This is a genomic window from Nocardioides mangrovi, assembly GCF_020073815.1.
Classification (GTDB): domain Bacteria; phylum Actinomycetota; class Actinomycetes; order Propionibacteriales; family Nocardioidaceae; genus Nocardioides; species Nocardioides mangrovi.
Map to the genome: position 1 here is coordinate 1 of NZ_JAIQZJ010000007.1, position 112303 is coordinate 112303.

The 112303-nt window shown below is 72.8% G+C and carries 105 protein-coding genes, 3 tRNA genes and 1 other RNA gene (1 of these 109 cut by a window edge); 63 read left to right on the forward strand and 46 right to left on the reverse strand.

Annotated features, from left to right (window positions below; all coding sequences use genetic code 11):
* Positions 1-146 precede the first annotated feature (146 nt).
* Together K8U61_RS12520 and K8U61_RS12525 are read left to right on the forward strand one after the other, a co-directional pair.
* Positions 147-1334, forward strand: coding sequence for an HNH endonuclease signature motif containing protein (locus tag K8U61_RS12520; protein ID WP_224123366.1), 1188 nt, complete (start codon positions 147-149; stop codon positions 1332-1334).
* Positions 1335-1432: 98 nt separating this feature from the next.
* Positions 1433-2197, forward strand: coding sequence for a hypothetical protein (locus K8U61_RS12525; RefSeq protein ID WP_224123367.1), 765 nt, complete (start codon positions 1433-1435; stop codon positions 2195-2197).
* Positions 2198-2200: 3 nt separating this feature from the next.
* Here K8U61_RS12525 and K8U61_RS12530 read toward each other — a convergent pair whose 3' ends face one another.
* A complete protein-coding gene (locus K8U61_RS12530) occupies positions 2201-2599 on the reverse strand; it encodes a YybH family protein (RefSeq protein ID WP_224123368.1) in 399 nt (132 codons plus the stop codon).
* An 84-nt stretch (positions 2600-2683) separates the two neighbouring features.
* On the opposite strand from K8U61_RS12530, the gene K8U61_RS12535 reads away from it, so the two are divergent.
* Both K8U61_RS12535 and K8U61_RS12540 read left to right on the forward strand, forming a co-directional pair.
* Positions 2684-2833 (forward strand): hypothetical protein, encoded by a 150-nt coding sequence (locus K8U61_RS12535; protein ID WP_224123369.1) that lies wholly within the window; start codon positions 2684-2686, stop codon positions 2831-2833.
* A 124-nt stretch (positions 2834-2957) separates the two neighbouring features.
* Positions 2958-4097, forward strand: coding sequence for an alpha/beta hydrolase family protein (locus K8U61_RS12540; protein WP_224123370.1), 1140 nt, complete (start codon positions 2958-2960; stop codon positions 4095-4097).
* 10 nt (positions 4098-4107) lie between these two features.
* Here K8U61_RS12540 and K8U61_RS12545 read toward each other — a convergent pair whose 3' ends face one another.
* Entirely contained in the window at positions 4108-5139 is a 1032-nt protein-coding gene (locus K8U61_RS12545; RefSeq protein ID WP_224123371.1) for a LacI family DNA-binding transcriptional regulator, read from the reverse strand.
* Positions 5140-5331: 192 nt separating this feature from the next.
* On the opposite strand from K8U61_RS12545, the gene K8U61_RS12550 reads away from it, so the two are divergent.
* The 12 genes from K8U61_RS12550 (at position 5332) to K8U61_RS12605 (ending at position 20106) form a co-directional block, all read left to right on the forward strand.
* Positions 5332-6882 (forward strand): sugar ABC transporter ATP-binding protein, encoded by a 1551-nt coding sequence (locus tag K8U61_RS12550; protein ID WP_224123372.1) that lies wholly within the window; start codon positions 5332-5334, stop codon positions 6880-6882.
* Positions 6879-7943, forward strand: coding sequence for an ABC transporter permease (locus tag K8U61_RS12555; protein WP_224123373.1), 1065 nt, complete (start codon positions 6879-6881; stop codon positions 7941-7943). The genes K8U61_RS12550 and K8U61_RS12555 overlap by 4 nt, the downstream gene beginning before the upstream one ends.
* Positions 7940-8980, forward strand: a complete 1041-nt coding sequence (locus K8U61_RS12560; RefSeq protein ID WP_224123374.1) for an ABC transporter permease — start codon at positions 7940-7942, stop codon at positions 8978-8980. Before K8U61_RS12555 ends, K8U61_RS12560 begins: the two co-directional genes overlap by 4 nt.
* Positions 8981-9028: 48 nt before the next feature.
* A complete protein-coding gene (rhaS, locus tag K8U61_RS12565) occupies positions 9029-10069 on the forward strand; it encodes a rhamnose ABC transporter substrate-binding protein (protein WP_224123375.1) in 1041 nt (346 codons plus the stop codon).
* Positions 10070-10185: 116 nt separating this feature from the next.
* Complete coding sequence (locus tag K8U61_RS12570; protein WP_224123376.1) at positions 10186-10551, forward strand: L-rhamnose mutarotase; 366 nt, start codon at positions 10186-10188, stop codon at positions 10549-10551.
* 6 nt (positions 10552-10557) lie between these two features.
* Positions 10558-11721, forward strand: coding sequence for an L-rhamnose isomerase (gene rhaI / locus K8U61_RS12575; RefSeq protein ID WP_224123377.1), 1164 nt, complete (start codon positions 10558-10560; stop codon positions 11719-11721).
* 4 nt (positions 11722-11725) lie between these two features.
* A complete protein-coding gene (locus K8U61_RS12580) occupies positions 11726-13756 on the forward strand; it encodes a bifunctional aldolase/short-chain dehydrogenase (protein ID WP_224123378.1) in 2031 nt (676 codons plus the stop codon).
* Entirely contained in the window at positions 13753-15246 is a 1494-nt protein-coding gene (locus K8U61_RS12585; RefSeq protein ID WP_224123379.1) for a rhamnulokinase, read from the forward strand. Before K8U61_RS12580 ends, K8U61_RS12585 begins: the two co-directional genes overlap by 4 nt.
* Before the next feature lie 8 nt (positions 15247-15254).
* A complete protein-coding gene (locus K8U61_RS12590) occupies positions 15255-15983 on the forward strand; it encodes a (Fe-S)-binding protein (RefSeq protein ID WP_224123380.1) in 729 nt (242 codons plus the stop codon).
* Between the two features lie 20 nt (positions 15984-16003).
* Positions 16004-17419 carry a lactate utilization protein B gene (locus tag K8U61_RS12595; protein ID WP_224123381.1) on the forward strand — a complete coding sequence of 472 codons (1416 nt, stop codon included), beginning with the start codon at positions 16004-16006 and terminating at the stop codon, positions 17417-17419.
* A complete protein-coding gene (locus K8U61_RS12600; protein WP_224123382.1) occupies positions 17416-18003 on the forward strand; it encodes a LutC/YkgG family protein in 588 nt (195 codons plus the stop codon). Before K8U61_RS12595 ends, K8U61_RS12600 begins: the two co-directional genes overlap by 4 nt.
* Positions 18004-18195: 192 nt before the next feature.
* Positions 18196-20106 carry a CocE/NonD family hydrolase gene (locus K8U61_RS12605; RefSeq protein ID WP_224123383.1) on the forward strand — a complete coding sequence of 637 codons (1911 nt, stop codon included), beginning with the start codon at positions 18196-18198 and terminating at the stop codon, positions 20104-20106.
* Here K8U61_RS12605 and K8U61_RS12610 read toward each other — a convergent pair.
* Positions 20087-20518, reverse strand: coding sequence for a MarR family winged helix-turn-helix transcriptional regulator (locus K8U61_RS12610; protein WP_224123384.1), 432 nt, complete (start codon positions 20516-20518; stop codon positions 20087-20089). The two genes, K8U61_RS12605 and K8U61_RS12610, sit on opposite strands and share 20 nt — an antisense overlap.
* Before the next feature lie 86 nt (positions 20519-20604).
* Here K8U61_RS12610 and K8U61_RS12615 point away from each other — a divergent pair, with 86 nt between their 5' ends.
* The 3 genes from K8U61_RS12615 (at position 20605) to K8U61_RS12625 (ending at position 22006) form a co-directional block, all read left to right on the forward strand.
* On the forward strand, positions 20605-21189 hold the full coding sequence (locus K8U61_RS12615; RefSeq protein WP_224123385.1) for a TIGR03086 family metal-binding protein: 585 nt from the start codon (positions 20605-20607) through the stop codon (positions 21187-21189).
* A 38-nt stretch (positions 21190-21227) separates the two neighbouring features.
* A tRNA-Ser gene (locus tag K8U61_RS12620) sits at positions 21228-21317 on the forward strand.
* An 83-nt stretch (positions 21318-21400) separates the two neighbouring features.
* Complete coding sequence (locus K8U61_RS12625) at positions 21401-22006, forward strand: DNA-3-methyladenine glycosylase I (protein ID WP_224123667.1); 606 nt, start codon at positions 21401-21403, stop codon at positions 22004-22006.
* Here the strand turns inward: K8U61_RS12625 and K8U61_RS12630 are convergent.
* Positions 21990-22823, reverse strand: a complete 834-nt coding sequence (locus tag K8U61_RS12630; protein ID WP_224123386.1) for an endonuclease/exonuclease/phosphatase family protein — start codon at positions 22821-22823, stop codon at positions 21990-21992. The two genes, K8U61_RS12625 and K8U61_RS12630, sit on opposite strands and share 17 nt — an antisense overlap.
* 127 nt (positions 22824-22950) lie before the next feature.
* On the opposite strand from K8U61_RS12630, the gene K8U61_RS12635 reads away from it, so the two are divergent.
* Genes K8U61_RS12635 through K8U61_RS12650 form a run of 4 tightly spaced genes read left to right on the forward strand, consistent with a single transcriptional unit; the run spans position 22951 to position 26552 of the window.
* Positions 22951-23490 (forward strand): gamma carbonic anhydrase family protein, encoded by a 540-nt coding sequence (locus K8U61_RS12635; protein ID WP_224123387.1) that lies wholly within the window; start codon positions 22951-22953, stop codon positions 23488-23490.
* A gap of 1 nt (position 23491) precedes the next feature.
* Positions 23492-24256, forward strand: a complete 765-nt coding sequence (locus K8U61_RS12640) for a crotonase/enoyl-CoA hydratase family protein (RefSeq protein WP_224123388.1) — start codon at positions 23492-23494, stop codon at positions 24254-24256.
* 14 nt (positions 24257-24270) lie between these two features.
* On the forward strand, positions 24271-25176 hold the full coding sequence (locus K8U61_RS12645) for an AAA family ATPase (RefSeq protein ID WP_224123389.1): 906 nt from the start codon (positions 24271-24273) through the stop codon (positions 25174-25176).
* Positions 25173-26552: a vWA domain-containing protein gene (locus K8U61_RS12650; protein ID WP_224123390.1), complete on the forward strand. Its 1380-nt coding sequence runs from the start codon at positions 25173-25175 to the stop codon at positions 26550-26552. Before K8U61_RS12645 ends, K8U61_RS12650 begins: the two co-directional genes overlap by 4 nt.
* A 134-nt stretch (positions 26553-26686) precedes the next feature.
* On the opposite strand, the gene K8U61_RS12655 is transcribed toward K8U61_RS12650, so the two are convergent.
* The 7 genes from K8U61_RS12655 to K8U61_RS12685 form a co-directional block, all read right to left on the reverse strand.
* Entirely contained in the window at positions 26687-27991 is a 1305-nt protein-coding gene (locus tag K8U61_RS12655) for a hypothetical protein (RefSeq protein ID WP_224123391.1), read from the reverse strand.
* The gene (locus tag K8U61_RS12660; RefSeq protein ID WP_224123392.1) at positions 27988-28911 is read right to left on the reverse strand and encodes an ESX secretion-associated protein EspG; all 924 of its coding nucleotides are present in this window, start codon (positions 28909-28911) and stop codon (positions 27988-27990) included. Before K8U61_RS12660 ends, K8U61_RS12655 begins: the two co-directional genes overlap by 4 nt.
* Before the next feature lie 13 nt (positions 28912-28924).
* Entirely contained in the window at positions 28925-29371 is a 447-nt protein-coding gene (locus tag K8U61_RS12665) for a hypothetical protein (RefSeq protein WP_224123393.1), read from the reverse strand.
* Positions 29372-29411: 40 nt separating this feature from the next.
* The gene (locus tag K8U61_RS12670; RefSeq protein ID WP_224123394.1) at positions 29412-30788 is read right to left on the reverse strand and encodes a hypothetical protein; all 1377 of its coding nucleotides are present in this window, start codon (positions 30786-30788) and stop codon (positions 29412-29414) included.
* Entirely contained in the window at positions 30785-31087 is a 303-nt protein-coding gene (locus K8U61_RS12675) for a WXG100 family type VII secretion target (protein ID WP_224123395.1), read from the reverse strand. The genes K8U61_RS12670 and K8U61_RS12675 overlap by 4 nt, the downstream gene beginning before the upstream one ends.
* A 63-nt stretch (positions 31088-31150) precedes the next feature.
* On the reverse strand, positions 31151-32320 hold the full coding sequence (locus K8U61_RS12680) for a pyridoxal phosphate-dependent aminotransferase (RefSeq protein WP_224123396.1): 1170 nt from the start codon (positions 32318-32320) through the stop codon (positions 31151-31153).
* A 228-nt stretch (positions 32321-32548) separates the two neighbouring features.
* Positions 32549-34021: an FAD-binding protein gene (locus tag K8U61_RS12685; RefSeq protein ID WP_224123397.1), complete on the reverse strand. Its 1473-nt coding sequence runs from the start codon at positions 34019-34021 to the stop codon at positions 32549-32551.
* A gap of 80 nt (positions 34022-34101) precedes the next feature.
* Between K8U61_RS12685 and K8U61_RS12690 the strand changes: the two genes are divergently transcribed.
* Complete coding sequence (locus K8U61_RS12690) at positions 34102-35601, forward strand: potassium/proton antiporter (RefSeq protein ID WP_224123398.1); 1500 nt, start codon at positions 34102-34104, stop codon at positions 35599-35601.
* Between the two features lie 176 nt (positions 35602-35777).
* On the opposite strand, the gene K8U61_RS12695 is transcribed toward K8U61_RS12690, so the two are convergent.
* The 3 genes from K8U61_RS12695 to K8U61_RS12705 are packed head-to-tail and all read right to left on the reverse strand — an operon-like array spanning position 35778 to position 36802.
* Positions 35778-36281: a LytR C-terminal domain-containing protein gene (locus tag K8U61_RS12695; protein ID WP_224123399.1), complete on the reverse strand. Its 504-nt coding sequence runs from the start codon at positions 36279-36281 to the stop codon at positions 35778-35780.
* Complete coding sequence (locus tag K8U61_RS12700; protein WP_224123400.1) at positions 36281-36577, reverse strand: type II toxin-antitoxin system VapB family antitoxin; 297 nt, start codon at positions 36575-36577, stop codon at positions 36281-36283. The genes K8U61_RS12695 and K8U61_RS12700 overlap by 1 nt, the downstream gene beginning before the upstream one ends.
* A gap of 51 nt (positions 36578-36628) precedes the next feature.
* Positions 36629-36802 carry a hypothetical protein gene (locus K8U61_RS12705; RefSeq protein WP_224123401.1) on the reverse strand — a complete coding sequence of 58 codons (174 nt, stop codon included), beginning with the start codon at positions 36800-36802 and terminating at the stop codon, positions 36629-36631.
* A 198-nt stretch (positions 36803-37000) separates the two neighbouring features.
* Between K8U61_RS12705 and K8U61_RS12710 the strand changes: the two genes are divergently transcribed.
* Positions 37001-37450, forward strand: coding sequence for a nuclear transport factor 2 family protein (locus K8U61_RS12710; RefSeq protein ID WP_224123402.1), 450 nt, complete (start codon positions 37001-37003; stop codon positions 37448-37450).
* Here K8U61_RS12710 and eccCa read toward each other — a convergent pair.
* Positions 37447-41427: a type VII secretion protein EccCa gene (gene eccCa, locus K8U61_RS12715; protein WP_224123403.1), complete on the reverse strand. Its 3981-nt coding sequence runs from the start codon at positions 41425-41427 to the stop codon at positions 37447-37449. The genes K8U61_RS12710 and eccCa overlap by 4 nt on opposite strands.
* A 62-nt stretch (positions 41428-41489) precedes the next feature.
* On the opposite strand from eccCa, the gene K8U61_RS12720 reads away from it, so the two are divergent.
* The 6 genes from K8U61_RS12720 (at position 41490) to K8U61_RS12745 (ending at position 47785) form a co-directional block, all read left to right on the forward strand.
* Positions 41490-42890, forward strand: a complete 1401-nt coding sequence (locus K8U61_RS12720) for a hypothetical protein (RefSeq protein ID WP_224123404.1) — start codon at positions 41490-41492, stop codon at positions 42888-42890.
* Between the two features lie 134 nt (positions 42891-43024).
* Entirely contained in the window at positions 43025-43345 is a 321-nt protein-coding gene (locus tag K8U61_RS12725) for a WXG100 family type VII secretion target (RefSeq protein WP_224123405.1), read from the forward strand.
* A gap of 29 nt (positions 43346-43374) precedes the next feature.
* Entirely contained in the window at positions 43375-43671 is a 297-nt protein-coding gene (locus K8U61_RS12730) for a WXG100 family type VII secretion target (protein WP_224123406.1), read from the forward strand.
* Positions 43672-43757: 86 nt separating this feature from the next.
* Complete coding sequence (eccD, locus tag K8U61_RS12735) at positions 43758-45110, forward strand: type VII secretion integral membrane protein EccD (RefSeq protein WP_224123407.1); 1353 nt, start codon at positions 43758-43760, stop codon at positions 45108-45110.
* Positions 45111-45122: 12 nt separating this feature from the next.
* Positions 45123-46538: a type VII secretion protein EccB gene (gene eccB, locus K8U61_RS12740; RefSeq protein ID WP_224123408.1), complete on the forward strand. Its 1416-nt coding sequence runs from the start codon at positions 45123-45125 to the stop codon at positions 46536-46538.
* On the forward strand, positions 46526-47785 hold the full coding sequence (locus K8U61_RS12745) for a S8 family serine peptidase (RefSeq protein WP_224123409.1): 1260 nt from the start codon (positions 46526-46528) through the stop codon (positions 47783-47785). Before eccB ends, K8U61_RS12745 begins: the two co-directional genes overlap by 13 nt.
* Before the next feature lie 15 nt (positions 47786-47800).
* On the opposite strand, the gene K8U61_RS12750 is transcribed toward K8U61_RS12745, so the two are convergent.
* Both K8U61_RS12750 and K8U61_RS12755 read right to left on the reverse strand, forming a co-directional pair.
* Positions 47801-48985: a sulfotransferase family protein gene (locus K8U61_RS12750; protein WP_224123410.1), complete on the reverse strand. Its 1185-nt coding sequence runs from the start codon at positions 48983-48985 to the stop codon at positions 47801-47803.
* Between the two features lie 10 nt (positions 48986-48995).
* Positions 48996-50084, reverse strand: a complete 1089-nt coding sequence (locus tag K8U61_RS12755; RefSeq protein ID WP_224123411.1) for a DUF1214 domain-containing protein — start codon at positions 50082-50084, stop codon at positions 48996-48998.
* A gap of 119 nt (positions 50085-50203) precedes the next feature.
* Between K8U61_RS12755 and K8U61_RS12760 the strand changes: the two genes are divergently transcribed.
* Positions 50204-51187: a hypothetical protein gene (locus tag K8U61_RS12760; protein WP_224123412.1), complete on the forward strand. Its 984-nt coding sequence runs from the start codon at positions 50204-50206 to the stop codon at positions 51185-51187.
* Between the two features lie 61 nt (positions 51188-51248).
* Here the strand turns inward: K8U61_RS12760 and K8U61_RS12765 are convergent.
* Together K8U61_RS12765 and ffs are read right to left on the reverse strand one after the other, a co-directional pair.
* Positions 51249-51337, reverse strand: a tRNA-Ser gene (locus K8U61_RS12765).
* 76 nt (positions 51338-51413) lie between these two features.
* Positions 51414-51504: signal recognition particle sRNA small type (ffs, locus tag K8U61_RS12770), an RNA gene on the reverse strand.
* Positions 51505-51607: 103 nt separating this feature from the next.
* On the opposite strand from ffs, the gene K8U61_RS12775 reads away from it, so the two are divergent.
* From K8U61_RS12775 to K8U61_RS12800, 6 genes are read left to right on the forward strand one after another with little or no spacing between them, the layout of a single operon-like run.
* Entirely contained in the window at positions 51608-53635 is a 2028-nt protein-coding gene (locus K8U61_RS12775; protein ID WP_224123413.1) for a DNA polymerase III subunit gamma and tau, read from the forward strand.
* A 22-nt stretch (positions 53636-53657) separates the two neighbouring features.
* The gene (locus K8U61_RS12780; protein ID WP_224123414.1) at positions 53658-54050 is read left to right on the forward strand and encodes a YbaB/EbfC family nucleoid-associated protein; all 393 of its coding nucleotides are present in this window, start codon (positions 53658-53660) and stop codon (positions 54048-54050) included.
* A gap of 10 nt (positions 54051-54060) precedes the next feature.
* Positions 54061-54660, forward strand: coding sequence for a recombination mediator RecR (recR, locus tag K8U61_RS12785; RefSeq protein ID WP_224123415.1), 600 nt, complete (start codon positions 54061-54063; stop codon positions 54658-54660).
* On the forward strand, positions 54653-55273 hold the full coding sequence (locus K8U61_RS12790) for a DUF5063 domain-containing protein (RefSeq protein WP_224123416.1): 621 nt from the start codon (positions 54653-54655) through the stop codon (positions 55271-55273). Before recR ends, K8U61_RS12790 begins: the two co-directional genes overlap by 8 nt.
* A gap of 42 nt (positions 55274-55315) precedes the next feature.
* Positions 55316-56590: an aspartate kinase gene (locus K8U61_RS12795; RefSeq protein WP_224123417.1), complete on the forward strand. Its 1275-nt coding sequence runs from the start codon at positions 55316-55318 to the stop codon at positions 56588-56590.
* Between the two features lies 1 nt (position 56591).
* Positions 56592-57635 carry an aspartate-semialdehyde dehydrogenase gene (locus K8U61_RS12800; RefSeq protein WP_224123418.1) on the forward strand — a complete coding sequence of 348 codons (1044 nt, stop codon included), beginning with the start codon at positions 56592-56594 and terminating at the stop codon, positions 57633-57635.
* 30 nt (positions 57636-57665) lie between these two features.
* Here the strand turns inward: K8U61_RS12800 and K8U61_RS12805 are convergent, their stop codons facing one another.
* The 4 genes from K8U61_RS12805 to K8U61_RS12820 all read right to left on the reverse strand — a co-directional run bounded on the left by K8U61_RS12805 (position 57666) and on the right by K8U61_RS12820 (position 62774).
* Complete coding sequence (locus K8U61_RS12805; protein WP_224123419.1) at positions 57666-60809, reverse strand: M14 family metallopeptidase; 3144 nt, start codon at positions 60807-60809, stop codon at positions 57666-57668.
* 100 nt (positions 60810-60909) lie between these two features.
* The gene (locus K8U61_RS12810; RefSeq protein ID WP_224123420.1) at positions 60910-61587 is read right to left on the reverse strand and encodes a hypothetical protein; all 678 of its coding nucleotides are present in this window, start codon (positions 61585-61587) and stop codon (positions 60910-60912) included.
* A 95-nt stretch (positions 61588-61682) separates the two neighbouring features.
* Positions 61683-61756: transfer RNA gene (locus K8U61_RS12815), tRNA-Pro, on the reverse strand.
* Positions 61757-61835: 79 nt separating this feature from the next.
* Positions 61836-62774 carry a metallophosphoesterase gene (locus tag K8U61_RS12820; RefSeq protein WP_224123421.1) on the reverse strand — a complete coding sequence of 313 codons (939 nt, stop codon included), beginning with the start codon at positions 62772-62774 and terminating at the stop codon, positions 61836-61838.
* A 26-nt stretch (positions 62775-62800) separates the two neighbouring features.
* Here K8U61_RS12820 and K8U61_RS12825 point away from each other — a divergent pair, with 26 nt between their 5' ends.
* Positions 62801-63262 carry a GatB/YqeY domain-containing protein gene (locus tag K8U61_RS12825; RefSeq protein WP_224123422.1) on the forward strand — a complete coding sequence of 154 codons (462 nt, stop codon included), beginning with the start codon at positions 62801-62803 and terminating at the stop codon, positions 63260-63262.
* A 12-nt stretch (positions 63263-63274) separates the two neighbouring features.
* On the opposite strand, the gene K8U61_RS12830 is transcribed toward K8U61_RS12825, so the two are convergent.
* The gene (locus K8U61_RS12830) at positions 63275-65680 is read right to left on the reverse strand and encodes a transglycosylase domain-containing protein (protein ID WP_224123423.1); all 2406 of its coding nucleotides are present in this window, start codon (positions 65678-65680) and stop codon (positions 63275-63277) included.
* 243 nt (positions 65681-65923) lie between these two features.
* On the opposite strand from K8U61_RS12830, the gene K8U61_RS12835 reads away from it, so the two are divergent.
* On the forward strand, positions 65924-66217 hold the full coding sequence (locus K8U61_RS12835; RefSeq protein ID WP_224123424.1) for a WhiB family transcriptional regulator: 294 nt from the start codon (positions 65924-65926) through the stop codon (positions 66215-66217).
* On the opposite strand, the gene bagB is transcribed toward K8U61_RS12835, so the two are convergent.
* From bagB to K8U61_RS12850, 3 genes are all read right to left on the reverse strand, one after another.
* Positions 66201-67406 (reverse strand): ArsA family ATPase, encoded by a 1206-nt coding sequence (bagB, locus tag K8U61_RS12840; RefSeq protein ID WP_224123425.1) that lies wholly within the window; start codon positions 67404-67406, stop codon positions 66201-66203. The genes K8U61_RS12835 and bagB overlap by 17 nt on opposite strands.
* Before the next feature lie 67 nt (positions 67407-67473).
* Positions 67474-68490, reverse strand: a complete 1017-nt coding sequence (gene bagA, locus K8U61_RS12845) for an ATPase BagA (protein ID WP_224123426.1) — start codon at positions 68488-68490, stop codon at positions 67474-67476.
* Positions 68491-68518: 28 nt separating this feature from the next.
* Entirely contained in the window at positions 68519-69271 is a 753-nt protein-coding gene (locus tag K8U61_RS12850; RefSeq protein ID WP_224123427.1) for an IclR family transcriptional regulator, read from the reverse strand.
* Positions 69272-69374: 103 nt separating this feature from the next.
* Between K8U61_RS12850 and K8U61_RS12855 the strand changes: the two genes are divergently transcribed.
* Genes K8U61_RS12855 through sigJ form a run of 4 tightly spaced genes read left to right on the forward strand, consistent with a single transcriptional unit; the run spans position 69375 to position 72438 of the window.
* Positions 69375-70163: a CoA transferase subunit A gene (locus K8U61_RS12855; RefSeq protein WP_224123428.1), complete on the forward strand. Its 789-nt coding sequence runs from the start codon at positions 69375-69377 to the stop codon at positions 70161-70163.
* Complete coding sequence (locus tag K8U61_RS12860; RefSeq protein WP_224123429.1) at positions 70160-70804, forward strand: CoA transferase subunit B; 645 nt, start codon at positions 70160-70162, stop codon at positions 70802-70804. The genes K8U61_RS12855 and K8U61_RS12860 overlap by 4 nt, the downstream gene beginning before the upstream one ends.
* A 48-nt stretch (positions 70805-70852) precedes the next feature.
* A complete protein-coding gene (locus tag K8U61_RS12865) occupies positions 70853-71590 on the forward strand; it encodes an SDR family oxidoreductase (protein WP_224123430.1) in 738 nt (245 codons plus the stop codon).
* Complete coding sequence (gene sigJ / locus K8U61_RS12870) at positions 71587-72438, forward strand: RNA polymerase sigma factor SigJ (RefSeq protein WP_224123431.1); 852 nt, start codon at positions 71587-71589, stop codon at positions 72436-72438. Before K8U61_RS12865 ends, sigJ begins: the two co-directional genes overlap by 4 nt.
* On the opposite strand, the gene K8U61_RS12875 is transcribed toward sigJ, so the two are convergent.
* Positions 72398-73783 carry an MFS transporter gene (locus tag K8U61_RS12875; protein ID WP_224123432.1) on the reverse strand — a complete coding sequence of 462 codons (1386 nt, stop codon included), beginning with the start codon at positions 73781-73783 and terminating at the stop codon, positions 72398-72400. The genes sigJ and K8U61_RS12875 overlap by 41 nt on opposite strands.
* 252 nt (positions 73784-74035) lie before the next feature.
* On the opposite strand from K8U61_RS12875, the gene K8U61_RS12880 reads away from it, so the two are divergent.
* On the forward strand, positions 74036-74890 hold the full coding sequence (locus K8U61_RS12880) for a sigma-70 family RNA polymerase sigma factor (RefSeq protein ID WP_224123433.1): 855 nt from the start codon (positions 74036-74038) through the stop codon (positions 74888-74890).
* Positions 74891-74893: 3 nt separating this feature from the next.
* Here K8U61_RS12880 and K8U61_RS12885 read toward each other — a convergent pair whose 3' ends face one another.
* From K8U61_RS12885 to K8U61_RS12900, 4 genes are all read right to left on the reverse strand, one after another.
* On the reverse strand, positions 74894-77314 hold the full coding sequence (locus K8U61_RS12885) for an ABC transporter permease (protein WP_224123434.1): 2421 nt from the start codon (positions 77312-77314) through the stop codon (positions 74894-74896).
* Positions 77311-78021: an ABC transporter ATP-binding protein gene (locus K8U61_RS12890; RefSeq protein WP_224123435.1), complete on the reverse strand. Its 711-nt coding sequence runs from the start codon at positions 78019-78021 to the stop codon at positions 77311-77313. The genes K8U61_RS12885 and K8U61_RS12890 overlap by 4 nt, the downstream gene beginning before the upstream one ends.
* Positions 78022-78086: 65 nt before the next feature.
* On the reverse strand, positions 78087-78758 hold the full coding sequence (locus tag K8U61_RS12895) for a response regulator (RefSeq protein ID WP_224123436.1): 672 nt from the start codon (positions 78756-78758) through the stop codon (positions 78087-78089).
* Positions 78755-79903, reverse strand: a complete 1149-nt coding sequence (locus K8U61_RS12900; protein ID WP_224123437.1) for a sensor histidine kinase — start codon at positions 79901-79903, stop codon at positions 78755-78757. The genes K8U61_RS12895 and K8U61_RS12900 overlap by 4 nt, the downstream gene beginning before the upstream one ends.
* Positions 79904-79994: 91 nt before the next feature.
* Between K8U61_RS12900 and sp36 the strand changes: the two genes are divergently transcribed.
* The 5 genes from sp36 (at position 79995) to K8U61_RS25670 (ending at position 83322) form a co-directional block, all read left to right on the forward strand.
* Positions 79995-80150 carry a Sp36 family protein gene (gene sp36, locus K8U61_RS12905; RefSeq protein ID WP_224123438.1) on the forward strand — a complete coding sequence of 52 codons (156 nt, stop codon included), beginning with the start codon at positions 79995-79997 and terminating at the stop codon, positions 80148-80150.
* On the forward strand, positions 80147-80608 hold the full coding sequence (locus K8U61_RS12910) for a RidA family protein (protein ID WP_224123439.1): 462 nt from the start codon (positions 80147-80149) through the stop codon (positions 80606-80608). The genes sp36 and K8U61_RS12910 overlap by 4 nt, the downstream gene beginning before the upstream one ends.
* A complete protein-coding gene (locus tag K8U61_RS12915) occupies positions 80605-81474 on the forward strand; it encodes an NUDIX hydrolase (protein WP_224123440.1) in 870 nt (289 codons plus the stop codon). Before K8U61_RS12910 ends, K8U61_RS12915 begins: the two co-directional genes overlap by 4 nt.
* A complete protein-coding gene (locus tag K8U61_RS12920; protein ID WP_224123441.1) occupies positions 81471-82286 on the forward strand; it encodes an MBL fold metallo-hydrolase in 816 nt (271 codons plus the stop codon). Before K8U61_RS12915 ends, K8U61_RS12920 begins: the two co-directional genes overlap by 4 nt.
* Before the next feature lie 139 nt (positions 82287-82425).
* Positions 82426-83322: a type IV toxin-antitoxin system AbiEi family antitoxin gene (locus tag K8U61_RS25670; RefSeq protein WP_504739626.1), complete on the forward strand. Its 897-nt coding sequence runs from the start codon at positions 82426-82428 to the stop codon at positions 83320-83322.
* Between the two features lie 29 nt (positions 83323-83351).
* Here the strand turns inward: K8U61_RS25670 and K8U61_RS12930 are convergent, their stop codons facing one another.
* The 3 genes from K8U61_RS12930 to K8U61_RS12940 all read right to left on the reverse strand — a co-directional run bounded on the left by K8U61_RS12930 (position 83352) and on the right by K8U61_RS12940 (position 85901).
* On the reverse strand, positions 83352-84638 hold the full coding sequence (locus tag K8U61_RS12930; protein ID WP_224123443.1) for a hypothetical protein: 1287 nt from the start codon (positions 84636-84638) through the stop codon (positions 83352-83354).
* Positions 84635-85138, reverse strand: a complete 504-nt coding sequence (locus K8U61_RS12935; protein ID WP_224123444.1) for a SigE family RNA polymerase sigma factor — start codon at positions 85136-85138, stop codon at positions 84635-84637. Before K8U61_RS12935 ends, K8U61_RS12930 begins: the two co-directional genes overlap by 4 nt.
* A gap of 85 nt (positions 85139-85223) precedes the next feature.
* The gene (locus K8U61_RS12940) at positions 85224-85901 is read right to left on the reverse strand and encodes a Crp/Fnr family transcriptional regulator (protein ID WP_224123445.1); all 678 of its coding nucleotides are present in this window, start codon (positions 85899-85901) and stop codon (positions 85224-85226) included.
* A gap of 133 nt (positions 85902-86034) precedes the next feature.
* Here K8U61_RS12940 and nth point away from each other — a divergent pair, with 133 nt between their 5' ends.
* From nth to K8U61_RS12960, 4 genes are read left to right on the forward strand one after another with little or no spacing between them, the layout of a single operon-like run.
* On the forward strand, positions 86035-86739 hold the full coding sequence (gene nth / locus K8U61_RS12945; protein WP_224123446.1) for an endonuclease III: 705 nt from the start codon (positions 86035-86037) through the stop codon (positions 86737-86739).
* On the forward strand, positions 86736-87335 hold the full coding sequence (locus tag K8U61_RS12950; RefSeq protein WP_224123447.1) for a TlpA family protein disulfide reductase: 600 nt from the start codon (positions 86736-86738) through the stop codon (positions 87333-87335). The genes nth and K8U61_RS12950 overlap by 4 nt, the downstream gene beginning before the upstream one ends.
* The gene (locus K8U61_RS12955; RefSeq protein WP_224123448.1) at positions 87332-88060 is read left to right on the forward strand and encodes an NUDIX hydrolase; all 729 of its coding nucleotides are present in this window, start codon (positions 87332-87334) and stop codon (positions 88058-88060) included. Before K8U61_RS12950 ends, K8U61_RS12955 begins: the two co-directional genes overlap by 4 nt.
* Complete coding sequence (locus K8U61_RS12960) at positions 88057-89232, forward strand: MarP family serine protease (RefSeq protein ID WP_224123449.1); 1176 nt, start codon at positions 88057-88059, stop codon at positions 89230-89232. The genes K8U61_RS12955 and K8U61_RS12960 overlap by 4 nt, the downstream gene beginning before the upstream one ends.
* A gap of 4 nt (positions 89233-89236) precedes the next feature.
* Here the strand turns inward: K8U61_RS12960 and K8U61_RS12965 are convergent, their stop codons facing one another.
* On the reverse strand, positions 89237-89638 hold the full coding sequence (locus tag K8U61_RS12965; RefSeq protein WP_224123450.1) for a phage holin family protein: 402 nt from the start codon (positions 89636-89638) through the stop codon (positions 89237-89239).
* 53 nt (positions 89639-89691) lie between these two features.
* Positions 89692-90966, reverse strand: a complete 1275-nt coding sequence (locus K8U61_RS12970) for an ArsB/NhaD family transporter (protein ID WP_224123451.1) — start codon at positions 90964-90966, stop codon at positions 89692-89694.
* A 113-nt stretch (positions 90967-91079) separates the two neighbouring features.
* On the opposite strand from K8U61_RS12970, the gene K8U61_RS12975 reads away from it, so the two are divergent.
* Positions 91080-91553, forward strand: a complete 474-nt coding sequence (locus tag K8U61_RS12975) for a CBS domain-containing protein (protein WP_224123452.1) — start codon at positions 91080-91082, stop codon at positions 91551-91553.
* Here K8U61_RS12975 and nhaA read toward each other — a convergent pair.
* The 4 genes from nhaA to K8U61_RS12995 all read right to left on the reverse strand — a co-directional run bounded on the left by nhaA (position 91540) and on the right by K8U61_RS12995 (position 97109).
* Positions 91540-92844: a Na+/H+ antiporter NhaA gene (nhaA, locus tag K8U61_RS12980; RefSeq protein WP_224123453.1), complete on the reverse strand. Its 1305-nt coding sequence runs from the start codon at positions 92842-92844 to the stop codon at positions 91540-91542. The genes K8U61_RS12975 and nhaA overlap by 14 nt on opposite strands.
* Positions 92845-93034: 190 nt before the next feature.
* Entirely contained in the window at positions 93035-95014 is a 1980-nt protein-coding gene (gene acs / locus K8U61_RS12985; RefSeq protein WP_224123454.1) for an acetate--CoA ligase, read from the reverse strand.
* Between the two features lie 99 nt (positions 95015-95113).
* Entirely contained in the window at positions 95114-96748 is a 1635-nt protein-coding gene (locus tag K8U61_RS12990) for a monocarboxylic acid transporter (RefSeq protein ID WP_224123455.1), read from the reverse strand.
* A gap of 1 nt (position 96749) precedes the next feature.
* On the reverse strand, positions 96750-97109 hold the full coding sequence (locus K8U61_RS12995; protein ID WP_224123456.1) for a DUF485 domain-containing protein: 360 nt from the start codon (positions 97107-97109) through the stop codon (positions 96750-96752).
* Positions 97110-97364: 255 nt separating this feature from the next.
* Here K8U61_RS12995 and K8U61_RS13000 point away from each other — a divergent pair, with 255 nt between their 5' ends.
* The 8 genes from K8U61_RS13000 to K8U61_RS13035 all read left to right on the forward strand — a co-directional run bounded on the left by K8U61_RS13000 (position 97365) and on the right by K8U61_RS13035 (position 107882).
* Complete coding sequence (locus K8U61_RS13000) at positions 97365-98855, forward strand: MFS transporter (protein WP_224123457.1); 1491 nt, start codon at positions 97365-97367, stop codon at positions 98853-98855.
* A gap of 11 nt (positions 98856-98866) precedes the next feature.
* On the forward strand, positions 98867-100882 hold the full coding sequence (locus K8U61_RS13005) for a molybdopterin oxidoreductase family protein (RefSeq protein ID WP_224123458.1): 2016 nt from the start codon (positions 98867-98869) through the stop codon (positions 100880-100882).
* Positions 100883-100962: 80 nt separating this feature from the next.
* Positions 100963-102291 carry an FAD-dependent oxidoreductase gene (locus K8U61_RS13010; protein ID WP_224123459.1) on the forward strand — a complete coding sequence of 443 codons (1329 nt, stop codon included), beginning with the start codon at positions 100963-100965 and terminating at the stop codon, positions 102289-102291.
* Entirely contained in the window at positions 102288-104807 is a 2520-nt protein-coding gene (nirB, locus tag K8U61_RS13015) for a nitrite reductase large subunit NirB (RefSeq protein ID WP_224123460.1), read from the forward strand. Before K8U61_RS13010 ends, nirB begins: the two co-directional genes overlap by 4 nt.
* Complete coding sequence (gene nirD, locus K8U61_RS13020; RefSeq protein ID WP_224123461.1) at positions 104804-105160, forward strand: nitrite reductase small subunit NirD; 357 nt, start codon at positions 104804-104806, stop codon at positions 105158-105160. The genes nirB and nirD overlap by 4 nt, the downstream gene beginning before the upstream one ends.
* Entirely contained in the window at positions 105157-106275 is a 1119-nt protein-coding gene (locus K8U61_RS13025) for a uroporphyrinogen-III synthase (RefSeq protein ID WP_224123462.1), read from the forward strand. Before nirD ends, K8U61_RS13025 begins: the two co-directional genes overlap by 4 nt.
* Positions 106272-106892 (forward strand): sirohydrochlorin chelatase, encoded by a 621-nt coding sequence (locus K8U61_RS13030; protein ID WP_224123463.1) that lies wholly within the window; start codon positions 106272-106274, stop codon positions 106890-106892. Before K8U61_RS13025 ends, K8U61_RS13030 begins: the two co-directional genes overlap by 4 nt.
* A gap of 108 nt (positions 106893-107000) precedes the next feature.
* Entirely contained in the window at positions 107001-107882 is an 882-nt protein-coding gene (locus tag K8U61_RS13035) for an alpha/beta hydrolase (RefSeq protein WP_224123464.1), read from the forward strand.
* Between the two features lie 34 nt (positions 107883-107916).
* Here K8U61_RS13035 and K8U61_RS13040 read toward each other — a convergent pair whose 3' ends face one another.
* The 5 genes in view from K8U61_RS13040 to K8U61_RS13060 are tightly spaced (at most 20 nt apart) and all read right to left on the reverse strand, a layout consistent with a single transcriptional unit that may run on beyond the window.
* Positions 107917-108564: a histidine phosphatase family protein gene (locus K8U61_RS13040; protein ID WP_224123465.1), complete on the reverse strand. Its 648-nt coding sequence runs from the start codon at positions 108562-108564 to the stop codon at positions 107917-107919.
* A gap of 20 nt (positions 108565-108584) precedes the next feature.
* Entirely contained in the window at positions 108585-110105 is a 1521-nt protein-coding gene (locus tag K8U61_RS13045; RefSeq protein ID WP_224123466.1) for a sodium/solute symporter, read from the reverse strand.
* Positions 110102-110467, reverse strand: coding sequence for a hypothetical protein (locus K8U61_RS13050; protein ID WP_224123467.1), 366 nt, complete (start codon positions 110465-110467; stop codon positions 110102-110104). The genes K8U61_RS13045 and K8U61_RS13050 overlap by 4 nt, the downstream gene beginning before the upstream one ends.
* On the reverse strand, positions 110464-111216 hold the full coding sequence (locus K8U61_RS13055; protein WP_224123468.1) for a LytR/AlgR family response regulator transcription factor: 753 nt from the start codon (positions 111214-111216) through the stop codon (positions 110464-110466). Before K8U61_RS13055 ends, K8U61_RS13050 begins: the two co-directional genes overlap by 4 nt.
* Positions 111213-112303, reverse strand: the 3' portion of a protein-coding gene (locus K8U61_RS13060) for a sensor histidine kinase (RefSeq protein WP_224123469.1). 25 nt of this gene lie beyond the right edge of the window; the window shows 1091 of its 1116 coding nt (coding positions 26-1116); the start codon falls outside the window, past its right edge — the gene reads right to left on this strand; the stop codon is at positions 111213-111215. Before K8U61_RS13060 ends, K8U61_RS13055 begins: the two co-directional genes overlap by 4 nt.

Genomic DNA, 112303 nt, shown 5'->3' on the forward strand with positions numbered 1-112303 from the left:
TGTCCGCCCGGCCGGCGAACGAACGCCCAGGGACTCGACAGTCCAATCTGAGGGTCAGACCAACAGGTCGACAGTCGGCGGCAGAGTCAGAATCCCCAAGCGCTACAAGCATCATCAGTGTCGGTGGGCAGTGCTTGGCTTGTTCCATGACCGCAGCGGCTATCGCGACTCCCGGAGCCGGTCCCGCCGACCCGGCGAAGGAGCTGCTGCGCGAGCTCGACGACAACCTCGCACTGCTTCTCTACGCCGAGGCCCGCCAGCTCGAGATCGCGGTGGAGTGGGTCCGGCTCCACCCGGGCGACGAGGTCGACATCTCCGTCCCGTACGGCGACCGCGACCTGCCGATCGCCGGGGACGGCGCGCCCACCATCGCGGAGTTCGCGATCGCCGACTTCGCGCTCACGCTCGGCATCTCCACCGACGCGGCCCGCGCCCTGCTCGGCGACGCGGTCGAGATCCACCACCGCCTGCCCGAGCTGTGGGAGCGGTTGGTCCGTGGCGACGTACGCGTCTGGAAGGCGCGCAAGGTCGCCCAGTCCACCCGCGCCCTGTCGATGGAGGCGGCGGCGTACGTCGACCACCACGTGGCCCGCGTCGCGCACCGCTGCTCCCTCGCCCAGGTCGAGCGCACGGTGGAGAGAGCGAAGGCCGAGCTCGACCCCGAGGCCCTCGAGGCCGACCGCCAGCGGCATGCCGACGACGACTACGTCCGGGTGCACACCGACGACCTGACGACGACCGGCAAGGTCCACATCGACGCTCTCGTCGATGCGCCGGTCGCGCTGGCCTTCGACCAGGTCGTCAACGCCAAGGCTCATGAGCTCTTCGCGACCCACCCCGACCTCTCGCTGGACCAGCGCCGCGCCCTGGCTCTCGGGCAGCTCGGCAAGGAGGGCTCGACCACCGAGATCGTGCTCTATGCCCACACCCGACCCGACAACGCGCTGGTCGAGGTCGACAACACCCGCTCGGTGATCACCACCGAGGAGCTCGTCGAGTGGTGCAGTCTGGCCGGCGCGGCGCTGACCGTGAAGCCCGTGATCGATCTCAACGCCGAGCTCGTGACGCATCGCTACACCCCCACGGGAGCCCAGCAGGAGCAGGCGATCCTGCTCAACCCAACCTGCGTCTTCCCCCACTGCACGCGGCCGTCCCGCGGCTGCGACCTCGACCACATCGTCGAGTGGCCGCTCGGCCCGACCATCGGCTCCAACCTCGCCCCGCTGTGCCGCGGCCACCACCGGCTGAAAACCCACAGCGACTGGACCTACACGCGCACCGGCCCGACCAGCTTCGTGTGGACCAGCCCGACGGGTCGCCGACATCTGAGCTGACCACACCCCGCCGGCCATGGCCGGCGGGGCTCGAGGCGTGCTCGCAGCGGCCGTCGTGTGACACTTGCGCCTCGTCTCGGAACAGTGAAGGTCCCACCATGCGCAAGCTCGCGGCACTGTCAGCCCTGGCGCTCGTCGCCCTGCCCGCCCAGCCGTCCCTCGCTGGTGCGGAGGCGCCCTCGGTCTCGGCGCCACAGGTCTACAGCACCAGCTACCTCGGCGCGGTGACCGTGAAGCCGACGCAGCTCTTCCGGATCGCCCCGGGTGGTGCCGACCAGGGCGATGCTTCGGGCCCGCAGGACCGCAGCTTCGACATCCAGGTCTCGCGGACCCCCGTACGCGCCGCGCGGCCGCGTCCGTGGACGGACCGGGTCGACCACTCCACGGACCGTCGCCTCCGGGTGCGCCTGGCCGCCGGCGAGATCACCTGCGTCCGGGTCCGACAGCACGGCTGGGGAGCGACCAGCGGCTGGTCGGAGCGGAGGTGTGCCGTCCGCGCGCTGGACGATCGCCAGGCGGCGGCTGACGGGCCGATCCGTCGGGTTCGCGACCACCGGTACGCGGACGGGCGCGCCACGTACCTTCCGGCCGGGTCCGCCCTGCGCGTGGCGAAGGTCCCGAAGAGGGCCTGGTACGGCGCCGTCTACACCGCGTTCCCGACCTCCAGCCCGCACCACTGCGTCGGTCCGGACCTCCGCCTGGTCGGCAAGGGCCGACCACACGGGTACAAGGGCGGCGGCAACGGCGACCTCGAGTACCGGTACTCAACCGCACGCCGGGCGGGTACCGCCGTCATCGAGTCGCGGACCGGGCCGACCTGCCACATCGGCGGCGCCGTGATCGTCCCGGCCTGGGCGCGCTGATCGTCAGCGCGGGCGCTTCACATAGAGCTCGGTGAAGTCCGAGCAGCGGCCGTCGGCGTCGAAGCGCATCAGGAAGCAGTTGTCGTAGACGTCCTTCACCGCGCCACCGGGTGCCTTCAGGTACGTCGACGACCCGGTGGCGACGACCGTGTCGCCGTCGACGGCGAAGGGCGTGTACGTCGCGTCGTACGTGCCCGGCTCGTCGCGGGAGGACGCGTTGCCCGAGGGGTCGTCGCCGAGCCACGACGCGACGACGGCGTCGCGGCCGGCGATGGGGTCGTCGGAGGGGTGGTAGCGGTAGGTGATGTCGACGGAGAAGAGGTCGCCGATGGCGGCGGGGTCGTAGGAGCGCCACGCCTCGACGTAGCGGTCGAGCCAGGCCTGCGCGGCGGTGCGGTCCATGCCGGCACGCTACGCCGACCAGGACACAGGAACCGCCGAGCAGAGGCACAGTCGAGCCCTCGGAAGGCCGAGCACCGTGAGGGCATGGCCTTCATCGACACCACCCCCACGTCCCTGGTCATCGAGCACCTGACCACCGCCGAGCGCCGCTCGAGGCTGGATTCCAGCGCGGCGTACACGCTCGCGATCGAGCGGTACGGCTACGTCACCGACCTCGTCCCCGACGCCGACTGAGCGAGCACGAGCCACGCCAGCAGGTCTCCGACCAGCAGCCGTACGTCGACGCTGGCGCCTGCCGATACCAAGCATCACCACCGGCAGGTTCCGCGATCCTGTGACGCCCGGCACAGTGACGGACATGTTCGAGTACTTCACCGGCCCCAAGTACGTCTGGAACCTCGGCGTCTGCGCCACGCTCAACAACGGCGGGCTGATCGACGAGGTGGACCGGGCCTGCCGGCCGGCGCGCGAGGCCGCCGACGTCGACTCGGGCAGCAAGGTCTTCATGCAGTCGTGGAAGGCCGTCGCCGACCAGGTCGCGGACCAGGCGCGCGCGTCCGAGGCCACGGGACATCTCCGTACGGCGGGCCAGCAGTGGTACCGCTCGGGCCTCTACGTCTGCCAGGCGGAGCGGATGCTGAGCAACACCGATCCGGGTCGGAGGGCGTTCTACCAGCAGGCGCTCGACGCCTTCGAGAAGGTCTTCGAGCTCGCCGACCCCGCCACGACGCGGGTCGAGGTCCCCTTCGAGGGCACCACCCTCCCGGCGTACTTCTCCAACGCCAGCACCGACGGCGAGCCCGTCCCCTGCGTGATCATGTGGAACGGCCTGGACTCCACCAAGGAGCACATGTACACCTCGGGCTGGGCGCAGGAGATGCGCGCGCGGGGGATCTCGGTCCTGATGATCGACAACCCCGGCTCCGGCGAGGCGCTGCGCTTCCAGGACCTGAAGTCCCGCATCGAGTCCGAGCAGTGGGCCGCCGCCCAGGTGGACTGGCTCGAGGCCCGCGACGACGTCGACAGCGACCGGATCGGCCTGGTCGGCTGGTCGCTCGGCGGCTACTACGTCCCTCGCGCCGCGGCGTTCGAGAAGCGGATCAAGCTGATCGCCGTCTGGGGCGCCAACCACAACTGGGGCGAGGTCCAGAAGAAGCGCCTGCAGCGCGAGGGCGAGAACCCCGTGCCCCACTACTGGGAGCACGTCCTCTGGGTCTGGGGCTTCGACGACGTCGACAAGTTCATCGAGTACGCCGAGGGCGTCCAGCTCAACGGCGTCGTCGACCAGATCACCGTGCCGTTCCTCATCGCGCACGGCGCCAACGACCGGCAGATCTCGGTCGACTACGCCCACCAGTCCTACGACCAGGCGGTGAACAGCCCGAAGCGCGAGCTGCGGATCTTCACCGTGGAGGAGGGCGCGGCCGAGCACGTCGGGCTCGACCACATGCCGCACATCAACGCCTACATCGCCGACTGGGTCGAGGACACGCTGTAGAGGTCTGGGCCTAGCCCAACGTCGAGGCCCGGGCGACCAGCTCGGGGGTGAAGAGCACCTGCCGGTGGGTGTGGTCGGCGTTGGCGGACTCGTCGAGCACCAGCTCCGCGGCGGTGCGCCCCAGCAGCTGGCGCGGCTGCCGCACCGACGTCAGCGGCACGGCGGCCGCGGCGGCGAAGTCGATGTCGTCGTAGCCGACGATGGCCAGCTCCTCGGGCACCCGCACGCCCGAGGAGATCGCGTGCTGGAGCAGGCCGAGGGCGAGCAGGTCGTTGGCGCAGAAGGCTGCGGTGGGGCGGCGCCGGGCCGGGAGGCCGGCCAGCCGGGCCCCGGCCTCGCGGCCCTCGTTGACGGTCAGGGCAGCGGTCTCGACCTCGACCAGTGCGTCCTCGGGACGTCCCGCCGCCGACCACGCGTCGCGGGCGCCGCGGAGACGGTCGGCCACCTGGCCGAGGTGCCGCGGGCCTCCGACGTACGCGACCCGGGTGTGGCCGCGGTCGAGGAGGTGCTCGACCGCGAGGCGGCCGCCGAGGACGTCGTCGACGGCGACCGAGCAGAAGCTCTGATCGGCACGGGTGCGGTCGACCACGACGACCGGGGTGCCGCGCTGGGCGAGCTCCTCGAGAGCGGGGGAGTCCGGCTCGACCGGTGTGATCAGCACGCCCTGCACCCGCTGCTGCTCGAGCAGCGCCAGGTGCGACCGCTCCCGCTGCGCGGAGTTGCGGCTGTTGCAGAGCACGAGCGCGAGGTCGACCGACTCGGCGGCGGTGTCGATGCCGGCCGCGACGTCGGTGAAGAAGGGGTTGCTGGCGTCGAGCATCACGTAGGCCAGCGTCCGGCTGGTGCCGGCCCGCAGCTGGCGGGCCGACTCGTTGCGCACGAAGCCGAGGTCGCTCATCGCGCGCTGGACCCGCTCGCGGGTCTCCGGGCTGACCCGGTCGGGCCGGTTGAGGACGTTCGAGACCGTGCCGAGGGAGACGCCCGCCGCGGCGGCGACGTCCTTGACCGACGCGCTGCGCGCGCCCGGCTCACGCCCTGGCATCCGACCTCCTCGAGGCTCGTTCCTTGAAACGATCAAGCACAGCGTAGAGGCACGTCGGCGGCTCCGTGTCCGGATTGTGACGGCAAGATTTCGCCGAAGGTGTTGACGCGTGTGATCGCGGCCACTTATGGTCCGGGCGTCGGATTGAAACCTTTCAATCCAGTTCAGCCGAGTCAACGAACGGAGCACTCCATGCCCGGAACCGCACCCGAGGGTGGCTTCGCCCTCGAGCTGCGCGACGTGGCCAAGTCGTTCGGATCCGTCGCCGCGCTGCGCTCGGGCAGCCTCGCTGTCGCTCCCGGATCGATCCACGCGCTGGTCGGCGAGAACGGCGCCGGCAAGTCGACCCTGGTCAAGATCGTCGCCGGCGTGCACCGCCGCGACAGCGGCGTCTTCCGCCTGCACGGCACGGACGTCGACTTCGGGTCGACCGCCGACTCCAAGGCCTCCGGCGTCGCGGTGATCTACCAGGAGCCCACGCTCTTCCCGGACCTCTCGGTCACCGAGAACATCTTCATGGGCCGCCAGCCGCTGGGCACCGGGCGGCGCATCGACCGGGCCGCGATGTACGCCGAGGCCGAGCGCCTCTTCGCCGGACTCGGGGTGCACATCGACCCGCGTCGCCCGGCCCGCGGCCTCTCGATCGCCGACCAGCAGATCATCGAGATCGCCAAGGCCATCTCGCTCGACGCGAGCGTCCTGATCATGGACGAGCCGACCGCGGCCCTCTCCGGCGTCGAGGTCGAGCGGCTCTTCGCGGTCGCCCGCAGCCTGCGCGACGAGAACCGCGCCCTGGTCTTCATCTCCCACCGCTTCGACGAGGTCTTCGACCTCTGCGACACGGTCACCGTGATGCGCGACGGCGCCTACATCTCCACCCAGTCGATCGCGGACACGACCGTCGACCAGCTGGTCGCGCAGATGGTCGGCCGTGAGGTCACCGACCTCTTCCCGAAGACCCCGGCGGAGATCGGCGACGTCGTCCTCGACGTCGAGGGCCTCAGCTCGGCCGGCCTCTTCCGCGACGTCTCCTTCCAGGTCCGCGCCGGCGAGATCGTCGGCCTCGCGGGCCTGGTCGGCGCCGGCCGCAGCGAGATCGCGCGCGCCGTATTCGGCGTGGACCGGTACGACGCGGGCCGGGTGCGGATGCACGGCTCCGACGTACCCGCCCACCGGCCGCGGGCCGCGATCAGGGCCGGCATGGCGTTCGTCCCCGAGGACCGTCGCAAGCAGGGCCTGGTCATCGACGAGTCGGTGTCCCGCAACGTCGCCGGCGTGATCCGCCGCGGGCTCTCGAAGGCCGGCTTCCTCACCTCCGGCGCGGAGAACAGGGCGGCCGGTCCGTGGGCCGGCCGGCTCGAGGTGAAGACCAGCTCCCTCGACATGCACGCCACCACGATGAGCGGCGGCAACCAGCAGAAGGTCGTGCTCGCCAAGTGGCTGGCCACCGAGCCGAAGCTGCTGATCATCGACGAGCCCACCCGCGGCATCGACGTCGGCACCAAGGCCGAGGTCCACCGGCTGCTCTCCGAGCTGGCCGGCCAGGGCCTGGCGATCCTGATGATCTCCTCCGAGCTGCCCGAGGTGCTCGGCATGGCCGACCGCGTCCTCGTGGTCTGCGAGGGCCGGATCACCGCCGACATCGCCCGCGACGACGCGACACCCGAGAACGTCATGCGCGCCGCCACCGCCTCGATCCAGCACTCCCCGTCCCAGCCCGTCGACGCGGAGGTCACGGCATGAGTCAGCTCGACATCGCCGCGAGCGCCCAGCCGCGCCTGCAGCGCGCCTTGGTCGGCCTCGCGAAGTCCCGCGAGATCACGGTCGCCGCCGTGCTCGTCGTGATCATCGCCCTCACGACCTTCAAGAGCGACGGCTTCCTCTTCAGCTCCGACGGCTGGCGCAACCTGCTCGTCTCGCCGGCGCTGCTGATGATCCTGGCCGTCGGCCAGGCCGTCGTGATCATCACCCGCAACGTCGACCTCTCGGTCGGCTCGACGCTGGGCCTCACGGCGTACCTCACCGGCAAGGTCTTCATCCAGTGGCCGGACCTGCCGGTCCCGCTGGTGTTCGTGATCGGGCTGGCCTTCGGCGCGCTGCTCGGCCTCGTGAACGGCGTGCTGATCGCCTTCGGCCGGGTGCCGGCCATCGTGATCACGCTCGGCACGCTCTACGTCTACCGCGGGATCTTCCTGTCCTGGGCGGGCAGCGACCGCGTCAACGCCTCCGACTTCCCGTCCTCCTTCAACGAGCTCGGCACCAAGGCGATCCTGACGATCCCGGTCGTCACGATCATCGCCCTGGTCGTCATGGGCCTGGTGGGCTACTACCTCTACACCGCACGCAGCGGCCGCGAGTTCTACGCGATCGGCTCCGACGAGGACGCCGCGAAGCTCTACGGCCTCCCGGTCACCCGCCGGGTGCTGCTCGCCTTCGTGCTCAGCGGTGCGCTCGCCGGCCTCGCCGGGGTCGTGTACGCCGCCCGCTACGGCACCGTCTCCTCGGGCGCCGGCCTCGGCATCGAGCTGCAGGCCGTCGGCGCCGCGGTGATCGGCGGCGTCGCGATCGCCGGCGGCGTGGGCACCGTCTGGGGCGCCACGATCGGCGCGGTCCTGCTCATCACCATCAACCGGGCGCTGCCGGTCTGGGGCATCTCGGACTTCTGGCAGCAGGCCGTCGTCGGCGCGCTGATCCTCGGCGCGATCACCCTCGACCGGCTCTACTCCCGCCGCCAGGAACGCCTGCTCATCGCGGCCCGCGACCTGGCGCACGCCGCTCCGACGAAGGTGGGGACCGCCTCATGAGCACCGCAACCGCTCCGGCCGAGAGCACGCCCCGCACCTACCCGTCGTACGCGCACGCACTGTGGCGCCGGGTGCTGCTGACCCGCGAGTTCGCGGTGATCGCGCTGCTGCTGGTCGTCTTCTTCTACTCGCGCGGCAACGTCCCGAACTTCGACGGTCCGCTGACGCTCTACTACCTCTTCCTCGACATCGCGCCGATCCTGCTGATCGCGCTGCCGATGACGCTGGTCATCGTCACCGGCGAGATCGACCTGTCGGTGGCGAGCGTGATGGGCCTGTCCAGCGCGCTGCTCGGCACCCTCCACGCGGACGCCGGCTGGTCGATGCCGATGGCGGCGCTCGCCGCGATCCTCGCGGGCGTCCTCTGCGGCGCGGTCAACGGCTTCCTGGTCGCGTACGTCGGGCTCCCGTCGCTCGCCGTCACCATCGGCACGCTGGCGCTCTACCGCGGCCTGGCCGAGGGCCTGCTCGGCACGAAGGCGATCACCGACTTCCCGGACAAGTGGCGCGACTGGCCGAGCAACCGGATCTTCGGCGACGGCACGAGCTACCCGATGATCCTGGTCCCGTTCCTGGTCCTGCTGGTCCTCTTCGTGTGGCTGCTGCACTTCTCGACCTTCGGGCGCGGTGTCTACGAGATCGGGCTCAACGACGAGGCAGCGCACTTCACCGGTGTCAACGTCGAGCGCACCAAGCTCCTGCTCTTCGTGATGTCGGGCGCGGTGTCGGCCTTCGCCGGCCTCTACTTCACGCTGCGCTACGGCAGCGCCCGCGGCGACAACGCCAGCGGCCTGGAGCTCCAGGTGATCGCGGCGGTGCTGCTCGGCGGGGTCTCCATCTTCGGCGGCCGCGGCGCCCTGCACGGGGTCGTCGCCGGCGTCGTCCTGATCGGCGTCATCTCCAGCGCCATGCGGCTCGAGGGCTACACGGTCAACAAGATCAACATCGTGATCGGCACGCTCCTCGTCCTCTCCGTGATGGCGACCCCCGCCATCGCCTGGGTGCAGCGGGTGTGGGCCCGCCGGCGCCTCTCCTGACTCGGAACAACCGCACGACAACAGATGCACCAACGAAAGGTGAGCACCATGAAGATCCGGAACCGGCGGCTCTCCGCCCTGGCTGCGGTGACCGTCGTCGCCAGCCTGGCGCTGACCGCCTGTGGCAGCAGCGACAGCGACGGTGGCAGCAGCTCCAGTGGTGGCAGTGACGGCGGCAACGTCTCCGTCACCTTCCTGCCGAAGAACCTCGGCAACCCCTACTTCGACACCAGCGACGCGGGTGGCAAGGAGGCCGTCGAGGCCTTCGGCGGCACCTACGACGAGGTCGGCCCCGACACGGCCACCCCCGACGCGCAGGTCTCCTACATCAACACCGCCGCGCAGCAAGGCGTCAACGCGCTCGTCGTGTCGGCCAACGACCCCGAGGCCATCTGCGACGCCCTCGACGAGGCGCGCGACGCCGGCACCAAGGTCGTCACCTTCGACTCCGACACCAACCCGGAGTGCCGCGACCTCTTCATCAACCAGGCGACCGCCGACGGCATCGCCAAGGTCGAGGTCGACATGATCGCCGAGCAGATCGGCGACTCCGGCCAGATCGCGATCCTCTCCGCCGCCGCCAACGCGACCAACCAGAACGCGTGGATCGAGCTGATGAAGAAGGACCTCGCGGCCGACCACCCGAACATCGACCTCGTCGACGTCGTCTACGGCGACGACGACGACCAGACCTCCTTCGACAAGACCGCCGGTCTCCTCGAGTCGCACCCCGACCTCAAGGGCATCATCTCGCCGACCACCGTCGGCATCGCGGCGGCCGCTCGCTACCTCTCGACCTCGGACGCCAAGGGCAAGGTCGCGCTGACCGGCCTCGGCACCCCGAACCAGATGCGCGAGTACGTCAAGGACGGCACCGTCACCGAGTTCGCGCTCTGGAACCCGCACGACCTCGGCTACCTCGCGGCGTACGCCGCGCAGGCCCTGGTCAACGGCGACATCACCGGCGCCGAGGGCGACTCGTTCACCGCCGGCGACCTGGGCGACTTCACCGTCGGCAAGGACGGCACCGTCCTCCTCGGTGACCCGTACCGCTTCAACAAGGACAACATCGACGACTTCGACTTCTGAGTCGATCTCGTCCGATCAACGTGCTGCCGGCCGGTCGTCTCCCTCGACCTCCGTCCGTTGACCCGGCCGGCCGGCAGCACCCCTCCCCAACACCCCTGCCCGTGAAAGGTGTGGCGATGCCCCGCGTCTGCTTCCAGCTCCAGGTCAAGCGTGACCGGATCGCGGAGTACAGGACCCGGCACGCCGCGGTGTGGCCGGACATGCTCCGGGCGCTGCACGACACGGGCTGGCACAACTACTCGCTGTTCCTGCGCGAGGACGGTCTCCTCATCGGCTACTTCGAGACCCCCGACTCCGTCGCGGCCGCCCAGGCAGGGATGGCCGCCACCGATGTCAACGCCCGGTGGCAGGCGGAGATGGGGGACTTCTTCGAGGAGCTCGACGGCCAGGCCCCCGACGAGGGGTTCCTGGTCCTGGAGGAGGTCTTCCACCTGGAGGACCAGCTCATCGGCACGACCACAGACGACGACGTACAGAAGTGATGTGAGATGACGACCTTCAGCGAGATCGCACCCCTCCTCGAGGGGCAGGCGATCGAGGTCCCCTCGTGGGCCTACGGCAACTCCGGGACGCGGTTCAAGGTGTTCGGCACCCCGGGCACCCCCCGCACGCCCGAGGAGAAGATCGCCGACGCGGCGACCGTGCACCGCTTCACCGGCCTCGCGCCGTCGGTCGCCCTGCACATCCCGTGGGACCAGGTCGACGACTTCGCCGCGCTGCGCCGGTACGCCGAGGACCTCGGCATCGCGCTCGGCACGGTCAACTCCAACACCTTCCAGGACGACGACTACAAGCTCGGCGCCCTCACGCACACCGACAAGCGGATCCGGCAGAAGGCGATCGACCACCACCTCGCGTGCATCGACGTCATGGACCAGACCGGGTCGCGCGACCTGAAGATCTGGCTCGCCGAGGGCTCCAACTACCCGGGCCAGGCCGACATGCGCGGCCGCCAGGACCGCCTCGCCGAGAGCCTGCAGACGATCTACGACCGGATCGGCGACGACCAGCGGCTGGTGCTCGAGTACAAGTTCTTCGAGCCGGCGTTCTACCACACCGACGTCCCGGACTGGGGCACGTCGTACGTGCAGGTGGCCGCCCTCGGCGAGAGGGCGATGGTCTGCCTCGACACCGGTCACCACGCGCCGGGCACCAACATCGAGTTCATCGTCGCCCAGCTGCTCCGGCTCGGGAAGCTCGGCTCCTTCGACTTCAACAGCCGCTTCTACGCCGACGACGACCTCATCGTCGGGTCGGCCGACCCCTTCCAGCTCTTCCGGATCCTCGTCGAGTGCGCCCGGGGCGGTGCGTTCGAGGCCGACTCGGACGTGGCCTTCATGCTCGACCAGTGCCACAACATCGAGAAGAAGATCCCGGGCCAGATCCGGTCGGTGCTCAACGTCCAGGAGATGACGGCGCGTGCGCTGCTCCTCGACCGGGACGCCCTCACCCAGGCGCAGGAGGACGGCGACGTCCTGCTCGCCAACGAGATCTTCATGGACGCCTTCTACACCGACGTCCGCGCCGACCTCGCCGCATGGCGCGAGGAGCGAGACCTGCCCGCCAACCCGATGCGGGCCTATCTCGAGAGCGGCTACCAGGAGCAGATCGAGGCGGACCGCGTCGGCGGCACGCAGGCAGGATGGAACTGAACACATGAGCACCGCACAGGAGCTGATCGCCCGGTCCAACCGGCTGGGCGCGGATCCGAAGAACACCAACTACGCCGGGGGCAACACCTCCGCGAAGGGCACCGAGACCGACCCGGTCACCGGTGAGCCGGTCGAGCTCGTCTGGGTCAAGGGCTCCGGCGGCGACCTCGGCACCCTCACCGAGGCCGGCCTCGCCGCGCTCCGCCTCGACCGGATGCGCGCGCTGGTCAACGTCTACCCGGGCGTCGCACGCGAGGACGAGATGGTCGCGGCGTTCGACTACTGCCTGCACGGCAAGGGCGGCGCCGCTCCGTCGATCGACACCGCCATGCACGGCCTCGTCGACGCCCCGCACGTCGACCACCTCCATCCCGACAGCGGCATCGCGATCGCGACCGCCGCCGACGGCGAGGAGCTCACCCGCAAGATCTTCGGCGACAAGGTCGTGTGGGTGCCGTGGCGCCGCCCGGGCTTCCAGCTCGGCCTCGACATCGCCGCGATCAAGGAGGCCAACCCCCAGGCGATCGGCTGCATCCTCGGCGGCCACGGCATCACCGCGTGGGGCGAGACCTCCGACAAGTGCGAGAAGAACTCGCTCTGGATCATCCGTACGGCGGAGCGCTACATCAAGGCCAACTCGAAGAAGCTGCCCTTCGGTGCCCGCGTGAAGAAGTGGGAGCCGTTGAGCCCCGCCAGGCGCCGCGCCAGGGCCGCCGAGCTCGCGCCGACCCTGCGGGGGGTCGCGTCGGCGGACCGCCCGATGGTCGGCCACTTCACCGACGACAAGGTGGTGCTCGACTTCCTCGCGAGCCGCAACCACCCGCGCCTGGCCGAGCTCGGTACGTCGTGCCCGGACCACTTCCTGCGCACCAAGGTCAAGCCGATGGTCGTCGACCTCCCGGCCGACGCCCCGATCGAGAAGGTGCTGGCCCGGGTCGCCGAGCTGCACGAGGCCTACCGCGCCGACTACGCCGGCTACTACGACCGCAACAAGGTCAAGGGCTCGCCCGCCATGCGCGGCGCCGACCCGCTGATCATCCTGGTGCCCGGCGTCGGCATGTTCAGCTACGGCGCCAACAAGCAGACCGCCCGCGTCGCCGGCGAGTTCTACATCAACGCGATCAACGTGATGCGCGGCGCCGAGGGCCTCTCGACGTACGCCCCGATCGACGAGGCGGAGAAGTTCCGCATCGAGTACTGGGCGCTCGAGGAGGCCAAGCTCCAGCGGATGCCGAAGCCCAAGCCGCTCGCCACCCGCGTCGCGCTCGTGACCGGTGCCGCGTCCGGCATCGGCCTGGCCACCGCGAAGAAGCTGGCGGCCGAGGGCGCCTGCGTCGTCATCGCCGACCTGTCCCTGGAGAAGGCGCAGTCCGCCGCTGCCGAGATCGGGAGCACGGACGTCGCCGTCGGCGTGCAGGTCGACGTCTCGGACGCCGGCGCCGTGCAGGCGATGGTCGACGCGGCCGTGCTCGCCTTCGGTGGCGTGGACCTCGTGGTCAACAACGCCGGCCTCTCGCTCTCGCGCTCGCTGCTCGAGACCACCGAGCGCGACTGGGACCTCCAGCACGACGTGATGGCCAAGGGCTCCTTCCTGGTCGCCAAGGCGACCGCGAAGGCGATGATCGAGCAGGGGATGGGCGGCGACATCGTCTACATCTCCTCGAAGAACTCGATCTTCGCCGGCCCCAACAACGTCGCGTACGGCGCCGCCAAGGCCGACCAGGCCCACCAGGTGCGGCTGCTGGCCGCCGAGCTCGGCGAGCACGGCATCAAGGTCAACGGCGTCAACCCCGACGGCGTCGTGCAGGGCTCGGGCATCTTCTCCAGCGGCTGGGGCGCCAACCGCGCCGCCGTCTACGGCGTGAAGGAGAAGGACCTCGGCAAGTTCTACGCGCAGCGCACCATCCTCAAGCGCGAGGTGCTGCCGGAGAACATCGCCAACGCGGTCTTCGTCCTCTGCTCGGCCGAGCTCAGCCACACCACCGGCCTGCACATCCCGGTCGACGCGGGCGTGGCGGCGGCGTTCCTGCGATGACTCCTCGCTCCACCTCGGAACCGGTCCGGGTCGCGGCGGTCGACCTCGGGGCGACCAGCGGGCGCGTGATGGCCTGCCGGGTCGGCTCGCGGACGCTGCACCTCGAGGAGCTGCACCGGTTCTCCAACGGTGGGGTGCCGGTGCGTGGCGGCCTCTTCTGGGACGTGCTCGGCATCCACCGCGAGGTGCTGACCGGCGTCCGCGAGGTCGCCCGGACCGGGCGGCTGCACGGCATCGGCATCGACTCGTGGGCCGTCGACTACGGCCTGGTCGGCCGCGACGGCTGGCTGCTCGGCAACCCGCGCAGCCACCGCGACAGCCGCACCGACGGCGTACCCGCCCGGGTGCGCGAGGTCGTCTCCGACGCCGAGCTCTACGACGTGACGGGGCTGCAACAGCTGCCCTTCAACACGATCTACCAGCTGGTCTCGGAGCTCGGCACGCCGTCGCTGGAGGCGGCCGAGCAGCTGCTCCTGCTGCCGGACCTGCTGACCTACTGGCTGACCGGGGAGGCCGGTGCCGAGCGCACCAACGCCTCCACGACCGGTCTCTACGACGTGCGGACGGGGGAGTGGTCGCTCGAGCTGGCGAAGCGCATCGGCCTGCCCTGGGGGATCCTCCCGCCGCTGCGCGACCCGGGCACCGTGGTGGGCCCGGTGGTGGACGAGGTGGCGGCGTACGTCGGGGCTCCCGGCGTACCCGTCATCTCGGTCGGCTCCCACGACACCGCCTCGGCGGTCGTCGGCGTGCCCGCGGGCGAGGAGTCGTTCGCCTACATCTCGTCGGGCACCTGGTCGCTGGTCGGGCTCGAGCTCGACGGCCCGGTCCTGTCGGCGGAGGCGCGCGAGGCCGACTTCACCAACGAGACCGGCGTCGACGGCACGATCCGCTTCCTCAAGAACGTCATGGGCCTGTGGGTCCTCTCGGAGTCGGTGCGCACCTGGGCGGACAAGCGGCTGGCCGACGTCACGCTGCCGGCGCTGCTCGCCGGTGCGGCCGACGCGCCCGCGCTGCGGACGGTGGTCGACATCAACGACCCGCGGCTGCTCACGCCCGGTGACATGCCGTCGCGGATCCAGGAGCTGGCCCGCGAGGCCGGAGAGCCGATCCCGCGCACCCCGGTCGCGATCACCCGGACCATCCTGGACAGCCTGGCCCTCGCCTACCGGCGCAACGTCCGGCTGGCGGCGACCCTGGCCGGCCGCGACGTCGATGTCGTGCACGTCGTCGGCGGCGGCTCGCAGAACGACCTGCTCTGCCAGCTCACGGCCGATGCCCTCGGCGTCCCGGTGCTGGCCGGTCCCGGCGAGGCCGCGGCGCTGGGCAACGGGCTGGTGCAGGCCCGCGCCCTGGGTGCCGACCTGCCCGACCTGGCCGCGATGCGTGCGCTGATCCGACGCACCCACGACGTACGCCGCTTCGAGCCGGCGAGCGGCTCCGCCGCGAGCGCGGACTGGGACGCGGCGGAGCGGCGCGCAGCAAAGGTATGATGTCTTCCATGCGGGTCGCGTTGATGGTCACGTGCATCAACGACGCCCTCTACCCCGACACCGGCAAGGCGGTCGTGACCCTGCTGCGGCGCCTGGGCGTCGAGGTCGACTTCCCGGCCCGGCAGACCTGCTGCGCGCAGCCGATGGTCAACACCGGCTACCTCGACGAGGCCGTGCCGGTGGTCCGGAACTTCGTCGACGCGTTCGCGGGGTACGACGCCGTCGTCACGCCGTCCGGGTCGTGCGCCGGCTGCGCCCGGCACCAGCACTCGATCGTGGCCCGCCGCTCCGGCGACGCGGCGTTGGAGTCCGCTGTCGCCGAGACCTCGCCGAAGGTCTACGAGCTCTCGGAGTTCCTCGTCGACGTGCTCGGGGTGACCGACGTGGGTGCCTACTACCCGCACACGGTGACCTACCACCCGACCTGCCACTCGTTGCGGATGCTCGGGGTGGGCGACCGGCCGCGACAGCTGCTGGAGGCCGTCCGCGGCCTGACCCTGCTCGAGCTGCCGGCGGCCGATCAGTGCTGTGGCTTCGGCGGCACCTTCGCCGTCAAGAACGCCGACACGTCGGTCGCGATGGGCACCGACAAGGTCCGGCACGTGCAGGACACCGGTGCGGAGGTCCTCGTCGCCGGCGACAACTCCTGCCTGACCCACATCGGTGGCCTGATGACCCGAGAGCGCGCCGGCGTCCGCACGGTGCACCTCGCCGAGATCCTGGCGGCCACCGAATGAGCGGCGGCACCTTCGTCGGCATGCCAGCCTTCCCGAAGGCGGCCCAGGAGGCGCTGGGCAACGCGCAGCTGCGCCACAACCTCGCCCACGCCACCGGCACGATCCGCGCCAAGCGGCTGCGACTGATCGACGAGGTGAACGCCAACAGCGACTGGGAGGCCCTGCGGCTGGCGGGCGCGGGGGTGAAGGAGTCGGCGCTCGTCGACCTCGCCACCCACCTCGAGCGGCTCGAGGAGACCCTCACCGCCAACGGTGCGACCGTCCACTGGGCGCGCGACGCGGCCGAGGCCAACGCGATCGTCGCGTCGATCGCGAAGGGGCACGGCGTCGACGAGGTCGTGAAGGTCAAGTCGATGGTCACCCAGGAGATCGGGCTCAACGAGGCCCTCGAGGCCGAGGGCATCGCCGCCTGGGAGACCGACCTCGCCGAGCTCATCGTGCAGCTCGGGCACGACCTGCCCTCGCACATCCTGGTGCCGGCGATCCACCGCAACCGCTCGGAGATCCGCGAGATCTTCCTGCGCGAGATGGCCGCGGTCGGCCGGCCCGCTCCCGACGACCTGACCGACGAGCCCGCCGTACTCGCGGCTGCGGCGCGCGCCCACCTGCGCGAGAAGTTCCTGCGCGCCAAGGTCGGCGTCTCCGGCGCCAACTTCGCCGTCGCCGAGACCGGCACGCTGGTCGTGGTCGAGTCCGAGGGCAACGGCCGGATGTGCCTGACCCTCCCCGAGGTGCTCGTCTCCGTGGTCGGCATCGAGAAGGTCGTGCCGACCTGGGAGGGGCTGGATCCCTTGCTGCGCCTGCTTCCTCGCTCCTCGACCGGCGAGCGGATGAACCCCTACACGTCGACCTGGTCGGGCATCAGCCCCGGCGACGGCCCGCAGGAGGTGCACGTCGTCCTGCTCGACAACGGCCGCACCAACGCCCTCGCCGACGAGGTCGGCCGCCAGGCGCTGCGCTGCATCCGCTGCTCGGCCTGCCTCAACGTCTGCCCCGTCTACGAGCGCACCGGCGGCCACGCCTACGGCTCGGTCTACCCCGGCCCGATCGGCGCGATCCTCAACCCGCTGCTCAAGGGTCCGGGGCACGACGAGCAGGTCGACTCCCTGCCCTACGCATCCTCGCTCTGCGGCGCCTGCTTCGAGGCCTGCCCGGTCCGGATCGACATCCCCTCGGTCCTCGTCGACCTGCGCGCGCAGGTCGTCGACGCCCACCGGGGTGGTGTCCCGAAGGTGGAGGCCGTCGCCTTCAAGGGCGCGGCCGTCGCACTCTCGGACTCCCGCAAGCTCGGCCTCGGGGAGCGCTTCACCCGGGTGGGCCTGCGGGTCGCCCGGCGCGTCGGCGCGTCGAAGTGGACCTCCGCCCGCGACCTCCCACCCGCCCCGCGCGAGTCCTTCCGCCAGTGGTGGAAGCGCACCGACGGGGGCAGGCCATGAGCGCCCGCGACGACGTCCTCGGCCGGGTCCGGCGGGCGCTCGAGGGCGTCGAGCCCGGGTACGCCGTTCCGCCGTCGCCGCGGATCTCGCCGCCCGCGGACGTGGTCGGGCTCTTCGTCGAGCGGGTCGAGGACTACCGGGCGACCGTCGTGCGCTGCACGCCCGCCGATCTGACCGCGCGGGTCGCGGAGGCCCTGCCGGCCGGGGCGCGCGCCGTCGTACCCGACGGTCTGGGGGTGACCGTGCCGGGCGCCGTGGCCGACACCGGCCTCACCGCCGCCGAGCTCGACGCGATCGACGCGGTGGTCACCGAGGCGCGGGTGGGCATCGCGGAGACCGGCACGATCGTGCTCGACCACGGGCCGGGCCAGGGCCGGCGCGCGATCTCGCTGGTGCCCGACCTGCACGTCTGCATCGTCCGCGTCGACCAGGTCGTCCCCGACGTCCCCGACGCGCTCCCGCTGCTCGACCCTGCCCGGCCGCACACCTGGATCAGCGGCCCGTCGGCCACCAGCGACATCGAGCTCAGCCGGGTCGAGGGCGTCCACGGCCCACGCACCCTGCACGTGATCGTCGTCGACTGAGGTCGTCGACTGAGGTCGTCGACTGAGGTCGTCGACTGAGGTCGGGGTCGTCCCCCTACTTCTCAGGCTTCCCTGTCACTTCCCGGGCGTTGCAACGCCTGAGAAGTGCGGCATTCACCGGTGCACCGGTGAATCCTGCAGGTCGCGGAGTGACGCCCGTAACTCACTGTTACACGGTCTCGTTGTCTGCGCATGACTCATCGCAAGGGGAGTGGCCGGATCGCCTCACGCCTCGCCGCCGTCCTCGTCTCGGGCACGCTGCTCAGCCCGCTGCCTGCCCTCGCGTCGGCCGGACCGACCCACGCGGCCGCGGCCCACGTCACCCAGCAGAAGAGTGGCTGGACCGCCCGCCCCGCCGACTACCCCGGCACGGTCACCCGGACCGACCTCGCGATCCCGATGTCCGACGGCGTCGTGCTCCGCGGCGACCTGGTCCTTCCCGCCGACGCGGACGGTGCGCCGGTCGACGGCCGCTTCCCGGTCATCGTCACGATCACGGCGTACAACAAGTCCTCCGGCAACGTCAGCGGCGGCCTCACCGGGGCGGCCCCCGACTACCTCGTCGAGCGCGGCTACGCCCACCTGACCGTCGACGCCCGCGGCACCGGCAGCTCCGAGGGCCAGTGGGCGGCGTTCAGCCGGCGTGAGGACAAGGACGCCGGCGAGATCGTCGAGTGGGCGGCGTCCAAGCAGCGCCCGTGGAGCGACGGCAAGGTCGGCATGAACGGCCCGTCGTACCTCGGCATGAGCCAGATCTTCGCCGCCGGCAGCCAGCCGAAGGGTCTCAAGGCGATCTTCCCGCAGGTCCCGGCCGCCGACGTCTACCGCGACGTCGTCGCCTCGGGCGGCCAGATCGACGTCGGTTTCATCCCGCTCTGGCTCGGCCTGGTCACCGGCACCAGCGTGATCCCGCCGGCCGTCACCGCGACCGACCCCGAGTCCGGCTTCGGCGCGCTCGTCTCCCACCTCACCGCGGCCGGGACCTTCACCATCCCGCTGATGCTCAAGGCGCTGCTCGGCGGCGACGAGGCGTACGACGGGAAGTTCTACCGGGACCGCTCCCCGGGCCGGGTGATCGGCAAGGTGCAGGTGCCGACGTTCCTGGTCGGCGGCGAGTTCGACATCTTCCAGCGCGGCACCCCGCTGCTCTTCGAGAACCTCCAGCAGCGCGGCGTCCCGGTGAAGATGATCATCGGTCCCTGGGACCACCTCGAGGGCTCTGCCGCGAGCGACATCGACCAGGCCGGCTACGGCACCCTCGACGAGCTGCAGCTGCGGTGGTTCGACCGCTACGTGAAGGGGATCAAGGACCCGACGCTCGACTCCGACATCGCGCCGATCACCTCCTACGAGCAGGGTTCTGGCGACTGGACGCACGCCGACAGCTGGATGGGCGACCAGCACGCCGAGTCCTTCCGGCTCACCGGCGCGGCGCGGGCCGGCGGCGGCATCGGCACGCTGACGGAGGGCGACCCCGACCAGCACGTCGAGGCCGGTACGGCGTACGTGCCTCCGGTCCCGGTCTCCGGCCTCTGCACCCGCTCCACCAACCAGTGGACCGCCGGGCTGCCCGAGGCCGCGCTCGCGGACCTGCCGTGCTGGAGCGACAACGCGCCCAACGACAAGACTGGCGTGGTCTTCCAGACCGATCCGCTCGACCACACCGTCCGGCTGCGCGGACCGATCAACGCGCGGCTCTACACCTCGAGCCTCAGCGGCGACGGCCTGTTGTCCGTCTCGGTCTCCGACGTCGCGCCCGACGGCACGGTCACCCGCCTCACCGGTGGCTGGCAGACGATCGCCCAGCGCAAGCTCGACAAGAGGCGCAGCCGCTACCTCGACGGGCAGCTGATCCAGCCCTACCACCCGTTCACCCGGGCGTCGAAGCAGCCGCTGGCGAGCGGCGAGGTCGCGCCGGTCGACGTCGAGATCTTCCCGACCGCCGCCGAGCTGGCGCCGGGTCACCGGCTGCGGATCGCGATCCAGGCCTTCGACGTGCCGCACCTCTCGCCGACGGTGCAGGACCTGCCCTCGACGCTGACCGGGCTCACGATCCACAACTCCGACACCTACCCCTCGGTGCTCACGATCCCGGGGCTGTGAGCCTCCGGAGGATCGTGACGAGCCGCTCCCGGTCTCGGGACGGGAGCGGCGCGACGAGGTGACGGCGTACGGCGTCGGCGTGCACGGGCCGCGCCCGTGCCGCGGCGGCACGACCCATGGTCGTCAACCGCACCTCGACCCCGCCGGGCACCTCCGTGCGGTTGACGAGTCCACGCTCGGCCATCCGCTTGAGGTGGTGGGAGAGACGGCTGCGGTGCCAGCCCGTCGTCGTGGCGAGGTCGCTCTGCCGCAGCCGCGCCCCGTCCGCCTGCTGGAGACACATCAACACGGTGACGTCGGGCTCCGAGAGGCCGGTCGCCTCGGCGACATCGGTGCTGACCTGCGCCAACGCCTCGCTCGCGGCCACCCACGCGGCCCACAGCTCCGCGTCCGCGTCGGTCAGCGGCTCCATGCGCACTCCACGGCCCCAGCCTAGGGCTCGGTGTTGTCGTGTCAACGAATGCGATGAGTCCGCCGCTGTCGACGGGTCGACAGGGCATGGACACCATCGACTTCCGCCCGGCCACGGACCTGGTCGCCGCCCTCGTGCGCGGCGTCCGCGACGACCAGCTCGGCGCGCCGACCCCCTGTCCGGCGTACACGGTCGGCGACCTGCTCGACCACGTGCACGGCCTCGCCCTCGCCTTCACCTGGGCCGCGACCAAGTCCGCCCCGCCGGGCGGCGCCTCGCCCTCGGCGGACGCCGCCGCGCTGCCGGGCGACTGGCGCGACGCCATCCCGGCCCGGCTCACCGCCCTCGCGGCCGCCTGGGAGGACCCGGACGCGTACGCCGGCCTCACCATGGCCGGCCCGATCGAGATGCCGGCCGAGATCGCCGCCCTGGTCGCCCTCGACGAGGTCGTCGTCCACGGCTGGGACCTCGCGCGCGCCACCGGCCAGGCCTACGACCCCCACGAGAGCGTCGTCCGGGCCTCGCTCGACTTCGCCCGCGGCTTCGAGGTGCCCGAGGGCGCCGGCGACGGCCCCTTCGGCCCCGCCGTACCCGTCGAGGAGGACGCCGCGCTCCTCGACCGCCTCGCCGGCGCCACCGGCCGCGAGCCGGGCTGGGCACCCGCCTCCTGATTTCGTCCGCCCCGAGGCCCTCCGGTACTGTCTCCCGCGGTGGCGTGTCCGAGCGGCCGAAGGTGCAACACTCGAAATGTTGTGTGGGGTCAAACCCACCGTGGGTTCAAATCCCACCGCCACCGCCAGCCAGTCGACGAGGCCCCGTCCGGATCATCCGGACGGGGCCTCGTCGCGTCCGGGCGAGGGCTACCGTCGTGGTGTGCGGGCGATGGTCGGGCGGGGGATCGATCCCGACACCCCGCTCACCGTCACCCTCGCGGACGGGCGGCCGCGCTGCCACTGGGCCGGTGCGCCGATCGCGGGGCTCGTCGACTACCACGACGTCGGGTGGGGCACGCCGGTGCACGACGAGGCCGGGCTGCTGCGGGCGCTCACCGAGGCGCTGATGGCGGGCGGGCTCTCGTGGGAGGTGGTCTTCCGCCGTCGCGACGCGATGCGGGACGCCTTCGCGGGCTACGAGCCGACCGTGGTGGCGGCGTACGACGAACGCGACGTCCAGCGGCTCCTCGCCGATCGTCGGGTCGTGCGTCAGCGGCGCAAGATCGAGCAGGTGATCCACAACGCCCGGCTGGTGGTCGAGGGGCCGTCGCTCGACGAGCTGGTGTGGGCGCACGCGCCGGTGGCGCGCGGTCCCGTCACGTCCTGGGCGAGCGCGCTCGACTCAGCGCCCGTCGGGGATCGCGTCAGCGCCGTGCTCCGCACCCGCGGCTACCGCGGCGTCGGGCCGGTCGTCGCGCACAGCATGCTCAACGCGGTCGGCGTGCTGGACGGCCACGTCCTCGGCTGCTTCCGGACGGTCAGCTCCCGAGCTTGAACGTGCCGAAGACGGCGTCGTGGTCGGAGTGCAGCTCCGCCGTCGACTGCTCCTTCGGCACCAGTCCACTCGTGTAGAGCAGGTAGTCGATGGTGGCGCCACCGTGGTCGCCGGTGCCGCCGACCGGCATCCCGAAGGTCGCGTACGTCGAGGTCAGTCCGCCCTTGTCGAAGATGGTCCGCGGGAAGAGGCTCGAGGTGTAGTGGGAGTTGAGGTCGCCGCCGACGAGCACCGGCCCGCGCTTCTCCAGGTGGGTCACGACCGTCACCAGGTGCTTGGCGAACTTCGGCAGCAGCCCCTCGGTGCGCGGCAGCGTCGGCGCCGGGTGCGCGGAGACCACCGAGACGACGTTGCCGGTGCGGGTCGAGCGAAGGGTCACCCAGTTGACGGCGCGCTGGCCCCACCGGACCTGCCGCCGGGTCATCCACCGGGTGCCGTGGCCGATCGCCTCCCACCGGTGCTTGCGCCACAGGACCGGCGTCTCCCGGGTGTACGGCGAGCTCAGGCCGCGGTACGCGTCGTACCCCTGCGGCCGGATCTCCTCGTCCGTCCGGTAGCCCGCCTCGTTGAGCGTGACGAAGTCGGGTCTGCCCTCGGTCACCTCGGCCAGGTCGGCGGCGAACTTCGCCTCCCCCTGCTTGAGGTTCGCCTGCGCCAGGTGCAGCCTCTGCGGCACGACCTGGTGCCGGTGCTCGGCGTGATGGTGGCGGTGGTGCTTCGCGTGGTGGCGGTGCTGGTGCGCACTCGCCGTCCCGGTGAGCGAGGCCGTCAGGGCGACGGCGAGCAGGGCAGCGGTCAGGCAGGACTTCGTGCGCACGAGGTCATCATCGGCCGGATCGCGCGCGTCCTGACCAGGGGGCGAGCAGCGGCTCCCACACCGGCGGCGCGTCCTGGGCTCCGGACCTCCACGCCGTGACGTCGCGGTCGTCGTGTGGAATGGGCCCATGCCGCTCTACGAGTTCGAGGGCAAGCGCCCCACCGTCCATCCCGATGCCTTCGTCGCACCGACCGCGACCCTGATCGGCGACGTGACCGTCGAGGCCGGCGCGAGCGTCTGGTACGGCGCCGTGATCCGCGCCGACATCTGCACGATCGTGATCGGCGCGGGCTCCAACATCCAGGACAACTCCGTGCTCCACGCGGCGCCCGGCACCTCGCTCGTCGTGGGGGCGAACGCCACGGTCGGCCACGGCTGCATCGTGCACTGCGCGGAGGTCGGTGAGCAGGCGCTGATCGGCAACGGCTCGACGCTGCTGGACGGCGCGAGGATCGGGTCGCGCACGCTGGTCGCCGCCGGGTCGGTCGTCACCCCGGGCACCGAGATCCCCGGCGGCATGGTCGCGGCGGGCATCCCGGCCAAGCCCACCAAGCCGATCGAGGGCACGTCGTCGCAGTTCTGGGTCGAGCAGAACCCGCCGTACTACCAGGAGCTCGCCCAGCGGCACGCCAAGAGCGCCGTGCTCGTCGAGGACGAGGACGACTGACATGAGCGTGCGGGTCCGCGTCGACGGTCCGGTGACGACGGTCGTCCTCGACCGCCCCGAGGCCCGCAACGCCGTCGACGGCCCGACCGCGGCCGCGCTCGCCGACGCCTTCCGCGCCTTCGACGCGGACGACAGCCAGAGCGTCGCGGTCCTCTACGGCGACGGCGGCACCTTCTGCGCCGGCGCCGACCTCAAGGCGATCGGCACCGAGCGCGGCAACCAGGTGACCCCGGTCGAGGACGGTGGCGACGGCCCGATGGGCCCGACCCGGATGCGGCTGTCCAAGCCGGTGATCGCGGCGATCGAGGGGTACGCCGTCGCCGGTGGGCTCGAGCTCGCGCTCTGGTGCGACCTGCGGGTGGCCGCCGGTGACGCGGTGCTCGGCGTCTTCTGCCGTCGCTGGGGCGTGCCGCTCATCGACGGCGGCACGGTCCGGCTGCCGCGCCTCATCGGCGCCAGCCGCGCCATGGACCTCACCCTGACCGGCCGCCCGGTCGACGCCTGGGAGGCCGAGCGGATCGGCCTGGTCAACCGGGTCGTCCCCGTCGGCCAGGCCCGGGTCGAGGCCGAGGCGCTCGCCCACCAGCTGGCCGCGCTCCCGCAGGTCTGCCTGCGCGAGGACCGGCTCTCGCTGCTGGAGCAGGAGGGCCTGACCGAGGACGACGCGCTCGCCAACGAGCTCCGCCACGGCACGACCTCGCTGACCTCCGGCGCGATCGAGGGCGCCGCCAGGTTCGCCGGCGGCGAGGGCCGCCACGGCCAGTAGGGAAGGATGACCCCATGCCGCAGCCGAGCTCCTGGTTCTCCTCGCCCGACGACGCCGCCACCCGGCTGTCCGCGTCGGGCTACCTCGCCGACACCGCGACCGCGACGACGGCGTACCTCGCCGGCGCGCTGGAGAAGCCGCTGCTCGTCGAGGGACCGGCGGGCGTCGGCAAGACCGAGCTGGCCAAGGCCGTCGCGCGGGTGACGGACGCCGAGCTGATCCGGCTGCAGTGCTACGAGGGTCTCGACGAGGCCCGCGCGCTCTACGAGTGGAACTACAAGAAGCAGCTCCTCTTCATCCAGGCTGCCACCGTAAGCCGGGAGGCAACCGCAACCACAGGACTGCCGCAGAGCGTTCAGGATTGGGAGAGCGGCATCTTCACGGAGGAGTTCCTGCTCACCCGCCCGCTGCTGACCGCGATCCGGCGCGACCAACCCACGGTGCTGCTGGTCGACGAGGTCGACAAGACCGACGTCGAGGTCGAGGGGCTGCTGCTCGAGGTGCTCTCCGACTTCCAGGTGACGATCCCCGAGCTCGGCACGGTCTCCGCCGTACGCCGCCCCTTCGTGGTGCTCACCTCCAACGCCAGCCGCGAGCTGTCGGAGGCGGTCAAGCGGCGCTGCCTCTACCTGCACCTCGACTACCCCGACGCCGAGCGCGAGCGCGAGATCGTAACCAGCCAGGTGCCCGACCTCGAGGAGCGCGTGGCCGGCCGGCTGGTCGAGACGATCGGCCGACTGCGCGACCTGGAGCTGAAGAAGGCGCCGTCCATCGCGGAGTCCGTCGACTGGGCCAGGACCCTGGTGGCGCTGGAGATCGGCGAGCTCGACGAGAAGGCGATCGCCGACACCCTCGGCGTCGTCCTCAAGCACAGCTCCGACCAGGAGAAGGCCGTGAAGGAGCTCCGACTCCGCTCATGACATCGGGTCTCGTCGACAGGCACATCGGCTTCCTGGAGGCGCTGCGCGCCGCCGGGATGTCGGTGTCGCTCGCCGAGGACCTCGACGCGATCGGCGCGCTGTCCGTGCTCCCGTGGAGCGAGCGCGAGACCGTGCGGGCGGCGTACGCCGCGACGCTGGTGAAGAAGCAGACCCAGCGCCCGACCTTCGACGCGCTCTTCGACGTCTACTTCCCGCGGATGGTCGGTGACGGCGTACGCCGCGACGCCGACGACCAGCCCGAGCCGGCCGCGGCCCGGGACAACGCCGCCGCGCTGGCGGCCTTCCGCGAGCAGCTCGCCGACGCGCTGGCCGAGGGCGACCAGCAGGCGATGCTCGAGCTGGCGGCGGAGATGATCGCGCGGTTCGGCGCGATGCCCGGTCGTGGCCCGGGCCTGTCGTCATGGTCGGCGTACACCGCCATGCAGCGGGTCGCCCCCAACGAGCTCGTCGACCGCATCGTCGCGGCCCTGCTCGCCGACGGCCGCGCCGACGACGACGCGCGCCGCGAGGCCGGGCGCCGGATGGGCGGCTTCACCGCGATGGTCGAGGCCGACGCCCGGCGCCGGATCGCGGAGGAGAAGGGACCCGAGCACGTCGCGTCGGTCGCGGTGAAGCCGTCCATCGACCGGCTCGACTTCACCGCCGCCCGCCGCTCCGACCTCGAGCAGATGCGCCGCGAGATCTACCCGCTTGCGCGCCGGCTCGCGACCCGGCTCACCCAGGAGCACCACGCCAAGCGCCGCGGCCCGCTGGACTTCCGGCGTACCGTCCGTGCGTCGGTCTCCACCGGCGGCGTTCCGCTCGAGACCCACCACCGGCCCAAGCGCCCGCACCGCACCGAGCTGGTCGTGCTCTGCGACGTGAGCGGGTCGGTGGCCAACTTCGCGCAGTTCACGCTGCTGCTCGTCTACGCGCTGCGCGACCAGTTCGAGAAGGTCCGCGCCTTCACCTTCATCGACCACGTCCACGAGGTCACCCACCACTTCAAGCCCGGTGCCGACCCCGGCGACGTGCTCACCGACCTCGCGGCGGCGACCGCCCACGCCGCGCTGTGGGGCCGCACCAACTACGGCCGCGCGCTGGTGAAGTTCGAGGAGTCGTACGCCGACGCGCTCGGCCCGCGCTCGTCCCTGCTGATCCTCGGCGACGCCCGCTCCAACTACAGCGACCTGCACCTCGACGTGCTCGAGCGGCTGGCCGGCTCGGCCCGGCACGCGTGGTGGCTCAACCCCGAGCACCGTCGTCACTGGGACACCGGCGACTCGGCCGCGTCGAAGTACGCCGCGGTCGTGCCGATGGTCGAGTGCCGCAACCTGACCCAGCTCGGGGAGTTCGTGCACGACACGCTCGCCTGAGCGCCCGCGGGTTCACCAAGGGATGAAGGTGAACCGACGCTTACCGCGGTGAGCTCGACGGGGGAAGCGCGGGTTCGCCCTGATCCCTTGGTGAACCCGCAGCCCACGCACCACCGGCCGACGAGGGGCCGCGCTCAGCCGAGGTAGCCGAGCTCCCGCAGGCTGTCGAGCTCGGCGCGCAGCTCCGGGCTGGTCGAGGCGTCGGCGGCGCGGGCGCCGGCGAGGTAGCGCTCGGCGCCCTCGGTGCCGGTGCCGTCGAAGACCACCGTGAGCCGGTTGTCGGCGGCGGCGTTGACCAAGGAGCCGAGCAGCGCGACGGGGTCGGTGCGGTCCTCGAGCGAGATCATCCGGGTGCGGCGCGGCACCCGCGGCACCAGCGCCGACGGGGCGCCCGCGGTGACCACGCGCTCGACGTCGAACAGCGTCGACTCCGACAGCGCCGCGATGTCGAGCGCGGTCGGCCCGCCCGGTCCGGACCCGGCCAGCAGCACCCGCGCGGGACCGTCGACCCGGTCGGCGCGGACCGTGGCCTCGATCGCCTTGATGGCCCGGTCGGTGTAGGGCACGTGGTCTCCGCCGACCAGTCGCAGCTGGGACTGGGAGCGCCCGTGCGGACCGGGCAGCAGGACGACGTACGCCCCGGGTGCGACGCGCTGCACGGTGACCGCACGGGTGGCCGCGAAGAGCATCGCCATCAGGTCTTCGAGGCCGCCCGGTCGCTCGCCGGCGCCCTCGGCCGCCGGCGGCTCGTCGGTGCCGTCGTCCTCGGGCCGATCGACCAGGCCGCCCGCGATGTCGCGCAGGGCCGAGCCGAGGTCGACCGCAAAGGTCTCCGCGCCGGTCGCGGCCAGGCCGCCGCGCGCCGCGGCGTCGTCCTCGGTGGCCAGCGCCGGGGTGGTCAGCAGCGACCGCAGCCGCAACCCGTCGAGCAGCCCGCCGCCGGTGCTCACGTGGTCGAGCAGCTCCGGGTTGTTCTCGGCGAGCTCGTCGAGGTAGGCCGTCACCCCGTCGCGGTCGAGCGCATCGGTCTCGATCAGCCCCGCGGAGACGACGGCCCCGCCGAGCGCGACCTCCGGGGCGAGGTAGCCGATCGCGCGGCCGGCGACCGACCCGAGCGTGCGGTAGGCGGCGTCCTGGAGCTCGTCGATCCAGCGGTAGGTCAGCACGGTCGCGCGGACGACGAGGGCGTCGGCGTCGAGCTCGACCGAGCGGGCGAGCAGGCCGTACTTGCCGGTGGTCGCCCCGCGCACCGCCTCGTCGAAGCGGTTCCAGCTGCCCGTCGAGAGCTCCGCCGACTCGGCCAGCGCGGGGTCGCCGAGCAGCCGCTCCCCGAGGCCGGCGCGGTGCCGCATGTCGGCGCCGGTGGCGTCGAAGAGGTCGGCGAGCCGCATCATGTCGTCGTAGCGCGCGGCCGACGTACGCCGGGTCGCGTCGGTCATCGGACCACCTCGGCGAGGACCGGCGCCAGCTCGACGGCGAGCGCCTCCGGTGACACGGGCGCGACGGTGACCCGGTCGACGCCGTCGGCCCGGTGCGGGCGCAGCGCGCGCCAGCCGTCGGCGAGCAGCACCCAGGACACCACGCCGACCAGCGTCGTCGACTCGACGGACACGTCGGCGACCAGGGCCCGGAGCCGACCGCGGCACTCGGTGGTCAGGCCGCCGAGCAGGGTCAGCACGTCGAGGTCGCGCAGCGGCCGGCCGTCGCTGTCGCGGACCTGGGAGCTGTGGTCGGCCACCAGCACGGGGAGCAGGTCGGTGCGGCCGGTGCGGCTAGCCTCGCCGGCCGCGTCGAGCAGCTCGTAGGGCAGGTCGACCTCGGGCACCGCGGACGCGCGGCCGACCATCTCGGCGGGGATCGCCGCGACCCGCGCGAGCTCGTCGCCCCAGCGCTCGCTGGCGAACCACGCGAGCTCGAAGACGATCCCGTCCGCGGTCGCCAGCGTCGCGACCGCGCCGTCCCGCTGGCGGTGCCACGCCCGGACGCGGGCGCCGCCCGCGCTGATGTCGAGGTCGAGCGCGACGTTCGGCGTGGCCAGCAGGCCGACCGCGCCCAGGAGCCCGTCGTCGACGGCGGTGTCGACGAGCAGGCCGCGACGGGCCAGCGAGGCCTCGGGGTCGTGGAGGGCGGCGAGGGCGCGCTCGTACGCCGCCGCGTCCAGCGTCGCGGGGGTCGCGCCGAGGCGGCTGCCGAGCCCGGACTCCGCAGGCGGCGGGACCAGCTCGAAGGGCAGCGGCGCGCCCCCGGCGTACGTCGCGACCAGCTGCAGCTCGGGCAGGGTCAGCGTCAGGCGCCGCGGCAGGCTGGTCAGTCCCGCCGCGGGGGCAGGGGGCGGCGTGCCCAGGTCGATGGTCGGCATGCGTCCTCCCCGGTCAGAGCCCGGGCAGCTCGACCGCCAGCCAGGCGCGATGGCCCGGTGGCGGCTCCTCGAAGGCGGCCAGCTGCTCGTCCTCGGGGTCGGGGAGGACGCGCAGGCCGTGCTCCCCGCTCTCGGCGGCCCGGAGGCGGGCCACGCGGGTGCGTGCCTCGGTGACCAGCCCGTCCGCGCGGCGCTCGATCGCCGCGATCAGGTCCTTGAGCCGGTCGACCTCGGCGAGGTGGGCGTCGAGGGTGTCGGCGGCGGTGTCGTGCTGGGCGGCGACCTCGCGCAAGTGGGTGGCCCGGTCGCGGACCCGCTCGTCGAGCGCCGCGGCGGCACGTCCGGTCCAGCCGGCGTGCTCGGTCTGCGCGACCAGACGGTCGGCCGTCGCCCGCAGGTCGACACCCTGCTCGCGCAGCTCGCGAGCGCGCTTGCGCATCACGTCGGTGTCGCCGTACATGAGCGCCGCTTGCCCGCATTCGTCGAGGGTGAAACGCCGCTCACGGCGCCCGCACCACCTGGAAGACCTGGCTGGTCACGCTAGCGGACGAGCCGCCCGGATCGGCCAGGAACCCGTGCGCGCGCAGGCTCTCGAGCTGCTCCACGACCGTCGGATCGGTGCTCCGGTCGACCGCCTCGGCGCCCGCGACGTAGTGGCCGTAGGAGTGCCGGTCGACGAGCGAGTCGCCGCCGTCCTCGAAGGTCACCGTGGTCTGCCCGACGGTGTCGGGGTTGGGCGCCCCGTCGAGCAGCGGCACGAGGTCGCCGCGGTGCTCGAGCGAGAGGACGTGGCTGCCAGTGGGGAAGCCGTCGACCTGCGCCGTGGGCGACCCGGCGGTCACCACGTGGGTGACGTCGAAGCCGCTGCCGTGGCCGAGGATCGACGCCGCCTCCATCCCGCCCTGCGAGTGGCCGACGAGCAGCACCGGCTCGTGCGGGCCGATGCCGGCCTGGTGCATCGCGTCGAGGATGCCGCGGCGGTAGGCGTCGTCCTCGCCGGCGATCAGCCGCAGGTCGGTGCCGAGGTCGCGGACGTCGTCGTCCTGCGTCCAGGGCAGCGTCTCGAGGTCGTCGGTGCCGGGGAGGTAGACGATGTGCCGCGCCCGGTCGGTGCCGGCGTCGAGCGACTCCACCTCGATCGTGCCGTTGTCGCGGGAGTCCGGCTCCGGCGACAGCGCGGCCACGCGCCGCAGCCGGCGCACCAGCCCGGCCACGCTGTCGGGCTGCCGGCCGCTCTCCACCCGGCCGGTCAGGTCGGGCCGCGGCCGGGTGACCGCCGTGCCGTCGCCGTACGGCGTCGCGAGCAGCCGCGCGCCCGACCGGAGGTCGGGAGTGATGAGGCCGGTGCCGAGCAGCCCGCCGACCAGGCCGCCGCCGCCGTCGACGAGGTGCTCGACCAGGCCGGGGTGGTCGTGCACGACGTCCTCGACCGGCAGGCGGTCGACGAGCGGCCGGGCGACGGGCAGCAGCGGCGCGCCGAGCCGGAGGGCGGTGCCGAGGGCCAGGCCGAGCCGGCGGTCGAGCTCGCCGACGGCGACCTCGGTCATCGCGTCGGCGGCGGCGATCCCGTCGAGGGCCGCGCGCACCAGCACCGCGTCGGCCTCCCAGCCGCACGACTCGACGAGGACGCCGTCGGGTCCGGTCGTGGCCGCGACGACCGCGCCCTCGGCGAGCGCGAAGGTGGCCGGCGCCAGCGCCGCCGAGGTGATGAGGTCGGGGTCGGCGAGCGCCCGGACGCCCAGCCCGCTCCACTCACGGAGCCGGTCGCCGGCCTCGTCGTACAGGTCGGCGAGCGCGCGCACCTCGTCGTACGCCGCCGCGAGGCCGCCGACGCCGCCGCGGACGTCGGTGATGTCGGCCCGCTCGGGGGCGCTCACGGGATCAGCCTGGTGAGCGAGTCGACGACGTCCAGGGCGCTGCCGACCAGGCCGAGCATCCGGTCGACCTCGGCGGCGTGCCGGTCCAGCGCCTCGGAGGCGTCCTCGTGGAGCGACGCCGTACGTCGGAGCGCGGCGGTGCGCTCGTGCGCCCGGCCGCGCATCGCGTCGGCGGTGAGCCCGTGCCAGGCGACGTCGGTCGCGCTCGTGTCGAGGCGGGCGGCCTCGTCGCGGAGCTCGTCGGCGCGTTCGCGGAAGGCGCCCGCGAGCGCCCGGATGGAGTCGGTGTCGGCCAGCATGTCGTCCCCCTCGTGTGGCGTGTCGTGGGGGAAGCGTCGCCGCCCGGCGGCTGTGGAGAAACGTCAGCGGTCGACGACTGTGGACAACCGCTCCAGCGCCTCCTCGATCTCGGCGCCGGGGCCGGCGAAGCTGAGCCGCACGAAGCGCGACCCGTCGACCGTGTCGAAGTCGACGCCCGGCGCCATGGCGACCCCGACCTCCGACAGCATCCGGTGGCAGAAGGCCATGGTGTCGTCGGTGAGGTGGCCGACGTCGGCATAGACGTAGAACGCGCCGTCGGCCGGGGCCATCTCGGTGATGCCGAGCTTCGGCAGGCCGTCGAGCAGCAGGCGGCGGTTGTCGGCGTAGCGCGCGACGTGGCCGTCGAGCTCGGCGTACGACGCGTCGTCGAAGGCCGCGAGGCACGCGCGCTGGGCGATCACCGGCGGGCAGATCGTGAAGTTGCCGGTGAGCACGTCGACCGCGCGACGCAGCCGGTCGGGGACGAGCATCCAGCCGATCCGCCAGCCGGTCATCGAGAAGTACTTGCTGAAGCTGGAGAAGACGACCGCCTCGCGGCTGGTCTCCCAGGCGCTGCGCGCGAGGTGCTCGGGTGCGTACTCGATGCCGTGGTAGATCTCGTCGCTGATCAGCTGGATCCGCTGCGCCTCGCAGTACGCCGCCAGCGCGGCCAGCTCGCTCGGCAGCAGCATCGTGCCGGTGGGGTTGGCGGGGCTGGCGACGACGAGGCCCTTGATGTCCTCGAGCTGCTCCAGCTGCTCGACCGTCGGTTGGAAGCGGGTCTCCGGGCCGGTCGGGATCTCGACCACCTCGCAGCCGAGCGCGGTGAGGACGTTGCGGTAGCAGGGGTAGCCGGGCCGCGCCATCGCCACCCGGTCGCCGACCTCGAACGCCGCCAGGAAGGCCAGCAGGAAGCCGCCGCTGCTGCCCGTCGTCACCACGACCTCGTCCGGGTCGACCTCGATCCCGTGCGCGCGCCGGTGGTGCGCCGCGATCGCCCGGCGCAGCTCGAGGATGCCGGTCGCCGGGGTGTAGCCGAGCGGGTCGGCGCCGTCCAGGAGGCGCTTGGCCTCCTCGCGCACCGGCCGCGGCGCCCCGGTCATCGGCTGACCGGCCAGCAGGCTGAGCAGGTCGCCGTGCGTCCGCTGCCGCTCCGCTGCCGCCGCCAGCAGGTCCATCACGTGGAAGGGCGGCACGTTCGCCCGGCTGGCCACCTGGAAGCGGTCGGTCATGGGGCGACTGTACGGCGGCGGGGTTTCCCCGGCGGCCCGGGGAACCCCCCCCCCCCGCGGGCCCCCCCCCGCCTGTCGGGGGGGGGCAGGCAGAACCCCCCGCGGTCTGTTTTGGGGCGATTGTACGGGGGGGGTTTTCCGCGGTGGGCGGGTTAAACCCGCCCGGCGCGCGGGCACTCCTCGGCGTGTCGGGCGGGGATCGGCTGACCACCCGGCGGGAATCCCCGGTCAGCCGGGGAAACCCGCCGCATGACGTCCGGCCCGCCGGCCGAAGAACGACCCCTCGCCGAGCTGGGTGCCGGAGCAGTAGCCCTTGCCGTCCTGGGCGATGTTGGACGCGCAGGCGCCGGCGGCGTACAGGCCGACGATGACCGACCCGTCGGGGCGCTGCACCTCGCCGTCGACCGAGGTGCGCAGGCCGCCGAGGGTGAAGCCGGCGTAGATCGCCTTGCCGAGCCGCAGGTCGAAGACCGCCCACGGGCCGGTGTCCTGCGGCGCCAGCCACTCGGCGCCCTTGCGGAGGTCGAGGTCCTCGCCGGCCGCGGCCATCTTGTTGTAGCGCTCGAGCGTCGCGGCGACCGACCCGGCCGGCAGGTCGAGGGCCGACTCCAGCTCCTCGATGGTCTCGAAGCCGTCGATGAGCGGCACGAGCGGGAACTTCGGGTACTCCACGTGCTCGCTGTCGACGATGAGGTACGCCGTGTGGTCGGGCTGCTCCATGACGAACTGCGAGGTCCGCGAGTGGTAGCAGTCCTCCGCCACGAAGCGCTCGCCGCGGTTGTTGACGATGAAGCCGGTCATCAGCGCCGACGGCGGGTAGAACGGCGCGGTGATGAAGGGCTCCTCCATGTGCTTGAGGTCCGCGCCGACCGACGCGCCGAGCCGGATGCCCAGGCCGTCGTCGTACGTCGACCCCAGCGTGAAGGGCTTCTCCGCCAGCGCCGGCGTGTGCTCGGCGACCATGTCCGGGTTCATCACGAAGCCGCCGGCGGCGACCACCACGGCCGGGGTGGCGATCACGCCGGTGTCGTCGAAGGAGCGCCAGGCGACGCCGACCACCGCGCCGTCGGCGGCGACCACGAGGTTCGTCGCGCCGGTCTCGTAGCGGACCTCGACGCCCGCCTCCTCGACCCGTGCGCGCAGCAGGTCCATCACCATCTTGGTGCCCTCGGTGTCGCCGGGCACCGGCACCTTGTGGCCCCGCGGCGCGGGCACGGCCTCCTGCTTGAAGGGCCACACCTTCTCGTTGCCGGTGAACATCAGCCCCTCGGTGCCGGGCTGGATCACCGCCTTCTCGGGGTAGTAGGAGCGCTCGAACTCGAAGCCCAGCGCCTCCAGCCAGTCGAAGTGCTCGACCGAGCCGTCGCAGTAGGCGCGGATCTTGTCGTGCTCGGGCTGCTTGGAGACCGCGACGAGGTACTTGTACATCTCGTCGGCCGAGTCCTCCCAGCCCGTCGCCTGCTGCACCGCGGTGCCGCCGCCGAGGTAGAAGTGACCGCCGGACATCGCCGAGGTGCCGCCGTGGACGGCCGCTCGCTCGAGCAGCAGCACCCGCGCTCCGGCCCGGGCGGCCTCGAGGGCGGCGCAGCCGCCGGCGATGCCGAAGCCGACGACGACCACGTCGTACGACGGGGCGTCCTGGCCTGCGGTGAGGACCGACTCGTCGAGGACCTCGGGGAGGGCGGTGCCAGCTGTGCTCATGATGCAAATCTAGAACAAGTTCCAGTTAGTCGCACCGATAGGGTTGGGGTCCGCCGCCCCGACCATCGCCGAGGTGACCCTTGTCGTTCGACGTCCACGATCTCGACACGTTCGTGCTCGTGGGGTCGGCGGTCACCTTCCTGGCGATCCTCGCGGTGCGGGTCTCCTCCCGCGCCGGGCTGCCGAGCCTGCTCGTCTACCTGCTCATGGGCGTCGCGCTCGGCGAGAAGGGACTCGGCATCGGGTTCGAGGACGCCGAGCTCGCCCACGCCCTCGGCTTCGCGGCGCTGGCGATCATCCTGGCCGAGGGCGGTCTCACCACCAGCTGGCGCGAGATGCGCTCCTCGATCCGGCTCGGCGTCTCGCTCGCGACCGTCGGCGTCGCCGTCTCGGTCGCCGTCGTGGCGCTCGGGTCGCACTTCCTGCTCGGCCTGCCGTGGGAGCTCGCCCTCCTGCTCGGCGCGGTCACGTCCCCGACCGACGCCGCGGCGGTGTTCTCCGTGCTGCGCGTCGTCCCCCTGCCGAAGAAGCTCACCGGCACGCTCGAGGCCGAGTCCGGGCTGAACGACGCCCCGACCGTCGTCCTGGTGACGCTCGTGGCCTCCGGCGCCCTCGACGAGCACGGCCCGCTCGCGCTCTTCGGGATCGTCGCCTACGAGCTCGCGGCCGGCACCGCGATCGGCCTGGCCGCGGGCTTCGGTGGCGCCTGGATCATGCGACGTGCCGCGCTCCCGTCGTCCGGCCTCTACCCGCTCGCGGTCCTCACCATCGCCTTCCTCGGCTACGGCAGCGCGTCCTTCGTGCACGGGTCCGGGTTCGCGGCCGTGTACGTCGCCTCGCTCGTGCTCGGCAACTCCGAGCTGCCGCACCGGGCGGCCACCCGCTCCTTCGCCGAGGGTGTCGCCTGGCTCGCGCAGATCGGGCTGTTCGTGATGCTCGGCCTGCTGCTCTCGCCCGGACGGATCACCCTGGAGACGGTCGGCCTCGCGATCCTCGCCGGCCTGATCCTGACGCTGGTCGCCCGGCCGCTGTCGGTGCTCGTCAGCGCCGTCGTCCAGCCGATGCCCTGGCGCGAGCTCGGCTTCATCTCCTGGGCCGGTCTGCGCGGGGCGGTGCCGATCGTGCTGATGACGATCCCGCTCGCCGAGGGGATCGACCAGGCCGAGCGACTCTTCGACATCGTCTTCGTGATGGTCGTGATCTACACGCTCCTGACCGGGCCGACCCTGCCGATGGTCGCGCGGGTGCTCAAGGTCGCCCGGCGGTCGGAGCCGCGTGGTCTCGAGGTCGAGGCCGCCCCGCTCGAGCGGATCGCCGCCGACCTGCTCCAGGTCACGATCAGCCCGGTCTCGAAGATGCACGGCGTCGAGGTCGGCGAGCTGCGGCTGCCGACGGGCGCCTCGGTCTCGATGGTGATCCGCGAGGGACGGACGATCGTGCCCGAGCGTCGTACGGTGCTGCGCCACGGCGACGACCTGCTGGTGGTCACCCCGCGCAAGCTGCGGGAGAGGACCGAGGAGCGGCTGCGCCAGGTCAGCGCGCACGGCCGGCTCGCGCAGTGGCTGGGCCACCGCGACTAGTGCCGCGGGCGAAAAGTCGTTGGACGGTTCGAGCCGCCATGGCACGCACCTGGCTGCGTTGGCATCGCTGGAGTTACGCCCGGTAGCCCGGCGCGACGCCGCCTTGCCAGGCACGCACCCTGACGACACCAACCATCCAGATACCTTCCACCCGCGACACTAGGCCGACGACCGGATCACTCCACGGGCGGGCTGCAGATGGAGGTGTCGGTCCCGGCGACCACCGAGCGGTTCCCGCGGACGACGTCCTCGAAGCCGTCGCCGACGATCACGTCGACCCCGGCGCCCGGTCCCTCGCGCCGGGTGATCTCGACGTCGGGGCCGAGGCGGCTCGCGACGAGCTTGACCGCGGGGTTGTCGGGGTCGTCGGCCCAGATCGCCACCGTCGTGACCCTGGCGTTCGTGATGTCGCCGACCTGACCCTCGGCGAAGCCGGCGTCGCTGAGCTGGCTCATGGTGCGTCCCGCCAGGCCCTGTCGCTGACCGGCGTTGTAGACGCTGACGGTCACCTGCTCGGGGAAGATCTTCTCGCCGGCCGCGACCGGCGTCGTCACGCAGATCGGCGAGTCGACCTTGGCCGGCAGCGGCTCGGTGGCGGCCTGCCATCCCCAGAGCCCGGCGAGGACTAGCAGCAGGCCGAGCGCGGCCAGGGTGACCGTCGTGCGCACCCCCTGGGTCATCAGCCCTCCAGCGTGTGGACCCGGGCGTGCAGGACGTTGCGCTGCTGGAGCGCGGCCCGGAGCGCGCGGTGCAGGCCGTCCTCCAGGTAGTACTCGCCCTGCCACTCGACGACGTGGGCGAAGAGGTCGCCGTAGAAGGTGGAGTCCTCGTCGAGGAGGGCGGCGAGCTGGAGCGTGTCCTTCGTGGTCACCAGCTGGTCGAGGCGGACCTGGCGCGGCGGGACCGCGGCCCACGCCCGGGAGGTGAGCCCGTGATCGGGATAGGGCCTCCCGACGCCGACGCGCTTGAAGATCACGCGGCGACTATAACGACGCCCTCCGCAGCCGGGCTCACCCCCGGCGGGTGGTCAGGCGGTCCAGCGCACCGCGTCGTCGAAGTGGTCGGCGAGGGCGTGCACGCCGCGCAGGTCGGTGCGCTCCTCCATCAAGGAGGTCAGCGCCTGCGCGTGGCGCAGGCGCAGCTGCGTGCGCTTCTCCAGCAGCTCGTCGTACTTGCGGTCGAAGGTGGTGCGCTCGTCCATCTGTGCCTCCCAAGATCGAGTCGGTGATCGGATGTGATCGGGTGGGGCGCGGGGCCGACCGTGGATGGGACGGCCGCGCAGGACCAGATTGGATCGTTCAGATCGCCGGGAGGTTGACCGCACGTTACGGGCGCGTCAAACATCTGCGGTCCGGCGTTTGCTGTCGCGTCCGACAAAACTGGAATACGTTCTAATTTTGTGGACGACATCACCGCGATCAGCCATCTGAAGTACCGCTACCTGCGCAGCCTCGACACCAAGCAGTGGGACGACTTCCGCGACTGCTTCGTGCCCGAGGCGACCGGCGACTACAACGGTCTGGAGTTCACCGACCGCGAGGCGCTGGTGAGCTACATGCGCGAGAACCTCGGCGAGGGCTTCCTGACCATGCACCAGGTGCACCACCCCGAGGTGGAGGTGGACGGCGACACCGCCACCGGTCGCTGGTACCTCCAGGACAAGGTCATCGTCCCGGCCTTCCAGTTCATGCTCGAGGGCGCGGCGTTCTACTCCGACCGCTACGTGCGCACCCCCGACGGCTGGCGGGTCGCCCACACGGGCTACCGCCGTACCTTCGAGATCACCTACAACCTGGCCGACCTGCCGGGCACGAAGGTCAACGGGCCGGGCGAGCACACGCACGTCTAGAGCGACGGCTCCGACCACGCCATCTGCACGACCTCGATGCCGCGGTCGCGGGTGACGAGCCGACCGCGGCCCGGAGGGGCCGGCAGCGGCTTCTGGTTGCCGAGGAGCGGGCCCTCGTCGGGGCTGCCGGAGAGCAGCAGGCCCGGCATGGCGAGGTCGCGCAGCGACTGGATGACCGGCTCGTAGAGGGCCCGGGACGCGCCGCCGGAGCGGCGGGCGACGACCAGGTGCAGGCCGACGTCGCGGGCCTGGGCGAGCAGCGGCGCGAGCACCTGCACCGGCGAGGACTGCTGGGTGGCGACCAGGTCGTAGTCGTCGACGAGCACGTAGACCTCGGCGCCCTGCCACCACGAGCGGTTGCGCAGCTGCTCGGGGGTGACGTCCGGGCCGGGGATCCGGCTCTCGAGGTACGACGCCAGGTCGCGCAGCGCGGGCTGCGCCTGGGTGCCGGAGGTGAGGTAGTTGAGGAGGTACTCGTCGGGCACCTCGCCCAGCATCGAGCGCCGGTAGTCGACGACGACCAGCTGCGCCTCCTTCGGCGAGCGGGTCCGCATCACCTCGCGGGCGTAGGCGCGCAGCACCGCGCTCTTGCCGGACTGACCGTCGCCGAAGAGCAGGAGGTGCGGCTCCGCGTCGACGTCGATGCCGACCGCTGCCAGGTCCTTCTCGTTGACGCCGAGCAGCAGCCGCTTGTCCTCGGCGGCCGGCCGGGCGAGCTCGCGGATCTCCTCGAGCGAGATCCGCTCGGGCAGCAGCCGCAGCTTCGGGCCGGAGGGGCCGGTCCAGGCCGCCGAGACCTGCTTGATCAGGTCCTCGACGCCGTCGCCGAGCGACTCGGGGTCCGAGGTGCCGTCGACCCGGGGCAGCGAGGCCAGGAAGTGCAGCTTGCCCTGCACCAGGCCGCGTCCGGGCCGGCCGGTCGGCACCAGGGCCGCGATCTTGCGGTCGATCTCGGAGTCCATCGGGTCGCCGAGACGCAGCTCGAGCCGGGTGCCGAAGAGGTCGCGCATCGCGGCCCGGAAGTCCGCCCACCGGGCGGCGGCGACCACGACGTGCAGGCCGAAGGTGAGGCCGCGGGTGGCGAGCTGCTGGATCTCGGCCTCGAGGTCGTCGAAGTCGGCACGCAGCGTGCTCCAGCCGTCGACGACCAGGAAGACATCGCCGTAGCCGTCGTCGGCGCGGCCCGAGGCCCGGCGCGAGCGGTAGGTCTCGATCGAGTCGATGCCGTTGGCGCGGAAGTAGGCCTCGCGGCGGTCGACGACCCCGCGGACCTCGGCCACGATCCGGCGTACGACGTCGGGCTCGGAGCGCGTGCCGACGCCCGCGACGTGCGGGAGACCCGCGAACGGCGCGAACGTGCCGCCGCCGAAGTCGAGCACGAAGAACTGCGACTCCTGGGGCGTCGTGGTCAGCGACATGCTCGCGACGATGGTGCGCACCAGGGTGCTCTTGCCGCTGCGCGGCCCGCCGACGATGGCGACGTGGCCGCCGGCGCCGCTGAGGTCGACGGTGAGGGTGTCGCGGCGCTGCTCGCGCGGCCGGTCGACGGTGCCGAGCGGCACGACGAGCCCGCCCAGGCTGCGCCACTGCCGGGACACGAGCCCGAGCGACGGGTCGGGCGCCAGGTCGGCCATCAGGTCGTCGAGGGTGTCGGGGACGTCGAGCGGCGGCAGCCAGACCTGGTGGGCCTCGGGGCCCTGGCCGATCATGTGCCGCACGGCGATGTCGAGCAGCGAGTCGGACTCGCCGGGGGTCTGCGGGACCACCGGCGCCTGCTCGGGCTCGGCGACCTCGAGGCTCTGCACCTCCGAGATCGTGAAGGGCAGGATGCCCCGGACCTTGCCGCCCTCGTCGCGGCGTACCGGCGCGCGGCCGGTCGGCGGACCGGAGACGTACGCCGCCTTGAAGCGCAGCATCGTCGACGGGTCGGGCTTGAGGTAGCCGAGGCCGGGGTCGGCCGGCAGCTCGTAGGCGTCGGGGACGCCGAGGACCGACCGCGACTCGGAGGCGCTGAAGGTGCGCAGGCCGACCCGGTAGGAGAGGTGCGACTCCAGGCCGCGGAGCCGGCCCTCCTCGAGACGCTGCGAGGCGAGCAGCAGGTGCAGGCCGAGCGAACGGCCGAGTCGGCCGATCGCGACGAAGAGGTCGATGAACTCCGGCTTGGCCGAGAGCATCTCGGAGAACTCGTCGACGACGAGGAAGAGCGACGGCATCGGGGCGAGGTCCTCGCCGCCGGCGCGGGCCTTCTCGTAGTCGCGGATCGAGGCGAAGTTGCCGGCCTCGCGGAGCAGCTCCTGGCGGCGCACCATCTCGCCGGACAGCGCGTCCTGCATGCGGTCGACGAGGGTGAGCTCCTGGGCGAGGTTGGTGATGACCGCCGAGACGTGCGGCATCTCGGACATGCCGGCGAAGGTCGCACCGCCCTTGAAGTCGACCAGCACCATGTTGAGCTGCTCGGGCGAGTGGGTCATCGCCAGGCCGAGCACCAGGGTGCGCAGGAACTCCGACTTGCCGGAGCCGGTCGCGCCGATCACCAGGCCGTGCGGGCCCATGCCCTGCTGGGCGGACTCCTTGATGTCGAGGTGCACCAGCGAGCCGCCCTCGCCGAGGCCGATCGGCACCCGCAGCCGGTCGCGGGCGGGCCGGGGCCGCCACGCGCGGGACGGGTCGAAGGAGTGCACGTCGCCGAGCGCGAGCAGCTCCATGAAGTCGGTGGGGCCGGCGATCTCGCTGCCGCTCGTCTCCACCACGCCGGAGGCGATCGTGTGCAGCGGGGTCAGCCGCCGGGCGAACGCCTCCGCGGTCGCGATCGGGCACTGGTCGGCCCGGGCCCGGATCGGCTCCTCGCGCAGCCGCAGCGCCAGCACGGGCGGGCGACCGTCGCTGGCGGGCTCGCCCTCCACCAGGATCCGCAGCCGGCTCGCGTCCTCGAGCTCGTCCCACCGGACCGGCAGGTCGAGCAGCGTCACGCCGTGCAGGCCGTCGGGCGGCACGACGTGGTTGCCGGGCGGCAGCTGGCTCCCGTCGGTCACCAGCAGCAGGTGCGGGGTCGCCGGCCGCTCGTCGGCGCCGAAGCGCGGGCGTTCGCTGAGGTCCGGCGGCAGCATCGCGGCGAGGTCCTCGAGCGAGGTCGACACCATCCGCATCGGGCCGACCGCGTCGGACTGCTGCGCGCTCTGGGCGTGCGGCAGCCACTTGATCCAGTCCCAGTGGGCGAGGTTCTGCTCCGTGGTGAGCACCGCGACGACGAGGTGCTCGGGAGAGTGGAAGGCCGTCGCGGAGCAGATCATCGCCCGGGCCAGCGAGCGGGCCGGCTCCTCGCCCCCGCACACCTCGATCCGGTCGAAGGCGCGCAGGTCGACCGAGGCCGGCAGGTCGGGCTGCTGACGGTGCACGACGAGCAGACGGTGCAGGGCCGAGGCCGCCGCCGGGTCCACCTGGTCGATCGGGGTGCTCTCGGGTGGCACCAGCTCGAGCGAGAGCGGCTGGGCGCAGAGGCCGTAGCGGACCTGGAGGAAGCCGGGGTCGGCGGTGCCGTGCTCCCAGACCCGCGACCGCTCGTCGGCCAGCGCCGGCAGCGAGGCCGGGTCCGGGTGGTGCCAGGTCAGCGCCCGGCGCTGCTGGTCGGCCGCCTCGCGGGCGATCTTGCGGACGTTGGCGAGGTAGCGGAGGTACTCCGTGCGCGAGCCGGTCACCTGCTGCGCGCGCTGCTTACGCTGCCGGTCGATCTGGACGATGATGAAGCCGAGCGTCGCGAAGAGGAACATGCCCGCGGCGATCAGCCCGCGACCGCCGTTGGTCTTGCCCATCGTGGCGACCAGGACGATCGAGCCGAGGCTGCCGAGCATCGGGATGGCGTTCATCAGGACGCCGCTGGCGCCCTCGTTGGGCTCGATCTGGGGCGGGGGCTGGAGCACGATCTGTCCCGACGGCATCTCCGGCTCGTCGAGGCGCGTCCCACGCAGCGTCGTCGTCACGCGCAATGATCTACCCCATTCGATGCGGTTGACGCCTGCACACGCGGGGGAAGGTGGACGTCGTGACGACCAACCCGACGGCTGCCGGGTCCGCCGTGGGGACCGGGGACAGCCTGGCCCTCAGCGTGCACGGACCGGCCGGGGTGCTCGACCTGCTCGTCCCCACCGCCGCGGTCGCCGCCGACGTCGCCGAGGAGTACGCGCGACAGGCCGGCCTCCAGGTCGTCCCGACCCTCTGCACGCCGCTCGGCGCGCTGCTCGAGCCGGACCTCCCGCTCGCGCAGGCCGGGGTCGCCCCCGGTGGCCTGCTCATCGCCACCGACCAGGTGGTCCCGGCCGCGCAGCGCCCGCAGGAGCGGCGTACGCCGCACGCGTCGTCGTCCGGCTCCGGCGCGCTGGCCGCCGGTGCGGCCACGCTCGCCGCGGCGGCCGCCGCGCTCGCCGGCTGGTGCGCCGCCACCGCCTCGGAGGACTGGGCCCGGGTCGCCGTGGTCGACCTGCTCGTCGTGGGCGCGCTGGTCGGCGTGCTCCCCGTCGGGCGGCACGCGCTGCCACGCGTCGTCGCCGCGCCGGCCTTCGCCGCGGCCGCCGCCTTCGCGCTCGCCTGGGACCCCCATCCCGAGCGCTGGCCGATGCTCGCCGGGGTCTGCGGCCTCGCCGCCGCCGTCGCGGCGGCGGTCGGCCGGGCCCTCGGCCGCTGGGCCGACGAGGCGCTGCAGGTCTGGATCGTGGCCGGCTCGGCCGTCTTCGGCCTCACCGGCCTGTGCGCCCTCGCGGGTGCGCCGCCCCGACTCCCGTGGGCCGCCCTCCTGGTGCTCGCCCTGCTCGCCGCGCGCTTCGTCCCGGGGTACGCCGTCGACGTGCCCGACCAGTACCTCATCGACCTCGAGCGGCTCGCGGTCACCGCCTGGTCGGCGCGCACCCGGCCGGGCGGCAAGCGCGGGCGCTCGGTCGTGCCGGAGGCGGCGGTGGCGGCCGTCGCCGAGCGCGGCACCCGTCTCCTCACCGCGGCGTCGGCCGCGATCCTCGTGGTCGCGGCGTCCTCCTCGATCCTCCTGCTGCACTCCGCGCGGCTGCCGATCGACCGGATCGGGGCGCGCTGCCTCGTGGGCCTCGCTGGCGCCGGGCTGCTGCTCGCCGCCCGCAGCTACCGGCACACCGCGTCCCGCACGCTCCTGCGGCTGGCCGGGCTGGCGTGCTGGGTCCCCCTGGTCGTCGTCGGCGCCCAGGTGCTCGACGAGGCGCCCCTGTGGGCGGCGGCGGTCGTCGCCGTCGTGCTCGCGATCGGGCTCGTCGTGGTCGCCGTCGCGGTGGGCCGCGGCTGGCGCTCGGCGTGGTGGTCGCGGCGGGCGGAGGTGGCCGAGGGGCTGGTCGGCGCGCTCGCGCTCGCCTCGCTCGTGGTGGCGTCCGGATGGTTCCGCGAGCTCTGGGAGATCACCAGCCTGTGGGAGCTGGGGACGTGATGTTTAGGGCACAGGGGCCCGGGTAATCGCTGACTGTCCGGCGCGGGGGACAGCTTCCGAACCGGCTCTGAAGGACTCACACAACAGTTCTCGGGCGGCCAGATCGCCGCCATCGGGGGAAGGAGTTGGGCGACATGTCCAATGGCGCACCGGAGATGGGACAGGGCGAGCGGACACTGAGCCGCGCGGCCGGTCTCGTGACGCAGGCCAAGCAGGACTTCGATTCGCTGAGCAAGGCGCTGGACGGCCAGATCGCTGGTCTCCAGGGCAAGTGGGCCGGTGCCGGCGGCACCGCCTTCTTCACGCTGCACCAGGCGTGGACCGAGAAGCAGACCGTGATCACCAACGCGCTCAACGACTTCGAGGCCTCGCTGACCTCGACCGAGCGCGACAACATGAGCACCGACGACACCCAGTCGGCCAACTACAACAAGGTCGCCGGCCGGCTCGGCTGAGCCGCTGCGGATCGATGGGAGAGAGACTGATGAGCCTCGACGGACTCCGTGTCAACCACGCCGGCCTCGACCAGGCGGCCGAGGACCTCGGCACCGCGGTCAAGAAGATCGACGACCGCCTCAACCGCCTCGAGTCGGAGCTCGCGCCCCTGCGCAGCGACTGGAGCGGTAACGCGCAGCAGGCCTACGTCACCGCCAAGGCGAAGTGGGACGGCGCGATGAACGAGATGAAGGACCTCCTCGCGCAGACCAGCGCCCAGGTCCACCAGTCGAACGCCGACTACAAGGCCGCCGACGCGCGCGGCGCGGCGTCTTTCGACATCTGACCAGGTATCTGTAGGGGGGGTCGGCGCTGGTGCGCCGGCCCCTTCGCAGGTCCAGAGGGTCATGACTGGGGAGTAGGGGAGGGTCGATGAGCCAGGCACCCGTGAGCACGTCGGGGCTGGTCCGCGTGACGGTCGCGTCGGGCACCCGCCGGGTCGACCTCGTGCTGCCCGGCGCCGTGCCGGTCGCCGAGCTCGTCCCCGAGCTGGCCCGCAGCGTCGGGCTCCTCGACCCGTCCACCGTGTACGGCGGCTACCGGCTGGTGACCGCGGAGGGCCGCGAGCTCGCCGTGGACGCCGGCCTCGTCATGCAGGGCGTCGAGGACGGCGGCCTGCTGACCGTCGCGGCCGGCGTCGACGACGAGCCGCCGCGCGTCTACGACGACGTCGTCGAGGCGATGACCGACGTCGTCGAGCACGACCTCAAGCCGTGGGAGCCGGCCTCGGGCCGGCGTACGGCGCTGGCGGCCGCCGGCCTCCTCATGGGGCTGGGTGCGGTCGCCCTCCTCATCCAGCGCGGGTCGGTGCTCGCCGGAGCGGCCGCGGCCGTGGTGGCGGTCGCCCTCGTGACGGGCGCGATCGTCCTCTCCCGCGCGCAGCGCGAGCCCGCCGCGGCCGTGGCGGTCGCGTGGATGGGCTCCTTCTACGCCGCGGTGGCCGGTCTGATGCTGGTCACCGACCCACCGTTCTTCGGCTTCCCCGTCGCCACCGCCGGCGGCGCCGCGCTGGCCGCGGGGCTGATCTGCCTCGTCGGCCTCGGCGACGGGCGCGCCCTGGTGATCCCGCCCGTCGTCGTGGGAGCGGTCTTCCTGGCGACCGGCCTGATCATGCAGGCGGCCGACTTCGACCCGGCCATCGTCCTGACCGTCGTCCTGGTCCTCGTCGTCATCGCGGGCAGCGTCTTCCCGTGGATGGCGCTCGGCGCGACCGGCACGGCCGTCGACCAGCTCTACAGCGTCGCCGACATCACCGCCGACCCGCGCGCGATCGACCCCGGCCGGGTCGGTGCCGACGCCCGCGTCGCGCACGAGATCCTCGTGTCGATCTCGGCCACGGTCGGCCTGCTGCTCGTCGTGATCGCGCCGCTCGCGGTGTCGCTCGGGGTCGCCGGTGCGGTCCTCGCGGTGCTCTGCTGCCTGGCCGTCATGCTCCGCACCCGCCAGTACCGCACCAGCCCCGAGGTCCTCGTGGGCCTGGTGTCCGGGATCGTCGGCCTGGTCTCCGTCGCGGTGTCGACCCTGTGGCTGCACCCCGACTGGCGGCCGACCGTCGCCGTCGTCCTCGCGGCGTCCGGTGCCGTGGTGCTCGCCGCCACCCTGCTGCCCGACTCCGCGTCCGTACGCCGCGGCCGCCTCGGCGACGTGGCCGAGAGCGTCTCGTTGCTCGCCCTGCTGCCGCTGCTGGTGCTCGCGGTCGGCCTCTTCTCGGCGATCCGCGGGTAGGGCCCGCGACCGATGGCCACCAAGAAGGACCTCGTCGAGGCCTACTCCTTCAGCCGACGCCGCCTGGTGACGGCGTTCGTCTCCGGCGCCCCGGGCGGCCGGGAGGTCGAGCCGGCCCGGCCGGGTCGCACCATCGTCGGCGGCCTCGCGCTCGCCGTCCTGCTCGCCGCCGGCGCCGCGATCGCCGGGGTGTTCTCCCCGACCGCCCCCGAGGACTGGACCCAGCGTGGCCTGATCATCTCCAAGGAGACCGGCGCCGCCTACGTCATCACCGAGGACAGCGACGACCCCGAGCTGCACCCCGTCCTCAACTCCACGAGCGCCGCGCTCATCCTCGGCGCCGACACCGAGCCGACCCTGATCGAGCAGGACACCATCGACGGCCAGCGGATCGGCAGCGACATCGGCATCCTGGGCGCGCCCGCGAGCGTGCCGAGCCCGTCCCGGCTGATCAACACCGGCTGGAGCGCCTGCACCGCCGACGGACGCGGAGTCCGGATGACGGTGTCGAGCGACCCCGACGTCACGCCGGCGACCGACAACGGCGTGACCGTCATGGTCGGCGGCACCCGCTACGCCGTGATCTCCGGCCCGGACGGCGCCGTCGCCTACCGGGTGCCCGACCAGGACGCCACGACCGGCCCGCAGACCGACAACCTGCTCAGCTCGCTGGGCCTCCCGACGCAGGCGCAGGCGATCAAGGTGAGCCGGGAGTGGCTCGACCTCTTCCCGGTCGGAGCGGACCTCGACTACAGCAGCTTCGGGCTGACCGGCGTGGGTTCGCCGCCGACCGGCGCCGCCGACCTCGAGGACTACCGGGTCGGCCAGCTGCTCAACGCCAGCGACGGCAACCACTACCTCATCACCAACGACGGGGTGCACCAGCTCACCGACTTCGAGGCCGCGGTCTACGCCGGCGTCGTCGACGACAAGAACCGCCTGGCAGTCCCCCGGGACGTCGACGGGCCGCCGACCGCCAACCGCGACGAGAAGACCCTCGCCGACAGCGCCTGGCCGGCCTCGGTGCTGCCGCAGGGGCAGGCCGCCCCGTCCCAGCCGTGCGCCACCCTCGCGACCGACCCGGACGCCGCCCCGGTGGTCCAGCTGGCCGACGCTGGCACGGCCACCAGCGGCTCCGGCGTCCGCCACGACGAGAAGGACCAGGTCGTCGACCCCGGCCGCGGGGCCTACGTCCTCTCGGGCAGCTTCACGGTCGCCGGCCAGGGCTCGCCGTACGTCATCGACTCCAAGGGCCGCGCCAACCCGCTCGTCGGGTCCACCGCCGCCGCGCAGCTCGGGTACGCCGACGTGCCGACCGTCGTGGTCCCCGACTCCTGGATCAAGCTCTTCGGCTGCGGGGTCAACCTGTCCCAGGCCGCCGCCCTCTCGCCGCCGCAGCCCGAGGACCGGTCGGGATGCGCCGACTGAGCTCGGTCGTCGTCGCCGGCGCCGCGCTCGCGGGCCTCCCGGTGGTGCTCGTGGCCGCCCCGGCGCAGGCCGACCAGGCCGACTGCACCGCCATCACCCAGCGCACCGACTCGAGCACCGACATCACCGGCCCCAGCACGCCGTACGACCTGCTCGGGATGGCGGCCGCGGCCGACGTCGCCGACCGCTACGTCAGCCAGCCGCCGGTCCGGGTCGCCGTGCTCGACACCGGCGTCCGGGTGCCGGGCGACGGCGGCATCGTCGTGCACCAGGCCGAGCGGATCGCGCAGGGCGACGACGGCGTGGTCGACGGTTCCGGCACCGAGGTGGCCGGTCTGGTGGCCGGCGCGGCGCGCGCCGGCGGCGACCCGGTCGGGTTCGCTCCGCACACGGAGATCGTCGACGTGCAGGTCGCGGCGGTCCGCGTGGGGGAGCGCGACCAGGTGCCCCCGACCCCGGACAGCGTGGCCCAGGGTCTCGACTGGGTCGCCCAGAACGCGAAGCCGCTCAACATCAAGGTCGCCACCGTCGCCTTCGACGCGGGCTCCGGGTCGGGACTCGAGGACGCCGTGGCGAAGGCCCAGGCCGCCGGCGTCGTGGTCGTCGCGGCGACCGGGGATCCGGTGGAGAGCACGAGCACCGACACCGCCGAGGCGGGGCAGCCCGGTCCCCAGGTGGACGCCGCCGACGACGGCAAGCTGCCGGCCTTCGCGGGCGTGGTCGCCGTCAACACCACGGTCGGCGGCGTCGCGGGCGCCGACGACGCCACCTACGTGCTGCCCAACTCCGACACCACGGTCGCCGTGCCGACCGCCGACGGTGTCTCCTACGGCCTCAACGGCAAGACCTGCCGGGTCGCCGCGCCGTCGACGTCGGCCGCGACCGGCGAGGTCGCCGGCGTCGTGGCCCTGCTGTGGCAGCGCTTCCCCGAGGAGCAGCCGGCGCAGATCGTGGCGCGGCTGGTCAACACCGCCAGCGGCACCACCGACGACCCGACGCCGCTCACCGGCTACGGCATCGTGCAGCCGCTCGACGCGCTGACCCGTCCGGTCGACCCGGCCGAGGACGGCACGGTGCAGCGGAGCCGGCCCGAGGCGGGCCCCGACGGCCCGGTCAGCCCGCCGAGCGCCCCGACCGACCTGCTCGCCTCCACCCGCGACGACGCCGTGTGGTGGGCGCTCATCGGAGGCGGGCTCGTCGTGGTCGCGCTGCTGCTGCGGCCGGTGCTCGCCCGCCGCCGCCAGTAGCCAGCCGGGGAGCCGCTACCGCTGCTCGATCGGTACGCCGAAGTGCGCGACGTACCGCGCGGTGTCGGTGCGGACCCGGTCGAGGTCGAGCCCGGTCGACTCGAACGTGTAGGGGTGCCCGTGGCCCTCGCGCTCGTGGGTGCGCAGGAACTCCGACATCCGCGCCCCGAGGTCGGGGGTGAAGTCCCAGCCGAACCCGTCGTACACCGCCCGCGCCCCGGCCAGCGGCTCGGCCATCACGTGGTCGAACTGGAGGTCGACCACCTGGTCCGGCGCGATGGTGCCGTCGAGGCGTGCGTCCACGGTGCGCTCGAGGCCGCCGAGGATGATCTCGTAGAACTCGGTCGCCAGCTCCTGGTACTCGATCTCCGACGAGCCGAGCTGGCGCAGCGTCGCGAGCAGGCTGGTCGTGGACGCCATCACCTTCGCCGGGTCGCGGTGGGTCTGCACGAGCAGCGCGTCCGGGTACTCGGCGACCAGCTGCGGCAGCGTCCAGGAGTGGAAGGGCGTCTTGAGCAGCCACCGGTGGCCGGGTGCCTCGCTCTGGAGCACCTCGAGGAAACGCCGGTGCCAGGTGTAGGACGCCGCGATGTGGCCGTCGTCGACGGCGTCGTGGAGCAGCCAGTCGAGGTACGACGGGACGCGGTACTGCGTCGGGAAGATCGCGGAGGTGAAGCAGCTGCCGGTGATCCGCACGCACTCCTGGGCGAGCTGGGCGCCGAGCTGGTGCACCGCGCGGAACTCCGGGATGACGCTGTCGACCAGCTCGAAGGTCGCATCGCTGACCGCGATCCGCGGGTCGGTCAGGTAGGTCTCGGTGCGCGGTGGCGGCAGCGGCTGGTCGACCTCCCACGTCTGCGGCACGCGGTGGGCCGGGTCCTGCGCGAGCATGTCGAAGAGCATCGTGGTGCCGGTCCGGGCCTGGCCGATGATCACCAGCGGCGCGGTGATCGGCCGCTCCCGGAGGTCGGGGTGGGCGCGGTGGTGCGCGACCAGGCCCAGCCGGTTGACGAGGTAGCCGGTGAGCTCCCCGGGCACCATCACCTGGCCGATGTCGTTGAGCCTGGCCTCGTCGTCGAAGCTCGCGACGAGCACGTCCAGCGCGGCGCGCCAGCCGTCGCCGCCGAAGAGCTCGTCGTCGCCGAAGTCGCTCAGCCCGGTCGCGTCGACCGCGCCGTCGATCAGCTCCTGGGCCTTCATGCCCGCACCTTCATGACGACACCTCCGGGATCGGTACGACGCGCGCCTCGACCGCCGGCGGGGCCGGGTTGCCGAGCCAGCGCAGGACGAGGAAGCCGCGCCGGCGGCCCCCGGTGTCGAGCCAGTTCGGGACGCCCGGGTCGCGGCCGGCGACCACCAGTCGGACGGTCCCGTCCGGGCGGGGGCTGAACCGCACCTGGGTGCCGGAGCTCGCCGTACGGGCCGGCTCGAGACACTCGTGCCAGATGTTCTCCAGGGTCACCGACCAGTAGCGGGTGTCCGGCGGCCGCACGTCCAGCACCCAGGCGTCGTCGGGCCCGAGGTCGAAGGAGCCGAGCATGTAGAGGTTGTCCGGCGTGGTGTTCTCCGACCCGATCGCGGCGGCCTCGGCGGTCACCAGCCGGTTCGGCTCCGTGACCAGCTCCGGGAGGATCGAGCGGTGCAGCGTCATCAGCTTGAACGCGGTCCAGGTGAGGGCGGTCAGCTGGTCGGCGACCTCCTCGTCGGTCGCGGGCGCCAGCGGTGCTGACGGCACCAGTTGCTGGACGTCGTACGTCGCGAGCCGCTCGGCGCCGCGGTCGGCGACGTACTGCCGGACCACGATCGCGGAGGCGTCCTCCGGGATCGCCGCCCACGGCTCGCCGGTGCCGGGGTCGCTCGGCGCGAGGACCAGTGTGAAGCGGCCGTCGGGGCCGACGACGAGGTCGCGGTCGGAGACGTAGGCCGCCTGTCGGCGCGGGCTGAGCCCGGTCCCGGCCATCACCTGGAAGCCGAGGTAGGTGACCGTGCCGCGCTCGCCGGTGATCCGGTAGCCGCGGCCGGGCTGGATGCTCGCGAGGTCGTACTCGCCGTCGGGGTTGGGCCCGCCGACCTGCCGCATCGCGGTCGTCATCGGGAAGAAGCGCGGCACCTCGGGGTCGACGTCGAGGGTGAGCTCGCTGCACAGCGCCAGCACCCGCCCGAGCACCCGGTAGCCCTCGCGCCGCTCCCGGTCGTCCGCCGCGTCCTCGCGGACCACGGCCGTCAGGTCGCCGAGCATCCCCAGCAGGCCGTCCCACGCCCGGTCGCTGGCCGTGGCGGTCGTCACATCCGGCGTCATGCGGGCACTGTAAGCATTTGCCATACGCGATGTCACGGAATAACTACTTGCCCAGAACTTGACCCGCGTCACGGTCGCACGGAGGATCGAGGAAGCGTCGAGCCTCGGGGGAAGTCGTGATGTCCGTGCTGGAGAACCGTCGATCCGGGGTGCGGGCTCCCGCCCTCGTGAGCGCGATCGCCCTGTCCGTCCTCGCTGCGACGGCGGCCGTCGCGGCGCCGCTGGAGCCGACGCCGGTGAAGGACGACCCGAACGTGAACGAGACGTCGCCCGCCGCCCACGGCGGCTGGTTCGGCTGGGCGCAGTCCCGGTCGAACGACGCCGAGAAGTTCGACTTCTACGTCCAGCACGGCGATGACGCGCGGATCCGGGTCAACGCCGCCAACACCCAGGGCCTCGGCGGCGACGTCACCGGTCACAGCGCCTTCTACCTCCAGCAGCTGCACGGCAACGCGCCGAGGATCCACCGCTACGACCTCAAGACCAAGCAGCGCTCCGCGCTGCCCACGAGCATCGCCGGCGGCAAGCGCAGCAGCATCCGCGGCTCGCTGACGGCCAGCGGGCCCTGGCTGCTGGTCCAAGGATCGACCCCCCAGCGGAACGACTACCCGCTCCACACCGTCATCCTCTACAACCGGGTGACGCACGAGCGACGCGAGATCGACCACGCGAACTACGACTACGCCGACACCCTCGTCGGTCAGGTCAACGGCCGGTACGTGACGTATGCCTGGTTCTCCTACGGCGACTACACCTCGTCCGTCGAGCGCTACGACATCAAGACGAAGCGGACCGTCGAGCTCGTGTCCTACGAGGACGGACTCGCGCGTACCGGTACCTCGGTCAGCTCCGACGGGACCGTCTACTACTTCGAGAACGACCCGCAGTGCGGCAGCCCCGACCCGTGCGTCTTCGATCTGGTCCGATCCCCGATCGCCGGCTCCCCGACGGTCATCGCCTCGATGACCCGGGAGAGCTGGATGCTCCAGCCGGGCCGGACCCACGTCAAGGACCGCTCCGACGGGAGCCACGTCGTGTACGTCAGCTGGTCCGGCGACGACGGCGACTCCGACATCGACAAGCTCGTCGACGACGGCTCCTGAGGCTCGCGGCACCTCCGGGAGCACGAACGGCGTCGCACTGGTGTGCGACGCCGTCCTCGGGTGGCGGAGGTAGGGGGATTCGAACCCCCGAGGGCTATTAACCCAACCCGCTTTCCAAGCGAGCGCCATAGGCCACTAGGCGATACCTCCGCCGAGGAGGGTACCGGTCGGCGTACGACGCCGCGAAATCGGCTGAGGCGAGGCGCGTGGCCGGACGCGGAGACGAAAAGGCCCCCCGCGTACCCGACAGAGCTCGCTTGCCCTTGCTGCCTTCCGGCCCTGGGGGAGTTGGGCGAGGTGCCGCCACGCGGGGGGTTGGCCCGAAGTCTAGGTGAGCGGCCTCGGGCGCTCCAAGACGGGGGCGGAGCCCGGGTGCGGTGCCCGCTACCGACTGTCGGGGCCGCTGGTTAGGGTTCAGGCGTGGAGTCCCCCCTCGCGCTGTACCGCCGCTACCGGCCCGAGACCTTCGCCGAGGTCATCGGCCAGGATCACGTGACCGAGCCGCTGCGCGCCGCGCTGGCCAACAACCGGGTCAACCACGCCTACCTCTTCTCCGGTCCCCGCGGCTGCGGCAAGACCACCAGCGCCCGGATCCTGGCGCGCGCGCTCAACTGCGAGCAGGCGCCGATCGCCGACCCGTGCGGGGAGTGCGAGAGCTGCCGCGACCTGGCCCGCGGCGGGCCCGGTTCGATCGACGTGATCGAGATCGACGCGGCCTCCCACGGTGGCGTCGACGACGCGCGCGACCTGCGCGAGAAGGCCTTCTTCGCACCGGTGAAGAGCCGCTACAAGGTCTACATCATCGACGAGGCCCACATGGTCACCACGCAGGGCTTCAACGCCCTGCTCAAGCTCGTCGAGGAGCCCCCGCCCCACCTGCGCTTCATCTTCGCGACCACCGAGCCCGACAAGGTGCTCGCCACGATCCGCTCGCGGACCCACCACTATCCCTTCCGGCTGATCCCGCCGCGGCTGCTCTCGTCCTACCTCTCCGAGCTGTGCGAGAAGGAACGCGTGCGGATCGACCCGGCGGCGCTGCCGCTGGTGGTCCGGGCGGGCGGCGGCTCGGCCCGCGACACGCTCAGCGTGCTCGACCAGCTGCTCGGCGGGGCCGGACCGGAGGGCGTCACCTACGACCTGGCGACCGGCCTCCTCGGCTACACGCCGGACACGTTGCTCGACGACGTGGTCGACGCGTTCGCCGCGGGTGACGGCGCCGCGGTCTTCGGGGTGGTCGACAAGGTGATCGAGACCGGCCAGGACCCGCGCCGCTTCACCGAGGACCTCCTGCGGCGGCTGCGCGACCTCGTCATCGTCGCCGCCGTCCCCGACGCGCCCGCGACGGGGCTGATCGACGTCTCCGAGGACCAGGGCGAGCGGCTCGTCGCCCAGGCCGCCCGCTTCGGCTCGGCGGAGCTGAGCCGGGCCGCCGACATCGCCGCGACCGGGCTCACCGAGATGCGCGGCGCGACCGCCCCGCGGCTGCTGCTCGAGCTGCTCTGCGCGCGGATCCTGCTGCCCGGCGCCGACCACGCGACCGACGGCGTGCTGGCCCGCCTCGACCGGCTCGAGAAGCGCCTCACCATCGCGGGCGGTGCACCCACCCCGACCGTGGCCGCGCCGAGCCAGCCCGCGCAGGACCGCCCGGTGCCGCCGCCGGCCCGCCCCGCGGCGCCGGACCCGGCCGCGTCCCGCCCGGAGCCCGAGCCGCGCCCCGAGCCCCGGCCGGAGCCCGCGTCGGCGGTCGAGCCGGTCGAGGCTCCCGCGCCCGATCCCGCGCCCGAGCCGGTCGCCGCACCGGTCGCCGCACCGGTCGCCGCACCGGAGCCCGAGCCCGTCGCCGAGGCGCCCGATGCCGCGCCCGCACCGTCCGGGGGGCTCACCCTCGTCGACGTACGCCGCCTCTGGCCCGACATCGTCGACGCCACCAAGTCCAAGCGCCGCCTGGCCTGGATGCACCTCACCCAGAACTGCCAGGTGGTGGCCGTCGACGGCCAGGTCCTCACCCTCGGCTTCAGCAACGTCGGCGCCCGCGACTCCTTCGTCAGTGCGGGTTGCGACGACGTGCTCCACCGGGCTGCGGTCGACGTGGTCGGCGCCGACTGGAAGATCGAGACGATCGTCGACCCCGGCGCCCAGGCCGAGGGCACCCCGACCGTCACCCGGGCCGCCGTGCCCGAGCGGCAGCCCGAGCCGGAGCCGGCCCCCGAGCCCGCCCCCGAGCCGGCGCCCGCCGCCCCGTCCTCGGACGCCAGCGCCGCCGCGCGGGAGGCCATCCAACAGACCCGGTCGCCCGACGAGAAGCCGGACGCCGGCCCCGACTGGGCCTCGGTCGACGCCGAGGCCCACCCCGACGACCTCGATGCCGAGCACCAGGGCATCAGCTCCGCCGAGCTGCTCCAGCGCGAGCTCGGCGCCCAGATGATCGAGGAGATCCGTCACCAGTGACGATCTCGATGAGAGGCAACCCATGAGCCAGAACCCCTTCGACGCCCTCGGTGGCGGCGGCTTCGACATGAACGCCCTGCTCCAGCAGGCCCAGCAGATGCAGGAGCAGCTGCAGAGCGCCCAGCAGCGGCTCACCGAGACGACGGTCGACGGGACCGTCGCCGGCGGCGCGGTGACCGTCCGGGTCAACGGCGTCGGCGAGCTGGTCGGGGTGGAGATCAAGTCCGGCGGCTTCGACGGGAGCGACCCCGACGACCTCTCCGACCTCGGCGACATGATCGTCGCCGCCTACCGCGACGCGAAGGCCCAGGCCGACGCGCTGGCCGCGGAGTCGCTCGGCCCGCTCGCGGGTGGCGGGATGCCCGACCTGGGCGGTCTCTCCGGCGGCGGCCCCGCCGGCCAGCTGGGATTCTGAGGACACGTCGTTGTACGAAGGTGTCGTCCAGGACCTGATCGACGAGCTCGGGCGACTGCCCGGCGTGGGTCCCAAGAGCGCGCAGCGGATCGCGTTCCACTTGCTGCAGGCCGAGCCCACCGACGTACGCCGGCTCGCCGACGTGCTGCTCGAGGTCAAGGCGAAGGTGAAGTTCTGCAGCACCTGCTTCAACGTCTCCGAGGACGAGCAGTGCCGCATCTGCCGTGACCCGCGTCGCGACCCGACGGTGCTGTGCGTCGTGGAGGAGTACAAGGACGTCGTCGCGATCGAGCGGACCCGCGAGTTCCGCGGCCGCTACCACGTGCTCGGCGGCGCGATCTCGCCGATCGACGGCATCGGCCCCGACCAGCTCCGCATCCGCGAGCTGATGGTCCGGCTCTCCGACGGCACCATCGAGGAGGTCATCCTGGCCACCGACCCCAACCTCGAGGGTGAGGCCACCGCGACCTATCTCACCCGGATGCTCAAGCCGATCGGGTTGCGCGTGACGCGTCTGGCGAGTGGACTGCCCGTAGGTGGCGACCTGGAGTACGCCGACGAGGTGACCCTGGGCCGCGCGTTCGCAGGAAGGCGATCAGCAGATGACTGAGATGGGCTCGACGCCCGGCACGACCCGAACGGTGCTGGACCCGGAGACCGAGGAGTTCGCGCAGCAGATCGCGGACCAGGTGGAGAGCTTCCTGCTCGCGCTCCAGGCCATCGCCCGCGAGGCCGACGGCGGCCGGGCGATCTCGCTGCTCCTGCTCGAGATCAGCCAGGTGCTGCTCGCCGGGGCCCGGCTGGGCGCCCAGCAGGACTTCACCCCGATCGCCGAGTACCAGCCCGACGTCGGCCCCGAGGCCGACATCGACGAGATGCGACTGGCGCTGGCCGAGATGCTCGGCAACATCGACACCTACGCGTTCGTCTTCGACCCCTACGTGCCCGAGGTGGTGGAGAGCCAGCTCTCCGACGACCTCACCAGCATCGCGACCGACCTGGAGAACGGCCTGCGCCACTACCGGCTCGGCAACCTCCCCGAGGCGCTGTGGTGGTGGCAGTTCTCCTACGTCTCGTCGTGGGGCAACCTCGCGGGCGCCGCGCTCAACGCGCTGCTGTCCGTGGTCGCCCACGACCGGCTCGACGCCGAGCTCGACGACGATGCCGAGCTGGTCGCCGCCGCCGATGAGATGCTCGAATCGGGCGACGTCACGCCCCGGTAAACTCGGACCTTCGCAACGACCTCGAAGATCAAGGGACCAACCGTGGGCATTGTCGTGCAGAAGTACGGCGGATCGTCCGTCGCCGACGCCACCGGCATCAAGCGCGTCGCGCAGCGCATCGTCAACACGCGCAAGGCCGGCCACGACGTCGTCGTCGTGGTCTCGGCCATGGGCGACACGACCGACGAGCTGCGCGACCTGGCCGAGCAGGTCTCGCCGCTGCCGCCGCCGCGCGAGCTCGACATGCTGCTGACGGCCGGCGAGCGGATCTCGATGGCGCTGGTCGCCATGGCGATCGCGCAGCTCGGCCACAAGGCGCAGTCGTTCACCGGCTCGCAGGCCGGCGTGATCACCGACTCCGCGCACGGCAAGGCCAAGATCATCGACATCACGCCGGGCCGGATCGAGGCGGCGATCCAGGACGGCGCGATCGCGATCGTGGCCGGCTTCCAGGGCGTCTCCCAGGACACCAAGGACGTCACCACGCTCGGCCGGGGCGCCTCCGACACGACCGCCGTCGCCCTCGCCGCCGCGCTCGGCGCCGAGGTCTGCGAGATCTACAGCGACGTCGACGGCGTCTTCACCGCCGACCCGCGGATCGTCCCCGCGGCGCGCAAGCTGGACAAGGTCTCCACCGAGGAGATGCTGGAGATGGCGGCCTCGGGCGCCAAGATCCTCCACCTGCGGTGCGTCGAGTACGCCCGCCGCTACAACATGCCGATCCACGTGCGGTCCTCCTTCAGCCAGAAGGAAGGCACCTGGGTCATCCCGGACAGCAAGGCAGGAGAGCACGACATGGAGCAGGCGATCATCGCCGGCGTCGCCCACGACCGCAGCGAGGCCAAGATCACCGTCGTCGGCGTCCCCGACAAGGTGGGCGAGGCGGCTCGCATCTTCGAGGCGTTGTCGGCCAGCGAGGTCAACATCGACATGGTCGTCCAGAACGTCTCCGCGGCCTCGACCGGCCTCACCGACATCTCCTTCACGCTGCCCCGCGCCGACGGCCAGGCCGCGATGAGCGCGCTCGCCCGGATCCAGGACGAGGTCGGCTACGACAAGCTGCTCTACGACGACCAGGTCGGCAAGGTCTCGCTCATCGGCGCCGGCATGCGCTCGCACCCCGGCATCACCGCGAAGTTCTTCGCCGCCCTCGCCTCGGCCGGGGTCAACATCGAGATGATCTCGACCTCCGAGATCCGGATCTCGGTGATCGTCGACGAGGCGCAGGTCGACGAGGCCGTGCGCGCCACGCACACGGCCTTCGACCTCGACGCCACCGAGGTCGAGGCCGTCGTCTACGGCGGGACCGGGCGCTGACATGGGCATCAACATCGGCGTCGTCGGCGCCACCGGCCAGGTCGGCGTCGCGATGCGCCAGATCCTCGAGGAGCGGTCCTTCCCGGTCGACGAGATCCGCTTCTTCGCCTCGGCCCGCTCGGCGGGCAAGGTGCTGCCCTTCGCGGGCCGGGACATCGTCGTCGAGGACGCCGAGACCGCGGACCCGACCGGGCTCGACATCGCGCTCTTCTCGGCCGGCGCGACCACCTCGCGTGCCCTGGTCCCGAGGTTCGTGGACGCCGGCGTGATCGTCGTCGACAACTCCAGCGCCTTCCGCAAGGACCCCGCGATCCCGCTGGTCGTCTCCGAGGTCAATCCCGAGGCCGCCCGCGAGGTCATCGAGGCCGGCCGCGGCATCATCGCCAACCCCAACTGCACCACGATGGCCGCGATGCCGGTGCTCAAGCCGCTGCACGACGAGGCCGGGCTGGTCCGGCTGATCGCGTCGACCTACCAGGCCGTCTCCGGCTCGGGCGTCGCCGGTGTCGCGGAGCTCGCGACGGGCGTCGCCGCGGCGGGCGACAAGGCGGGCGAGCTCGCCTACGACGGCGAGGCCGTGGTGTTCCCCGAGCCGGGTGTCTACCGGCGGACCATCGCCTACAACGTGCTCCCGTTCGCGGGCAACCTCGTCGACGACGGGCTGAACGAGACCGACGAGGAGCAGAAGCTCCGCAACGAGTCCCGCAAGATCCTCGGCATCCCCGACCTGCCCGTCTCGGGCATCTGCGTGCGGGTGCCCGTCTTCACCGGTCACTCGCTGGCGATCAACGCCGAGTTCGAGCGCGCGCTGACCCCGGAGCGGGCGACCGAGCTGCTCGCCGGCGCCCCGGGTGTCGAGCTCTCCGAGATCCCCAACCCGCTCCAGGCGGCCGGCAAGGACCCGTCGTACGTCGGGCGGATCCGGCAGGACCCGGGCGTCGACGGCGAGCGGGGCCTCGCGCTCTTCGTCTCCAACGACAACCTGCGCAAGGGCGCCGCGCTCAACACCGTGCAGATCGCGGAGCTCATCGCCGCGAGCCGCTGAAACTCCTCCGTCGTCCTGGGCCTGCGGGCGTCACCGCAGACCCACGGACGCGAAGGCGTGCCGCAGCAGCGCCGTCTGCTCGGCCGGCGAGGCCACCTGCTCGACGCCGAACCCGAGGAGCACGGTGTCGCCCGTGTGCACGGCCGGCGAGAAGAGCGCCTCGGACCGCACCAGGCTGCCGGTGCCGGGCGAGCTGCCCTCCGGCGGCGGGGCGATCGTCCACGGACCCAGGCCGGACTCGAAGCCCTCGCTGTCGACCGTGGCGCCGCCGACGACCAGCCGCGTGTCGTCGATGAAGAGGCCGGTCCCGCCGGAGCCCGGGTCGGTGACGTAGGAGATCGCCACCTCCACCTGCTTGCCGGCGAAGGCGGACAGGTCGAACGACGCGGTCTGCCAGCCGCCGGAGTCGCCGGTCATCGCGTTCCACGTGCCGGAGGTCCCGGTGGGCGCGCACGGGTCGCCCGGGGTCAGGTAGTGCAGCAGGAACGGGTGCTCGTCGAGGAGGAAGCCGGCCTCGCACTCGGTGGGGACGGTGGTGCTGGTCAGTCCGCCGGCCTCGGGCAGGGTCGTCCAGTCGTCCTGACCGACCGTGTGGGCCTCGACGACGACGTTGTCGTAGCCCTCCTCGGTGTTGTACGAGAGCTGCGCCTGCAGCGTGGGTGCCTGCGCCGCCGTCGTGCCGGTGAGGTCGACCTCGCGGGTGAGCCGCATGTAGGAGTCGTCGACGTGGAGCCCGCCGACGTACCACGTGCCCTCCGGCGGGTCGAACGGACCGCCGGCGGAGCCCGTGTAGCTGCCGGCGGTGCTGCTGTCGAAGAGCGGGAACTCGTCGGGGGAGAGCACGGTGCTGGTGGCCGGGAAGGTGCCGGACTCGTCGAGCGGGTTCGCCGTGAGCGCCGGGCCACCGAAGGTCGCCCCGGTGCCCGCCAGGGCACCGGTGCCCGCGAAGCCGGTGGGTGACTCGGAGGTGCCGCGGGCGTACCGGCCGAGGTAGTACTGCGCGAAGTCGTCGGCGAGCAGCAGGCAGTCGCCGAACGGGTCGTCGGTCACCTCGCACGGGGCGGTCGGGTCGCCGTTGAGGCCGTAGTAGATGCCGCCGACGTCGCCGGCGAGGATCCCGTAGTACGTGGCGGTCTCGCCGGTGTCGACCAGCTTCCCGCCCTCGTTGAGGAAGTCCCGCACGGCGATCGTCAGGTCCTGCTCCCGCTCGGCGACCGAGGCATCGGGGAGGTCGCCGAAGTAGGTCTCGGTCACCTCGTCCTCCGGGTCCTGGGTCAGCCGGTTGTCGCCGTCGTACCAGACGACGCCACGGAAGTGGCTCAGGACGCCGAGGGGATGGGGCACACCCTGGCGGGAGACGTCCCAGACGGAGGCACTGATGCCGGCTCGGCGCAGCGCCTGGACGTACGTCGCGGCGTACTTCGGCGCGGTCAGCGGCGGGTCGTAGGTGGGGTTGACGCCGTCGTAGTCCTCGTCGGCGATCACGAGGACCCGGTGGTGGGCGTTCTCGGCCAGCCGGTAGGTGAAGGAGGGGCTGGTCCGCCTGCCGCGGCCCGGCGCCCAGGCCTCGAACCAGACCTTCACGTGGTCACCCGGCCGGGCGCCGCGCACCAGCCCGCGGTACTCGCCGTAGTAGGTCGTGCCTTCGTCGCCGTACCGCTCGCCGCCCTGCCACATCCGGGTGGGGGCGGTCCGGGGCCGGCGGCCGTCGATCGAGTAGCGCAGGACCAGGCCACGCAGCTCGCGCCGGGCCGTCACGGCGACCGTCTGCGGGTCGCCGTACGAGACGTCGAAGCTGTCGACCTCGAAGTCCGGCGCGGTGCGCCCGACGGCTGACACCGGGTGGGCCGGGTCGTGCGCCGAAGCGGCGACCGACAGGGCGAAGGGCAGGTTCTTCTCGAACTCCGCCTGGATGAGCGGCTCGGAGTCGGGGAAGTTGAAGACGCTCTCGCAGTCGTCCGGGTCGAACGCGTCGTCGGGGTCGACGGCGCTCGCGGTCTGGCAGGTCGACATCTCCGGGGTGTAGGCGAGCGTGCCGTAGGCGTCGTGGGCGTGCTCGGTCGTCTCGCCGTTGGTGGTGTAGAGCTCGGCGGACTGGTCGGGGTCGTAGCCGGGGACCGCCGGGTCGGCGTCGTCGCCGGCCTGCGCCTCGAAGATCAGGTCGTCGGGTGAGCGGGTCGAGACCTGCCAGCCGACGCCGTACAGCAGGAGCTCGGCGGCGGAGTGATAGTTGACCTGGAAGGCGAACCCGATCCGGCGCAGGAGACCGTCCATCGCCCGGGTCTCGGGCTCGGACGCGGGAGCGCCGCCGCGGTAGGTCTCGCTGCCGTACGACGGCGAGGACCCCTCGTTGTCGTAGCCCCACTTCGTGGGGAAGTTGCGGTTCGGGTCGACGCCGTCGTTGCCGGTGATCTGGCCGTCGCCGTTGTTGTCGCGCAGGTTCTTGCGCCAGAGCCGGTTGCCCTCGGTGAAGGTGAAGTCGTAGCCGTCCGGGTTCGCGACGGGGACGAACCACAGCTCGGTCGTCTGCAGCAGGCGGTGGATCCGCGGGCTGGTGCGGTAGCCGTCGACCACGTAGTGGAGCAGCCGGCGATCCATCTCGGGGGTGATCCACTCCCGGGCGTGCTGGGCCGCGGAGTAGAGCACGGCGGGGCGCGACCCGTCGCGGACCGAGCGGGCGTTCGCGGTGACCTTTACCGCCAGGATGGGCTGGCCCTGGACGGTGGCGCCGATCCGCTCGAGCTTGGTGAGGCCGGGGTTGTCGCGGGTGAGCTGCACCAGCTCGTCGCGGATGCCCCCGGGCTCGCTGTAGGACCGGAACACCGTCGGGCTGTCGGCCTCGGCCATCAGCCGCGAGACCGGCTGGCCGGCGATCTTCTTCTCCGTCAGCGGCAGGCCCCGGCCGACGAGCTTGGCGGCCTGGTCGGGCTCGACCACCACCTCCACGCCGACCTTCCCGTCGGCACCCGACCCCGTCGTGCTGATGTCCTCGCGGTCGAGCCCGGCCCGCCGCAGATCACCGATCTGCTCGAGCGTGAGGCTGCCGACGTACACGCTCGGGCCGACGCCGCGATCGGACGGTGCGGATCCGGCGGCGCCCGGGGCCGTCACGCCGGCGAGACCGACGGCGGCGGCGAGGGCGGTGAGGACGGCCAGGGGTGCGAGTCGGCGCATGGGGATCCCACCTTCGATGACGCGGCCCCGAGCGGCCGCGATCTAGTCATCCGAACGCGACGACCCGGCGGTGTCACGCCCCAAAGTGGGTATCTCGCCGTCAGCGAGCGGCATCGCCGAACGCGCGGGTCAGCGCGTGGGCGGCGGCGTAGCAGATGGCGCTGAGCACCGGGATCACCACGACCATCGACCGGTCGGTGAGGTCGTCGACGAGGAGCAGCAGCGCCAGCACGCTCGCCAGCCCGACCGCGAGGAAGCTGGTGGCGCCGGCCTCGGCGACCCGGGCCAGGCGGAGGAGCAGCGCGCCCACGACGACCATCACGACCAGGATGGCGATCAGCAGCGGGTAGCCGGCCTTGCCGCAGGACGTGGTGCCCTGGACCTGGTCGCAGCCCTGGAGCGAGGCCCAGGTGAGCCCGACGATGCCGAGCCCGACGACCAGGCCGACCACCACGGCGGCGACCATCCCCCCGGGCGTCTGCGGCCGGACCAGGATCGGGCGCCGCTCGCGGCGCCGCCTGGGCTCCGGGGCCGGCTCGGGCGCCGTCTCGACGGGGACCTCGACGAGCGTGGGCGCCTCGGGCAGCGGTGGGTTCGGCTCGGTCCGGTCGGCGGGAACCGAGCGCAACCCACCGCTGACCGGTGTGGGCTCAGGTGTGGGCTCGGGTGTGGGCTCGGCGGCCACCGGGGCGGGCGGCTCCGGCTTGCGCTTGCGCCGCCGCAGCCCGAGCTTCGGCAGCTCCAACGAGGGCTGCTGGCGCTCGTTCTCGTCTCCCACGAACGGCAGTGTGCCACTCGGAGCGGCGCGGAAAACCCGGAGCGGGAAAGGCACAGGGCCCGGATCCGCATCGCGGATCCGGGCCCTGCAGAGTGTCGGGCTGACAGGATTTGAACCTGCGGCCTCCTCGTCCCGAACGAGGCGCGCTACCAAGCTGCGCCACAGCCCGATCCGGCCCACCCGTGAGCGGGCCGTGGGCAACCATACCCGAGCACCCGCGGGCCGCTGAAATCGGTTCGGCCCTCGGATCAGCGGGTGGTCGCCACCAGGGTCAGCAGCGTGGCCTCGGGGCGGCACGCGACCCGGATCCGGGCGTACGGGCTGGTGCCGAGCCCGGCCGACACGTGCAGCCACGAGGACCCCGGGTCCCCCGGGCGGGAGTCCGCCGGGTGACGGCTCAGGCCGCGGGCCCGGGCGGGTTCCAGGTCGCAGTTGGTGGTCAGTGCGCCGATGCCGGGGACGCAGACCTGGCCGCCGTGGGTGTGGCCGGCGAGCACCGCGTCGTACCCCCGGGCGGCGAAGGCGTCGAGCACCCGGAGGTACGGCGCGTGCGCGACCCCGAGCCGCAGGTCGGCGTCCGGGTCCGCCGGTCCCGCGACCTCGTCGAGCCGGTCGTAGCCCAGGTGCGGGTCGTCGACGCCCGCGAACGCCAGCCGCAGCCCGCGCACCTCGAGGCTTCCGCGGGTGTTGGTGAGGTCGAGCCAGCCGGAGCGGCTCAGCTCGCGGGTGAGGTCGCGCCACGGCAGCTCCGGCACGTTCGTGTGGCGCTTGCCGGTGTCGGGCAGCAGGTAGCGGAACGGGTTGCGGAGGCTCGGCTCGAAGTAGTCGTTGGACCCGAGCACGAAGACCCCGGGCACGTCGAGCAGGGCGCCGAGCGAGTCGAGGACCGCGGGGACGGCGTCGCGGTGGGCCAGGTTGTCGCCGGTGTCGACGACCAGGTCGGGCTGGAGGTCGGCGAGGCTCGCCAGCCAGTCACGCTTGCGGCGCTGCCCCGGCGTCAGGTGGATGTCGCTGAGGTGCAGCACCCGCAGGTCCGGGCTGCCGGGCGGCAGCACCGGCACGGTCGCCCGTCGCAGCGTGTAGGCCCGCGCCTCGGTCATCGCGTACGCCGTCAGCCCGGCCCCCGCGACGGCTGCGGCAGCGGCGACGCCCAGCACGCTGCGGCGTACGACGGCGGGGGAGCTCACTCGGCAAGGCTGCCACAATGGCGGACATGTCTGACCTCAAGGACCGTCTCCGCGCCGACCTCACCACCGCCATCAAGGCGCGCGACGAGGTGCGCTCCTCGACGCTGCGGATGGTGCTCTCCGCGATCACCAACGCCGAGGTCGCCGGCAAGCAGGCCCGCGAGCTCAGCGACGAGGACGTCGTGGGGGTGCTCTCCACGGAGGCCAAGAAGCGCCGCGAGGCCGCCACGGCGTTCGCCGACGCCGGCCGCACCGAGTCGGCCGCCAAGGAGACGGCCGAGGCCGCCGTCATCGCCGACTACCTCCCCGAGCAGCTCGACGCCGACGCGATCGCCGGCATCGTCGCGGCCGCCATCGAGCAGACCGGCGCGGCCGCCGACGGCATGAAGGCGATGGGCCGGGTGATGGGCGTGGTCCAGCCCCAGGTCAAGGGCCGGGCCGACGGTGGTGCGGTCGCCGCGGAGGTACGCCGCCAGCTGGGCGCCTGACCTCCCTGCGGGTCAGTGCCCGCGACCCCCGCCGTGGCCGTTGCCGTTGCCGTTGTTGCCCGGCCCGTTGTTGCCGCGTCCACCGCCGTTGTTGGTCGGCTTCGGCGGCGCGATGCCGTTGGACTCGTAGATCGTGATCACCGACCCGGACGGCGCGGAGCCGGACGGTGAGGTGTAGGCGACGTACCCGGCGGGGGCCGTCGAGTTGACCGCGCCACCGCGGATCGGGTTGAAGCCCGCGCCCTTGAGCACGCTCATCGCCTCGGTGACGCTCATGCCGGAGACGGACGGCACCGTGGTGGTGACGCCCGAGACCTCGGTCGCGTCGGGGGCGACGAAGTCGGTGTCCGGGAAGGTGCCCTGGATCGCCTGCATCGCCTCGGCCCACATCGGACCCGCGAAGCCGGAGCCGGACACGGAGCTGTCGTAGATGTAGGTCCCGTGGATCGTCAGCCCGGCCAGCGGGATCGGCCGCTGGCCGTCCTTGCTCGCGCCGGCGATCATGGCCGCGGTCGCCATCGAGGTCGTGTAGCCGACGTACCAGACCGACTTGCCGTCCTGGGTGGTGCCGGTCTTCGCGGCCGACGGGACGTTGAGGCCGGTGTGGCCGATGTCGTAGCCGAAGCCGCCCGGCTCCTGGACGCCGCGCAGCACGTCGTTGACGGCGTCGGCCGTCGACTGCGGCAGCGCCTGCTGGCAGTCGTTGGAGTACTTCTTCAAGACGTTGCCCGAGGAGTCCTCGATCGAGGTGACCGGGTGGGCGTCGCAGTGCAGGCCGCGGGCGGCGAAGGTCGCGTAGGCCTCGGCCATCTCCAGCGGGCTGGCGTTGGCGATGCCGAGGGTGAAGGTCGGAACCCGCTCGGCACCGTTGCCCTGGGCGTCACCGGTCGGGTTGGTCAGCTCGACGCCGAGCTTCTTGGCGATCTGGAACGGCTTGCACACGCCGGTGGCCCGCTCGAGCATCGCGTAGAAGGTGTTCACCGACTTCTGCGTGCCGTAGTAGAGGTCCATGTTCATGGTGCTCGTCGTGGTCGACGACGAGACGTCCCAGACGCCTGCGAAGGACGGAGCCCCCGGACAGTTGGCGAACTCGTCCTGGTCGATGGTCATGCTCACGGGCGTGTTGAACGTGGTGGAGAGCGGGATGCCCTCGTTGACCGCGGCCGCCAGCACGAACGGCTTGAAGGTCGAGCCGGCCTGGAAGCCGGCGGAGTCGCCGTACTTCGTCGGCACGGCGTAGTTGAGGAAGGTCTCGCCCTGGGCCTCGCTGTTGCCCATGGGTCGCGACTGGGCCAGGGCGCGGACCTCGCCGGTGCCGGGCTGGACCATGGCCATCGCGCCGACCGCCTGGTCGCCCTTGCTGACGTGGTCGGTCACCGCCTTGTCGGCGGCCGCCTGGTCCTGGAGGTTCAGCGTGGTCCGGATCGTCAGGCCACCGGACTTGAGCAGCTGCTTGCGCTCGGCCACGGACTTGCCGAGCGACGGGTCCTGGAGGAGGTAGTTGTACGCGTAGTCGCAGAAGAAGGGGGCCCGCGAGTAGAGGCAGCCGTTCTTGGCCGGGATGACGTGCAGGCCGAGCTTCTGCTCCTTGGCGTGGGCGGCGCGCTCGCGGCTGATGACGTGGAGCTCGGCCATCCGGTCGAGGACGACGTCGCGGCGCTCGATCGCCCGGTCGGGGGAGTTGGTCGGGTCGTAGCCCGTCGGGTTCTTCACCAGGCCGGCGAGCGTGGCCGCCTGGCGCAGGCCCAAGTGGCTGGCGTTGACGCCGAAGTAGTGCTTGGCCGCCGACTGGATGCCGTAGGTGCCGTCGCCGAAGTAGGCGATGTTGAGGTAGCGCTCGAGGATCCAGTCCTTGGAGTGGTGCTGCTCGAAGGCGATCGCGTAGCGCAGCTCGCGCAGCTTGCGGGCGTAGGTGTCGTCGGTCGCGGCCTTCTTCTCCGCGCGGGTGTCCGCCTGCTGCACCAGCGTCAGCTTCACCATCTGCTGGGTGATCGACGAGCCGCCCTGGACCACGCCGTCGTTGGCCTGGTTGGTGATCAGTGCGCGCAGGGTGCCCTTGAGGTCGAGCGCGCCGTGCTCGTAGAAGCGGGAGTCCTCGATCGCGACGATCGCCTTGACCATGATCCGGGAGACCTGGTCCAGCGAGACGTTGACGCGGTTCTCGTCGTACAGCGTCGCGATGACGTTGCCGTCGCTGTCCAGGATGCGCGTCTTCTGCGGCAGCGGGTCGGTCTCGAGCTCGGCCGGGAGGTTGTCCATCGTCTTGGCGACGTTGCGGGCGCCGACGCCCGCGACGCCCGCGAACGGGATCACGAGGCCGGCCACGAGCACGCCCACGACGCCCGCGACGGCGAGCATCACGAGCAGGTGGGAGGCGACGCGACCGGCGGTGGGGCGCTCGTCGCGCGGGACGGACATGCGGAGGAGTTTACGGGACCTGACCTGAGCCGGCCGATTCAGCGACACCACCCCCCGGGTGGCGTCCGGAACCACCCCCAGGGTCAGGCGTGGCCCGGAGGGACTAGTCCGAATGGACTATGAGATTTGGACCCATGGGGTCTGTTTCTGAGGTGACAGGCTCCTTAACTTCTTTACCGAGGGGAACTATCCCGGGTAGACGTCATGGGGACGCCGCCTATCTCGGAGTGATGTGGGGACATCATGTGGGTTGAAGATTGGGCAAGCGCTGCCGCGTGTCGGCAGGCGCAGCCGGACCAGCTGTTCGTGCGTGGGGCCGAGCAGAACAAGGCCAAGCAGCTCTGCACCGGGTGCCCGGTGCGCACCGAGTGCCTCGCGGAGGCGCTCGACAACCAGATCGAGTGGGGTGTCTGGGGCGGCATGACCGAGCGGGAGCGCCGTGCGCTGCTCCGCCGCCGGCCGAACGCCTCGTGGCGCTCCGTGCTCGAGGCCGCCCGTGAGCAGGGCACGCCGCTGACCGTCAAGGTCTCGGTGTAGCGAGCAGCTCCCCGACCCGCCGCAGCCCGGCGAGGTCGTGGACGTCGCCGGCGAGCGCCGGGACGACGGCTGTCGGCACCTGCGGGTGCGCGGCCGCGAAGCGCTCCCGGAGCCGGGCCTCGCGCTCGACCATGCGGGCCTGGTCTGCGTGCAGGCGCAGCAGCCCGGCGGTCAGCGACGCCGTCGGCGACTCGTCGGCGCGCTGCCGGAGCCGGGTCGAGGCGGCCATCGCCTCGTCCGCCGAGAGGTGGCCGCGCGGCTCGGGGCTGGCCCGGTTGACGATCAGCCCGGCCAGCGGCATCGACTCCTCGCCGAGGCGCTCGACGAAGTACGCCGCCTCGCGCAGCGCGTCCGGCTCGGGCGCGGCGACGACGAGGAACGCCGTCCCGTCGGCCTGGAGCAGCTCGAACGTCTTCTGCGCGCGCTGGCGGAAGCCGCCGAAGAGCGTGTCGAACGCCGCGACGAAGGTCTGCATGTCGCGCAGCACCTGCGCGCCGATGATCTTGTTGAGCGCGCCGGTGATGATCCCGAAGCCGGCGCTCATCAGCTTGGCCGGTCCCTTCGCCGGGGCGAGCAGCAGCCGGATGAACCGGCCGTCGAGGAAGCTCGACAGCCGCTCCGGCGCGTCGAGGAAGTCGAGCGCCGAGCGCGACGGCGGGGTGTCGACCACGATCAGGTCGTAGGTGCCGTCGGCCTGCGCGGCGGCGTGGATCTGCCCGAGCTTCTCCATCGCCATGTACTCCTGCGTGCCCGCGAACGAGCTCGACAGCGCGACGTAGAAGGGGTTGTCCAGGATCTGCTTCGCCTTCTCCGAGGTGGCCTGGCTCTCCACCACCTCGTCGAAGGTGCGCTTCATGTCGAGCATCATCGCGTCGAGGCTGCCGCCCTTGCGGTTGCCCTTCGCGTTGGTGCGCAGGCCGGTGACCGGCCGCGGGGTGTTGTCCAGCTGCTCGATGCCCATCGACTGCGCGAGCCGCTTGGCCGGGTCGATGGTGAGCACCACGACCCGGCGGCCGCGCTCGGCCGCCCGCAGCGCGAGGGCCGCGGAGGTCGTGGTCTTGCCGACGCCGCCCGACCCGCAGCAGACGATGATGCCGGTGCCGCGGTCGTCGAGCAGCGCGTCGACGTCGATCGCCGGCGCGGTGCCGTTGGTCGTCGCCAGTGGGCCGACCCGGGTACGGCTCTTCATCCGGGGTCCCCGCGGAAGTGCGGACTGGAGGAGCGCAGCGGGGGAAGGCCGCAGTTCTGTGGGGTGGTCATGCCAGGCCCTGGGTCTTGAGGAAGCCGGCGAGCTCGTAGAGGCCGCCGAGGTCGACGCCGCCGGCCAGCCGGGGGAGCTCGTACGTCGGGCGCCCGAGCCCGCCGACCACGGCGTGCTGGGCGTCCTCCAGGGCGCGCCGCTCGGCGTGGTCGTGCGCCTCGGCGACCAGCCCGTCGACCAGCCCGTCGCCGGTGTCGACGCCGGCCTCCTTGAGGTCGCGCGCGATGCCGGCTGCGTCGAGGTGGCCGGCGCGCGCGGCGTCGAGGTCCGCCGCCGAGATGTCGCGCGGGCGGACCTGGTTGACGATCACCGCCCCGACCGGGAGCCGCGCGGCCTGCAGGTCGGCGATCCCGTCGGCGGTCTCCTGGACCGGCATCTCCTCGAGCACGGTCACCAGGTGCACGGCGGTCCGGGGCGAGCGGAAGAGCGTCATCATCGTGTCGGACTGGCTCTTGATGGGGCCGACCTTGGCCAGCCCCGCCAGCTCGCCGCTGACGTTGAGGAACTGCGTGATCCGCCCGGTCGGCGGGGCGTCGAGCACGACCGCGTCGTAGCGGGTGGCGCCCTTGTTGCGGCTGTTGCGCTGGACCGCCTCGAAGACCTTGCCGGTCAGCAGCACGTCACGGACGCCGGGGGCGATCGTGGTCGCGAACTCGACCACGCCGAAGCGGTCGAGCGCCTTCCCGGCCCGGCCGAGCTTGTAGTACATCGCGAGGTACTCCAGCAGCGCGGACTCCGCGTCGATGTGGAGCGCGTGCACGACGCCAGGGGACCGGTCGCCGACCCGCAGGCCGGTGGCGATGCGGCGCTCGGCGTACGGGAGCGGGTCGACGTCGAACATCCGGGCGATGCCCTGGCGACCCTCGACCTCGCACAGCAGCACCTGCTTGCCCTGCGAGGCCAGCCCGAGCGCGAGCGCCGCGGCGACGGTCGACTTGCCGGTGCCGCCCTTGCCGGTGACGACGTGGAGGCGCACCCGCGACCAGTCGGCGTCCACCGGCTGCTGCGTCATGCCGGACAGCGTAGGCGGGGCGACGCGGTCAGCGCAGTGACGTCGACAACCCGTGGGCCGCCCGGAGCAGCAGCGCGCCCAGCTCGGGACGCCGGTCCGCGCCGAACCGCTGCTCGACCCCGGTCAGGCTGAGCGCCCACTGCGGCCGGCCCGCGGCGTCGAAGACCGCGGCACCCATGCCCCAGCTGCCCTCCACGAGCAGGCCGGGGTTGACGGCGTACCCGAGGTCGCGGGTCCCGGCGATCCGTGCACGCACCCGGTCGGGCGCGTGCTCCGGGCCGTACGCCGCCGCGAGGTCCGCGCGGCCGAGGTGGGCGTCGACCTCGGCGTCGGTCAGGTAGGCGAGCACCGCCATCCCGGCCGACGCGACGCCGAGCGGGAAGCGGATGCCCTCGTGGAGCACGTGGGAGCGGATCGGGAAGCTGCCGTCCTCGCGGAGCAGGCACACGGTCTCGTCGCCGCGCCGGGCGGAGAAGAAGGCGCTCTCGCCCGTGGCCAGCGCGAGCTGGCGGACGAACGGCTGGGCGACCTCCGTGACGTCGTACCGGCTCGTGGCGGCGGCGCCGAGGAGGTAGAGCTCGGGCCCGAGCAGCCAGCGGCCGTCGGGGCCGCGGTCGACCAGGCCCTCGCCGAGCAGCGAGGTCAGCAGCCGGTGGACGGTCGGGCGGGCCAGGCCCGCGGCGCGGGCGACCGACGACGTGGTCGCACCGGCGGGCTCCTGCGCCGACACCGCCCGCAGCACGGCGCCGACCCGGCCGACCACGTCCGTTGGGGTGTCCATTCAGCGAACGCTAGTGCACGGCTCCGTCCACTCGGTGACTGATTCCCGTCTGCTGGATGGTCGGGCGTTGACCGGGCCGACCGGGCGGTCTTGGATCGACGGCATGGACAAGGTGGTGGCGTCGGCCGCGGAGGCCGTCGCGGACATTCCGGACGGCGCGACGCTGTCGGTCGGCGGCTTCGGGTTGTGCGGGATCCCGTCGGTGCTGATCGAGGCGTTGCTGGAGGCGGGCACGACCGACCTCGAGGCGGTCTCCAACAACTGCGGCGTCGACGACTGGGGCCTGGGGCTGCTTTTGGCGCAGAAGCGGATCCGGCGGATGGTCTCGTCGTATGTCGGGGAGAACAAGGAGTTCGCCCGTCAGTACCTCGCCGGTGAGCTCGAGGTCGAGCTCACGCCGCAGGGCACGCTCGCCGAGCGGATGCGGGCCGGGGGCACCGGGATCGCGGCGTTCTTCACCCCGACCGGCGTCGGCACCCAGGTCGCCGAGGGCGGCCTGCCGTGGCGGTACGACGGGGTGGGCAACGGGCCGGAGAACGTGGTCGTGTCGTCGCCGGCCAAGCAGACCCAGGTCTTCGAGACCGCGGAGGGCCCGAAGGAGTTCGTGCTCGAGCACGCGATCGTCTCGGACTTCGGGCTGGTGCGGGCCTGGAAGGGTGACCGGCACGGCAACCTCGTCTACCGCCAGTCGGCCGGCAACTTCAACAACGTGGCGGCGATGTGCGGCCGGGTCACGGTCGCCGAGGTCGAGGAGCTGGTCGAGCCCGGCGAGCTCGACCCGATGCAGATCCACACGCCCGGGGTCTTCGTGCAGCGCGTGGTCGCGCTGACCGCCGAGCAGGCCGCCGACAAGCGGATCGAGAAGCGGACCGTCCGGGAGGTGTCGGCGTGAGCTGGACGCGTGAGGAGATGGCCGCCCGGGCGGCCTCGGAGCTGTCGGACGGTTCCTACGTCAACCTGGGGATCGGGCTGCCGACGCTGGTGCCGAACTACGTGCCCGACGGGGTCGAGCTGGTGCTGCAGAGCGAGAACGGCGTGCTCGGCACCGGCGCCTACCCGACCGAGGACGAGGTCGACGCCGACCTGATCAACGCCGGCAAGGAGACCGTCACCCTTCGGCCCGGCGCGAGCATCTTCGACTCGGCGACGTCGTTCGGGATGATCCGCGGCGGCAAGATCGACGCCGCGATCCTGGGTGCGATGCAGGTCTCGAGGGCCGGTGACATCGCCAACTGGATGATCCCCGGGAAGATGGTCAAGGGGATGGGCGGCGCGATGGACCTCGTCAACGGCGCCAAGCGGGTGATCGTGCTGATGGAGCACGTCGCCAAGGACGGCACCTACAAGATCGTCGAGGAGTGCTCGCTGCCCTACACCGGCCGCGGCTGCGTGCAGCGGATCATCACCGACCTCTGCGTCCTCGACGTGGCCCCCGCATCCGAAGGGGGAGGGCTCCGCCTGGTCGAGCTCGCCCCGGGCGTCACCGAGGACGAGGTCCGCGAGAAGACCGAGCCGGAGATCATCACCTCCTGAACGCCGGGCCGATGTCACGTCCCGGGCCTGCTGTCTCGTCAGTCAGGCATGGACAAGACTGAGCAGATGAAGATCGCCGTCGCCGGGGGCACCGGCGTCGTCGGGCGCCACGTCGTGGACGTCGCGCGCGAGCGCGGGTACGACGTCGTGGTGCTCTCCCGCGGGGAGGGCGTCGACCTCACCACCGGCGCCGGGCTCGCCGAGCGGCTCGCCGGCGTCGACGCCGTCATCGACGTCACGAGCGTGCGGACCCAGCAGAAGGAGGCGTCCGAGGCCTTCTTCGGCGGCGTCACCCGCAACCTCCAGGCCGCGGGAGCGGCGTACGTCGTGGCCCTCTCGATCGTCGGCGTCGACGACGTCGAGACCGGCTACTACGCCGGCAAGCGGCTCCAGGAGCGGCTGCTCGCCGAGGGCGCGACCCCGTGGTCGGTGCTGCGGGCGACGCAGTTCCACGAGTTCGCCGAGCAGGTCCTCGGGTTCGTGCGGGTCGGGCCCTTCGCCCTGGTGCCGCGGATGCTGAGCCAGCCGGTCGCCGCGCGCGAGGTCGCCGAGGCACTGGTCGACCTCGCCGAGGCGGGTCCGTCGGGGCGGGTGCCGGATCTCGCCGGGCCGGAGCGCCTCGACATGGTCGACCTGGCCCGCAGGGTCGCGGCCGGTCGCCCCCGCGTCGTCCCGGTGCGGGTGCCGGGCGCCGCCGGGCGCGCGATGCGCTCGGGAGCCCTCTGCCCGACCGGACCGGGGCCGCGCGGGTCGATCACGTTCGACGCCTGGCTCGCGGCCCGATGACCGACGGGCTGGCGGCGGCGTACGACGCGGAGCGGGCGCGCCTGGTGCGGGTCGCCTACGCGATCCTCGGCAGCCACGCCGAGGCCGAGGACGTCGTCGCCGACTGCTGGCTGCGCCTGGTCGCGGCCGACGGGCGCGAGCCGGTGCGCGACGTCGCCGCCTGGGCGACGGTGACCGTCGCGCGGGCCGCGCTCGACGTGCTGCGCTCGGCGCGCGTGCGCCGTGAGTCGTACGTCGGGCCGTGGCTGCCCGAGCCGGTCGTGGCGGGGCTCGAGGACCGGGTCTCGCTGGACGACTCCGTCCGCTACGCGCTGCTGGTCGCCCTCGAGCGGCTCAGCCCGGCGGAGCGGACGGCGTGGGTGCTGCACGACATCTTCGAGATGCCCTTCGCCGAGGTCGCCGCCGCGGTCGGGCGGACGCCCGAGGCGGTGCGTCAGCTCGCCCGGCGGGCGCGGCAGCACGTCGCGGCCGGGACGCCGCGGGTCGAGGTCGACCCGTCCACCCACGACCGGGTGGTCGGCGCCTTCCTGGGAGCCGCGGCCGGCGGCGACCTGTCCGGCCTGGTGCGGCTGCTCGACCCGGCCGTCGTCCTCACCAGCGACGGCGGCGGGGTCGTCAACGCCGCGCGCCGCCCCGTGGTCGGCCCGGACCGGGTCGGCCGCTTCATGGCCGGCGTGACCCGCAAGCCGGGCACCGCCGAGATCGTGGTCGTCAACGGGCGCACCGGCGTCGCCTTCTACGACGCCGACGGGCTCCACTCGGTGCTGTCCTTCACCGTCGACGGCGAGCTGATCACCCGCATCGACATCATCCGCGCGCCCGAGAAGCTCCGGTCCGTGTCGCGGTGACCAGGGCGAGCGCGGCGATCGCGCAGGCGAGCACGAAGACGGAGAGGAAGGGGTCGAGCCCGCCCCGGTCGGCCGCACCGAAGACGACGCCCGAGAGCGACAGCGAGAGCGCGGCGCCGAGGGAGTCGGCGACCGAGAGGGCCGAGGAGTTGAAGCCGCGGTCGGCGTCGGTCGACGCCGCGAGCATCGCGACGCCGGTGCGCGGGTAGCCGAAGCCCATCCCGGCCCCGGCCAGGACGTACGACGCCATCGCGAGGCCCCAGGGCAGGTCGGCGGCCACGACCACCGTGAGGGCGACCAGCCCGGCCAGCAGCAGCCCGGCGCCCCAGCAGATCGCGGTCCGGTGCGAGACGCGGTCGCCGACCCGGGACTGCGCCTGGCTGGCGGCGGCCCACACGACCCCGACCCCGGTGAGCGCGAGCCCGGCCCGGCCGGCGGAGAGGCCCCAGTGGTCCATCAGCACGAAGACGACGTACGCCTCCCCGACGAAGAAGGCCGCACTGATCAGCCCGCGGCCGGCGACCACGGCGGGCAGCCCCGCGCGGGCGACCAGCGCGCCCGCGGGGAGCAGCCGGCGCAGCGCGGCGACCACGACGAGCCCGGCTGCGAGGGCCAGCAGCGAGACCGGCAGGTGGCGGGAGCCCAGCAGCTCGAGCGCGAGCACGGCGACCGCGGCGACGACGGCCCAGACGAGCCGGCTGCGCGGAGTGGGCGTGCCCGCGACCGGTGGCGCCAGCCGCAGCAGCGCCGGCGCGACGAGGGCGGCCGCCCCGGCGACCAGCACGACGGCGCCGAGGAAGACCCACGACCAGCCGAACGTCGCCGCGACCCATGCCGCCAGCGCCGGGCCGAAGAGGGTGGGCAGCACCCAGGCGGCCGCGAAGGTGGCGAAGACCGCCGGCTGGAGGCTCGGCGGGAAGACGAGTCCGACCACGACGTACAGCCCGACGGTGAGGGCGCCGCCGCCGAGTCCCTGGACCACCCGCCCGGCCACCAGCACCTCCATCGAGGGCGCCGTGCCGCAGACGACCAGCCCGAGACCGAAGAGGAGGAGTGCGGCCACCAGCGGGATGGCCGGCCCGCGCCGGTCGCTCCACGCGCCGGACGCGACCATGCCGACCACCCCGCTGGCGAGCGGCGCGGCGAACGAGAGCGCGTAGAGACCGACCCCGTCCAGGTCCGCGGCCACCGTCGGCATCACCGTGGTCACCGCGGTCGCCTCGAAGGCCACCAGCGCGCAGAGCGCGAACATCCCCACCGTGGTCACGGCGTACGCCGGGGAGAGCAGCCGGACGCGCGGCTCGGCGGCTGCGGTGGCTCCGGTGGCGGGGAGGGTGCTAGTCACGGGGTGACGCTAGAACCTCAACCATGGTTGAGGTCAATCGGGTTCTCGGTGAGGCTCGAACGAGGGATTCGGCAGTCAAGTGACACTTTGACGCCCGTTTCCGTGGGGTCGAATCCATGACGACCTGCGAATGCGCCCGGATCGGCCCGACTGGTCCGTTCGGACCGTGCCAACTAGCTGGTCGTAGTCCACTCGGACTATTTCGGACGAGAAAGCCGAAGGAATCCGCAAGACGACGTCACGATTTCGGACGTGACCCGTTCCGAAGCCGTGACCCACGCTGACACCTCGGCCGCCCGTCCCGTCGACCCCGCCGCCCTGGCGGAGCAGCACGTGCCGCTCGTCGCGCACCTCGTGCGCGAGGTCTCGGCCCGCATCCCGGCCACGGTCGACCGCGACGACCTCCGCTCGGCCGGCCTGGTGGCCCTGGTGATGGCGGCGCAGTCGTTCGACCCGGAGCTCGGTGTGCCGTTCCCGGCGTACGCCGGCACGCGGATCCGGGGCGCGCTGCTCGACGAGCTGCGGTCGATCGACTGGGCCTCGCGCTCCGTCCGTCGCCGGGGTCGCGAGATCGAGGCCACCCGGCAGCGGCTCGCCAACGCGCTCGGCGCCTTCCCCGACGACGCCAAGGTCGCCGAGGCGATGGGTGTCTCCGTCGCCGACATCAACCGCGCCGACGCCGACGTCTCCCGGGCCACCGTGCTCTCCATCCACGCCACCGAGGACGGCACCCTCGACCTGCCCGAGTCGCGCGTCCTCGGCCCGGCCGAGGTCTGCGAGCGCACCGAGCAGCTGGAGTACCTCGCCGACGCCATCAGCGAGCTCCCCGAGCGCCTCCAGATGGTCGTCCGCGGCTACTTCCTCGAGCAGCGGCCGATGGCCGAGATCGGCGAGCTGCTCGGCGTCACCGAGTCGCGCGTCTCCCAGCTCCGCGCCGAGGCCCTCGTCCTCCTGCGCCGGGTGATGACCGAGGCGCTCGAGCCGCAGCTGGCCGAGGCGCCCGCCGACCGCGCCGGCGTCGCCGAGCGGCGCAAGGCCGAGTACGTCGACTCCGTCGTCGCCCGTCACGCCGCCCGGCGGGTGCCGACGGTCGCCGTCTCCGCCTGACCGTCAGTCCAGCGTGAGCCCGGCTGCGGGCGCCACCCGCGCCGCCCGACGGGCCGGTAGCACGGCGGAGACCAGCCCGGCCGCTCCCGAGACCAGCACCACCAGGGCGAGCTGACCCCACGGCAGCACCGTCGGGGCCCGGTCGACCGCGGCCTGCACCAGTGCGTGCACCGCCACCCACGCGAAGCCGACGCCGATGAGGGTGCCGAGCACGGTGGCGACCACCGACAGCAGCACCGCCTCCATCGCGAGCGTCGCGCGGAGCTGGCGCCGGGTCAGCCCCAGTGCCCGCAGCAGCGCATTCTCCCGGCCGCGCTCGAGCACCGACAGTCCCAGCGTGTTGCCGATGCCGATCAGCGCGATGACCACCGCGATCCCGAGCAGGGCGACGACGGTCCCGGTGAGGATGTCGAGCTGCAGCAGCACCCACGCGCGGTCTCGCAGCCCGTCGACCAGGTCCGCCCCGGCCGGCCGGGCGAGCGCGTCCAGGTCGCCTCCGAGATCCTCTGCGTCGGCGCCGTCGGTGGCGCGCACCCAGACCGCCCACGGCTGCGGTGCCCCGGTCAGCCCGCTGAGCGTGGTGGGTGCGACCAGTGCTGCCTCACCGAACCCGGTCGTGCCGCGCACCCGCAGCACCGTGCTCCGGCCACCGATCCGCACGGTCGCCCGGTCGCCGTCGTGCAGGCCGTTCCGAAGGAGGTCCCGGGGGAGCCAGACCTCGTGCGCGCCGGGGTGGGCCGGACGGGGCGAGCCGTGCACGACCGCGTCGGTCCCGGTGACCGCGACGACCGGCAGTCGGCCGGCGCCGGTGACCGAGCCCACCGCGCCCTCGAGCGCGACGGCGGAGCCGACCCCGGGTGTGCCGCGCACGTCGTCGACCAGCCCGGCGGGCAGTGCGGAGCCCGAGCCGGTGAGGGTCACGTCCACCGGGTAGTCGGAGTCGAGGTCCGCCTCGACGGCGCTCCGTGAGCTGGCCAGGCCGACCAGGACGGCCGTGGTGAGGGTGACGCCGACGAGCAGGGACGCCGTCGTGGCGGCGGTCCGGCGCGGGTGGCGCACGGCGTTGTGGGCCGCCAGGCGCGCGGGCGCGCCCAGCATCCGTCCGCCCACGACCCCGACCGCGCGGATCAGCCCGGGGACCAGCACCGGGCCCAGGAGCAGCACGCCACTGAACGAGACGGTGCCCCCGAGCACCATCGCGGACGGGCTGGTCGCGCTGATCGAGAGGGCAAGGAGGCCGACGCCGGTCGCGACGGCGACCAGGCCGAGGAGCACCCGCATCCGGCCGGCGCCGGTGTGGACGCTCGTCGAGTCGTCGGGACGGAGCGCGGCGAGGGGGCTGACCCGGACCGCCCGCCGCGTGGGCAGCCAGGCCGCGACCACGGTGACGAGCACCCCGGTGACGAGGGCACCGACGTACCAGCGCGGGTCGGGGACGGGGAAGGCCATGCTGCCGCTCGGCAGCGCGCCCTTCGCGAGGGCGACCAGCAGGTAGCCGAGGCCGGTGCCGGCGACCAGGCCGAGCGCGGCGGAGGCGACTCCGAGCGCGAGCGCCTCGAGCCGGACCGCCCGGAGCACCTGGCGGCGGGTGGCCCCGACGCAGCGGAGGAGCGCGAAGTCGCGGGCGCGCTGGGCGAAGAGGATGGAGAAGGTGTTGGCGATGACCAGCACCGACACGAAGAGCGCGATCGCGGCGAAGACGAGCAGCAGGATCGCCAGCACGTTGACCTCGTTGGTCAGCTCGGCCTGGCGGTCCTCGACGAAGGCGTCGCGCGACTGCACGCGTGCGCCCGCTGGCAACGCGTCGGCGAGGGAGGCCGAGCCGGGGCCGGCGTACGCGACGGAGTCGACCCACAGGTCGTCGTCGACGGCGTGGAGGTCCGGCCAGGTCAGGTAGAGGTCGGCGCCGGCGCTGGCGGACGGGGTGTCGACGAGGCCCACGAGGGTGGCCTCGACCGTGTGGCGCCCGGTGCCGATCTCCACGGGGTCGCCGACGGCGACGTCGCGGCCCTTGACCGCGTTGGTGTCGGCGACGACCTCGCCCGGTCCGGTCGGGAAGCGTCCCTCGCGCAGGACCTGCCAGCGCAGCGCCGGGTCGGTGGCGATCCCACCGACGTCGGTTCGCTCGCCGACCAGGCGGCCGCCGATCCGCACCGGCTGGGGCGTCCAGCCGAGCACCGCGGCCGCGTCGTCGCCGGCCTCCGCATGCCCGACGATCCGGGCGGCCTGGTCGGCGTCGACGTCGGTGACGACCACGTCGGCGCCGCGGTAGGGCAGCTCGACGCCGGCCACCAGCCCGGCGCGGGTCGCGTCGGAGAGCAGGCTGGTGACGACGATGAAGGAGACGCCGATGACGACCGCGATGGCCGCGGAGACGTAGCGGCGGGTGTGGGTGCGCAGCGACGCGCGCAGCACGGTCCTCATGCCGCGGGTCCCGCGACGACACCGTCGGCGATGACCACGACGTCGTCGGCGTACGTCGCCGCACCGTCCTCGTGGGTCACCATGACGACCGTCTGGCCGAGCTCGCGCACGGAGCGGCGCAGGAAGCCGAGGACCTCGGCGGAGGTCTCGCTGTCGAGGTTGCCGGTGGGCTCGTCGGCGAAGACGATGGCCGGCCGGCTGACCAGCGCGCGGGCGATGGCCACGCGCTGCTGCTGACCGCCGGAGAGCTCGGCGGGACGGTGGCCGAGCCGGTCGCGGATGCCGAGCACGTCGACGACCAGGTCGTAGCGGGCGCGCGCCTCGGCGTCGAGGCGGCGGCCGGCGAGCTCGAGCGGGAGGAGGATGTTCTGACCCGCGGTGAGCATCGGGAGCAGGTTGAAGGACTGGAAGACGAAGCCGACGTGATCGCGACGGAAGATCGTGAGCGCGGTGTCGTCCAGGTCCTGCAGTGCGCAGCCGGCGACGGTGACGCTGCCGGAGGTCGGGGTGTCGAGGCCGGCGAGGCAGTGCATGAGCGTGGACTTGCCCGAGCCGGACGGGCCCATGATCGCGGTGAACTGGCCGGCGGGCAGGTCGAGGTCGACGCCGCGGAGCGCGTGGACGGCGGTGTCGCCGCGTCCGTAGACACGGGTGAGGCCGCGGGCGCTGGCGGCGAGGGCGGTGGCCTGGGTGGCGGTCGTGGTCATGACCACGACTCTCGCGAGGACCGAGCGGCCGATCGTCAGCCCGCGGGACGGTCCCGGCGTACGACTCAGGTCGTACGCACCAGGCCGGTCTCGTACGCCAGCACGACCAGCTGCACGCGGTCGCGCGACCCCGTCTTGGCCAGGAGCCGGCCGACGTGGGTCTTCACGGTGGCCTCGGCGACGACGAGGTCGGCTGCGATCTCGGTGTTCGACCGACCGCGACCGATGAGCACCAGCACCTCCCGCTCGCGGTCGGTGAGGCCGAGGAGCCGCTCGTCGGGCGCGGCGTCGCCGGGCTCCGGCAGCACCGCGGCGAACCGGTCGAGCAGCCGCCGCGTGGTGCTCGGTGCGACCACGGAGTCGCCGGCGTGGACGGTACGGATCGCGGTGAGCAGGTCGTCGGGAGGAGCGTCCTTGAGCAGGAACGCCGCGGCCCCGGCCTTGATGGCGGCGAACGCGTACTCGTCGAGGTCGAACGTCGTCAGCACCACGATCCGGGGCAGCTCGCCCCGCCCGGTGAGGGCGCGGGTCGCCTCGACGCCGTCCAGACGCGGCATCCGGACGTCCATCAGCACCACGTCGGCGCGGGTGACGCCGAGCCGCTCGACCGCCTCGCCGCCGTCACCGGCCTCGCCGACCACGGTCATGTCCGCCTGGCTCTCGACGAGCATCCGGAAGCCTCCACGCACCAGCTGCTGGTCGTCGACGAGGAAGACCCGGATCTGCTCGTCGCTCACAGCGGCATCCTCGCCGCCACGCGCCAGCCGCCACCGGGCCGAGGTCCGGCCTCGAGGGTGCCGCCGTGGGCGGTCACCCGCTCGCGCATGCCGAGGAGGCCGAGTCCGCGCCCGTCCGCCGGAGCGCTCGCACCGCGACCGTCGTCCTCGACGAGCACGGTGACGGCGTCGCCGACCGCGACCTCGACCCGGGCGTGGGCGTCGGGGCCGGCGTGCCGGCGGACGTTGGTCAGCGCCTCCTGGACGACGCGGTACGTCGTGAGCGCGACCCCGTCCGGCACACCGGACGCCGGGGAGGGCAGCGTCGCCGCGACGTGGTCCCCCGCGACCAGGCCCGCGAGGTCCGCCAGACCCGGCTGCGGCCGGGTGCCGGTCGGGTCCTCGGAGCGGAGCAGGCCGAGCATCCGGCGCATCTCCACGAGCGCCTCCCGCCCCGTGGCCGAGATCGTCGCGAGGGCGTCGGCGGCGACGGTCGGGTCCTGAGGGGCGGCGTAGCGGGCGCCGTCGGCCTGCACCACGATCGTGGACAGCCCGTGCGCGACGACGTCGTGCATCTCGCGGGCGATCCGGGCCCGCTCGTCGGCGGCCGCCAGGGCGACCTGCTGCTCGGCGTCGCGGCGGATCTGCTCGGAGCGCTCGACGAGCGCGTCGACGTACGCCCGGCGGGTACGGGCCAGGGCGCCGAGGGCCCAGGCGCTGACCACGATGGTCGCGATGGTGGTCGTGTAAGCGACGACCGGGTCGGCCTCGAGGTCGCCGCCGAAGCCGAGGACCCAGCGGATGGCGGCGACCACGGCACCGCAGAGACCGACGCCCAGCGCCGCGAGGCCCCTCCCGGTGGAGGCGAAGCGGGCCACGGAGTAGACGGCGACCGGGAAGGCGACCTGGCTCCAGAGCGGGGTGTCGAGGAGCACGGCCTGCGCGGCACTGGCGGTCGCGACGACGGCGTAGGCGAGCACGGCGTGGTGGCGTCGCCAGAAGAGGGGGACCAGCTGGGCGACCGCGAGACCGAAGCCGGCCCACCCGGCGTCCGTGAACGGGATCGCCAGGGCCGGCAGGAGCAGGGCGGTCGCGAGCGTCGCGTCGAACCACCGCTCGCCCCGAGGCCCGAGTCGCCAGGGCTGACGGTGGGCGAGCGTGGTCACGTCAGCGACCCTAGTTGTGGGCGCTGCCACGCGCGTCCGACCACGGGTGGACGCGCGTGCGGCAGCGTACGCCGCGAGTAGGGTGCGAGCCATGACGAAGTGGGAGTACCTGACCGCGCCGATCCTGACGCATGCCGCGAAGCAGATCCTGGACAACTTCGGGGCCGACGGCTGGGAGCTGGTGCAGATCGCGCCGGGGATGAACCCCGAGAACCTGGTCGGCTACTTCAAGCGGCCCGTCCAGTGAGCGCGCCCGAGGACCGCCTCGCCGAGCTCGGCCTCGCCGTACCGGCGGTGGCGAAGCCGGTCGCGGTGTACATCCCGGCCGTGGCCTCCGGCGACCACGTCTTCACCTCCGGCCAGCTGCCGATGCGCGACGGCGAGCTGATGCTGACCGGCAAGGTCGGCGGGGAGGTCTCCGCGGAGGAGGCCGCCGCCTGCGCGCAGCAGTGCGCGCTCAACGCGATCGCCGCGGTGAAGTCCGTGGTCGGCGACCTCGACCGGGTCGCCCAGGTCGTCAAGGTCGTCGCGTTCGTCGCCTCCACCCCCGACTTCACCGGTCAGCCGCAGGTCGCCAACGGCGCCTCCGAGCTGCTCGGCAAGGTCTTCGGAGTCGCCGGCGTGCACGCCCGCTCGGCCGTCGGCGTGCCGGTGCTGCCGCTCGACGCCCCGGTCGAGGTCGAGATCGTGGTCCGGGTCTCGTGAGGATCCCGCTGCCGCCGGTCCCGCTGCCGGACCGGTTGGTCGACGTCGCGCGCGAGTACGCCGAGGGACGCCAGACGCCGGCCGAGCCGCGCAACGCGGCGACGGTGATCCTGATGCGCCCGTCGGCCGACGGGCCGGAGCTCTATTACCTGCGCCGCCAGGTCTCGATGGCCTTCGCGGGTGGCATGTGCGTCTACCCCGGTGGCGGCGTGGATCCCCGCGACTTCGACGCCGAGGTCGGCTGGGCCGGCCCGCCGCCGTCGGCCTGGGCCGCCCGGCTCGGCTGCGACGAGGAGACCGCGCGGGCGCTGGTGTGCGCCGCCGTGCGCGAGACCTTCGAGGAGTCCGGGGTCCTGCTCGCCGGTACGTCGGACACCACCGTCGTCGCCGACACGACCGCGGACGACTGGGAGGCCGACCGGGTCGCCCTGGAGTCCCGCGACCTGTCGCTGACCGACTTCCTCACCCGTCGCGGGCTGGTGCTGCGCACCGACCTGCTGGGCGTCTGGGACGCCTGGCTGACCCCGATCTTCGAGCCCAAGCGCTACCGCACGTGGTTCTTCGTCGCGTCGCTGCCGGAGGGGCAGGTGACCCGCGACGTGTCGACCGAGTCGTCGGAGGTCGCGTGGATCCCCGCGCGCACCGCCGCCGTGCAGGCCGACACGGGCGACCTGGCGCTGATGCCCCCGACGTACCTCACCTCGATGGAGATCGGCGAGCACGCCTCGCCCGCGGAGGTGCAGGAGGTCGCGGCGTCGCGGTCGGTGGAGATGTTCTGCCCGACCGTCGAGCCGCTCGGCGAGGGCTGGACGCTGTCGATGCCGGACCGGCTGCGGCCGCTGGTGGCCGCGCGGCGGCGCGCGTGAGCCCCTGGGAGGGCGGCTCCTTCGGCGCGCGGGGCGAGTGCCTGCTCGCACCCAACCCGAACATCATGACCCTCGACGGCACCAACACCTGGGTGCTGCGCGAGCCGGGGGCGAGCCAGGTCGTGGTCGTCGACCCGGGTCCGATCGAGGACGGCCACCTGGGCCGCCTCGTCAGCGAGCTCGGCGACGTCGGGCTGGTGCTGCTCACGCACCACCACTACGACCACGCCGAGGTGGCCCACGAGTTCGCCCGGACGAAGGGCTGCGCCGTGCGCGCCGTCGACCCGGCGTACTGCCTCGACGCCGACCCGCTCCGCGACGGCGAGGACCTCACGGTCGACGGGCTGTCGCTGCGGGTGCTGACCACGCCCGGGCACACCGCCGACTCGGTCTCCTTCGTGCTCCCCGGCGACGGCGCGCTGCTGACCGGTGACATGGTGCTCGGCCGCGGGACCACGGTCGTTGCGCACCCCGACGGTCAGCTCGGCCCCTACTTCGACTCGATCTCGCGGATGCGCGAGCTCGTCCTCACCGGCGAGGTCTCGACGCTCTGGCCCGCGCACGGACCCGTGCTCGCCGACGCCCTCGGCGTCCTCGACTTCTACCTCGCCCACCGCCGTGAGCGGCTGGCACAGGTCGAGTCCGCGCTGCGCGAGCTCGCCGTACCGCTCTCGGCCGAGCTCGCCGAGGACGACACCCTGCCCCGCCGGGTCGTCGAGGTCGTCTACGCCGACGTCGACGAGTCCCTCTGGGGCGCGGCCGAGCTCTCCGTCCGCGCGCAGCTCGCCTACCTCGCCACCCGCGAGTCGTAGGTTCAGGACGCCCGAGTCGTAGGTCCGGGACGGTTGAGTCGGGGCCAGTCGACGTCCACAGGTGCGGCCCGGACCGGATTCTCCCCAGGTTGTCGCCGGGCTGAGGGTGATCGGTCGCGCCCTGTCCGAGGGTGCTTCCATGACGAGCTGGCCCGAGGCACCCTTCACCCGTGCAGGGTGGACCGACGCGCAGATCCGGTGTGGCGTCCGCAGGGGAGAGATCCGACTCGTGGTCCGCGGCGTGTACGTCGTCGCTGATCGTCCCGACTCACTCGACCTCAGGGCCCAGGCTCTCGCCACCGTCCTGCCTCCTCACCACGTCGTGACCGACCGGACGGCGGCGTGGCTACACGGGGTCGATGCGCACGTGTACGCCGAGCACGACGTCGTACCCGCAGTGGAGACGTGTGCGTTGCGCGGTCGGGAGCCGTGCGGTCGTCAGGATGTCGACGGTCGCACCCGAGACCTCCGTCCGGAGGACATCGAGACTCTGCACGGGGTGGCGGTCACGACGCCGCTGCGCACGGCCCTCGATCTCGGCTGCTGCCTGCGTCGGCGTGAGGCGTACGCCGCCCTCAACGCGCTCGCCCGCGCCTTCGCCATGACGTCGACCGACTTCAAGCGGGCCATGCCGCGCTATCGGCGCCGGCGTGGCGTCGTGCAGCTCCGCGGCCTGGTCGGACTCGTCGACCCCAGGATCGAGTCGCAACGCGAGTCGTGGGTGCTGCTCGCGATCGCCGATGCCGGGATGCCGCTCCCCGAGCCACAGGTCTGGGTCGAGCGGGACCCCGGGCTGCGCTACCGCCTCGACTTCGCCTACCGGCGCCTCAAGGTGTGCGTCGAGTACGACGGCGAGGACGCCCACGCCGGGTCCGACCAGCGGGCATACGACGAGGAGCGGCGTCGCTGGCTCCGTGAGCACGGCTGGGTGGTGATCGTCCTCCGCAACGGCGACTTCACCGGCGACGCGCTCGAGCGGTGGCTCCGCGAGCTCCGCGAGGTGCTCGTTCCGACGTACTCGAACCGCCGCTGGTGACCGGAACCTACGGCTGACGTGTCCGGGACCTACGAGTCGCGCGTCCGGAACCTACGAATCAACGCGAGGCCGAGGACGACCAGGGCGAGGGCGCCGAGGGCGTAGGCCCAGCGGGGGAGACCGCCGCCGTCGTCCGCCCAGTCCGGGGTGGGGCGATCGACGGTGGGGTGGTCGGACGACATCAGGGCGGTCGCGACGGTCAACTGGCCCACGACGTCGGTGGTGCCGATGGACCGGTAGGGCTGGCCGCCGTCGAGCGAGAGCAGGCCGAGGTCGTAGCTGTCGTAGCCGCTCTCGGCGTCGCGGGTCGTCGCAACCACCGCGGTGTCGTCGTCGATCCAGCCCAGGGTCTCCACGACGCGGAGGTCCGCGTCGGCGGATCCGGCCGAGTCCGAGGTCGGGGCGTAGCGGCTGATCGCGGGGCCGTCGTCGCCGTTCCGGACGGCCGTGACCGTGGCCGCTCCGGTCCCCGTCGCCCGCGTCGACGTCGACGAGAGGATCGATCCGTCGTCGGGGACGGGGGTCCGCGTGAGGTGCTCGCCGTCCCACCGCACCAGCTGGTTGCGGACGACGGCGACGGACCCGTCGTCGGCGATGCCGCCGGACTGCCAGTCGCCGCCGGGCAGCGTCTCGCTGGTCGTCCCGCCCTCCTGCACGCGGCCGGCCACGGAGTGGCCGTAGCGGCCGCCGTTCTGGCTCCAGCCGGTGATCACCTGGCCGGTCCACAGCAGCCAGCGGCCGGTCGGCGACGACGAGAGGCCGGTGACCAGCGTCCCGAGGCCGGCCTGCCAGGTCGGCAGGGTCACCCGGGTCACCGAGCCGTCGCGGAGGTCGACCACCCGCAGGCTCGTGTCGCCGGGCTCGGTCCGCGCGTAGTAGGCCAGACGGGTGCCGTCGGGGGAGAGGGTGAGCTCGGTGCCGAGACCCGTCGGGTCGCCCATGTCCGGCAGCCTCAGCCGGTGGTAGGCACCGTCCCGGGCACCTACGACGACGACCACCACGTGGGAGGTGCTGCGGCCGGTCACGAAGGCCGCGGCCGCCGTCCCGACCGCGAGATCCGGCTCGGTGCCGAGGCCGGAGGGGGGGTCGTAGATCCGGCTCGGCACGCCGCCGGCGGAGTCGGCGACGGGCGGCTCGTCGCGCGTCGGCAGCCAGGCCGCCAGGCCGGCCACGAGCGCCAGCACCGCGACCGCCGCGGCCGCGGTCAGCGCGCGGCTGCGGTGGAGCGAGCGGCGGCCGCGCGCCCAGGTGTCGTCGGGGACGTCGGCGACCGGTGCGCGGTCGGCGATCCGGTGGAGCTCGTCGTGCAGGGTCATGGCGTCCTCCCGACGAGGTCGGCGAGCTCGGGGGCGAGGGTGCGCAGGCGGGCCAGCGCCTGGCGCCCGGTGGACTTCACGGTGCCGGACCCGATGCCGAGCACCTCGGCGGTCTGCACCTCGGTGAGGTCCTCGAAGTAGCGCAGCACGAGCACGGTGCGCTGCTTGGCGGTCAGCCGGGCCAGGGCGGCCTCGAGGGTGAGCCTCAGGTCGACGTCGGCGTCGCGCGCGGGGGCGTCGTACCCACCGAGGCCGTGCTCGCGGGCGTGGCGGCGGCTGCGCCACCAGGAGATGTTCTGCGTGTAGAGGATCCGGCGCACGTACGGCTCCGGGTCGCCCTGGATCCGGTGCCAGGCGCGGGCGGCCTTGAAGAGCGCCGTCTGGACGAGGTCCTCGGCCAGGTGCGCGTCGCCGGTGAGGAGGTACGCCGTGCGCGACAGCGCGGGCGTGCGCGCGAGCACGAACGCGCGGAACGCGTCCTCCTCGTCGGCGTGTGCCATGGGCTCGAGACCCCCTTTCACCCCCTCAGACGCTGCAGAGGGTGTGCCCGGGGGTCACCCGGGCCGAAACTTCTCGGATCGAGCGTCAGCGGGCGCGGCGCGAGAGCCGCTCGACGTCCATGATCACGACCGAGCGGGGCTCGAGGCGGAGCCACCCGCGCGAGGCGAAGTCGGCGAGCGCCTTGTTGACCGTCTCGCGGGAGGCGCCGACCAGCTGGGCGAGCTCCTCCTGGGTGAGGTCGTGGTGGACGTGGACGCCGTCGTCGGCGGTGCGGCCGAAGCGGTCGGCGAGGTCGAGCAGCGCCTTGGCGACGCGGCCGGGGACGTCGGAGAAGACCAGGTCGGCGACGACGTCGTTGGCCTTGCGCAGCCGGCCCGCCAGCTGGGCGAGCAGCCCACGGGCCACGACCGGGCGACCCTCGAGCCACCGCAGGAGGTCCTCGTGCGAGAGCGAGGCGAAGGAGGCGTCGGTCACCGCGGTCACGGTCGCCGAGCGCGGGCCCGGGTCGAAGAGCGAGAGCTCGCCGAACATCTGGCCGGGGCCGAGGATGGCGAGGAGGTTCTCGCGGCCGTCGGACGAGGTGCGTCCGAGCTTCACCTTGCCGTCGAGCACGATGTAGAGCTTGTCCCCGGAGTCACCCTCGTGGAAGAGCACGTCGCCACGGCGGAGCCGGGTCTCGGCCATCGACGCCCGCAGCGCCGTCGCCGCCTCGTCGTCGAGCGCGCTGAACAGCGGTGCCTGACGGAGTACGTCGTTGTCCACCCATGCCTCCTGGGATCATCGACCCGCGCACACGGGTACCGGAAGTGATCCTATCCAGTGTGGAACGTCACGCAGTACACCCGGTGCACATCCGGTCCGCGTGGCGTCGGTGCCCCGCCGTACCCTGGGGCGCGTGCCTGCCGCCGAGACCCGCACCGGACTGGTCCGCCGCGCCCGCAAGATCGACCGGGTGCTCACCGAGACCTACCCGGACGCCCGCTGCGAGCTCGACTTCGCCAACCCCTTCGAGCTGCTCGTCGTCACGGTGCTGAGCGCCCAGACCACGGACAAGCGGGTCAACGCCGTCCGGCCCACGCTCTTCGCCGCCTACCCCGACGCGAAGGCGATGGCCGCCGCCGACCGGGCCACGCTCGAGGGCATCGTCGGCCCGCTCGGCTTCTTCCGCGCCAAGACCGAGTCGCTGCTCAAGCTGAGCGCGGCCCTCGTCGAGCACCACGGCGGCGAGGTGCCGCCGCGGCTCGACGACCTGGTGAAGCTCCCCGGGGTCGGCCGCAAGACCGCCAACGTGGTGCTCGGCAACGCCTTCGGCATCCCGGGCATCACCGTCGACACCCACTTCGGGCGGCTCGTCCGCCGCTTCGGCTGGACCGAGGAGACCGACCCGGTCAAGGTCGAGCACGCCATCGGCGAGCTCTTCCCCAAGAAGGACTGGACGATGCTCAGCCACCACCTGATCTGGCACGGGCGGCGCCGCTGCCACGCGCGCAACCCCGCGTGCGGCGCGTGCCCGATCGCGACGTGGTGCCCGGCGTACGGCGAGGGCCCGACCGACCCCGTCGCCGCCGCCAAGCTGGTGAAGACCGAGGGCCGAGCATGAGGCGAGCCCTGCTGGCCGCCACCGCGGCGGCCGTGCTGCTGCTGTCCGGCTGCAACGCCGACGACATCAAGCCGCCCGGGCAGGCGGAGGTCGACGTCGACACGCCCCACCTGCGCGCCCTCAAGAAGCAGACCGACGTCGCCGACTGCCGGACGGGCGACGCCACGGACGCGGGCCTGCCCGATCTCACCCTGCCCTGCCTCGGCGGTGGACCCTCGGTCGACCTGTCGTCGCTGGAGGGACCGGTCATCGTCAACCTCTGGGCCTCCTACTGCGGCCCGTGCCGCAAGGAGATGCCGGCGCTCCAGGCCTTCTACGAGCAGTACGGCGACCAGGTTCCGGTGGTCGGCGTCGACTACCAGGACCAGCAGCCGGACGCCGCGCTCGAGCTCGCGAAGAAGTCCGGCGTGACCTATCCGCTGGTCGCCGACCCCGGGGGCGACCTCAACGCCAACGCCCCGGTGCCGGTGATCCGCGGCATCCCCTTCTTCCTCTTCGTCTCCGCCGACGGCGAGGTCACGGCGGCGCCCGGAGGGGTGGACTCGGTCGACGACCTGGTCGACCTCGTCGGGAAGAACCTCGGGATCTCCCTGTGAGCGGGCCGGACGCGCCAGGGCTCCCGGACTGGCTCCGTCCCGTCGAGCGGGCCGCCCGCGAGATCCGGGCCGAAGACCTGACCCGCTTCGTGCCCCCGCCGGGCAGCGATGCCCGCGCCGGCGCGGTGCTGATGCTCTTCGGCGAGGGCGACGCGGGCGGCGAGCTGCTGCTCACCGAGCGGGCCCACGACATGCGCTCGCACCCCGGGCAGGTCTCGTTCCCCGGCGGGTCGCTGGACCCGGGCGAGGACGTCGTCGAGGCTGCTCTCCGTGAGGCGGAGGAGGAGGTCGGGGTCGCCCCCGACTCGGTCACGGTGTTCGGCCGCCTGCCCGAGCTCTGGCTGCCCCCGAGCAACTTCGCCGTCACCCCCGTCCTCGGCTGGTGGCGCGAGCCGAGCGAGGTCTCCGTGGTGAGCCGGGCCGAGGTGCACGCCATCCACCACGTCCCCCTCGCCGAGCTCGTCGACCCCGAGCACCGCATCACCGTCCAGATGCCGCGCGGCGGCTACCAGAGCCCCGGCTTCCTGATCGGGCCCGACCACGACGTCATCCTGTGGGGCTTCACCGGCGGGATCATCGCCCGGCTGCTCGACTTCCTCGGCTGGTCGCGGCCGTGGGACGAGTCGCGGGTGCGCGACCTGCCGGCGTACATGTTCAGCGGCCGCGAGCGCCGCGCCCGCGACGAGCTCCTCGACATCCTCGAGGACGAGGAGGACGACGCGTGAACCTCCTCGACTGGCTCCTCGTGGTGCTCGTCCTCGCCTACGCCCTCTCGGGCTACTGGCAGGGCTTCATCACCGGCGCCTTCGCCACCGCGGGGCTGCTGCTCGGCGGGCTCTTCGGCGTCTGGCTCGCGCCGGTCGCGCTCGGCGACGCCGACCCGTCGCTGCTGGTCTCCCTGGGTGCGCTCTTCATCGTCATCATCGCGGCCTCGCTGGGCCAGGCGGTGTTCCAGTTCGCCGGCTCGCGGATCCGGGAGAAGATCACCTGGCAGCCGATCCGCGCCATCGACGCGGTCGGGGGAGCGGCGCTCAGCGCGGTCGCCGTCCTCATCGTCGCCTGGGCGCTCGGCGTCGCGATCTCCGGCTCGCGGATCAACGGCGTCACCCCGATGGTGCGCGGCTCCGCGGTGCTCGGCGAGGTCGACAAGATCCTGCCGGACTCGGCCGACGGCGCGCTCCAGGCCTTCAACGACGTCGTCGGCACCAGCTTTTTCCCCCGCTACCTCGAGCCGTTCGCACCCGAGCGGATCGTCGAGGTCGGGCCGGGACCGAAGCGGCTGCTGCACGATCCGGACGTCGAGCGGGCCGCGGCCAGCGTGCTGAAGATCCGCGGCACCAACGACTGCGGCCGCGGCGTCGAGGGCTCCGGCTTCCTCTACGCCCCCAACCGCCTGATGACCAACGCCCACGTCGTCGCCGGCGTCGACGACCCCGAGGTCAACCTCGGCGACGACACCGTCCCGGCCCAGGTCGTCTACTACAACCCCGACCTGGACGTCGCCGTCCTCGCGATCGACAGCGGCGACACGCCGGCGCTGCAGTTCGACCGCACCGCCGGGGCGGGGGACGGCGTGGCCGTGCTCGGCTACCCGGAGGACGGCCCGTACGACGTGCAGCCGGCGCGGATCCGATCCCAGCAGCGGCTGCGGTCGCCCAACATCTACGGCACCGGCGCCGTGATCCGCGACGTCTACTCCCTGCGCGGCCTGATCCGGCCCGGCAACTCCGGCGGCCCGCTGCTGTCCTCGGCGGGCGACGTGGTCGGCGTGGTCTTCGCCGCGTCGGTCACCGACCACGACACCGGCTACGCGCTCACCGCCGACCAGGTGTCGGCGGGTGCGGATGCCGGACGTGCTAGCTCCACCGAGGTCTCCACCGGGGACTGTGCGGGCTAGTCCCTCAGGACTTGCCGCGCAGGGCGTTGGGGATCTCCTTGCCCTGCTCGATCGCCCGCTCGGGCGCCTTGACCCGCTTGACCTGGCGGATGCCCAGCCAGACCAGGAGCGCGGCCACCAGCAGGTAGAAGCCGAAGACGATGAGGAACGCCCAGTGGAGGGCGAGGCCGTCGCCGTTCCAGTTGATGAAGTAGGCGAGCGAGACCGAGAACATGATGATCGCCAGGACCATCAGGAACGCGGCCGCGAGGAACATCCCGATTCCGGCACCGCCGGCCCGGACGCTCACCTTCAGCTCGGACTTCGCGAGCTGGATCTCCTTCTGGATCAGCGTGGAGATGTCCTTGGTGGCGTCGTGCACCAGTCGCCCGATGGTCGGGTCCTCGTCCTGCACCTGGTCGGCCATCATCATCCTCGCGTCGTCGGAACTGCTCGCCCCGACCTTACCCATCACGCGGGTCAGAGATAACGCAGCCACAGGTACGGCGCGCACAGCGTGACCAGCACCGCGGTGACGACGAGTCCGTACTTGGTGAACTCCCAGAACGAGATCGGGTGACCCTCGCGCGCGGCGATGCCGAGGGCGACGACGTTGGCCGAGGCGCCGATGGCGGTCGCGTTGCCGCCGAGGTCGGCGCCGAGCGCGAGCGCCCACCAGAGCACGTGCCCGGACTCGCCGTGCCCGGCGGCCAGCTCGGCGACGATCGGGCTCATGGTGGCGACGTACGGGATGTTGTCCACGACCGCGGACAGCACGGCCGATCCGAAGAGCAGCACCATGGTGGCCAACGGAAGTCGGCCCTCGGTCCAGCTGGCGGTCGCCTCGGCGACGTGGTCGATGACCCCGGTCTCGACCAGCCCGCCCACCATGATGAACAGGCCGGCGAAGAACGCGAGGGTCGGCCACTCCACCTCGCGCAGCGCGTCGGCGACGTCGATGTCGGTGATCAGGAGGAGCAGACCGGCGCCGAGCAGGGCCACCACCGAGGGCTCGTAGTGGAGCACGGGGTGCAGGACGAAGGCGAGCATCACGAGGACGAGGACGGCCAGCGACTTGACCAGCAGCAGGCGGTCGGTGATCGCCTCGCGCTCGTTGAGCCGCATCACCGACGCGACCCGCTCGGCGTCGTGGACGAAGTCGGCCCGGAAGAGCCACCGGCACAGCAGGCAGAACACGACCATGAGGACCAGCACGATCGGCGCCAGGTGCACCAGGAAGTCGTTGAAGCTGAGGCCGGCGCGCGCGGCGATGATGATGTTCGGCGGGTCGCCCACGAGGGTGGCGGTGCCGCCGATGTTCGAGGCGAAGACCTCGGCCATCAGGAACGGCACGGGTCGCAGGCCGAGCCGCTCGCACACCAGGAACGTCACCGGCGCGATCAGCAGGATCGTCGTCACGTTGTCGAGGAGTGCCGAGGCCAGCGCGGTCAGGCAGCAGAGCATGACCATGAGGGCGTACGGCCGCCCCCGGGTGCGCTTCGCCGCCCAGATCGCGACGTACTCGAAGACACCGCTCTGCCGCAGCACGGAGACGATCAGCATCATCCCGAGCAGCAGGAAGATGACGTTCCACTCGATCCCCGTCTCCTCGGAGAAGAAGGCGTGGTCGGCATCGGTCACGTGCAGCAGCAGCATGATGGCCGCGCCACCGAGCGCCACCGCGGTCCGGTGGATCTTCTCGGTGACGAGCAGCCCGTAGGCGCAGAGGAAGACGATGACGGCGGCGACGGCCACGGGCGGCTCCTGGGGTCGGATCGACGATCGCCGACCAGACTTCCCGGCACACCCGGGGCACCACCCTAGCGGGACCGCTCCCGGTCGCGCTCCGGTGGGATAGCGTCGAGGCCGTGAAGGCACGCGACCTGGCCATCCCCTTCCCGGCCGTGCGGGAGGACCAGCCGGCGCTGCAGGCGGCGCGTCTGCTCGTCGAGGAGGGGCGGCCCGGGCTGATCGTGGTCGACGAGCACGACCACCCGGTGGCCGTGCTCCCGGGCTCGCAGGTGCTGCGCCTGCTGATCCCCGGCTACATCCAGTCCGACCCGACCCTGGCCGCCGTCGTGGACGACGACTTCGTCGACCACATGTGCGACACGCTGGAGGGCAAGACCGTCGCCCAGCTCCTGCGCAAGGACCGGTCCAAGCTCCCGCTGGTCGAGGCGGACGACTCCGTGCTCCAGGTCGCCGCGCTGATGGCGGCCGAGCGGAGCCCGCTCGTCGGTGTCGTCGAGGGGAAGGGGGCGGCCTCGCCGCTCCTCGGCGGGATCACCCTCTCCGCGGTGCTGGGCGAGCTCCTGCCCACCGACCGGATCAGCGGTCCCTGACGTCGGTGTCCTCGAAGGCGTCGGGGACACCGTCCTGGTCGCTGTCGACCTCCTCGGCCTGGCACATCCGCCGGTAGGTCCGGTTGCGCATCCGCAGCAGCACGGCCGCGAGGCCGGCGGAGGCGACCGAGCCGACGAGCACCGCGACCTTGACCAGCTCGCCGGTCGCGGAGTGGTCGTCGAACGCGAGCTCGCCGATCAGCAGCGAGACGGTGAACCCGATCCCGGCGAGCATCGACATCCCGACGACGTCGATCCAGGACAGCTCGTCGTCGAGGTCCGCGTGCGTGTAGGTGTGCAGCAGCCAGGTGCTGACCAGGATGCCCAGCGGCTTGCCGATGAGCAGGCCGCAGATGATGCCGAGCGCGACCCGGTCCTGGAGGGCGTCGCCCATCCCGGCCCAGCCGCCGACCGACACCCCGGCCGCGAAGAAGGCGAAGACCGGGACCGCGAAGCCGGTCGAGATCGGGCGCACGAGGTGCTCGAGGTGCTCCGCGAGGCCGGGCCCGTCCTGGCCGTCCCGGCGCAGCACCGGCACCGTGAAGGCCAGCAGCACACCGGCGACGGTCGCGTGGACGCCGGACGCGTGCACCAGTGCCCAGGCGACGAGCGCGAGCGGCACCAGCGACCACCAGGTGTGGATCCGGCGCTGCACCAGGAGCCCGAAGAGGGCGATCGGGACCAGGGCGAGCACCAGGTAGGTCGGGTGCAGCTCGTCGGTGTAGAAGACGGCGATCACCGTGATCGCGAGCAGGTCGTCGACGACCGCGAGCGTGAGCAGGAAGGTGCGCAGCCCGGCCGGCAGGTGGGTGCTGATGACCGCGAGGACCGCCACGGCGAAGGCGATGTCGGTCGCGGTCGGGATCGCCCAGCCGCTCAGGTCGTCGGTCCCGAGGTTCCAGGCGACGTAGATGAGGGCGGGCGCCACCATCCCGCCGACGGCGGCCGCGACCGGGAGCGCGGCGCGGCGCGGGTCGCGCAGGTCGCCGGCGACGAACTCACGCTTGAGCTCCAGGCCGGCGACGAAGAAGAAGATGGCCAGCAGCCCGTCGGCCGCCCAGCCGCCGACCGACAGGTCGAGGTGCAGCTGGTCCGGGCCGATCACCCGGTCCCGCAGGCTGGCGTAGGAGTCCGACCAGGGGGAGTTGGCCCAGACGAGGGCGAGCGTCGCGGCCAGGAGCAGCAGCACGCCGCTCGTGGTCTCGGCGCGCAGGACCTCAGCCGTGCGGGACGTCTCGAGCCACGAGCCGCGGGCGAAGAGCCGCGGCGTACGGCGGGGGGTGCGGGTCACGGTGGTCCTCGGGGGTCGGGGGCATTCCTGCCGACCAGACTTCCCGGCGCACCGCGACCAGCCTAGTCGTGGGGCGCGCCGCCGGGGGGTGGCGGGGGGGGGGGCGGGGGGGGGCGGGGGCCGGCGAGCCCTGCTTGGGGGGCGCCCGGGCGGTCGGTGGGGGCGGGGCCCCCGGGAGGTGGGTACCGGGTCAGTCCTCGCCCTTGCCGGAGTCGATGCCCTGCGAGATCAGGTCCATCACCGAGCTGTCGGCCAGCGTCGTCACGTCGCCGACCTCGCGGTGCTCGGCGACGTCGCGCAGCAGGCGCCGCATGATCTTGCCGGAGCGGGTCTTCGGCAGCTCGGGGACGATCATGATCTGCCGCGGGGTGGCGATCGGGCCGATCTCCTTGCGGACGTGCTTGCGGAGCTCGGCGACGATGTCGTCGCCACCGTCACCCGCCTCCTCGCGGAGGATGACGAACGCGCAGACCGCCTGGCCGGTGTCCTCGTCCTTGGCGCCGACGACCGCGGCCTCCGCGACCTTCGGGTGGGAGACCAGGGCCGACTCGATCTCGGTGGTCGAGAGCCGGTGGCCGGAGACGTTCATGACGTCGTCCACGCGGCCCAGCACCCAGATGTCGCCGTCGTCGTCCTTCTTCGCGCCGTCGCCGGCGAAGTAGAAGCCCTCCTTGGCGAAGCGGGACCAGTAGGTGTCCTTGAACCGCTCGTCGTCGCCCCAGATGGTGCGCAGCATCGACGGCCACGGCTCGGTCAGCACGAGGTAGCCGCCCGAGCCGTTGGGCACCGGCTCGCCGGCCTCGTTGACGACCTCGGCCGAGACGCCCGGGATCGGCGTCATCGCCGAGCCCGGCTTGCCGGCGGTCACGCCGGGCAGCGGGCTGATCATGATCGAGCCGGTCTCGGTCTGCCACCACGTGTCGACGACCGGGGTGCGGTCGCCGCCGATGACGTGGCGGTACCAGACGTACGCCTCCGGATTGATCGGCTCGCCGACCGAGCCGAGGATGCGCAGCGACGACATGTCGAACCTGTCCGGGATCTCCCGGCCCTGCTTCATGAACGACCGGATCGCCGTCGGTGCCGTGTAGAAGATCGTGACGCCGTAGTCCTGGATGATCTGCCACCACCGGCCGCGCTCGGGGCTGTCGGGCGTGCCTTCGTACATCACCTGCGTCGCGCCGTTGGCGAGCGGCCCGTAGACCATGTAGGAGTGGCCGGTCACCCAGCCGATGTCGGCCGAGCACCAGTAGACGTCGGTCTCCGGCTTGAGGTCGAAGACCGCCCAGTGCGTGTACGACGCCCCAGTGAGGTAGCCGCCGGTGGTGTGCAGGATGCCCTTCGGCTTGCCCGTGGTGCCCGAGGTGTACATGACGTAGAGCGGGTGCTCGGAGTCGAACGCCTCCGGAGTGTGGTCGGTGGAGGCGGCACCGACGGCGTCGTGCCACCAGACGTCGACGTCGTCGTCCCAGGCGACGTCCTGCCCGGTCCGGCGCACGACCAGCACCTTCTCGACCGTGTGTCCCTGGCCCGCGGCCTTCGCGCGGGCCTCGTCGACCGCCGGCTTGAGCGCCGACGGGGCGCCGCGTCGGTAGCCGCCGTCGGAGGTGATGACCACCTTCGCCTGGCAGTCCTCGAGGCGGGAGGCGAGCGCGTCCGCGGAGAAGCCGCCGAAGACCACCGTGTGCGGCGCGCCGATCCGCGCGCAGGCGAGCATCGCGACCACCGCCTCGGGGATCATCGGCAGGTAGATCGCGACCCGGTCGCCGGTCTGCACGCCCAACGAGACGAGTGCGTTGGCGGCCTGCGAGACCTCGTCCTTGAGCTGGGCGTAGGTGATGTCGCGCTTGTCCGCGACCGGCTCGCCGACCCAGTGCAGCGCGACCTTGTCGCCGCGGCCGGCCTCGACGTGGCGGTCGACGCAGTTGTACGCCGCGTTGAGCGTGCCACCGACGTACCACTTCGCGAACGGCGGGTCGTCCCAGTCGAGGACCCGGTCCCACTTCTGGGACCAGTCCAGGCGCTCGGCCTGCTCCGCCCAGAACGCCTCGCGGTCCTGCTTCGCCCGGTCGTACGCCTCCGCCTTCAGGTTGGCGTTGTCGGCGATCTCGGCCGGTGGCTCGAACCGGCGGTCCTCCTTGAGGAGGTTGGACAGCGTTTCGTCGCTCACAGGTCTTCCTCTTCCATCCGGGCAGGTGTGTGCTCCCCGCCACACTAGCCAGCGGGCAGGTTGCCGCGACGTTGCGGTCGGGCGCCTCTCCAGGTCGTGCTAGTGCTGCACGGCCTGCTCGGCGCCTGCGCCGGTGAGGGCGCGGACCTCGAGCTCGGTGTAGCGCTCCTCCGCCGCCGGCTCACGGCTGGTGACGGTGCCGAGCCAGCCGAGGAAGAAGCCGATCGGGATCGACACGATGCCGGGGTTCTCCAGCGGGAACCACGAGATGTCGATGCTGGTGGGCAGCAGCGAGAGGTTCTTCCCGGTCGCCGGGTCGACACCCTTGCCGGACATGATCGGCGAGAAGATCACCAGGCCGACCGAGGCGATCAGGCCGCCGTAGATGCTCCAGACGGCGCCGCGGGTGTTGAAGCGCTTCCAGAACATGTTGTAGAGGATGGCCGGCAGGTTGGCCGACGCGGCGACCGCGAACGCCAGGGCGACGAGGAAGGCGACGTTGAGCCGCTGCGCCGGGATCGCCAGCAGGATCGCGACCAGGCCGATGCCCGCCGCCGCCCAGCGGGCGACGTTGAGCTCGTCCTTCTCCGAGGCCTCGCCCCGGCGCATCACGCCGTTGTAGATGTCGTGGGCGACGCTGACCGACGAGGTCAGGGTGAGCCCCGCGACGACCGCGAGGATCGTCGCGAACGCGACGGCCGAGATCAGCGCCAGGAGCACGGCGCCCCCGGTGGAGCCGTCGCCGCCCCCGACCGCCTCGGCGAGGAGTGGTGAGGCGAGGTTGCCGCCGGATGCCGCGACCTCGGCGTACTTGTCCGAGGACAGCAGGGCCGCGGCGCCGAAGCCCAGGACCAGCGTGAAGAGGTAGAAGACGCCGATCAGGCCGATCGCCCACAGGACCGACTTGCGGGCGTCGCGGGAGGTCGGGACCGTGTAGAAGCGGATCAGGATGTGCGGCAGGCCGGCGGTGCCGAGCACGAGCGCGATCCCCAGCGAGAGGAAGTCGATCTTGCTGGTGTCGCTGACGCCGTACTTGAGCCCGGGCTCGAGGAAGGCGTCGCCCTTGCCGCTGTTGGACGCGGCGGTGCCGAGCAGGTCGGAGAGGTCGAAGCCGAACTTCGCGAGCACCAGCACCACGATCAGCGCCGAGCCCGCCATCAGCAGCACGGCCTTGACGATCTGCACCCAGGTGGTGCCCTTCATGCCGCCGACCGTGACGTAGAAGATCATCAGGGCGCCGACCGCGAAGATGGTGATGTTCTTGGCGGTGTCGCCGCTGACGTCGAGCAGCAGCGCGACCAGGGCGCCGGCACCGACCATCTGCGCGAGCAGGTAGAAGATCGAGACGACGACGGTCGAGGTCGCCGCCGCGGTGCGGACCGGGCGCTGGCGCATCCGGAACGCGAGCTGGTCGGCCATCGTGTAGCGGCCGGAGTTGCGCAGCATCTCGGCCACCAGGAGCAGCGCGACGAGCCAGGCGACGAGGAAGCCGATCGAGTAGAGGAAGCCGTCGTACCCGCTCAGGGCGATGGCGCCGGAGATGCCGAGGAACGACGCGGCGGACATGTAGTCGCCGCCGATCGCGAGGCCGTTCTGGACGCCGGAGAAGCTGCGGCCGCCGGCGTAGAAGTCCGCGGCCCCCGAGGTCTGCCGGCTCGCCCAGAAGGTGATCCCGACGGTGATCGCGACGACCGTCAGGAAGAGCGTGGTGGTGAGCACCTGGTCGCTGTCCATGTCAGCCGCGTCCCTTCATCTCGGCGATGTACTGCTCGTCGAGGCTTCGCGCGAGCGGGTCGAGCCGCGCGGTCGAGAAGCGGCTGTAGAGCCAGGCGAGGAGGAACGTCGTCAGGAACTGGAGCAGTCCGAAGACGAGGGCGACGTTCACGTTGCCCCACAGCCGGTGGCTCATGAAGTCGTGCGCCCAGTTGCTCATCACGACGTAGAGCAGGTACCAGCTCAGGAAGGCGATGGTGGCCGGGAAGACGAAGCCCCGGTAGCGCCGCCGCAGCTCGACGAAGTCGGGCTCCTCGTGGAGGTGGTCGTAGATCGGGTCGTGCCTGGCCGCCTGGTCACGCGGCTCGCTCGATGTGGTCACGGGTCGCCCCTCTCGCACTGGATGTGACGGCCGTCACGGTAGGAGCGGGACGCGATCCGGGTCAGCGGGTGCGGCGCGGCCCCGCGCCCAGCGGTGGCGTCGTGCGACGAGCGGTCGGACCCGCACGACGAACGGTGAGGTCGTGAGGACTGTGAGGCGGTGAGGACAAGTTGACGCTTCCGGTACGGCGATCTGTGTCGGGTGTTACCTCCGCACCCGAGCGTGGTGGGCACCCCATCCCACAGGAGCGCAGCCATGACCCTCATCGACAACCGTGCGGACGCCGCGACGACGGCGCCCGCGCGTGCCCACTGGATCGACGACTGGCGTCCGGAGGACCCGGCCTTCTGGGAGGGAGGCGGCAAGCGGGTCGCGCGCCGCAACCTGATCTGGTCGATCTTCGCCGAGCACCTCGGCTTCTCGGTCTGGCTCATCTGGAGCGTGAGCTCGGCCTTCCTGCTGGCGATGGGCTTCGAGTTCACCCCGCAGCAGCTCTTCTTCCTCGTCGCGCTGCCCAACCTGGTCGGGTCGCTGCTGCGCCTGCCCTACACGTTCGCGGTGCCGCGCTTCGGCGGCCGCAACTGGACGATGGTCAGCGCCGCGCTGCTGCTGATCCCGACGCTGCTCTTCGCGATCGCCGTGCAGCACCCCGGTACGCCGTACTGGGCCTTCTGCCTGATCGCCGCGACGGCGGGCTTCGGCGGCGGCAACTTCGCCAGCTCGATGGCGAACATCAACTTCTTCTACCCGGCCGACAAGAAGGGCACCGCGCTCGGGCTCAACGCGGCCGGCGGCAACGCGGGTGTCTCGATCATCCAGCTCCTGCTGCCGGTGATGATCGGCGGTGCGGGGATCTTCGGGCTGGTCAAGGCCAGCGAGGGCGGCATCCACCTGGAGACCGCCGGCTACGTCTACGCCGGGCTGGCCGTGCTCGCGACGGTCGCGGCGTACCTGTGGATGGACAACCTGACCGGCGCGACCTCCAAGCCGCGGGAGCAGCTGGCCGTGGTGCGCAAGCCGCACACCTGGATCATGGCGTTCCTCTACATCGGCACGTTCGGGTCGTTCATCGGCTACTCGGCCGCGATGCCGCTGCTCATCAAGCTCAACTTCTGGGTCGCGGACCCCGCGCCGCTCGGCACCGGCATCTACTTCGCCTACTACGCCTTCCTCGGTGCGGGGGTCGGCTCGGTGATGCGGCCGTTCGGCGGCTGGCTCGCCGACAAGTACGGCGGCGCGAAGATCACGCTGATCGCCCTGCTCGGCATGGTCGCCTTCACCCTCGCCGTGCTGGTGACGCTCATGCAGCTGACGCCCAACCCGACCGCCGACCCGGCGATCGCCAGCGACAACCAGTCGCTCTTCCCCTGGTTCCTGGCGTTCTTCCTGGTCATCTTCGCCTTCACCGGCGTCGGCAACGGGTCGGCGTACAAGATGATCCCGGCGATCTGGCGGCGCGAGGCGGAGGCGAGCACCGCGGGTGGCGGCCCCGAGCGCGCAGCGGCGCTCGACGCGGCGACCAAGGAGTCCTCGGCGGCTCTCGGCGTCGTCGGCTCGGCCGGTGCGCTCGGCGGCTTCCTGATCCCGATCGCGTTCAGCTCGCCGTGGGTCGACGACCCGATGGCGGCGACGAAGAGCGCGTTCGTGGTCTTCACCGCCTACTACGTCGTCTGCGCCGTCGTCTGCTGGGCGGTCTACCTGCGCAAGCCGGCCAAGGCGACCTCGCTCGCCGTCGCCGGGGTCTAGGCCGTCCACCGATGACGAAGACCCACTGCCCCTACTGCTCGCTGCAGTGCGGCATGGACCTCGCTCGGGAGGGCCGTGCTCTGGAGGTCCGGCCCTGGACGGAGTTCCCCGTGAACCAGGGGGCGCTCTGCCGCAAGGGCTGGACCTCCACGGGGCTGCGCGGCCACCGCGAGCGGCTGACCACGCCGCTGGTGCGCGACCGGGCGACCGGCGAGCTGCGCGCGGCCGGCTGGGACGAGGCGCTCGACCTCGTCGCCGGCCAGCTCCGCGAGCTGCGGGCGTCGTACGGCGCCGACGCGGTGGGGGTCTTCGGGGGCGGCGGGCTGACCAACGAGAAGGCCTACAGCCTCGGCAAGCTCGCCCGGGTCGCGCTCGGCACCTCGCAGGTCGACTACAACGGCCGGTGGTGCATGTCGTCCGCGGCCTCGGCGGCCAACCGGGCCCTCGGGATCGACCGTGGGCTGCCGTTCCCGCTGACCGACGTCGAGCAGACCGACGTGCTGGTGCTGGTCGGCTCCAACCTCGCCGAGACGATGCCGCCGGCCGCGCGGCACCTCGACGCGCTGCGCGCCCGTGGCGGTCACGTCGTCGTGATCGACCCGCGGCGGACGGCGACCGCCGAGCGGGCGGACACGTTCCTGCAGCCGGTGCCCGGCACCGACCTCGCGCTCGCGCTTGGGCTGCTGCACCTGCTCGACGCGGCCGGCGCCGTCGACGAGGAGTACGTCGCCGCGCGCACCGTCGGCTGGGCCGAGGTGCGGGCCGCCGTCGCCTCGTGGTGGCCCGAGCGGGTCGAGCGGGTCAGCGGCGTCGAAACGGCGCAACTGCGCCGACTGGCCGAGCTGCTGGCCGACGCGGAGAAGGTCACGATCCTCACCGCTCGCGGCGCCGAGCAGCACGCGCAGGGCACCGACACCGTGCTCGCCTGGATCGACGTCGCGCTCGCGCTCGGGATGCCCGGCAGGCCACACGCCGGCTACGGCTGCCTGACCGGCCAGGGCAACGGGCAGGGCGGCCGCGAGCACGGGCAGAAGGCGGACCAGCTGCCCGGCTACCGGATGATCGACGACCCCGCCGCGCGCGAGCACGTCGCCGGCGTGTGGGGCGTCGACCCGTCCTCGCTGCCCGGGCCGGGGCGCTCGGCGTACGAGCTCCTCGACGCGCTCGGCACCGACGACGGGCCGAGGGCGCTGCTGGTCTTCGGCTCCAACATCGTCGTCTCCGCGCCGAACGCCACCCACGTCACCTCGCGGCTGGCCGACCTCGACCTGCTCGTCGTCGCCGACCTCGTGATGAGCGAGACCGCAGCGCTCGCCGACGTGGTGCTGCCGGTGACCCAGTGGGCCGAGGAGACCGGCACGATGACCAACCTCGAGGGCCGGGTGATCCTGCGTCAGCAGGCGGCCTCCCCGCCCTCCGGCGTACGGTCCGACCTCGACGTCATCGCCGGTCTCGCGGCCCGGCTGGGGCACGACTTCGCGGCCGACCCCGAGGCGGTCTTCGCCGAGCTGGGCCGCGCGTCCGCCGGTGGCCGGGCGGACTACTCCGCGATCAGCTACGACCGGATCCGCGAGGAGCACGGCGTCTTCTGGGGGACGGAGCGGATGTTCGGCTCGTCGTTCGCACACCCCGACGGCCGGGCGCGCTTCGTCGCGGTCGAGCACCGCGGCCCCGCCGAGCCGGTCGACCCGACGTACCCGCTCCACCTGACGACGGGCCGGGTGCTCGCGCAGTACCAGTCCGGCGCCCAGACCCGCCGGATCGCGGACCTGCCCGACGACGGGCCCTTCGTCGAGCTGCACCCGATGCTCGCCGACCGGATCGGGGCGTACGACGGGCGCCCGGTCGTCGTGACCACCCGCCGCGGCGAGCTCAAGGCGCCGGCACGGGTCGTCGACACCATCCGCCCCGACACGGTCTTCGTGCCGTTCCACTGGGTCGGCGCCAACAAGCTGACCAACGACGCGCTCGACCCGTCGAGCCGGATGCCGGAGTTCAAGGTCTGCGCGTGCGCGGTGACCGCATGAAACACACCCCACGGCGTTCTTCGCCTCCCCCGCTTCGCTCCGCCGTCGAACAACGCCGCGGGGACCCCGAAAAGCGGACCGTGATCGTCGGCGCCGGCATGGCGGCGGTGCGGCTCGCGCAGGAGCTGCCGGACGTCACGCTGCTGGGCGACGAGGCGCACCCGCCGTACAACCGGATCCTGCTGTCGGCGGTGCTCGAGGGCACCCACGACCCCGACGCGATCCGGATGGCGGTGCCGGAGGGCATCGACCTGCGGCTCGGCGCCCGGGCCGTGGAGATCCACCGCGAGGAGCGGGAGGTCGAGCTCGCCGACCGGAGCCGGGTGCCCTACGACCGGCTGGTGCTGGCGACCGGCAGCATCCCGACGCTGCCGCCGATCCGCGGACTGGTGCGGGTCGACGGCCGGCTCGACGGGCGGGTGCACGCCTTCCGGACCCTCGACGACTGCCTCCGGCTCGATGCCGCGGTGCCGACCGCCCGGCGGGCGGTCGTCGTCGGCGGCGGGCTGCTCGGGCTCCAGGTCGCGCGGGCCCTCGCCGTCCGCGGTGTCGCCACCGAGGTCGTCGAGGGCGGCGACCACCTGCTCCGCAGCCAGGTCGACGCCAAGGCCGGCGCGATCCTGGCCCGCGACCTGAAGCGGCTCGGCACCGCCGTCTACACCGGTGCCCGCGCCACCCGGCTGACCGACGCCGGCCTCGTCCTGGACAACGGCTACACCCTCGAGACCGACCTCGTCGTGCTCACCGCCGGTGGCCGCCCGTCGACCGCGCTCGCCCGTCGCGCCGGCCTCGACGTACGCCGCGGCGTCGTGATCGACGACCAGCTGCGCACCAGCGACCCGCACGTCCACGCGATCGGCGACTGCGCCCAGCGTGGCGACCAGGTCACCGGCTTCGTGCCGCCCGCGTGGGAGCAGGCCGGCGTCCTCGCGCGGGTGCTGCGCGGCGAGGCCGCGTCGTACGACGGAGCCCGCACGGTCGCCCGGCTGCGCGCCACCGACCTCGACGTCGCCGTGCTCGGCGACCCCGAGCGCGCGGACGGCCACGTCGTCGAGGTGTCCAACCCGGTCACCGGGAGCCATCGCAAGCTGGTCGTCAGCGACGGCGTCATCGTCGGCGCCACGCTGGTCGGCGACCTCTCCCGCATCGGCCTGATCACCCAGCACTACGACCGCGCCACCGTGCTCGGCCCGACCGAGCCCGGCGCCCTGCTGATGCCGCCGGCGACCGCCGGTCCCGTCGTCCTCCCGGACGACGCCGAGGTCTGCGCCTGCGCCGGCGTCAGCGCCGGCCGGGTGCGCGCGTGCGCCTCGGTCGAGGAGGCCCGGGCCACCACCCGTGCGACCACCGGTTGCGGCGGCTGTGCCGGGACCGTCCGCGAGCTCGTCCTGGAAGGAGCCTCTGCATGAGCCCGCAGTACCGCAAGAAGATCGTCGTCGTCGGCCACGGCATGGTCGGCCACCGCTTCGTGCAGGCCGCCGTCGAGCGCGGCCTCACCGAGACCCACGACATCGTGGTCGTCGGCGAGGAGCCGCGCCCGGCGTACGACCGCGTCGTCCTCACCTCCTTCTTCGAGGTCGGCGCCGAGGCGCTGTCCTTCCTGCCGGAGGGCGAGTACGACGACCCGAGGGTCCGGCTCGTGCTCGGCACCGAGGTCGAGGGCTTCGACCCCGAGACGCGCACCGTGCTGCTCGACGGCGGCGAGGTCGTCCAGTACGACGAGCTCGTGCTGGCCACCGGTGCCGCGCCGTTCGTGCCGCCGGTGCCGGGCCACGACCTGCCGGGCTGCTTCGTCTACCGCACCATCGAGGACCTGGAGGCGATCCGCGAGGCCGCCGCGGGGGCGAGCGTCGGCGCGGTGATCGGCGGCGGGCTCCTCGGCCTCGAGGCCGCCAACGCCCTGCGCCAGCTCGGCCTCGAGACCCATGTCGTGGAGATGGCGCCACGGCTGATGGCGGTCCAGGTCGACGACGCCGGCGGCGCGACGCTGGCCCGCCACATCGAGTCCCTCGGCCTGAGCGTGCACACCAACGCGATGACGTCGGCGGTCGTCGAGGGCGCCGACGGTCGAGCCGTCGGGCTCGCGCTGAAGGAGGCCGCCACGATCCCCGCCGAGGTCGTCGTGTTCTCGGCCGGCATCCGCCCGCGCGACGCGCTCGCCAGGGCCGCCGGTCTCGACCTCGCCGAGCGAGGCGGGGTGCTCGTCGACGAGCAGGGCCGCTCCTCCGACCCGCACGTCTGGGCGATCGGGGAGTGTGCGGCGCCGGGCGGCCGGATGTACGGCCTGGTCGCGCCCGGCTACGCGATGGCCGAGGTCGCGGTCGATGCGATGCTCGGCGGCCCGGGCGCCTTCACCGGCGCCGACATGTCCACCAAGCTCAAGCTGATGGGCGTCGACGTCGCGAGCTTCGGCGACGCCTTCGCGACCACGCCCGGTGCGCTGGAGCTCGTCTACTCCGACGCCGTCGCGGGCGTCTACAAGAAGCTGGTCATCTCCGAGGACGGCACCCGCCTGCTGGGTGGCGTGCTCGTCGGCGACGCCTCGGCGTACGGCGTGCTGCGGCCGATGGTCGCCTCCGGCATCGCGCTCCCCGACAACCCCGAGGACCTGATCCTGCCGGCGGGTCGGGGCGCGGCCGACATCGGTCTCCCCGACGAGGCGCAGGTCTGCTCCTGCAACGACGTCAGCAAGGGCGACATCGTCGCGGCGGCCGCGGCGGGGGAGACCACCCGCGCCGGCAGCACCTGCGGCTCCTGCAAGGTGCAGACGAAGAAGATCATCGAGGACTACTACGCCAGCCAGGGCCAGGAGGTCGACCGCAGCATCTGCGAGCACTTCCCGCTGACCCGGCAGGAGCTCTTCGACGTCGTCGCGGTGCACGGGCACCGCAGCTTCGACCAGGTCGTCGAGGCGCACGGCACCGGCCGCGGCTGCGACGTCTGCAAGCCGGTGATCGCGTCCATCCTCGCGAGCCAGCTCAACGGACACGTGCTCGAGGGGGACCGCCGTACCCTCCAGGACACCAACGACGCCTACCTCGCCAACATCCAGCGCAACGGCACCTACTCCGTCGTCCCGCGCATCCCGGGCGGCGAGATCACGCCCGACAAGCTGATCGTGATCGGCGAGGTGGCGCGCGACTTCGGGCTCTACACGAAGATCACCGGCGGCCAGCGAATCGACCTCTTCGGCGCCCGGATGGAGCAGCTGCCGGAGATCTGGCGGCGGCTCGTCGACGCGGGCTTCGAGTCCGGCCACGCCTACGGCAAGGCGCTGCGCACGGTGAAGTCGTGCGTCGGGTCCACCTGGTGCCGGTACGGCGTGCAGGACTCGGTGCAGCTGGCCATCGACCTGGAGCTGCGCTACCGCGGGCTCCGGTCGCCGCACAAGCTCAAGGGCGGGGTCAGCGGCTGCGCCCGCGAGTGCGCGGAGGCGCGGGCCAAGGACTTCGGCGTCATCGCGACCGAGCAGGGCTGGAACCTCTACGTCGGCGGCAACGGCGGCGCCACGCCCGCCCACGCGCGGCTGCTGGCCGGCGACCTCGACCGGGAGACCCTGATCCGCTACCTCGACCGCTACCTCATGTACTACATCCGCACCGCCGACCGGCTCCAGCGCACGGCCCCCTGGATCGACTCCCTCGACGGCGGTCTCGACCGGGTGCGGGAGGTCGTCGTCGACGACGCGCTCGGGCTCGGGTCGGAGCTGGAGGCGGCGATGGCCCGGCACGTCGACACCTACTTCGACGAGTGGAAGGCGACCATCGACGACCCGGAGAAGCTCGAGCGCTTCGTGTCGTTCGTCAACGCCCCCGACGTACCCGACCCGCACATCAGCTTCCGCGACGAGCGCGGCCAGATCGCGCCCGAGGACTCGTCCGGACCGGTCTCGCTGGGCACGACGATCCCGGTGGGTGCGCCGTGACCACCTCCACCGACCGCTCGACGTACACGGCCGTCTGCCGGCTCGACCAGATCGAGGTCGAGGGCGGCGTCACCGCGCTGGTGGACGGCGCCGCGGTCGCAATCTTCCGGACACACGACGGCAATGTCTACGCGATGTCCAACTACGACCCTTGTTCCCGAGCATCGGTGCTGGCACGCGGGATCGTCGGCACGCGTGGTGACGTTCCCTTCGTGGCCTCGCCGATGCACAAGCAGGCCTTCGACCTGCGCACCGGACAGTGCCTCGACGACGCGGACGTCCGGGTCCCGACGTTCGACGTGCGCGTCGACGACGGGATCGTCCTCGTCGGTCCACCGCAGGAGCACCCGTGACTGAATCCCTTCCGTTGAGCGGCTTCCGGATCGGCGTGACCGCGGCCCGGAAGGTCGACGAGCAGGTCGGGCTGCTGGAGCGCCGGGGCGCCACGGTCGAGTGGGCGCCGGCGCTGTCGCTGGACCCCAACCGGATCGACGACGACCGGCTGCGGGCCGCGACCGAGGAGGTGCTGGCCCGGCCGGTCGACATGTTCCTGGCCACGACCGGCATCGGCATGAAGTCGTGGCTCGACGCGGCCGAGCGGTGGGGCCTCCTGGAGCCGCTGCTGGAGTCGCTGGGGTCGGCGGAGATCCTGGCCCGCGGTCCGAAGAGCGTGGGGGCTCTCCGGCGCCGCGGGCTGCGCGAGCTGTGGGCGCCGGAGTCGGAGTGCTTCGAGGACGTGCTCGAGCACCTGCGTGGGCGACCGCTGGAGGGCCGTCGGATCGTGGTGCAGGAGCACGGCCAGTCGCTGTCGATGGTCGCGCACGCGCTGCGCCGCCAGGGTGCCGACGTCACCACGGTGACGGTCTACCGGGTGGAGCCGGCCGCGGACCTCGAGCCGATGTTCAAGCTGGTCGACCTGGTCTGCGAACGGGCGCTGGACGCGGTGACCTTCACCTCCGCCCCGGCGGTCGCGTCGCTGATGGACGCGGCCGGGCCGACCGGGCGCCGCGAGGAGCTGGTGTCGGCCTTCCAGGCCGACGTCGTCGCCTCCTGCGTGGGGCCGGTGACGGCGGCGGCGTTCGAGATGTGGGGGGTGCCCTCGATCTACCCCGAGCGGTCCCGGCTGACCGCCATGGTCAAGCAGCTGGAGGTCGAGCTGCCCTCGCGACGGTCCGGCCTCACCGTCGAGCTCGCCGGCGGCCACCAGCTGCTGCTGCACGGCGAGGACGTGCTGCTCGACGGGCACGAGGTGAAGCTCTCGCCGGCCCCGGCGGCGGTCCTGCACGCGCTGCTCGCCAACCCCGGCAACGTCGTCTCCCGCCCGGCACTGCTGGCGATGCTGCCCTCGGGTACGGCGGGCTCCGAGCACGCCGTCGAGATGGCGGTCGCCCGGCTGCGGGCGGCGCTCGGTACCCGCGCCGTCCAGACAGTCGTCAAGCGCGGCTACCGGTTGGCGGTCGCGTCGTGAGGCTGGTGACGGTCGCGCACGGCACGCGCACGCCGGCGGGCAACTCGGTCGCGCGGGCGCTGACCGGTGCGGCCGGCACCCGGCTCGGCCTGCCCTGGGTGGCGTCCTTCGTCGAGCTGGCGACGCCGCTCTACTCCTCCCTCCCACCCGAGCCCTCCGTGGTCGTCCCGCTGCTGCTCTCGACCGGCCACCACGTCCGGGTCGACCTCGCCGGCCAGCGGCCGCTCGGCCCCGACCCGCTGCTCGCCGAGGCGCAGGTCGCACGGCTGGTCGGCGCCGGCGCCGCCGCGGGCCAGCCGGTGGTGATGGTCGCCGCCGGCTCGAACGACGCCCTCGCCACCCGCGACCTGATGCTCGCCGCCGCCTACCTGGCCGAGGCCTGGGGCGGCCCGGTGCGGCTGGCCACGCTGTCCGGCCGGGGGCGGCGCCCCGCGGACGTCGTCCGCCCGGGTGACGCGGTCTCGCCGTACCTGCTCGCCCCCGGCTTCTTCGCCCGTCGCTGTCGCGCGGAGTCTCCGGGCGCGCTCGTCGCCGACGTGATCGGCGCCCATCCCGCCGTCGTCGACCTGGTCGTCGAGCGCGCGTCCGAGCAGCTGGCGGGGCGGCGGACGGCCTAGGGGGAGTTTCATCGGCCGGCCGATGAAACTCACTCCGGGACGATGAAGCTTCGTCGTCCAGGCGCGAGTTTCGTCGGCCAGCCGGGTCCGGCCTCTAGCGTGAGACCGATGACCACCGACCCGCGGCTGCCGATCCTCGACGACGAGACCCGGGCGTTCTACGCCGCCCGCGTGCCCGGCCGCGGCCCGGCCGGCCCCGAGGAGCTGGAGGCGGTGCGCGCCGCCGTACCCGCGCCCGAGCCGTCCGTGCCGCCCGCGGTCGAGGCGACGGCCGACGCGGAGGGCCGGCGGGTCCCGGTGCGGATCCACGTGCCGTCCGGCGCTCCGCGCGGGGTGCTGCTCGACCTGCATGGCGGCGGGTTCTACCTGGGCACGGCCGCCGCGGACGACGTGCGCAACCAGCGACGCGCGCAGCTCTTCGGGTGGGCGGTCGTCAGCGTCGACTACCGGCTGGCGCCCGAGCACCCGTGGCCGGCCGCGCCGGACGACGCGGAGACCGCGGCGCTCTGGCTGGTCGAGCACGTCGAGGCCCGCTTCGGCACCCCCCGCGTCGCGATGGTCGGCTTCTCGGCCGGCGCCACGCTGGCGATGACCACCCTGCTCCGCCTGCGCGACCGCGGCGTCCCGATCGCCGGCGGCGTGCTGCAGGCGGGCACCTACGACCTCAGCGGCCGGACGCCGGCCGGCCGGCTGATCGCCGACGAGTGGTTCCTCGAGGCGTACGCCGGGGACGCCCCGGACCGCACGCACCCTGACCTGTCGCCGGTCTTCGCCGACCCGTCCGGGCTGCCGCCGGTGCTGATGGTCGTCGGGGAGCACGACCTGCTGCTGGCGGACAACCGGGCGATGGCCGCGCGGCTGTCCGAGGCCGGGGTCGACGTCGACCTGCGCGTCTACCCGGGCGTGCCGCACGGCTTCGTCGGGCACCCGACGCCGATGGCCGCCGCCGCGCTGGACGACATCGGGTCCTGGCTGACCGACCTCGGGTGACGGGTCAGCCCGGGTCAGCCCGGGTCAGCCCGGGTCAGTCGGGGTCGGGCTCGCCGGTCGGGTCGACGGCGGCGTCGTCGGCGAGATGAGGACCGCCGAGCGGGTCGCCGGACCAGCCGGTCACCTCCCACGCGCCCGGTCGACCGTCGAGGACGACGGCGCCGGTGTTGCGCAGACGCTGGTCGCGCGGGCCGCCGTGGCGGGAGGCGAAGGTGCGGATCGCCGCGCCGTGGCTGACCGCGACGAGCGTGGCGTCCGCGGGGTGTCCGTCGGCGAGGTCGCGTACGGCGTCGTCGTAGCGGCCGACGAACTCGTGGCCGTCCTCGGCGCCCGGCATCCGCGCGGCGAGGTCGCCCGCGATCCAGGCGGCCACGGTGTCGGCGTACGCCTCGATCGACTCCTCGGCGGTGTGCATCTCCAGTGAGCCAGCCGCGATCTCCTCGAGCCCCTCGCTGATCGCCACGTCGAGGCCGCGGGCGGTGGCCAGCGGCGCGGCGGTCAGCTGGGTGCGGACCAGCGGCGAGGCGTGGATGGCCGCGATCCGCACCGTGGTGAGCACCGCGGGGAGTGCCTCGGCCTGGCGGTGGCCGAGCGGCGTCAGCGGCGCCCCGGGCCGGGCGGTGTCGAGCGCGCCCGCGACGTTGGACGGCGTCTCGCCGTGGCGGATCAGGATCAGGCGCACACGGCCAGCCTACGGAGGGCTCAACCCCGGTCGAGCTGCAAGGTCTCCGGGGTGTGCAGCCGCACCAGGAACCGGTCGGCGTCGGAGGGGACCCGGTCGCGGGTGAGCCTGGAGACGGCGACCATCGTGGCCAGCGCGAGCGGCACCGTCCAGGCCGCGGGCTGCCCCATCAGGGTGTCGAGCCAGCCGTCGGGCGAGGAGACCGCGATCGTCCAGCCGATCGCGACCGTCGAGCCGAGTCCGCCGGCGGCCAGACCCGCGATGGCGCCGTACGACGTGAGGCCGCGCCACCAGATCCCGAGGAGCAGCAGGGGGCAGAAGGTCGCGGCCGCCATCGCGAAGGCGAGCCCCACCGCCCGGGCGACGCCGAGGTTGGGGACGAGCAGCGCGACCACGCACGGCACCGTCACCGCCGCGACCGCCGCGACCCGGAAGGCCGCCACCCCGCCCAGCCGCCGCCCGCGCACCCGGGTGCGGCCGGTCACGTCCTGCGAGAGCACGCCCGCGACCGCGATCGACAGCCCCGACGACGTCGACAGGAAGGCCGCGAACGCACCGGCCGTCACCATCCCGGTCAGCACCTCGCCGAGCGGCCCGTCGAGCATGATCCGCGGCAGCTCCAGCACGAGGGCGTCGGACGCCCCCGACACGGCCAGCTCGGGCGCGTAGACCCGGCCGAGCGCGCCGTACACCGGCGGCAGCAGGTAGAAGACGCCGAGCAGGACCAGCACCACGAGCGTCGTACGGCGCGCCGCCCGGCCGTCCGGATTGGTGTAGAAGCGGACGACGACGTGCGGCAGGCCCATGGTGCCGAGGAACGTCGCGATGATCAGCGAGTAGGTGATGTAGAGGCCCTCGCCCCCGCCCGGCGCGAGCGGCGTCGACCAGGCGCCGAGGTCGACCGGCCGCGGCCGGTCGTCACCGGCCCACACCACCAGCAGCACCGCGGCCGGGACGAGCAGCGCGGTGAGCTTGAGCCAGTACTGGAAGGCCTGCACGAAGGTGATGCTGCGCATCCCGCCCGTGGTGACGTTGACCAGGACGACGACGCCGACGATCACCGGCCCGACCCAGGTGGGCGCCCCGACGGCCGAGCGCAGGGTGAGCCCGGCGCCCTGGAACTGCGGCAGCAGGTAGAGCCAGCCCACGGCCACGACGAGCACCGAGCAGACCGCGCGTACGCCGCGCGAGCCCAGCCGGGCCTCGGCGAAGTCGGGCAGCGTGTAGGCGCCCGACCGGCGCAGCGGAGCGGCCACCAGCACGAGCAGGACGAGGTAGCCGGCGGTCCAGCCGACGGGGTACCAGAGCATGTCCGCGCCGTTGACCAGCACCAGCCCGGCGACGCCGAGGAAGGACGCGGCGGAGAGGTACTCGCCGCCGATCGCGCTCGCGTTGAGCCGCGGGTGCACGGTGCGGGACGCGACGAAGAAGTCGCTCGTCGTCCGGGAGAAGCGCAGGCCCCACACGCCGATCGCCAGCGTCGCGAGGGTGACCAGGGTGATCGCGACGATGCCGGGAGCCGCGTCGAGCCCCGGGCTCACTCGACCTCCGAGACGATCTCGGCGAAGTCGGCCTCGTTGCGCTCGGCGCGTCGGACGTAGGCCCAGCCGAGGACCACGAGCACGGGGTAGACGACGACGCCGAGCAGCAGGAAGCCGAGCGGGATGCCCAGCAGGCGTACGTCGGAGAGCTCGGGCACCAGGTGGAAGGCCAGCGGCAGCAGGCCGATCGTCAGCGCCACGACGAGCAGGACGCCGACCGCGAGCCGGAGCTGCTCACGCAGCAGCGAGCGCATGTAGACGTCGCCGAGGCGGGTGCCGGCGTCGATGTCGGCGACTCCTCCGGGAGTACGCCGGCGGCGCGGCGGGCCGGTGACCCGGACGCGGGGAGCTGGGTCGCTCACGGTCCGGTCCGGGGCACGGTGCGCTTGTCCAGCAACAGCTCGCGCAGCTCGCGGGTGTGCCGTCGGCTCACCACCAGCTCCACGGCCTGCGGCCCGGCCGGTCCGACCACGACCGTGCAGCGGCCCGCGTCCATCCGCACCTCGGTCACGTGGGCGAGCGAGACCAGCAGCGACCGGTGGATCCGCACGAAGCCCGCGCCGGCCCACTCGTCCTCGAGCGTCGTCAGGGGGCTGCGCAGCAGGTGCGACCCGGTCGCGGTGTGCAGCCGCGCGTAGTCGCCCTGCGCCTCGACGTGGGTGATGTCGGACCGGTGGAGGAAGCGGGTCACCCCGCCGCGCTCGACGGCGACCTGGGTGTCGTCGCGGGCGGGCTCGGCGCCGGGGTCTCCCTCGACGGTCGCGACGACGCGGCGTACGGCCTCGGCGAGACGTTCGGCGCGCACCGGCTTGAGGACGTAGTCGACGGCGCGCAGCTCGAAGGCCTCGACGGCGTGCTGCTCGTGGGCGGTCACGAAGACGACCGGAGGGGGAGTGCGGAAGCGGGTCAGCACCTGCGCGAGCTCGAGGCCCGTCAGCCCGGGCATCTGGATGTCGAGGAAGAGTGCGTCGACGCTGCCCTCGTGCAGGATCCGCAGCGCCTCGGTCGCCGACGTGCTGGTGACCACCTCGCCGATCCGCTCCTCGGCGGCCAGCAGGTAGGCCAGCTCGTCGAGCGCCGGCTGCTCGTCGTCGACCACCAACACCCTCATGCGTGCACCCCCGGGGCGAACTTCGGCACCCGCACGACGACCTTGGTGCCGGCGCCCGGGGCGGTCTCCACGACGAGACCGTAGTCGTCGCCGAAGGTCGTGCGCAGCCGTGCGTCGACGTTGCCCAGCCCGACCGAGTCGGAGGTGGCGTCGCCGGCGAGCGCCCGGCGTACGACGTCGGGGTCCTCACCGGCGCCGTCGTCCTCGACCTCGATCACGCACTCCTGGTCCTGGTCGCGGGCCACGATGGTGATGTGACCGCCGGCCTCGGCGGCCTCGAGTCCGTGGCGTACGGCGTTCTCCACCAGCGGCTGGATGCACAGGAAGGGCACTGCCACGGGCAGCACCTCCGGTGCGATCCGCAGCGTCACGCGGAGCCGGTCGCCGAAGCGGGCCTGCTCGAGGAGGAGGTAGCGCTCGACGGAGCGGAGCTCCTCGGCGAGCGTCGTGTACTCGCCGTGCCGGCGGAAGGAGTAGCGGGTGAAGTCGGCGAACTCCAGCAGCAGCTCGCGGGCCCGGTCGGGGTCGGTGCGCACGAAGCTCGCGATCGCGCCGAGGGAGTTGTAGATGAAGTGCGGGCTGATCTGCGCGCGCAGGGCCCGGACCTCCGCCTCCATCAGCCGGGTCCGGCTGGCGTCGAGCTCGGCCAGCTCGAGCTGGGCGCTCACCCACTGCGCGACCTCGCCGGCGGCGCGGACCAGGCCGGCGGTCGGCTGCGGCGCGAAGACCTGGAGCGTCCCGACCACCCGCTCGTCGACGACCAGCGGGCTGGCGATGGCGGCCCGCACCTCGCAGCCCGCGGCGTCGCAGGGCAGGTCGGCTCGGTCGAAGACGCGGGTGCTGCCGCGCTCGACGGTCTCCCGGGCGAGCGCCGGCGACTGGCCGGTGTGGTGCTGTCCGGATCCGTGCCAGGCCAGCGTGGTCGCGGTGTCCGTCAGCGCGAGGGCCGGGCTGCCGAGCAGGTCGTGGAGGTGCCGGATGCTGCGCTCCGCGCTGTCGGTGGACAGCCCCGAGCGCAGCGCCGGTGCGGCGAGGGAGGCGGTGTGGAGCGTCCGGAACGTCGCGCGGTCGGCCTCGGTGCCGAGGT

Excerpts from the sequence above, each read along its gene's own strand:
- K8U61_RS12760 (WP_224123412.1), top strand. The coding sequence starts at position 50,204 with ATGTCCGTGCTGGAGAACCGTCGATCCGGGGTGCGGGCTCCCGCCCTC.
- K8U61_RS12885 (WP_224123434.1), bottom strand. The coding sequence starts at position 77,314 with ATGAGGACCGTGCTGCGCGCGTCGCTGCGCACCCACACCCGCCGCTAC.
- K8U61_RS12535 (WP_224123369.1), top strand. The coding sequence starts at position 2,684 with ATGGCCTTCATCGACACCACCCCCACGTCCCTGGTCATCGAGCACCTG.
- K8U61_RS12540 (WP_224123370.1), top strand. The coding sequence starts at position 2,958 with ATGTTCGAGTACTTCACCGGCCCCAAGTACGTCTGGAACCTCGGCGTC.
- K8U61_RS12805 (WP_224123419.1), bottom strand. The coding sequence starts at position 60,809 with ATGCGCCGACTCGCACCCCTGGCCGTCCTCACCGCCCTCGCCGCCGCC.
- K8U61_RS12675 (WP_224123395.1), bottom strand. The coding sequence starts at position 31,087 with ATGCTGGCCGACACCGACTCCATCCGGGCGCTCGCGGGCGCCTTCCGC.
- K8U61_RS12600 (WP_224123382.1), top strand. The coding sequence starts at position 17,416 with ATGAGCGCCCGCGACGACGTCCTCGGCCGGGTCCGGCGGGCGCTCGAG.
- K8U61_RS12660 (WP_224123392.1), bottom strand. The coding sequence starts at position 28,911 with ATGCCGACCATCGACCTGGGCACGCCGCCCCCTGCCCCCGCGGCGGGA.
- K8U61_RS12640 (WP_224123388.1), top strand. The coding sequence starts at position 23,492 with ATGAGCGTGCGGGTCCGCGTCGACGGTCCGGTGACGACGGTCGTCCTC.
- K8U61_RS12580 (WP_224123378.1), top strand. The coding sequence starts at position 11,726 with ATGAGCACCGCACAGGAGCTGATCGCCCGGTCCAACCGGCTGGGCGCG.
- K8U61_RS12865 (WP_224123430.1), top strand. The coding sequence starts at position 70,853 with ATGGACAAGACTGAGCAGATGAAGATCGCCGTCGCCGGGGGCACCGGC.
- K8U61_RS12570 (WP_224123376.1), top strand. The coding sequence starts at position 10,186 with ATGCCCCGCGTCTGCTTCCAGCTCCAGGTCAAGCGTGACCGGATCGCG.
- K8U61_RS12650 (WP_224123390.1), top strand. The coding sequence starts at position 25,173 with ATGACATCGGGTCTCGTCGACAGGCACATCGGCTTCCTGGAGGCGCTG.
- K8U61_RS12825 (WP_224123422.1), top strand. The coding sequence starts at position 62,801 with ATGTCTGACCTCAAGGACCGTCTCCGCGCCGACCTCACCACCGCCATC.
- bagA (WP_224123426.1), bottom strand. The coding sequence starts at position 68,490 with ATGACGCAGCAGCCGGTGGACGCCGACTGGTCGCGGGTGCGCCTCCAC.
- K8U61_RS12550 (WP_224123372.1), top strand. The coding sequence starts at position 5,332 with ATGCCCGGAACCGCACCCGAGGGTGGCTTCGCCCTCGAGCTGCGCGAC.
- K8U61_RS13035 (WP_224123464.1), top strand. The coding sequence starts at position 107,001 with ATGACCACCGACCCGCGGCTGCCGATCCTCGACGACGAGACCCGGGCG.
- K8U61_RS12545 (WP_224123371.1), bottom strand. The coding sequence starts at position 5,139 with ATGCCAGGGCGTGAGCCGGGCGCGCGCAGCGCGTCGGTCAAGGACGTC.
- bagB (WP_224123425.1), bottom strand. The coding sequence starts at position 67,406 with ATGAAGAGCCGTACCCGGGTCGGCCCACTGGCGACGACCAACGGCACC.
- K8U61_RS12935 (WP_224123444.1), bottom strand. The coding sequence starts at position 85,138 with ATGGCACACGCCGACGAGGAGGACGCGTTCCGCGCGTTCGTGCTCGCG.
- K8U61_RS12655 (WP_224123391.1), bottom strand. The coding sequence starts at position 27,991 with ATGACCGACGCGACCCGGCGTACGTCGGCCGCGCGCTACGACGACATG.
- K8U61_RS12990 (WP_224123455.1), bottom strand. The coding sequence starts at position 96,748 with ATGGACAGCGACCAGGTGCTCACCACCACGCTCTTCCTGACGGTCGTC.
- K8U61_RS12780 (WP_224123414.1), top strand. The coding sequence starts at position 53,658 with ATGAGCCAGAACCCCTTCGACGCCCTCGGTGGCGGCGGCTTCGACATG.
- K8U61_RS12615 (WP_224123385.1), top strand. The coding sequence starts at position 20,605 with ATGGACACCATCGACTTCCGCCCGGCCACGGACCTGGTCGCCGCCCTC.
- K8U61_RS12595 (WP_224123381.1), top strand. The coding sequence starts at position 16,004 with ATGCCAGCCTTCCCGAAGGCGGCCCAGGAGGCGCTGGGCAACGCGCAG.
- K8U61_RS12745 (WP_224123409.1), top strand. The coding sequence starts at position 46,526 with ATGCGCCGACTGAGCTCGGTCGTCGTCGCCGGCGCCGCGCTCGCGGGC.
- K8U61_RS12645 (WP_224123389.1), top strand. The coding sequence starts at position 24,271 with ATGCCGCAGCCGAGCTCCTGGTTCTCCTCGCCCGACGACGCCGCCACC.
- K8U61_RS12750 (WP_224123410.1), bottom strand. The coding sequence starts at position 48,985 with ATGAAGGCCCAGGAGCTGATCGACGGCGCGGTCGACGCGACCGGGCTG.
- K8U61_RS12855 (WP_224123428.1), top strand. The coding sequence starts at position 69,375 with ATGGACAAGGTGGTGGCGTCGGCCGCGGAGGCCGTCGCGGACATTCCG.
- K8U61_RS12965 (WP_224123450.1), bottom strand. The coding sequence starts at position 89,638 with ATGGCCGACCAGGTGCAGGACGAGGACCCGACCATCGGGCGACTGGTG.
- sp36 (WP_224123438.1), top strand. The coding sequence starts at position 79,995 with ATGACGAAGTGGGAGTACCTGACCGCGCCGATCCTGACGCATGCCGCG.
- K8U61_RS12950 (WP_224123447.1), top strand. The coding sequence starts at position 86,736 with ATGAGGCGAGCCCTGCTGGCCGCCACCGCGGCGGCCGTGCTGCTGCTG.
- K8U61_RS12610 (WP_224123384.1), bottom strand. The coding sequence starts at position 20,518 with ATGGAGCCGCTGACCGACGCGGACGCGGAGCTGTGGGCCGCGTGGGTG.
- K8U61_RS12755 (WP_224123411.1), bottom strand. The coding sequence starts at position 50,084 with ATGACGCCGGATGTGACGACCGCCACGGCCAGCGACCGGGCGTGGGAC.
- rhaS (WP_224123375.1), top strand. The coding sequence starts at position 9,029 with ATGAAGATCCGGAACCGGCGGCTCTCCGCCCTGGCTGCGGTGACCGTC.
- K8U61_RS12685 (WP_224123397.1), bottom strand. The coding sequence starts at position 34,021 with ATGAGCACAGCTGGCACCGCCCTCCCCGAGGTCCTCGACGAGTCGGTC.
- K8U61_RS12625 (WP_224123667.1), top strand. The coding sequence starts at position 21,401 with ATGGTCGGGCGGGGGATCGATCCCGACACCCCGCTCACCGTCACCCTC.
- K8U61_RS12830 (WP_224123423.1), bottom strand. The coding sequence starts at position 65,680 with ATGTCCGTCCCGCGCGACGAGCGCCCCACCGCCGGTCGCGTCGCCTCC.
- K8U61_RS12725 (WP_224123405.1), top strand. The coding sequence starts at position 43,025 with ATGTCCAATGGCGCACCGGAGATGGGACAGGGCGAGCGGACACTGAGC.
- eccD (WP_224123407.1), top strand. The coding sequence starts at position 43,758 with ATGAGCCAGGCACCCGTGAGCACGTCGGGGCTGGTCCGCGTGACGGTC.
- K8U61_RS12930 (WP_224123443.1), bottom strand. The coding sequence starts at position 84,638 with ATGACCCTGCACGACGAGCTCCACCGGATCGCCGACCGCGCACCGGTC.
- K8U61_RS12695 (WP_224123399.1), bottom strand. The coding sequence starts at position 36,281 with ATGACCCAGGGGGTGCGCACGACGGTCACCCTGGCCGCGCTCGGCCTG.
- K8U61_RS13005 (WP_224123458.1), top strand. The coding sequence starts at position 98,867 with ATGACGAAGACCCACTGCCCCTACTGCTCGCTGCAGTGCGGCATGGAC.
- K8U61_RS12555 (WP_224123373.1), top strand. The coding sequence starts at position 6,879 with ATGAGTCAGCTCGACATCGCCGCGAGCGCCCAGCCGCGCCTGCAGCGC.
- sigJ (WP_224123431.1), top strand. The coding sequence starts at position 71,587 with ATGACCGACGGGCTGGCGGCGGCGTACGACGCGGAGCGGGCGCGCCTG.
- K8U61_RS12850 (WP_224123427.1), bottom strand. The coding sequence starts at position 69,271 with ATGGACACCCCAACGGACGTGGTCGGCCGGGTCGGCGCCGTGCTGCGG.
- K8U61_RS12835 (WP_224123424.1), top strand. The coding sequence starts at position 65,924 with ATGTGGGTTGAAGATTGGGCAAGCGCTGCCGCGTGTCGGCAGGCGCAG.
- K8U61_RS12560 (WP_224123374.1), top strand. The coding sequence starts at position 7,940 with ATGAGCACCGCAACCGCTCCGGCCGAGAGCACGCCCCGCACCTACCCG.
- eccB (WP_224123408.1), top strand. The coding sequence starts at position 45,123 with ATGGCCACCAAGAAGGACCTCGTCGAGGCCTACTCCTTCAGCCGACGC.
- K8U61_RS12635 (WP_224123387.1), top strand. The coding sequence starts at position 22,951 with ATGCCGCTCTACGAGTTCGAGGGCAAGCGCCCCACCGTCCATCCCGAT.
- K8U61_RS12520 (WP_224123366.1), top strand. The coding sequence starts at position 147 with ATGACCGCAGCGGCTATCGCGACTCCCGGAGCCGGTCCCGCCGACCCG.
- K8U61_RS12705 (WP_224123401.1), bottom strand. The coding sequence starts at position 36,802 with ATGGACGAGCGCACCACCTTCGACCGCAAGTACGACGAGCTGCTGGAG.
- K8U61_RS12665 (WP_224123393.1), bottom strand. The coding sequence starts at position 29,371 with ATGTACGGCGACACCGACGTGATGCGCAAGCGCGCTCGCGAGCTGCGC.
- K8U61_RS12800 (WP_224123418.1), top strand. The coding sequence starts at position 56,592 with ATGGGCATCAACATCGGCGTCGTCGGCGCCACCGGCCAGGTCGGCGTC.
- K8U61_RS12605 (WP_224123383.1), top strand. The coding sequence starts at position 18,196 with ATGACTCATCGCAAGGGGAGTGGCCGGATCGCCTCACGCCTCGCCGCC.
- K8U61_RS13055 (WP_224123468.1), bottom strand. The coding sequence starts at position 111,216 with ATGAGGGTGTTGGTGGTCGACGACGAGCAGCCGGCGCTCGACGAGCTG.
- K8U61_RS25670 (WP_504739626.1), top strand. The coding sequence starts at position 82,426 with ATGACGAGCTGGCCCGAGGCACCCTTCACCCGTGCAGGGTGGACCGAC.
- K8U61_RS12590 (WP_224123380.1), top strand. The coding sequence starts at position 15,255 with ATGCGGGTCGCGTTGATGGTCACGTGCATCAACGACGCCCTCTACCCC.
- K8U61_RS12525 (WP_224123367.1), top strand. The coding sequence starts at position 1,433 with ATGCGCAAGCTCGCGGCACTGTCAGCCCTGGCGCTCGTCGCCCTGCCC.
- K8U61_RS12730 (WP_224123406.1), top strand. The coding sequence starts at position 43,375 with ATGAGCCTCGACGGACTCCGTGTCAACCACGCCGGCCTCGACCAGGCG.
- K8U61_RS12585 (WP_224123379.1), top strand. The coding sequence starts at position 13,753 with ATGACTCCTCGCTCCACCTCGGAACCGGTCCGGGTCGCGGCGGTCGAC.
- K8U61_RS12890 (WP_224123435.1), bottom strand. The coding sequence starts at position 78,021 with ATGACCACGACCGCCACCCAGGCCACCGCCCTCGCCGCCAGCGCCCGC.
- rhaI (WP_224123377.1), top strand. The coding sequence starts at position 10,558 with ATGACGACCTTCAGCGAGATCGCACCCCTCCTCGAGGGGCAGGCGATC.
- K8U61_RS13000 (WP_224123457.1), top strand. The coding sequence starts at position 97,365 with ATGACCCTCATCGACAACCGTGCGGACGCCGCGACGACGGCGCCCGCG.
- K8U61_RS12680 (WP_224123396.1), bottom strand. The coding sequence starts at position 32,320 with ATGACCGACCGCTTCCAGGTGGCCAGCCGGGCGAACGTGCCGCCCTTC.
- K8U61_RS12530 (WP_224123368.1), bottom strand. The coding sequence starts at position 2,599 with ATGGACCGCACCGCCGCGCAGGCCTGGCTCGACCGCTACGTCGAGGCG.
- K8U61_RS12790 (WP_224123416.1), top strand. The coding sequence starts at position 54,653 with ATGACTGAGATGGGCTCGACGCCCGGCACGACCCGAACGGTGCTGGAC.
- nirB (WP_224123460.1), top strand. The coding sequence starts at position 102,288 with ATGAGCCCGCAGTACCGCAAGAAGATCGTCGTCGTCGGCCACGGCATG.